Genomic DNA, 115343 nt, shown 5'->3' with positions numbered 1-115343 from the left:
CCCGGTAAAAGTGTCCGCCGTACCGTGGAAACGCGCCCTGGCCACCCTGGAAATCGGGGAGGCGGGCGTGGCCGGCATATACAAGACCGCTGAGCGCACAGAAAAATTCGACTTCAGCGAGGCCCTTTTTGTGGAAAAGGTGCAAGTGATCGTTCTTGCCAACAAATTGTTTCCGTTTTTGGGGATTCAATCCCTCAAAGGGAAACGTCTGGGCGTCTTGAGGGGATGGTCCTACGGTGATGAATTCGACAAGGCCAAGGCTGAAGGACTCTTTATCGTGGAGGAAGTGGAAAGCGATGCGCAGAACCTGGCCAAACTAAAAAATGACCGCCTGGACGCTGTCCTGGCAATCAAGGAGAGCGGGGAAGTCGGTATGTCCGGATTTGGATCAACCCGGGCGTTCATCGCATTGGAGCCTCCACTTACAGAAAAGCCGACCTATCTGGCTTTTTCCAAACAAGTGAACAAGTCCGAGCTTCTCGGGGCATTCAACGAAGCGTTGTCCTCCATGCGCCAGGACGGGACCTTGGACAAGATCGTCATGGCCATATCGTCTAGCCAGTAGCACTGAAGCGCACAACTCCCGCACGCACGTAAGCCTGTTATGAAACAACTCTCCATCATCCGCCGCGTCCTCTTCGCCTGCCAGGGAATCGTTCAAGCCTGGCGATATGAGGCGAGCTTCCGCACGCACTGCCTGGCAACCCTCTTCGTGGTCCTGGTCCTCATATGGAAACAGCCCGAGCCTCTCTGGTGGGCCATACTCCTTTTTACCTGCGCTGCCGTGCTTGCCGCCGAACTTCTCAACACGGCTCTTGAGCACACCCTTGACCACCTGAGCCCCCAAGAGCACCCAGCCGTTGGAATCGCCAAGGACTGCGCGGCAGGGGCTGTGCTTATCCTGAGCGTCGGGGCGCTGGCCGTGTTCATCGCCTTCCTGGCTGAAACGTGAAGAGGCGCGGAAAAAACCGCGCCTCCACACTGCTTATTATGATCCCGGCGTCCGCTAGGTCAGGCTGTTGGCGAATCCCTTGGCCGCGGTTCCGCCAGCTGAGGAGGACCCCCCAGAACCGCTCTGCAGCTTGGCCAGCTCATCGTTTAGCTGCATCAGCTCGTTCTGAAGGGCCTGGATCTGCTGTTGCTTTTCCTTCTCGGGCAGGTCTTCTTTCTGGAGTTTTTGAATCTGTTTCTCGATGTCCTTGATCTGCTGTTTGACCGATTCGATCTGGTTCTGGGTGCTGGTGGAATCGCTCGAAGAGGAAGCATCGGTCTTGGAAGAGGACGCGCTGGACTGGCTCGCCAGCTTTTTCGCTTCGTCCGATATGGTGATGGTGTCGCCCTGGCTCTTGGTGGAGCCGTCCTGCGACGTGTCCGCTCCGTAGGCATTGACGGTCTTCAGGGTGCCAATGCTGGTGGCCGACGCCGCGCCTATGGTCAAGGCCGCTGAGGAGATGCTCATGGTATCCCGCCTTGTTTGGAGAAAACTCTTTCTCCAATCGGGGTTTTCTTGAAAAAACTTTAGGCAAAATCTTTACCTGACTTTCAGCGTGTCATAAGATTTCCCAGACTCCCCTGAAAGGTTTGTGGCGCCCGTCTCTCACCCTGGACTCCGAATCTTACCGGGCTCACAGAAGGAGGCTCCATGGACACTAGCGACAGTCTCATCCTCTGGTTCGACCAGCTCACCATCGAAGACGTGCCTCTGGTTGGAGGGAAAAACGCCTCTCTTGGCGAAATGTACCGCGAGCTGGGGCAAAAGGGGGTGCGTGTCCCCAACGGATTCGCCGTGACCGCCGCGGCGTACCGACGCCTGCTCGGCCACAACAACGCGGCCCAAAAAATCAAGGACATCCTGGCGGACCTAAACACCAGCGACATGGAGAACCTTGCCCAGCGCGGCCGCAAGGTCCGGGCCCTCATACGCTCCCTGAGCTTCCCCGACGACCTGCGCCAAGCCATAGAGGCGGCCTACGCTGACCTGGAAAAACAGTACGGTGCCAATTGCGACGTGGCCGTGCGATCTTCGGCCACGGCGGAGGACCTGCCGGACGCGTCCTTCGCCGGGCAGCAGGAGACCTATCTCAACATCCACGGGGTGGAGGAGCTCATCGAAGCCTGCCAGCGGTGCTTCGCGTCGCTTTTCACCAACCGGGCCATCTCCTACCGGGTGGACAAGGGCTTCGACCATTTCGCCATCGCCCTGTCCATCGGCGTGCAGAAGATGGTCCGCTCCGACCTGGCCTGCTCGGGAGTGATGTTCTCCATAGACACCGAGTCCGGCTTCAAGGACGCCGTGTACATCACCGGCGCCTGGGGCCTGGGGGAGAACGTTGTGCAGGGCGCGGTGAGCCCGGACGAGTACTACGTGTTCAAGCCCACGCTGGCCCAGGGGTTCAAGCCCATCATCATGAAGAAAGCCGGCGAGAAGGCCATTAAGATGGTCTACACCGACGACGCCAAATCCCCCACCAAGAACGTGGACGTGCCCATTGCCGACAGACGCAGGCTGGTGGTTTCCGACCCGGAGATACTGGAACTGGCCCGCATGGCAGTGACCATCGAGGGCCACTATTCGGCCAAGGCCGGCGCCCACAAGCCCATGGACATAGAATGGGCCAAGGACGGCCTGACCGGGGAGCTCTTCATCGTGCAGGCCAGGCCTGAGACCGTGCATTCCCAGAAGGACGCCAACATCCTGCGAAAGTTCGTGCTGAAGCAAACCGGCGAAGTGGTGGCCAAGGGCAAGGCCGTGGGCGAGATGATCGGAAGCGGCTTGGCCCACGTGATAAAAGAGGCGGCCAACATCAAAGAGTTCCAGAAAGGCCAGGTTCTGGTCACGGACATGACCGACCCGGACTGGGAGCCCATCATGAAGATCGCCTCGGCCATCGTCACCAACCGGGGCGGCCGCACCTGCCACGCGGCCATCGTGTCCCGGGAGCTCGGCATCCCCTGCGTGGTGGGCACGGGAAGCGGTACGGAGAAGATCGCGGCCGGTGAACCTGTAACCGTGGATTGTTCCCTGGGCTCTGATGGCCTTGTCTACAAGGGACTTCTGGATTTCGCAGTGGAGGAGCTCAACCTGGCCGAGATCCCGCGCCCCAAGACCAAGATCACCATGAACCTGGCCGCGCCGGAACAGGCCTTCGAAAAGAGCTTTATACCAAACGACGGGGTGGGCCTGGCCCGCGAGGAGTTCATCATAAACTCCTACATCCGCATCCACCCCCTTGCGTTGCTCAAGTTTTCAGAATTGAGCGATGTGGAAGTCAAGAAGACCATCTACGAGATGACCTCCACCTACGACGACAAGGCCCAGTTCTTCGTGGACAAGCTGGCCGAGGGCGTGGGCATGATAGCGGCGGCTTTTTATCCCAAACCGGTCATCGTTCGCCTCTCGGACTTCAAGACCAACGAGTACGCCAACCTTATTGGCGGGTCGCAGTTCGAGCCCCATGAGGAAAACCCCATGATCGGCTGGCGCGGGGCCAGCCGCTACTACGCGGACGCCTATAAGGAGGCCTTCGCCCTTGAATGCCGGGCCATATTGAAGATCCGAAACGACATGGGACTTACCAACCTGGAGGTCATGATCCCCTTCCCGCGCACCGTGGAGGAGGCCCGCAAGGTGGTGGACACCATGGCCGGGTACGGGCTTCGGCAGGGCGAGAACGGCCTGAAGGTCATCGGCATGTGCGAGATTCCGTCCAACGTCATCCTGGCCGAGGAATTCCTGGAGGTGTTCGACGGCTTCTCCATAGGCACCAACGACCTGACCCAGCTCATCCTCGGCGTGGACCGGGACTCGGAGCTGGTGGCCCACGTCTACGACGAGCGCAACCCGGCTGTTAAGAAGATGGTCAAGCAGGTGATCGAGGTGTGCAACGCCAAGGGCAAGTACATCGGCATCTGCGGCCAGGCGCCGTCGGACTACCCGGAATTCGCTGAGTTCATCGTGGAATGCGGCATCCAGAGCATGTCGCTCAATCCGGATACGGTCATAAAGACCACGCTGGCCGTGTCCGACCTGGAAAAGAGGCTGGGGAGATAACCGCACACGAGGGCCGGAACATCCCGGCCCTCTTTTTTGGATTGAGCGGCCAGGGGATGTTCCACATCCCGGAGTCCTGATTTCCATCCGAGCGCGGCACGGTTCCTTCTTGACGTCCGGGCTGGCGTCTTCCATTGCTTGCCTGGTTGCGAACACGTCTTCATACGGGTGGAGGGAATGGATCGATGGTTGTAGCGGTTGCGGTTTCCGGGGGCATGGACAGCCTGTTGGCCCTGGCCCTGGTGCGCGAAGCGGGTCACGAAGTGCTCGCCCTGCACGCGCATTTTCTTAAGCCAGACACGCGCCAACTCCGGCTGGCTGATGCATTGCGTGGCGTGTGCGAATCAATGGGGGTACCCCTTCACGCGGTGGACCTCTCGGAAGCTTTCAAAAGCCTTGTGATCGATCCTTTCGCGGCGGCCTATGCCAGCGGCATAACCACCCCCAACCCCTGTGCCCGGTGCAACCGCGACATGAAGTTCGGCCTGCTTTACGAGGAGGCCGCCCGCCTGGGCGCGGACCGCATTGCCACAGGCCACTATGCTCGCCTGCTCCCTGGCAACGCTACTCGACCTTCCTCCATGCCAGTCTCAGCACTTCGGAAAACGCCCAAGACACATGGTGCAACGGAGCTTCCGCCGGGACAGGGGTTGTATCGCGGAGCGGACCCGGGCAAAGACCAGAGCTATTTTTTGACCCTCACCCCCAGCCACGCCCTGGGCCGAGCCCTTTTCCCGCTGGGCGAGTGGCACAAGGCCTCAGTCCCCGCAGCCCTGGCGGAGCGCAACCTTGCTCCTCCACTGCCTTCGGAGAGCCAGGAGGTCTGCTTCATTCCCGGCGACGACTACCGGGCCTTTCTCGAAGCCCAGGGGATTCACCTTTCCGGCAGCGGCCCGGTGCGGCTGCCGGACGGCCGGGAGATAGGCCGTCATAACGGACTGTGGCGCCATACCATCGGCCAGCGCAAGGGCCTGGGCATCCCCTGGAGCGAGCCCTTGTACGTGCTGGACAAGCACCAAGGCGACAACGCCCTGATCGTCGGCCCCAAATCAGGGCTCGAATCTCGCGGCTGCCATGCCACAGACGTTAATTATCTTGTTGATCCGAACACGTGGCCAAGCCAGGTGCTGGCCCAGACCTGCTACAGGCAACGGCCCAGGCCTGCTCGTGTGGAAGTATCAGAAGAGGCCATGGCCATATCTTTCGAAGAGTCCGTGCCCAAACCCACTCCGGGCCAGGTTGCCGCCGTGTTTGATGAACACTGCAGGGCTCTGGCCGGTGGGATCATTGCTTGAACTTGCCTTCAACCTTGGGTATCCCACGAACGCACTTAAACCCAAGGCCGCTCCATTGAAATTTTCTTCGCCCGACCGTTCCGACCGCCTGATCGTAGTGGCCATCACCCTTACGGCGGCCTGGCTGCGTTTTCTGAACATTGGCCAGCCTTCTCTGTGGTGGGATGAGTTCATTACGGTTGGAGCGTCGCTCAAGCCCTTGGCGGACATGCTGTCCGTACTTAAGAACATAGGTCCATCCGACATCGGCGTGGAACTGTTTCCTCCCCTGGTCCACATCATCACCCACGGGCTTACGCTTATCGGCAAAAACGATGTCCTCATGCGCCTTCCGGGCGTTCTGGCCGGAGTTGCCCTGGTGCCGATGGTCTATCTTTTGTGCCGCAGGCCGCTGGGCCGTTTGAGTGCTCTTTGCGCGGCCACGCTCATCACCCTCTCCGTCTACCACATCCACTACAGCAGGGAGGTGCGCCCCTACTCGCTCTTCATGCTGGAGAACGTTCTAGCACTGCACCTGCTCTACGAGGGGTTGACGCAAAACAGAAAACGGCTGCTGTGGGGATACGGGGCTGTTACTGCGGCCATGCTCTACACATCCTACATGGCCGCGACCCTGGTCTTTGCCCAGGCGGTTTTCGCGGTTATTCTCCTCGCCAGCCGTTTCAGAACTGGGGCCAGGAACGAAGCCCGTTCTCTGGGGATAATCCTTTGCCTCTCCCTGGCAGCCGCGGGTGTGGTCTACCTGCCCTGGGCCAGTGGACAGATCCATGTATTCAAGGCGTTGCACGACCCTGGTTTCAAGGCAAACTTCAGCTGGGATTTCGTCACCTCCTCGCTCAAGGAATTCGCGGCCTTTGCCTACAGGGGAGAATTCCCCACGGGCTGGACCTTCGCCGGGCTGGGCCTTGCAGGTTGCGCCGTTGCGATTGCGGGCAAGAGCAGGTGGTTCGTGCTGCTCATGGCCGTGTGGTCCCTGATGCCCGTGGTCGGGATTTTCCTGGCCAAGGCGCGTATGGAATTGTCCTCGCGCTATATTTTCACCTTCTTCCTGTTTTTCGGCATTTTCGCAGGGCACCTGTTGGCCACAGGGGCTGAACGCATTGCGGACAGGCTTTTCGGGAACAGACACCCGGTATTCATCGCCCGCCTGATAGCCGCGCTTTTTCTGTGCCTTGCTGTCTCCAGGCCCAACATGGAGTGCTTGAGCGAATACTATTCCCGGGAGACCTCGCACTACAAAGAGCTGGTGGGATATCTGGCGGAGAACAGAAACAACCAGGATTCCATACTCTTTTACAACCCCCGGAACTTGAAACTCATTCTCGGCTGGTACGGACCGGAACTGTTGCGACCGGCCAAGAATCTCCCACCCCAGGGTTACCACCGGGCGATGCTGCTTTCACCGGAATCCGTGAAAGGCCCCGAGAAATTCCCCTTGTCCATTTGGAGAACCCGCCTCGAAGACGTCGACGTGCTGGGCATGGGTATAGCCCGCACTCCGGTGCAACCCATGGCTCCCGACTGCGAAGGCCGCTTCGTGTATGCTGAGAACTATGCGGACTTCAAGATGATCGCGGACGCTTATTCGGCCCACAATCTTGTTCCCAGCCCCCTTTCAAGGACTCTCACCGCCCATGACGCCGGATCCTCGGGCTGGTGCGTCTACCGCTATCAGGCTCTCAAAGGGCAATCGATCAGCCAGGCGAAACTCACTGTTGAATTATCCACCCAGCTTCTCTCCTCCATTTCCAACGATTCTCAAGTCGTTATCTCCATTGCTCCCTCTGGTAAGGCCCAGGCCCCCATTGCCACGATCAACCTGGACAGTTTCAAACAAGCAGACGGCTCTTTCGTCCCAGCCAATCACGAGATGAAGCGCTTCATCACCGTAAGCGCGGACCTTACCCAAAATCTTGCCGGCGCCGAGTCCTTCGATTTGCGGTTCGACTACGCTGACTGCACACGTTCCATGCCCATCGAAATAGGCTCGTTCCGCCTGGAAGCCTCACTGGCGGGCCAACCGGTTTCTCCAAGCACACGGCCAGAGATGCTCCTCGACCAGCTTCCTGTGGCGCCATGGGTTCCCGATCAGGATGTGGTGCTTTCAGACTCGGTCCACGCCTTCAGCCTGGACGGAAGGACCACCGGGCCGGGCATTGGATCTCCAGCCGATCTGAAGGCCTACCTGAGCAACCATCCCGGCGACAAACCCGTACGGGTGCTGACCCACCAGGACGACACCCCGGCAATCGCCCTCTACGACCCGGCTCTGGCAAATCCTTTCCTGCCTGTGGCCCAAGACGATGACCGATTTCTCTCAGCCTACCCGGCCGGAACAAGGCAGGTGCGTTCCTTCAAGCTCAGGGGAGAGCTGGACCGTCCGGTATTGCGGATTGGGTCTCTTGGCCTGCCTTTGCCCGTCACCTGTCCTGGCCCGGCGGAGTTGACTGTGAACCCCGGGGCACAGGCCGAGCTCGTTGTGTCCCCACTTTTCACAAAGCAAGACCTCCGGTTGGACTCCCTGGTTTCACAGGACAACATACGCCGCAACGACGACGAGGACTGCTTGAGCTGCGCCGAGGACAAACCGTGTTTCCTGACCTATGCCGTCAGTTCCTCCCTGCCGATAACCAAGATGCGGATTACGGCCTTTCCGCGCGTCTTGAGCGATTCGGCGGGACGCTTTGCCGTGGGCACCCAGGTTTCCACTGATGGAAAAAACTGGCGGGATGTAAACAGCTACAGCGGCTCAGGGTCGGGCCGCTGGGAAGGCTTGAAGATCCCCCAGTACACCTTGGTGTCCCTGGACAAACCGGCCAGGGAAATGCTTATCCGCTTCGTTCTCACCGGCCAGAAGGCCCAGCTCTGGTCCGCCCCGGATGCCCGCATGCGTTTTGAAATCCGCATGGACGCATCCAGGGTTCCGGTGCCGGTCATCGATTCCTGGCCGGTACGACTCTCCTTGAGCCACGCCACTCCCCTGGATGTGCTGCTGCTCGAGTCTCCCCAGCCCTTCCCCGACCGGCTCCGGAGAACACGCTGATGGCTCTTAGAAACGCCCTCATCGACCGCGACGGAACCATCATCGTGGAGAAGCACTACCTGCATGATCCGGAGCAGGTGGAGCTGGTGCCTGGAGCCATTGACGCTCTGGTCCGGCTCAAGCGTGCCGGGGTCCGCCTCTTCGTGGTCACCAACCAGTCCGGGATCGGACGTGGGATCTACGCCGAGAAGGATTTCCTGGCCGTGCAGGAACGCCTGGCCGCGTTGCTCGCTCCCCATGGGGTCACTTTCGACGGCGTTTGCTTCTGCCCGCACACTCCCGATGAGTGCTGCGCCTGCCGCAAGCCCCAGGCCGGCATGTGGGTGGAGCTTTGCGCCAAGCATGGTCTCAATCCCCTGGAAACCGTGATGATCGGCGACAACGCATCGGATGTGGCCTTCGGCATTACCTGCGGTCTGGCCGAGTCCATCCTGGTGCTCACCGGGCACGGGGCGCGCTTTGCCGGACAGCTCGGTATGCCGGAGTTAAAAGACGGATGGATGCGCATCGAAGCTCCGGCTCCTGGCCAACCCACCGTGCTGGCGCGCGACCTCGCGGCAGCTGCGGCGTTCGTACTGGGCGAGGCCTCCGGATGAGCGCGGCGCGGCGCTTCATGTCCGCCCTGGCTGGCCAGTGGGCGGCCACCCTCTACTGCGCCGTCCTCTCCACGCTTCTGTCCTTCGCTCTGGGGCGGTTTCTCGGCCCCGATGCCTTCGGCGTATACTCCTACATTCTGACCATGGTCTCGCTCTTCGCCATTTTTCAGGATGGCGGTTTTTCCACTCTCATCTTCCGCGAAGCCGCCCATCCGTCCGGTGATCTCGCCCTGGAAGCGCCCATTGCCCGGCTTGCCCTGGGGCACACGACGCTAGTCACCGCGGCCGGGCTCGTTCTGGTCTGGCTTCTCCCGCTAGACAACAAATCGGCGCTCTGTCTGGCCATTGCGTATTACGCCCTGTTCAGCGCCGGCAATTTTTTGTCCGCGGACCTCAAGGGCCACGGACTCTTCGAGCGTGAAGCGAAGTGGCGCATCCTCGTGCGCACCTTGACGGTCGCAGCTGTGGCCCTGGCCCTGGCGGCCCCGTTCACCGGTCCCGCGCTTCTTTTTTCCGGCTGGGTCGCAGGCATGGGCATCGCCCTGGCCCTGCCCATGGCTGCGAGCATCCGCTTAAAACCCAGCTTCAAGCTCAAACGAGACATCTACCGGAGCTGCGGGGCTTTTTTGCTCATCAGCGCCGCGACCACCATCTACTTCAAGTCCGACATCATCCTGCTCACCCAACTCACCGGGGATTCCGGCGAGGTAGGCCAATACGCCGCAGCCTACAGGCTCATCGAGGCCGCGGTTCTTTTCTGCACCCCGCTCACCCAGCTCTTTTTCCGCAAGTTGCGGATGAACATGCACCAGCCGGACGTGTTCAGGCGGGCCTTCCGCACCCAGCTCGCAATCATGTGCGCCCTGGCCGCGTTCGGAACCGCCCTGGCAATGTGGCTTGGCCCCATGGTCATCCGGCTGGCCTTCGGGGACAAGTTCGCCCCGGCCGAGAGCCTGTGCCTGTGGCTTCTGCCTTCCCTCCTGTTCATCCTGCCCAACGGCATCCTCACCCAGGCCCTCATCGCCATCGGCAAGGAAGGCTTTTACGCCCGGGTCACCATCGTTACGGCCATCGCAAACATCCTCTTCAATCTGGCGCTCATTCCCTGGCTTGGAGCCAAAGGGTCCGCCCTAGCAACAGTGGTTACCGAGGCATTGCTTGCCGCTGGCCTTGGGCTGGGCTATCTGAGAAAATCATGAACAGCGCGCCATTCACCTGCGAAGACCAGTTCCTGGCAGCCATATCGGCCCGATTTTCCAACCAGCACCCGCACATGCAGCTGGGCCGCGGCGACGACTGCGCTGTTCTGGCCTGCCCGGAATCCGTGGCCCTGACCACGGACCTCTTCGTGGAGGACGTGCATTTTCGCAAAAGCTACTTCTCCCCTCAGGACGTCGGATACAAAGCCCTGGCCGTGAACATAAGCGACATCGCGGGCATGGGCGCAGCTCCCCTGGGTTTCAGCCTTGGTCTGGCCGGACCGCCGGACACTCCCGCCGCCTACTGGGAAGCCGTTCTGGACAGCATGGCCGACCTGGCCAACTCTTTAGACATTGCGCTGGTGGGCGGCGACCTGAACGCCTGCGACAAGATCATTTTGTCAGTGACCATTTGGGGCAAGCCCGGCCCCTCCGGTCGCTTTCTGCAGCGCGGACAGGCCATGGCGGGCGATGTGCTCTTTGTGGTGGGCGATCTGGGCTTGGCGTCAGTGGGCCTTAACGTGCTGGAGGAATCAGGTCCTCAAGCCTCCCAAGCATGGCCCGAGGCCGTGGCCGCGCATCTACGGCCCGGGGTGAAGGTGCCGGAAGGCCTGGTCCTGGCCGGCAGGGCCAGGGTCCGGGGGCTCATGGACGTCTCCGACGGCCTGGCCAGGGACCTACCCCGCTTCTTGGGAAACGGTTTAGGGGCCAATCTGGAGATCGACCCCGACACCCTGCACCCGGAGGTTCTTACGCGCGCGAAGCAAACGGGCAGGGACCCGGCCGCACTGGCAGTCGCCGGAGGGGAAGACTACGCCCTGCTCGGAGCCTGCGCCCAGGCGGCCTTCCTGGAGATCTTCACCTGCGTGGCCGGGGTGTGGGCCGTGGGCACCGTGGTGGATAACGCCGGGGTGATCACTCTAAACGGCAAAGCCCTTGACGCCACTGGGTTCGACCACTTCGCGTAACCATGCTTCACCCTCCCGGACGTTCTAGGTGAACATATTGATGGCGCACGTTCCGGCCAGCTTCAGATACTGCTCCGCATTCATGATCTCCACGCCGTCGATCAGGTCCTTCTGGCCAAGCTTCATCATGTCCAGGGTCATGCGGCAGGCGATGAGCTTGACCCCCTCCAGCTGCGCGGTCTCCTGAAGCTCCGGAAGGTCCGGGATTCCCGCCTCGTCGATCTGCTTCTTCATCATCATGGTCGCCACCTGGGGCATGCCCGGGATGGCCCCCAGAAATCCCGGCGGATAGAACTTGAAGGACTCCAGCTTGCCTTTGCGCACGGCGTTTATGCCCATGAAGGTATGGAACACGAAGGCTTCATGCCCCAGCCTGCGGGCGTTGATGGCCAGAATGAGCGCGGGGTAGGCTCCGTCCAGGGTTCCCCGGGAACAGATGAAGGCGTACCTCTGACTACCGGTTTCGGGTGCATCATTCTTCATACAACCTCCTTGGGTGCGGGCCGGATGGAAACGCCACCCGGCCCGCAGGACACTATTTGCCGTCGAGTTCCTTATACCACTCACTGTGGTGTTCCCGGGCCCAGGCACGGCTCACCTTGCCGTCCACCAGCACCCTCCACGTCCCCGGATTGGCGATGGTGCCCAGGTAGGCGTGGGCCAAAGCACAGGCCACCAGCAATACCGCTCCCAGGCCATGTATCGTCGAGAGGACCAGCGCCGTATTGGCCGAAAGGGCCTCCTTCCAGATGAGCGGGATGCCCGTTGCGGCCAGGATGAGCGTCAGAATAAGCGACAGCCAGAAGAACACCTTCTGCCCGGCGTTGAGCCTTCCGGCCGGGGCGTGCTCAGAGCTTTCCGTCCGGCCCAGGTAGCCGCCCCGCATGGCGAACCACTTGGTATCGTATGGTTTGAAGACCGCGTCCTTTACCCACAGGCTGAAGCTGTATAGCCCCATAGCCGTAAACACGAGCCCGGCACACCAATGCCAGATGGACGCTATCTTGTACGACCCGAACAGGGCCTTGGCCAGGGTGGCGTTGCTTGTAAAGAACACATAGCCGGTTACGGCCAGGACCACGAAGGCCACAAAGCGGATCAGGTGCGACCAGCGCTCGGCCAGGCCGAAGCGGACGATCTCCCCTGGCTCGTGGCGCATATCAAGCCCCTTGGGCCCCTGGCCGGTGTAGTGCAGGGTCAGCATAAACCCCAAAATAAGGATGACCCAGCTGCCGTAGGGGACAACCAGTGCCTGGTAGGCGTTGTTGACTCCAAGGGCGGTAGCGCTGATGCCAAGAAGCGCTGCATTGGTAGTGCGGACAGGCTTGCCGTCCTTGCCGAACATGTCCGTGACCATGCGCCCGGCCAAAACGTTGCCCGTATCCGAATGGCAGTCCCGGCAGCCGTTGGCGCCCAGGGCCAGCTTGGCCGGAGCGACGTTGTGGTTGATGTTGAAGCCTTCCACATGCCCCACCCAGGTGTCGTCCTTGCGGGTGACGACCGTGCCGTCCGGACCGAGGGTGTGGATCTCTCCGCCCTTGTGGTAGGCGGGCGCGATCTGGGTGAAGCGCTTGTTGCCCTCCAGGGTCTTGGTAAGCGCGAGGATCATGGTTTTGATATCCTCAGGCTTGTGCAGCTCGGGCTTGCCGGGAGCCTTCTGATCCTTGATCTGAGGAGAAGCGACTTCCCAGCCCTTCTTGAGTTCGCGCATGAACAGCGGATAATACTTGCCGTCCGCGTCCTTGTTGGTCCAGGTGACCACCAGCAGAGGATTGACCGGCGTTATCTGACCGCGTTTCACCAGCTGCATGCGCGGTTCCCACTTGAACTCCGCTCCCATGGCCTTGGCCCCGACCTTGGGATAGTTGACCATGGCCCCGGTGGTGACATCGAAGCCTTCGCCGCCGGCCCGGTTCAGGGCCGGGATGTGGCAGGCCTCGCAGGCCATCTTCTCCAGGTGGCTGGGGCGCACCCCGGCGTGCTCGGGACGGGGCGCGCCCATGTACCCGGTGGTGTGGCAGTCGGCGCACTTCTTCATGGTGTTGTCCAGGTCGTCGCGCACCGTGGACACGTTTTCCTGGCCCTTGGCGAAGTTGTGGTTGATATCGCCCGGGTGGCAGCTCACGCAGGACATGCCGCGCATGTTGTGCACATCGTGGTTGACCGGGTCGTTCCAGGAAAAGCCCCGTTTTTTCATGTCCGACATGCCGTGGCAGAACACGCAGTTCTCGCTGGGCGGATTGTCGGTCAGGTCCAAGGCCACTTTGCCGTCCTGGTTGAACAGGCGCAGATTGTAGGTGACGGACGGGGTTTGGCCCTCGTCAACGAATCCGGCCACCTGTCCGATGCCCGAAGCAGCGGTGGCGGACCAACGGAAGTTGAGCTTCTTCAGCTGCTTGTTGCGTTCCTTGAAGTTGTAACCGGGCAAATGGCAGATGAAGCAGTCGGCCTCCAGCACGCCGGTCTTGTCCCACTGGCTCTTGTGGTAGTCGCCGTCCAGGGAGGACGAGAGCGTGGGGTCGGCCTTGAGCCGGGCGTCGTAGCGCTGCCCGTCGCGGTCGAACTCCAGCCCGCCGCCGCCGGGATGGCACCCGCCGCAGCCTGGCACGCCAAGCATCTTGGGGTCCTTGGGGCCGTCGGCCGCGAAGGTGAAGGGGGTCATGTCGATCTGGTCGGCATTGTCGTTCTGCTTTTTCGCCAACTGGCGAAAGGAGGGGGGTCAGAACTTGCCCATCATTCCCGGCGAGAGCACCCAGGGCTTGTCCTTGCTGAAGCCGTCCTTCACGTTGTCCCAGCCCTGCTGGAAATGGTAGCCCTTGGTGATGGCCGCATAGTCATGGCACCCCTGGGCGCCGCAGGTCTGGCGGGTGGAGATGGGCAAGTCCTTGTTCTCGCCGGTTACGGGGTTTATCACCGCACCGTTCTCGGCGCGCAGAAAAAAGGGAGGGCAGGCTTTGGATTTTGCCTGCGCCGCCGTGACCGAAAAAACCACGATGAAAAGTGCCGCCAAGGCGCGAACAGCGACCATACGCCTACCTCCTGCTTGTGTGCGGATGACGTTTAAAAACCATGGCCAGTGCCGTTAGTCCGAGCGCCATGGCAGCGCCCAGGTGTGTCCAATCGATCAGCATGGTGGCTGTGGGGGAAAAGCTGACATCCGGAAGGTTCTTGAGCATACGGGGCACGCCAGTGGCGATAAGCGCCAGCAGAAGCGCCAGCCGCCCCTCGCCAATGGAAGAAGCTCCGGAAAGAACAATGCGGCGGGCAAGCCAGAAGAGCAGCGCCGCCGCTGCCAGATAGTGCAGACGATGGGTGAAGATGAAATCGGCTGTCCATCCAAGCCCCGGGATGTCCGCGATGTAATAACGTTTGAATATGGGCATCTGGGCGACCCCGGATACGGCCAGTACCGCCACCACCAGACGGTAGAGGGTGAGGCTAGGCATTGCGCTCCTCCTTCCTGGCAGCGGCATCGGAAACGGCCGGTTGGGGTGAGGAGGTGTTCATCAGTTTGCGTGTCCCTTTGAGAAAGGCCGAGGCGACTCCGGCCAGCGGGGCCAGCAGCACGGCCCAGGCCAGGGTGTTGGACCCGGCCATGACGTCTGCAACCCTGGCCAGATGCGGGCGCCCCGGGCCCTGCTGCTCAACCCTTTCCGAGGTATTAGCTCCGGTCTTGCCACTTTGCTTGCCTTCCATCAAGGCGGCGTTCAATTTTTCGAAGGAAACTGGTGAAAGGTAGATGGTATTTGTCCCCCCGTTCTCCTCCAGGCCGTAGAGAAAGCCGCCTGTGGCCTTGGCCAGGTCGCGCGCCTTGGCCACAATGACATCGCGCGGCCCCATCTCCTGCACCCCGTTCGGGCAGGCCCCGATACAGGCCGGGAGCTTTCCGTTTGCAACCCGGTCCGAGCAGCGGTCGCACTTGAACATCACGCCGTTTCCCCCCAGGGAGGGCGCCAGATCCAGATAGAGGCCGACCCCGGTCTGGCGCTGGGGTATTTCCCAGGGGCAGACGTCGCGGCATTTGGCCCCGCCCAGACAAATATCGGTGTTGATGGCCACTGTTCCGCTGCCCTGCCTGGCCGCCGCCCCCCAAGGGCAGAGGTTGGCGCAGGGCGGATTCTGGCAATGCATGCACCGCCTGGGGATGAATACTTCGCGACCCTCAGCCGTGGCGCTTTGAATGAAGAGCCAGTTGTAGGGGGTGAGCCGGTTGTCCACATGGCGATTGTCCGAGAAGTCCTCGGCCTTCACCCGGGACGGATACATCACCGGGAAGGGCTTCTTGGGCTCGGGATAGCGCGAGGCGTTCACATCGCGGCAGGCGTCCACGCAGGCGCCACAGCCTATACACTTGTTAAGGTCGAGGAGCGTGGCCATTTCCTGGCCGGTGTCCGGGAGAACGGCTGCGCGAGAGCGGGCTGGCATCAATGCCGCCGCTCCTCCCAGGCCGAGTGTTTTGAACAGGGTCCTGCGCGAGAACCTGGATTTCGTGTCTACAGAAGTGAGCATGCGGCAAGGAAAGCAGATTGCATGCCAAGGGATATCATGCTTAATTGATTACGTTTTCATAAAAGCTTGCGCCAGCGGCATTTACACATATATATACACATGGACAAAACGGACGAACATTCAAGGAAACAGCGCACGCCTCAAGGCGGAGACAGGCCATGGACATAAGCAAACATTGGCAGGAAATCTGCCATGCCATTCAGGAAGGCGTGTTCATCGTCAATCCCGACGGGCGAATCGTCATGGTCAACGAAGCCATGGCCCGGCTGACCGGATACACCCGGGAGGAACTGCTCGACCACTCCTGCGCGGTTCTGGGGTGCGACATTTGCGCCCGCCAGCGCCGGAACGTGAAAGGTGCCTGGTGCAAGCTTTTCGCCGAGAGAAAAAGCGAGGCCAAGCGCTGCCGCATCCGCCGGAAGGACGGCTCCTACCTCCCTGCTTTCAAGAACCAATCCCTTTTGCATGACAAGGACGGCAGCCTTCTCGGGGCCGTGGAAAGCGTGCTCGACTTGAGCGAGCTGGACCGGCTGGACCGCAAGGTGGAGGAGCTCTCAAAGCTCCTTGTCGAACCTGGAGCTTTCCACGGCATGATAGGGGCCTCTCCCCCCATGACGAAGCTGTACGACATCCTCGAAAAGGCCGCCAAGTCCGGCGCGCCGGTGCTCTTTCTGGGCGAATCCGGCACGGGCAAGGAACTTGCCGCCAAGGCGATACACGAATTGGGGGGACGCAAGAAAGGGCCGTTCGTTCAGCTCAACTGCGCGGCACTAAACGAGTCTCTTCTGGAAAGCGAACTCTTCGGGCACGCCAAAGGCGCGTTCACCGGCGCCTACCGGGAACGCCGGGGGCGCTTTGAAGAAGCCCACGGGGGGGACATCTTCCTGGATGAAATCGGCGATGCGCCGCTCTCCATCCAGGTGAAGCTTCTGCGGGTTCTCGAGACCAAGAGCATGGAACGGGTGGGGGAAAACAAATCCATTCCGGTTGACGTCCGGCTGATTACCGCGACGCACCAGGATCTTCGCACCCTCATTGCCCAGGGACGGTTCCGGGAGGATTTCTTCTTCAGGATAAACGTGATCCCCATTGAAATTCCGCCTCTCAGAGAGCGCATGGAGGATCTCCCTCTCCTGGCCGAGCACTTCCTCCACAAGATTTCGGCCACATCCGGGAGGGAGCCTGCCGTATTGACTCCCGAGACCATGCGCGCGCTCATGGTGTACCGCTGGCCAGGCAACGTCCGGGAGCTCAAAAGCGCCCTGGAATACGCCATGGTGCTCGCCGAGGGGAAACGAATCGAACCCGCCCATCTGCCTCCCGGGATCGGCGGGGAGCGGCCGAGCCTTCCAGCTTCGCAGCCGGCGAGCACGTTACCCGACCAGGAACGGGCCGCGCTAGTCGACGCCCTGCGCCAAAGTGGGGGCAATAAAAGCGAAGCGGCCAGGCTTCTTGGCGTCAGCAGGCTGACCGTGCTCAACAGGATGCGCAAACACGCTGTCAGCTGCGACCGCATCATCACATCGTGACCGAAGTTCTTCTCGAGCCTTGCCAAACCAATACAGGAATCGTATCTTGGCAATGAAACCGTATAAATCCGCATTATTCCAGAGGAAGCCGCCATGCCTGACCGTGAGAAATTCAAGGCCCAGATGGAAGAGCAACTCAGCCACTTCAAGACCAAAATCGATAAAACCAAGGCCAAGGCGGAAACCAGAGGCCAGGATTTCATCAACAAATACGAGGATGAGCTCACCAAGCTCGAATCGAAGTACGACCTGGCCCGCTACAAGCTTTCGTTGCTGCATAAGGGCAGCCAGTCCGCCTGGCATGAATTGAAGGAAGGGATCGAGAAGGCCATGCACGAACTCAAGGATGCCGTGGGGAAAGCCAAGGACAAATTCTAGGCAGGTGTGCCTGGACTCATCCGCCGTTCCCCAAAATACGCCAGCGGCCCGACACACCTGAGAGGAATGCCGGGCCGCAGAGAAAGAGACGTCAGGGCGACCACCCCGCAGTATTACTTCTTGCTCCCCCCCATCTCGATCATCAAGCCGTCCGCGCCCAGATTCAAGGCAAGGCCCTTGCTCTTGGCCTTGAGCTTCAGGACCACGCCGTGGGTATTCTCCAGCCAGAGCTTCCCCTTGCCGTCCACTGCCGCATAGCCGGCACGGGCCTGGAAATAACCGCCGGGAAAATCCTCAATCCTTTTCAGGTTGTAGACTTCGCCCACAGCCGTGATCTTGGAGACGCCAAACCCGCCGACACCGAGGCTCCCCAATTTGAAGGAATACTTGCGGCCGTTGAAGATGAGCGTTCCGCTGCCTCCGCTGGCACTCAGGATGAAACCGCCCTGGCCGAATTCCATGGTGACGTTCCCCGAGAGTTTCTCCTCCACGGGAAGGGCCTTGCCCGTGGGGTGATCCTGGGCGAAAGCGGCGTTCGGAAGCGCGAGAACAGCGCAGACTGCGGCAACAAGCAGAAGATTGAGGAAAAAACGTGCGGACATGGATCGGCTCCTGTTTTGTTTCGCGCCCGGTACGGGCTGACGTGTACGCCACATGTGCCACCAGGAAGGACTTTTCGCAAACAGGACGGACCATGCCCGAAAGGCGGGCATCCAAATGCAGGCCACGGGCGGATCGGCCCGGGGGGCTACTTTTTCAGGTTCCCCATCTGAACCAGAAGTCCCTCGCCCCCAACCGCCAGGGAAACCCCTTTGGTCTTGGAGCGCAGCTTCATGACCACACCTTTGGTGTTCTTAAGCCACAAAACCCCCTGGCCGTCTCCAGCGGCATAGTCCGCACCGCCCTGGACATATGCTCCGGCAAAGTCCTCAATCTTTTTCAGGTTGAAAACATCGCCCTCCGCGTCCACGGTGGTGAAGCCCACAAGACCTATGCCCATTCCGCCCAGCTTGAACTTGTGGGACTGGCCCTCAAAAGTCAGTTCGCCGTCCCCGCCGGTGGCGCTGATGAGAAGGGCCCCGCGCCCAACGCGCATGGTCACGTGCCCGGAAACGTCGCCCCGTGCCCCTTCCTGGGCCTGAACCGGGAAAACGGACGCGCACAGCCCGGCCAGGACAGTAAAGGCGCATACCGCGTACAAGAGTGTTCTTTTCTTCATGAAACCGACTCCTTGCGTGTTGTTCCTGCAATTCTCATCAGCTCGCCTCTGGAAACAGGAACCGCCCGATGATGAGGTTGGAGACCAGCATCCCCTGGCGGGTCAGGCGTAGGCTCCCGCTTTTGATTCTTATAAGGTCCTTCTGGCGAAGCGCCCCCAGGAGCTTGCCTTCCGTGGCCACAAGGTCGCGCCCGGTGAGGCGCTTGTATTCCGCGAGCCGCATTCCCTTGGACGTGCGCAGGGCGAGCATCAAAAGTTCCCTGGCCCGGATCTCCGGAGTAAGCTCCTGGGCGTTCTCGCCCCAGGCCTTGCGCTTGGCGAGCGCGGCGTACCCGGACACCGTTTTGGGGTTCTCCCAGCGTCTTCCCGCAACGGTGGACACGGCCGAAGGCCCAAGCCCCAGGTAGTCCAGGCCCTGCCAATACCCCTGGTTGTGAACCGAAGCGAAACCCATGCGGGCGAAGTTGCTGATCTCGTAGTGCAGATAGCCAGCTTCCTCCAGATATTCCCCGCCGTTCACGTACATCTTCGCGGCTTCGTCCTCGGGCGGAAGCGTTATGGCCCCGTCCGCCGCGATGGCGGCCAGGGGGGTGCCCTCTTCAAGGGTCAGGCCGTAGGCGGAGATGTGTTCCGGCCCCAGGCGGACAGCCGCCTTGAGGGTGTCCATCCAGGTTTTCAGGCGCTGCCCGGGCAGGCCCCAGATGAGGTCCACGGACAGATTGGCTATCCCCGCGGCCCGAAGCCGCTGCACCGCGGTCAGCACGTCCGCAACTCCGTGCGGGCGCCCAAGCATCACGAGATCCGTCTCGCTCATGGACTGCACGCCAAGCGACACCCGGTTCACGCCCCACTGGCGCCAGACGCGCATGAGGTCCATGTCCACGGCCGAGTCCGGGTTGGCCTCCAGAGTGAATTCAATGTCTTTGGGGATGGTGAAATTTCGCCTGAGGCTTTTGACCAGGCGCTCGAAGGCCCAGGAGGGCAACAGGCTCGGGGTGCCGCCCCCCAGATAGACCGTCTTGACGCAAGGCTTGCCCAGGAGCTTTCCGTAGTGGGCCGCCTCTGCGGCAAGCCCCTTCTCCCACACTTCCAGGGCATCCATGGACATGACCTCGGAAGAAAAGGCGCAGTAGCGACACTTGCTCACGCAAAAGGGGACATGGACGTACAGAAGCATTGAGCACTACCCGTTACCATGCCCGAAGGCATGGATACGGCCTGGGAAGCAAGAAAGCCCGCGCCATCGGACAGGCGGCGCTTAGCGCCCCAGGCGTTTGCGATACCGGTCGAACTCGGAAAAAATGCACCCGCAATAGGGCTGACGATAGAGTTCCCACTCTTTGGCGAGGCGTATCCCCTCTTCCCAGCCCGGGCGGAAGTCTTCGTACACGAATTCCACACCATGAACCCGGGCGGCCTCTTCGCCGGTCTCGCGGATGGCCTGATGGTCCTGGTATTTGCTGTAGAGAAGAGTGCTGGTGAAGCCGGAGCATCCAAGAGACCTGGCCTCACGCGCGGCCCGGTCCAGGCGCAGGCCGTAGCACGTGCGGCAGCGGTCCTTCTCCCTGAAGGCCGCCAGGCGCAAAAACAGGGACGGGTCATACTCCGAATCGGCGAAGGTTACCGGCACGCCCAGACGCTCTCCCACCTGGGCCAGGGCGTCCCTGCGGCGCAGGTACTCGGTCAGGGGGTGAATATTGGGATTGTAGTAGAACCCCAGAAAGTCCTCGCCCCTGGCTGCGAGAGCCTGGAACACGGTGATGGCGCAAGGCCCGCAGCAGGCGTGCACCAGAACGCGCCCAGCGCTCACGGGAACAACCCACGCGCCCCAGGGACAACGGCCAGGCGTTGGAGGCGCACCGGGTACTACTCCGGTACGATCTGAATGGTCTTCTGGTGCTGTTCTTCCATGGCCAGCAGGCGCTGGCGCTTCTGGTTGAGCAGGTAGAAGGCCAGTTCAGGGGAGACTCTGTGGGTCACGGTGTCGGCGCCTCCCGAACGGCGAAGCACCCGGTAGAGCTCGCGCAAGGAGTGCAGGGCCTGCCACTCCAGGTTTCTCCGGGTGCCGGAGCCCTGGCAGCACGGGCAGGTTTCCGTGCTCACGGACATGGCCGAGGAGCCCATGCGCTGGCGAACGATCTCCATGAGCCCGAACCGGGAGATCTTGCCTACGTCGTGGCGGGCCCGGTCGATCTTCATGGCCCCGTTCATGGCCTTTTCCACTTCGGCCACGTGCTTGCGGTCCTTCAGTTCAATGAAGTCGATGACCACCTGGCCGCCGATGTCGCGCAGGCGCAGCTGGTTGGCCACCTCCACGGCAGCCTCCAGGTTGGTCTTCAAGGCCATTTCCTTGAAATTCGTCTCTCCGCCGATCTTGCCGGAGTTCACGTCCACGGCGGTCAGGGCTTCGGTGTGGTCGATGACCAGGCGCCCGCCGGAGGGCAGGGTGACCTCGCGCCCGTGCAGCTGATCGATCTGCTTGCGCAGGCTGAAGCGGTCCCAGACGGAGTGGTCGATATCGGCGTGCAATTTCACCAGGCCTTGGCGGCGCGGGAAGACCAGGGAGGCCATCTCGGAAACGCGGTCAGCGGTTTCCTTGTCGTCCACCCACACCTCGGACACGTCGTCGGTGAGGTAGTCGCGTACGGCCCGGGCGGCCAGGTCCGGCTCCTGGTAGATCATGCTCGGGGTGGGCACGCTGGTGCCGCGCCCCCGCACTTCCTTCCACAGCCGCTTCAGGTAGCTGATGTCGCGCTCCAGGGCGGCCTTGGACTGGCCGATGGACGCCGTGCGAACGATCACTCCGATGCCTTCGTCCAGCTTGACCCCGGAAGCGATCTCCCTCAGGCGTTTGCGTTCCTCGTCGTCCTCCACCTTGCGGGAAATGCCCTTCTGCTCCCTGCCCGGAGTGAGCACGAAATAGCGGCCGGGAAGCGACAGGTAGCTGGTGACGAACGCACCCTTGCTTCCCGTGGGTTCCTTCACCACCTGGATGAGAATCTCCTGGCCCTTCTTGAGCACCTTCTGGATGGGCGGATACTTGCCCTTGCGCTCAGGGTTGGACTCACCCATGTAGTATTCCGGGTGCACCTCGTCTATCTGGAGAAAGCCGTTGCGCTCGGCCCCGTAGTTTATGAAGGCCGCCTGCAGGGAGGGGTCGACGTTGTGGATCTTGCCTTTGTAGATGTTGCCGCGCGTCTTTGCCTGGTGCGTCATCTCCACATAGTATTCCTGGAGCATGCCGTCTTCGGCCACCGCCACTTCGACTTCCTCTCCCGGAAGCACGGAAATGAACATCTTGCGCTTGCGCTTCTTTACCGCCATGAAAAATCTCCTTTCAAAACACCCGTGTGCGCCGATCAGATAGGGCGCTGTGAATCGTTTTTTCCCTCGCAAGCGAGGGCCGGGTGCTTAAGCTGGCGCGCCTGTCTGCCCGAGTCTTTTGCTCCGGCGTCTGGCACGCGTTAAAAATTCGAACATTCGACGAAAGCCCGCACGCTTGCCGCGCGCTACTTTGCTCCACGAAGATAGAACGTCTCCCCGCTAAGGCGAGTGGGCGTAACAAGGCCCCTCGCGGCGAAATCGTCCAGTAAATTCTGCACGGGGTGAACGTGTTCGCCCAAGGCCAAGGCAAGACCTTGCGCGGTCTGCGGACGCCTGGTGAGCGAATCGAGCACCCTGATGCTCAAGGCCTGTAGCCTCTCCTCACTCGGATTGTCCAGCGTGTGGCCGAAATGTCTGGATTTTTCCGCCTCGTCAGCTCCATTTTTTTCGCCCCGGCACAGAGCGCTGCGGAACCGTTCCAGGGTGGCGGGGGGAGCCGGCAGGGCCTGCGGATACGCCCCAGGCCGGGTCATGGTCACCACATCGACGCGGTCAGGGCTGAGCTCGTCCATGAAATTACGGAGGCGTTCCAGATTTTCGTCCGAGTCGTTCACGCCCGCCAGCACCAGGATCTCCAAAAAAATCTTTCCGGGATACAGCGTGCGAAATTCCAATAGCCCGCGCCGGATGTCCACCAGGGTCGATCCGGCAAAGGGCTTGTTCAAGGCCGCGAACTCCGATGGGACCAGGGTGTCCATGGAAGGCAGCACCACGTCAGCCAGGGCAAGCTCGGTGCGCACCTTTGGGTCGTTCACCAGGCTCGAATTGGTGAGCACGGCCACGGGCACGTCCGGGGCCAGCTCCCGCACGCCCTGGATGATGCGCCCCATGTCGCTGTTCAAGGTGGGCTCGCCCATCCCTCCCAAGGTGATCACTTCAAACGGCGGGTGCGGGTTGAACAGCCAGGAGGCCAGTTCCCCCAGCAGCTTGTCGGCGGGGACGTATGGTTTTCTGGTCTTGGTGAGGGCTCTGGTGGGGCCCACCTCGCAGTAGAGGCAGTCGAACGAGCAGATCTTGGCGCCCAGAAGGTCGAGCCCGAGCGATGCGCCCAGGCGCCCCGAGCGGACCGGCCCGAAGATCAGGCCATGGTCTTCAGCGGACATGGAAAGGCCTTTGCTTGACAGGTGGGGCCGGCAAGGCCAAGGTATCGCGCTTTACATCACGCATAAAAAAGGAATTGTTCCGGCATGATCCAAACCGGAGATTTGGTACTTCTCATAAGCCCCGAGGGCAAGCGCTATCTTCGCACCCTGAACCCGGACCACACCTTCCATACCCAGGAAGGCCTGCTCAAAATGGCGGACGTGGCCGAGGCCGAATACGGGGGAGTGGTACGCACCCACAAGGGCCTGGCATTTCGGGTAATGCGCCCCACCCTGTACGACTGCATCAAGGGTGTGCGCCGCTCAACCACCATCATGTATCCCAAGGAGATCGGCTACGTTCTCCTAAAGCTCGGAGCCGGGCCAGGCAGGCGCATCGTGGAGGCCGGCAGCGGCTCCGGCGGGCTGACCACGGCCCTGGCCTGGATGGCCGGCGACACCGGACGTGTCTACACCTGTGAAAAGCGTGCCGAATTCTCCGAGCTTGCCAAGGAGAACATCGCCCGCAACGGGCTTTCCAACCGGGTAAGCTTCTTTAACATTGATATCGCCGACGGCTTCCCGGAAGAGGCCCGGGGCGCGGACGCCCTGTTCCTGGACGTGCGCACCCCGTGGGAATACCTCTCCCAGGCCGCGGACATCGTCTGCCCGGGCGCGCCCATCGGCTTTCTGCTGCCCACGGCGAACCAGATCATCGAATTGCTTCACGCTTTGGAGACTTCCGATTTCGAGGATGTCGACGTGCTGGAGATCATGATCAGGCGCTACAAGACCGTGCCCGAGCGCCTTCGCCCCGAGGACCGCATGGTGGCCCACACCGGCTTTCTGGTCTTCGCCAGGCACAAGGGAATCAAGTACGACGAGGAGATTCCAGAGGACGTTCAGGAACCGGACGAACTCCAGGCCACGGACGAAATTCTGTCTGAATCAGACGGCGGATAAATACCCGCTCAGCAGATATTGCCCGGCATTCCTTCAACAAAGGCCCTGATCTCGTCGCGTACCCTGCGGTAGTGGTTCAGGGCCTCTTCTTCGGTCTTGGCGTCCCTGGCCAGGGCCGGGGGATCGTCGAATCCCACATGCATGCGTTTTGCCGTGCCCTTGAAAAAGGGGCAGGTTTCCGCCGCATGGCCGCACAGGGTTATCACGCAGTCGAACTCCACCTGGGGCAGGTCGTCCACTGTCTTCGAATACTGGGCCGAGATGTCCACTCCGGCCTCGGCCATCACCTTCACCGCATGCTCGTTCATGCCGTGCCGGACGACCCCGGCCGAAAAGACGTTGTACAGTTCTTCCTTGAGCTTTTTGGCCCACCCTTCCGCCATCTGGGAACGGCAGGAGTTTCCCGTACAGAGAAAAAGTATGTTTTTTTTCATCGCTGCATGCCCCTTAAAATGTAGTTTTGCCTTCGTGGAACGTTTTTCAATTGATACTCCGGAATCCGTGCAACGTGCGCGCCCAAGTCGCTCAAGCAAGCAATCACTTGACCCTGGGCCCAATGAAGCCCAAGAAAACCCGGGTGGATGAACACTTTGTAATACATCTTTGTTACAGATTGATTATAAAACAATATCGTATGGTTGTGGATAGATACAGAGCGCCATCCCCTTTCCGCGCTGGCAAGCTGGGCCATTGGGCCTTTGCAGGCCACGCCTAATCTGTTACCGCCGCGCAGGGCGATGCAATGGCTGCTTCATGCACGGCCCAGGTACGGAGTATCCCTGTTCATGGTGGACGCGGTAGAACAGATAGCGCGGATATGGCCCTCTTCCGGCAAGGTCGTCGTACTCACCGGTGCGGGCATTTCCGTGGCCAGCGGCATTCCGGACTTCCGCAGCCCCGGCGGGTTGTGGTCCAAATACGACCCCATGCGTGTGGCCACCGCGGACGCTTTGGACAACAACCCGGCCGCCGTGTGGGAATTTCTCCTGGACGCCGTGTGGGTCATGTCCCGGGCGGATCCCAATCCGGCCCACGTGGCGCTGGCAGAACTGGAGGGAGCCGGGTTGGCCCAGGCTATCGTCACGCAGAATATCGACGGGCTCCATCAGCGGGCTGGCTCCGTAAACGTTGTGGAGTTTCACGGGTCCATGGCCCGCTATCGCTGCAACGACTGCTCCACACCCCATGATGCAAAGAAGGCCGAGGAAGTGACCACCGCCACCGCCCCATGGCGATGCCAATGCGGCGGCGTGGTGCGCCCGGACATCGTTTTTTTCGGCGAACCCATTCCACTTGACGCCTTGAACAAAAGCGGTCAATTGGCCAGCGGCGCCGAGCTAACGCTCATCGTCGGCACCTCGTGCGAGGTGGCCCCGGCCAACTCGCTGCCCATGCTCACCAAGCAATACGGCGGCAAGGTGGCGGAAATCAATGTGATGCCAAGCCGCATGGCGCACCTGTGCGACGCCAAGGTTTCGGCCAAGGCCGAAGAGGCCCTGCCGGTGCTCGCGCGGCTTTTGTTGGAAAACGGCAATCTTATCCGAAGGTGACGACATGCTGGATACCCTGACGCCTCACGGCGGCATCCTGGAGATGCTTTTCAAGGCCACGCCCACCGTGAAGTTCGTGCTGGCCGTTCTGGTGGTCATGTCCATGGTCAGTTGGAGCATCATCTTCTTAAAGCTCTTCACGCTGAGCACTGCCCGCAAGAACGCCGCCCACGACTCGAAGCTCTTTCAGGAATCCGAGAACCTGAAGATGGCCATGCGGGCGGTGAGCCAGAACAAGAACTCCCCCTGCTACGCCGTGGGTCTGCAAGCCTTCGAGGAACTCATGCGCATGGAGGAGGCCGACCTGGACCCGGCAGAGAAGTCCCGGGTGGCCATGGACAACATCCGCCGCACCCTGCGCCAGGCGGTAGCCTCGGAACTGGGCATGCTCACCAAGTCGCTCTCGTTTCTGGCCACCTGCGCCAACGCCACCCCGTTCATCGGCCTGTTCGGCACGGTGTGGGGCATCATGAATTCCTTCCATTCCATCGGCCTGCAACAGTCAGCCGCCCTGGCAGCCGTTGCCCCGGGCATTTCCGAGGCCCTGGTGGCCACCGCCATCGGCCTTGGCGTGGCCATCCCCGCCACCCTGGGCTACAACTTCTTCCTGGGCTACATCCGCCACATAGAACGCGAACTCATCGGTTTTTCCGGAGCCTTCCTGAACCGCATCCAGCGCGAGGTGAGCTGGTCCCACAAGCAGCCCGCCCGCCCGGAACCGGGCAAGCCGGCTTCCCGCGTCCGGGAGGATTACTAGCATGGGCATGTCCACCGGCGGCGGAGACGGCTTTCTCTCCGAGATAAACGTCACGCCCTTCGTGGACGTCATGCTGGTGCTGCTCATCATCTTCATGGTCACGGCGCCCATGATGACCCAGGGCCTCGAGGTGGACCTGCCCCAGACCAAGACCGTCACCAGCCTGCCGCAGGATTCCGAGAACATGGTGCTGACCATTAAAAAAGACGGCTCCCTGCACCTGGACAAGTACCAGGTCGGCATCGACGAGCTCCCCTCCTACGTGAAGACCCACGTGGTGGACCAGAAGAAGATGCTCTTTTTGCGCGCCGACCGCGAGGTGGCCTACGGCATCGTGGTGCAGGTGATGGGAGTCCTCAAGGGCGCCGGCGTGGACAAGCTGGGCGTGGTGGCCGAGCCCGAGCCGGTAAAAGACGACAAGTCCCAGGGACGCGCCAAGAAATGACCGGCGACAGTTTGACCGGAGTCGTCCGCTAAACGCCATGCGCTATTTAAGCTGGCTCTTTTCCCTCTTTTTGCACCTGACCCTGGTGCTGGGCGGCATTCTGCTGTCCAACCTCGAGTCGCGCCGGATCCGCCTCGACGTGCCCGTGTACGAGGTCGAGCTGGTTGACCTGCGCATGCCCGGCCCGAACACCAAACCAGACGCGGCGCCCGGCTGGGAAGGACCAGGCCAGCCTGGTCAACAGAACATTCCGGAGCCTCCAGGCCCCAAGCCCGACCAGATCCCTGGCCCACAGGAAGCAAAGAAGGTTCCCGAACCGCCCAAGCCGGACCCGGCGGCCGAAGCAGCCAAAAAAGCGGCCGAGGAAGCGGCCAAGAAAGCCGCTGCCGACGAAGCCCAGAAGAAGGCCGTGGCCGAGGAAGCCGCCAAGAAGGCCGCCGCGGACAAGGCGGCTGCTGAAAAAGCCGCTGCCGACGCCGCCCGCATTGCGGCGGAAAAGGCGGCGCGGGAGAAGGCTGAAGCGGAAAAGGCGGCGAAGGACAAAGCCGCCAAGGACGCCGCGGACAAGGCAGCCAAGGAAAAAGCGGACAAGGAAGCTGCTGAAAAAGCGGCCAAGGACAAGGCCGCGAAAGAGGCTGCGGACAAGGCAGCCAAGGAAAAAGCAGCCAAGGATGCCGCCGACCGAGCCGCCAAGGAGCGCCAGGACGTGCTCAGCCAGGCTTTGAAGGACGCCAAGAAGTCGAGCCAGGGCAGCTCCAGCAGCTCCAACGCCGTTTCCCAGGAACTGGCCAAGCTGCGCCAGCAGGCCGGCCAGGGCGGCGGTGGCGGCGGAGGTGGCGGCGGCGGAGCCGGGGCCTCTGAGGCCGTGTACGGCGCCATCGTGGAAAAGCTCATCAAGCAGAACTGGCGCTTCCCGCAGTTCGCCAACTTGAAGCTCGTGTGCGTGGTTGAATTGCAAATCACGCGCGAAGGGCGTATCCAATCAACCCGTCTCGTACAGTCGTCGGGCCGGTCCGACTTCGACAACTCAGCGCTTCGGGCGGTGCAGGAGACGGAAAATCTGCCGCAGCCGCCGTCGCCTAGTCTTAGCCGGCTGGAATTGACCTTCAACTCACAGGAAAAACGCTAGTATGACGGTACTCCGCAGCGTCCTCTTCTGCGCGCTCGCCGCGCTCTGCTCCATGGCTCTGTCCGAAAACGCCACGGCCCAGGACACCCTGGCCCTGGAAATCCAGGGGCCTGGCCAGGCCAGGATGAACATCGTCCAATCCAAGCCTTTCGCTGACGGCAACATGCCCGCCGACGCGCAATATCTGAACGAGCTCATCCGCAAAAACCTGGCCTTCATGCCCTTCTTGAAGGTCATGAGCGACACCGACATCCTTGGCGGGGCCACACTGCCTGGCCCCAAGGCCGAGCAGATAGATTTCAAGCCCTTTTCCCTGGCCAAGGTCGACCTCTTGGTCACTTCCGTCTGGAAGCCGGGCAAGGGGCTTGGCGACGTGGAACTCCGGGCCTTCGAGGTCTATTCCCAGAAGCTTCTCTTGGGCAAAGTCTATTCGGGCGTTACCCGCGACCAGCTTCCCGAAGTGGCTGACCGCTTCTGCATGGAACTCATGGCCCTGCTCACAGGCCAGGGCACGATCTTCAAGGCCAAGCTGGCCTTCGTGAAGCCCTCCGGCAAGGGCAAGGACATCTGGACGGTGGGGGCCATGGGCCGCGACATGGCCCAGGTGACGCGCTACGGGGACCTGGGCATGGCCATATCGCCCGCCTGGTCCTGGGACGGCGGCCGCATCTGCTTCACCCTCATCGGGTCCACCTCGCACTACCTGGGCATCTCCAGCGGTGGCAAGGCCAGCGTCTACACCCTGCCCTCCTCAACGGTGATCAGCCCGCACTTCATGCCTAGCGGAACGGTCGCGGTGGCTTTAAGCATCCGCCAGAACACGGACATCTACACCCTGGACAGTTCGTTCAAGAACATCGCCTCCCCGCTGGTGACGGATTCGTCCATCGACGTGTCCCCCACCTTCGACCAGTCCGGCAATCTGATGGCCTTTGTCTCGGACCGCCTGGGCAACCCCAACGTGTTCATCAAGGACTTGTCGTCGGGCAGCGTGCGCCGCGCGTCCAAATCCGGCTACAACACCAATCCCTCCATGAGCCCGGACGGCAAGTACGTCGCCTATTCCAAGCAGGCCGGCGGAGGCCACCGCATCTTCGTGTATGAACTGGCCACGGACACGGAAAAGCAGGTCAGCTTCGGAGGCGGTTCGGACGAAAACCCGAGCTTCGCTCCGGACAGCTACTTCATCGCTTTTTCGTCCAGCCGCGCTGGAGGCAGAAAGTTGTACCTGACCACGCGCAATGGAGACGGCGCTGTTCAGATTCCCACTGGAGATGGAGAGGCTCTGATGCCGGCCTTCAGCCCCGTGGCAGCCAAGGACTGATGCAGTCCGTATTACGGTTGTGAAATGTCTCATTCAAACGCAAAACCCGCATTGCATGAGACTTGCCTTTTTTATTCAAGCGAGTATGAATTTCGGCCGTCAGCGGAATGTATTTTAACCGCATGATGTAACGCGGTAATGGGTGGCCGCGTCATGTACCGCAAGAGGAGGAAAATTATGAAGAGCAGACTTTTGTTGGCCGTTATGGCGCTTCTGTGCCTCTCCCTGATGAGCTTCGGCTGCGCCAGCAAGAAAGTGGCTGGCCCTGACAAGGACAACTGGGAAGAGCAGGAGCGCGAACGCCTGGCCCGTGAGCGCGAGCTGCGCGAAAAGCTCGGACGCGTCGCCGGTGAGCTGGGCACCATGATCTTCTTCGATCTGGACCGCTACGACCTTAAGCCCGAAGCCCGTCAGGTCCTGACCCGCAAGGCTGAGATCATGAAGCAGTACCCCGAGATCAAGCTGGTCGTCGAAGGCAACTGCGACGAACGCGGCACTGCCGAATACAACCTGGCCCTTGGCGAGCGCCGCGCCCGCGCCGCCGCCGACTACCTGGTGAACCTGGGCGTGCCCTCCGCCAAGCTCTCCATCGTGAGCTACGGAAAGGAACGCCCCCTCGATCCCGGTCACAACGAGGCCGCCTGGTCCAAGAACCGTCGCGACGAGTTCAAGCCCAGCTACTAAGACCGGATCTGCCTGATCTTGATAGGCCGCGGGTTATCCCGCGGCCTTTTTCATTTGCAGCAACACTCCCGCATCTGCGTGCAATTTGACAAGCGTGTCCGGTTCTGACAGCCCCTTGCCCATGACAACTCTTTCCACTTCCCTCGATGATCTCGGAATCGAAGCCGACACCCTGCAATGGCTCAAGGCCAGGGCGGCCGCCGACCTTCCGCCCATTTACGAAGTCCCGCTGAAACAGGCCCGAACCGGCCTGGAAATGGCGCAGGCCCAGGTGCAGGAGAAACCGCGCGCGCTGTCCGACGACATCGAAATCCCCATGGAGCCGGACAAGAAAGTGAGCGTCCGCCTGCTCAGGCCGTCAGGCGTGCCTGGCAAACGCCCCATCGTTGTCTACATGCACGGCGGCGGTTGGGTGCTCGGCAGCCCGGACACCCACGACAGGCTTGCCAGGGAAATAACCGCCGCGTCCGGCGCTGCGGTGGTCATGGTTCGCTACTCGCGTTCACCCGAGGCCCGCTATCCCACAGCTCTCGAGGAAGCCTACGCCGTAACCGCCTGGCTGGCTGAAAACGGCGAGGTGCTGGGTCTTAACAGCTCGCGTCTGGCCGTAGCCGGAGACAGCTCCGGCGCCGCCCTGGCCGCCGGAGTGGCCATCCTGGCCAAGCGCAGAAACGGCCCGGCCATCAGGCATCAGACGCTCATCTATCCGGTTACGGACGGGTCCTGCTCATTGCCGTCCTACTCCCAGTTCGAAAACGGCCCGAACCTCACGCGCAAGGCCATGCAGTGGTACTGGGACCAGTACGCCCCTTCTCCCGAAGAAAAGGCCAACGACACCGCTTCTGTGTTGAACGCCTCGGTGGAGGATCTCACGGGCCTGCCGCCCGCCCTGGTGATCACGGCGGAATTCGACGTGCTGCGTGACGAGGGCGAGGCCTTTGCCAGGAAGCTCATCCAGGCAGGGGTGGAGGTGACGGCGACCAGGTATCTGGGAACCATCCACGGGTTCGCGGTCAACAACGCCCTGGCCAAGACGCCCGCGGCGCGCGCGGTTGTGGTCCAGGTGGGCGCGGCCTTGAAAGCGGCGCTGGCTTAGATTGGTTCTTATTTTAAGGGTAAGAAGCCTCCGGCGGCCAGAGGGTTGACTCGGGCCATCCTGGCCCTCACCCTACGGGCGCTGCAAGCAGCGTCCAATTCCGCTATCCTGCGGAATTATCAGCCCTCTGGACTCCCAAATAGCATCGCGCCCTCCGCAGGCAAGCCGGCGGAGAGCGTGATGCATAATTGCGGGGTCTGGGGGGATCATCCCCCCAGCGGGTCCAGGGCGGAGCCCTGGCCGGGGTTCGGGGGCTGGCCCCCGATTATCCGTCTATCTTCTTCATGAGCCAGGCCATGTTCCGTCCCAGGTCGGCCATGGTCTTAAGGCCTTCCTGGTCGCCCTCCACCTGCCCGATGTCGCGTCCGAAACCCATGTTCCAGTAGCTTGATCCTGGCACTATCATCTGGCCGATGAAAAAAAACGAGTTGAGCGAATTGAAGGTCTGCATGCCTCCGCCCCGGCGCATGGTGACCACGCCGGCTCCCACCTTGCGCGCGAACATGTCCTCGCAGGCCCTGGCCACCATGCCGGCGCGCTCGATCACGGCGCGCAGCCCGGCGGTGACGTCCGCGAAATAGGTGGGGGAGGCAAGGATGATTCCATCGGCGTCGAGCATCATCTCGATGTAGTCATTCATGCGGTCATTTTTCACGGCGCAGCGCTTGTCCTTGCGCTTGAAGCATTCGTAGCAGGCTATGCAGCCGGAAAGCTTCACGCCGTGCAGCTGCTCCATGTGGGTGGAGATGCCTTCCTTTTCAAGCTCCGCGAACACGGCGCGCACCATGATGGCCGTGTTGCCGTCCTTGCGGGCGCTGCCGTTTATTGCCAGGACTTTCATACGCTCGGCTCCTTGGAGAAGACTTCATCCCCAGGCCGGCGTGCGAGTGGGCCTAGGGATGATGCTGCCTAGCCCGTTGGCTAGAATCCCAGGTCCTCGTTTATGAGAACCACTGTGGTGCGCTCCTTGGGAGCGGACTTCAAGGTGATCGTCCAGGTGTTGCAGATGCGGTCCGGAGAAGGGCAATCCTCGCAGCGGTGGGTGGCTGTGCAGGGGGTCTTCTTGCTCAGGCGCGCCGCATTCACCGGCGCGGCCACGTCGCGAACGCGTTCCATGGCCGAGTAGTCGTCCGCGCACAGTTTGTTGCGCCCGGCCAGGACGATGACTTTCTTGGGGCCGAACGTCAGGGCGGCCACCCGGTTTCCGGTGCCGTCCAGGTTCACCAGGGTGCCCTGCTCGGTGACGGCGTTGGTGCTGGTGAGGAAAAGATCGCACAGGAGCGCCTGGCGGCGGAGTTCGATCATTTCCGCCGGAGGCAGGGAATAGTTGTAGGTGTCAAAAAGTTTAAGACCGGGATTGTTCTTCACGGCCTCATAGATCCCGGTGTCAACCAGGGTCATGGAGCCGCCGAAAGCCACGGATTCGGGTTTCAGCGCGGGGATGAGGTTTTCCAGGACGAGTTTCTTGGCGTCCTGGGCCGTATCCACCACGTGGGCCAGGAAGTTGTTTTTGCGAAGGGCCTTGGCGGTTTCTTCGAGCCGGGCCTTGTAGAATTCCGTCAGTTTGGGATGCATGCTGAGTCCTTGTTGACAGAAGGTTAAGCGGGTTTTACGACACGTCATTCTTTAACGCCGGGGCTCATTCAAGTCCAGACCAAGGGTTTTGCCGCTTCCCCTTGACGGAGTCCCGTCTTCTGGCTATGAAGCCGAGTTCCATTTTTCACTTCGACATGGAGACCATGCATGAGCAAGAGAACATACCAGCCCTCGAACACAAGGCGCAAACGCACCCACGGTTTTCTGGTGCGCTCCCGTACCAAGAACGGCAGGGCGATCATTCGCCGCCGCCGCGCCAAGGGCCGCAAACGCCTGGGCGTCTAGGTTTTCCCCGTGCCTTTCGCCTGGTCAAGCGCCCGCAATTTCTTGCATGTTACGAGCGGGGACGGCGACACCACACCAAGGGCTTCATCCTTTTCGTGCTAGACCAGCCCGCCCCGGCTTCACATTGGAGGTTGGGGCTGGCTGTAAGCCGGAAGACCGGAAACGCTGTTGTTCGCAACCGGGTGAAAAGGCTCTTGAGGGAATTCTTCCGGCTCCACGGCCCCGTGATCCCAGGCGGGATCGATATTGTGGCGGTTCCGAAAAAACACCTTGATGCTGCAGGCCTGACGCTCGACACGCTCACAAGAGACCTCGAGCCCATCCTCGCGAAACTGAAGGCCAGCCAGGAACCAACTTCCGCCTGAGCGATCCTTTGTAAAAGGGGTTTGCCGGTCGGGTCCGCATGGACCCACAATCCAGGCCGCGAGGTCTGGTTCGGGATACTATGCAAAGGCTTTTACTCGCCATTATCGCCTTCTACCGGTATTGCCTGTCTCCGCTTTTCCCGGGGCACTGCCGGTTCACCCCATCCTGCTCGGAGTACGCGCGCGAAGCCGTTCTCCGCTTCGGCCCACTGCGCGGCGCATTCCTCGCCGTCTGGCGGCTTCTGCGTTGCCAGCCCCTTTGCAAGCCCGGCTACGACCCCGTTCCCCTAACCCTGAGCTGGCCCGCGATCATTCCGCGACGCCGCGCGCGGCTCGCCGCGAAATAGGACGTTTCCAATGGATAACAACAAGCGCGTTTTGCTCGCCATCGTCTTGTGCCTGGGCATCCTCATCGGATGGCAATATTTCTTCCCCCAAAACGCCTTGATTCAGAAGGCTCCGCCCCAGCAACAACAGCAGCAGGGCCAACAGCAGGGCCAGCAGCCTGACGCCATCAGCGCGGCCAAGCCGTCCGCCAAGCCCGACGCTACCATGGCCGCAGCCGAGCCCCTGGCCGGAGCGCCCATCACCATTACCACGCCCCTGTACAAGGCCACGCTCCTCAATTCCGGCGGCGTGCTGCAGCACTTCACCCTGAGCAAGTACAAGCTTTCCCTGGCTCCCGACTCCCCCAACATGGACCTGGTTTCCAGCAAGGCCGCCATCAAGGCGCCCATGGGGCTCATCGTGGACGGCAAGGCCTCCTGGCGCGACGCCCAGTGGACCACCACCGCCAAGGACACCACCATCGAGCCGGGCAAATCCGCCACCTTGACCTTCACAGGCACCCAGGGCGGGCTCACCATCAAGCGCGAACTCACCTTCCACGCCGACAAATACGAGATCGACGAGGCCGTCACTCTGGTAGCCCAGGCCCCTCAGGTTTCCCGGGTGGCCTTCACCTTGGCAGCGGGCAGCCTCACCGGCGGAGAGGACAACTACAACCCCACCCGCGCAGCGTACTTCGACAAGGGGCTGGAAGAGATCACCAGCCTGGACAAGTTGAAAGACGGAAAGGTGATCGACGCCGGGGGCAAGTGGGCCGCCGTGGAGAGCAACTATTTCATCTCCGCCATCATCCCGGCCGGGGCTGCGGCGTTAAAGCTCCAGCACGCCGACGACATCACCCGCCTGGCCGCCGAAAAGGACAACATTTCCCTGGCTGCCGGACAGCCTGTGAAAATCGAGAACAGCTACTACCTGGGCCCCAAGGAGCGCGTCACCCTGGCTGACGCGCCCGGCAACCTGAAGGCCGCCCTGGACTACGGCTGGTTCCACATACTGGCCGAAGCCTGCCTGTGGCTTTTGCACTTCCTCTACGGCTACGTGCACAACTACGGCGTGGCCATCATCCTCCTTACCGTGTTCATCAAGCTTCTGTTCTGGCCGCTTTCCCACAAAAGCTACCAATCCATGGAGAAGATGCGCAAGCTTCAGCCCATGATGGCCGCCATACGCGAGAAGCACGGTGAGGACCGCACCAAGATGAACGAAGAGCTCATGCAGCTCTACAAGACCTACAAGGTCAATCCGGCTGGCGGGTGTTTACCCATCCTGGTGCAGATTCCCGTATTCTTTGGCCTGTACCAGGCCCTGCTCAACTCCATCGAGCTCCGCCACGCTGCGTTCATCGCCACGGTGCCCTTCACCAACCTTCCCTGGCTGGCCGACCTGGCCTCCAAGGACCCCTACTACGTGACGCCGCTCATCATGGGCGCCACCATGTTCATCCAGCAGAAGATGTCTCCCCCCCCGGGCGATCCCACCCAGGCCAAAATCATGTTGTTCATGCCGGTGATCTTCACCTTCATGTTCCTGAATTTCCCCTCGGGGCTGGTGATCTACTGGCTGGTGAACAACGTGCTCTCCATCGCCCAGCAGGGGATGCTCATGAAGGGAAGCGCGGCCCCGGCGCCAAAGAAAGCCTAAGGAGCATCCATGAGCGAGTTCAACACATTCACCGGCAAGACCGTTGATGACGCCATCACCGAGGCCTGCCGGTTCTTCGCCACTGAACGCGACAAACTGGAAGTGGAAATAATTACCGGCGGCTCCACCGGCATCTTCGGTTTGATGGGCAAGAAAAAAGCCCAGATCAGGGCCCGGCGGCGTTTGGACCCTGCGGTGGTCGCCCTGATCGAGGAAGACGAGCGTAAAGAAAAGGCAGCTGCCGCGGCCTGCGCCGCTCCCGCCGCTGGAAGCACGCCCCAGGAGGAACCACGGGAAGCAGCCGCGCCAAACGGCCAACAGCCCCAGGAACGCGGCCAGAGAAGCCGCCCTCCCCGCAGGGACAAGCCCCAGAACCACCGAGAGCCCAGGGAACCCAGGCCCGAGCGCCCGAGGCGCGAGCACCCCGCCCAGGCCAAGGCCGAGCAAAGGCCCCAGAACGGCTCCGACCACCGGATGGACGCCCTGGACGACGACCTGCCCGAGGGCCAGGACCAGTCCCCGGCTTCGGCCGAGCTGATCGCGCTGACCACCGAGATCATGAACCGCCTGCTCGTGCCCATCCTCGAGCAGGAGCCCAAGATGGAGATCGACGGAACGGCCAGCCGGGTGAACGTGCTCATCCAGGACGAAGAGCATTCGGGACTTCTGATCGGACGCGAAGGCCAGACCCTGGCGGCGCTTCAGTACCTGGCCAACCGCATCGTGGCCAGGCGCTGGAAAACTCCGGTCCGCGTCCAGATAAACACCGGCGAATACCGCGAAAAACAAGACGACAACCTGCGCAAGATGGCCCTCTACCTGGCTGACAAGGCCAAGAATCTGGGCCGTCCCCAGAGCACCAAACCGCTCAGCTCCTACCACCGCAGGGTGATCCACATGGCGCTGCAGAACGACGAGACCATCCAGACCCGCAGCAAGGGCGACGGGCCGATGAAGAGGGTCATCATCGTTCCCAAGCGTGCCAAGGTCGAAGCGGCGGCACAGGCTCAGTAGGAGCCACGCCCGTGCCTGGATGACGTAAAGCCTTTGATGATTTTTTTACAGCATAGGCCGGAGTCTTTCCGGCCTTTTGCTTTGGTGAATTCGCAGCCCGTCGTTTTTCAATCTGATTGGCCCGCCTCGGCGACCGGGACGACCCGGCTTACCCGCTTCCGGCTTTCACAGGGGACGACCCCAAATAACCAAGGAGCGCACTCATGGAATGGGCCGTGCTTATTCTTGCCGCACTCTTCGAGATTGTTTGGGCAGTCGGGCTCAAGTCAACCGGGGGCTTCACCAGGCTTTGGCCCACCATTATCGTGGTGGTCAGCATGATTGCCAGCATGGGACTGTTGGGGATCGCCGCGAAACACCTTCCCATCGGCACGGCCTATGCGGTGTGGACCGGAATCGGCACCCTCGGGACAGTTTTGGTGGGCATGATCGCATACGGCGAATCGGCCGCCCTGCCCCGGCTGGCCTGCATCGCCCTCATCGTAGCGGGAGTGGCCGGGCTGCGGTTGTTCCCGGATTAACCCTCTTAAGCCTTGCCCAGCCGTAAAGCATCCATTTCACTCCTCTGTGCCTGAGTCGCCCCGGAACAGTCCTTGCTTTCTCACCCGAGCGGGAATTTTTTTCCGGGACACGCTTTCCAGGAGTGCACCATGGATTCTTCAATCGCGGCGTTGAGCGGCTACCAGGCCGTGCAGGCGGTGACCAAGACTGACCAGGCGGGCACCACTGCCTCGGCCAGCCAGGCCAGTTCCTCCACAGCAGCCTCAAGCGACACGGTCACATTGTCGGCGGCCGCCAAGGAACTCTCCAAGATACTGGGCAAGAACACCGGAACGGCCAGCGAGTCGGAATCCGAAGACAGCGACCCCGTGACCAAGCTCAAGAAGCAGATCGAGGAACTGGAGAAAAAGATTGCCGAGGTGGAGCAGAGCAGCCTTCCGGACAATACCAAGCAGGCCGTGGTGAAGGGTTTGCAGACCCAGCTGGCCGCCTTGACCCAGCAACTCGCGCAGCTGACGGCCCAGTCGTCCTCGGCAAGCGGGTCGGCAGGCGGCTCCTCGCTTGCCGGGACTGGTAAATCCTCAGCCGGCAAGGTTTAGACAAGTTACCACAAGGGCATGGCCAAGCCGCCATGCCCTGAAACAATTGCGCCGCACCGAAGCGCTCGTAAAGCGCTATTGGGGTTTCTTGCTCTTGGGCACGCGGACCACCACGCCCTTGTCCGTCTTCTCCACCACCGGTTCGGAAAACCCGGAGGACTCCTTGTCGCGGTAATCCACGACCAGCCGCAGCTTGTCCGGGTGCGATCCGATCCGTATTCGCTCCATGATCGGGCCGCCCACCGCGATCACTCCTGGAACGCCCGGCTGCCAGACGCCCCAGATGTCCACGGCAAGACGGGCGGGGTCCTTGGCGTAAAAGGAAGTCACCCGTTCAACGGGACCATCCGTGGTTATGGTCAGCACGAACTCGCCCGGGTTGTCCTGAGCGGTGACGTCCACTACCTTGCCGCCCTTGGCGGGCACGGCCTTGTCCGTCTGCTTGTCCGTAGCTTCCGAAACAGTTTTTTCCTGAGCTCCGGTTTTTTTCTTCTCAGGCTTGGCCTGCTTGGTTTCTTTGGCCTCGGTTCCCGCCGTACCAGGTTGGCCAGCCCCGGCCCCGGTTTTCCCCGCTTTATCCATTCCCCCGGTCTTGTCCGTTCCTGGGTCAGACACTCCAGCCAACGCTGGGTGGTCCTTTTGCTTCGCTTCCGCAGCGGCTGAAGCCGGCTTCGCTTCATCCTTCTCCGAGGCGCGCTCCTTTGGCAAATCGCCATCCGAGGACGCCGGCGCAGCTGCGGGCGCGGCGGCAACCACCTGGGAATCGGCCGGAGCCGGCATCGGCTCCTGGGGCGCGGCAATCTTCTCCTCTGGCCTGGAAACGGATTCCGGTTTCTCTCCGGACACGGGAGCTGGAGCCTGCTCCTCCTGTTTGCCGGCAGACTGTTCTGATTGAGCGTCCTGCTTGCCGCCTTGCTGGGAAGTTACCTGCTGAGGTCCTGGACTGATAAACGGCGAGCGAACAGAAAGCATGTTGAGCGAAAACCCCAAAGCCACAGCCACAACGACCAGGACCACCTTCAAAATAAAAACCTTGTTCTTATCAGTCATGTCGCGCGTGCCCCCGGTCTGGGATGTAAAACAATAAATGGCAGTTCCAGAGGAAGTCAGCCTAATCCACGTTCCCCTCAACCCGCAAGCTGTCTCAGAACTTCAAGATTCTCCATGTCCTCCTTGAGGTCCTTCTCCTTGTGGGTTTCAAGGACCATGGGCAATTTGGCCAATACCGGATGATTCAGAATATTGCTGAATCCCTCCAGCCCGATGGCTCCCTTGCCGATGTGCTCGTGCCGGTCCAGCCGGGAGCCCAAGTCGCCCTTGGAGTCGTTGACGTGCACAAGCTTCAGCCGTCCGGTATCGAGTTGAGAAAGCGCCGCGTCGAGCCCGGCCCGGGTTCTCACATCGTACCCGGCGGCAAAGGCGTGGCATGTGTCCAGGCACAGGCCGAGGCGATGGCTGTTCTTGGAAAGGGCCAGTATCGCGGCCAAGTCTCCGAAGTCGGAGCCAAGGCCGGAGCCCTGTCCGGCCGTGTTCTCCAAAAGAACCAAGGGACCGTCTCCTCCGCTCGATCCGAACGCTTCATCCAGGGTGCGTGCCGCCCTCTCCAGGGCCTCTTCGGTTGAAGATTCCAGACGAGCTCCGGGATGAAGCACCACCCAGGGGATGTTCAGTTCCCGGCAGCGCTCGAGCTCCCCGGCCAGGGCGGCGGCGGAGCGTTGCCTGAGATCTTCGCTGGGAGAAGCGGGATTGAGGAGATAGGAGGCGTGGCTGGCAACGGGATACTCCCCCCACCGCTTCCAGGCCTCGGCAAAAGCCAGGGATTCGTTGGAGCCGACCGGCGCCGCATTCCATTGGCGTTGATTGCGCGTAAAAATCTGCAGGGCCGTGCCGCCGACCTTCGCAATGCGCTCAAAGGCCGTGTGCAGACCGCCCGCAACGGATTCGTGAGCGCCAAAAAGGCGATTTGCGTCGCTCATTATGGGATTCCTGGTTCAAAAGTGTGTTGAGGTGAATCGTTTGGAATGCTACCTGTACCCTCCCCGGACGAAACTTCGTTCGGACACCTTCCCTACTATCCACTATGACAAAAGCTGCATACGTAACCCTCTGGTATCCTAAGCCTTCAGAAACATTCGTCGTTGGGGAAGTCGCGGCCCTGCGCGCCCTCGGCATGCCCGTCAAGGTATACACCCTATACGGCAAGCTTTCCAAGCACATCGGCGCGGACATGGAGGCCAAATGTTCCCCGGTTGAGCGTTTGGGAACCCGAAGCATTGCCCAATGTCTTTGCGCCGTCCGTTGGTGGTGGAAAAACCATCCCGAGCTTTTCATAAAGACCTCGAAAACGGTTCTCGGACGTTTCTGGCGCGATCTGGAGCAGACCGGCGAAAATTCCTGGGCGTTTCTGGCCGGGTGCCTGCTCGCTCGAAAATTCCTGGAAGAAGGCATCACCCATATCCACGCGGGATGGGCGAACGGACCGGCCACGGCCGCATGGACCGCTTCGCTCCTTACCAATATCCCCTTCAGCTTCACCGGCCGGGCAGGAGACATCTACCCCCCGGACGGCGCTCTTGAGGAAAAGATCGCCGCGGCGGACTTCGTGCGCACCGACGCCGCCTTCAATCTCGAATACGTGCGCCAGTTCACCTGGGAGAAAAAAGACCGGGTCATTCTCGTGCGCAACATGCTCTCCTGGGACATACCTGAACCGGCCGAAGTGCCCATGAGGCCACCATACCGCCTGCTGGCCATCGCCCGCTTCGTGAAGACCAAGGGACTGGACGTGCTTCTGGACGCCTGCGCGATTCTCAAAAAGCGCGGCGTGGATTTCCGTGTCACCCTGGCCGGATCGGGAAGAATTGAGAGCGCCCTGCGCGCCCAGGCCAAGCGGCTTGGCATTGAGGACAAGGTGGACTTCCCCGGGTTCATTCTCCACAAGGACGTGCCGGAACTCATCCGCAGGCACGACATCTTCGTGATGCCAAGCCGCATAGGCTCCACAGGCGACCGGGACGGCCTGCCCACCGTGATCATGGAAGCCCTGGTCAGCCGCGTGCCCGTCATCGCGACCGACGTGGGGGGCATCAAGGAAGTCGTCACCGACGGCGAGACCGGCTACCTCATCCAGCAGAAGAATTGCGAAGCCCTGGCCGACGCCATCGTCAAGCTGGCCGAAGACCGTGAGAATGCCGTACGCATGGCCGAAAACGGCAAGCTCCGAGTGCTTGATTTCTACAATACCGACCGCAATTCACGGACGTTCTACAAGCTCATTTCCGGAACCGACCCAACTTAAGACCGGGGCTCCACCCCGAACCCCGCCAGGGGGATGATCCCCCTGGACCCTCTATATGCTTTGCGCCCGCCACCGGTATGCCGGTGGCGGGCGCAAAGCTATTTGGGATTCCAAAGGGCCACTGGCCCTTTGGCCGCCGGAGGCCTTCCTCCCCGCTGAAAAATCAATCTCCAAGAACCAGACGCTCGATGATCCCCGCGTGTCTCTCAGCCACGCTTTCCAGGGAATGTTCCGCAAGGGCGACCTGCCTGCCCTGTTCCCCGAAGCGCTGGCGCAAGGCTTCGTTTCCGAGAAGCTCGTCCAGGGCTTGGGCCAAGGCCTGAGGGGCTCTCTTCTGCACCACGAATCCGGTGCGGCCGTGCCGGATGACCTCGGGCACGCCGCCCACCGCTGTTCCCACGCAGGCCAGCCCCATGGCCATGGCCTCCAGGAGCACGTTTGGCATTCCCTCGTTGGCGGAACTCAACACCACGGCGCTGGCCCTGGCATATTGGCTCGCGGGATCGGTTGTTCCGGGCAGAAGCTCCATGGCCTGCCGGGCCGGGCTTGACGCCATGCGCCTGGCCAGCTGATCGCGCAGTTCGCCGTCGCCCACCAGCCTGAGGCGGGCCTTGGGGTGCTTGGGATGAACCATTTCAAAGGCCTTGATGAGGGTCTCGTGGTCCTTGATGGGCGAGAGCCGGGCCATGCAGAGAAGAACGCATTCTTCATCGCGATCTTCCGGCCTGGGGGCGAAGTGCGCCGTGTCCACGCCGGTGGGAATGACGTCGATGCGGTCCTGGCTGAGCTTGTAGCGGTTTACGAGAGCGGTTTTGAGGGCCTTGGCGTTGCAGATGTGGTGATGGGCCAAGTTTTTGAGCACGGCTTCGTGCTGGCGCCACAAGTCGTCTCCCCCCCGGCAGTTGGCCACCACGGCAGGCACCCGGGCCAGGCGGCCGAGCACTCTCCCCCAGATGTTCGGCACCACGGTGAGGGCCAGCAGGGCATCCGGCCGGAAGCTTCGCAGTTCTTGCCACAGGCCCCACAGACCGGCGGGTCCCACCGAAGGCGCCCGGGAGAGCTGGCGGACCCGCAGGCCGTACTCCACGGCCTTGGGCAGAAAGGCTTCTCCGCCCATGAGCGTCCATACTTCGGTTTCGAAGCGCGATGGATCAAGACGCTTGGCCAGTTCGAGGGCGTGCCTCTGGGTTCCCCCGAGGTGGAGATCCTGGAGTAAAAGGACTGTCTTGATAGGACGCATGATTGTATGAAATGACTCCCTTCTCCGGCAGGGCCCGTTTACGGCAAATCACCCCGGCCCGCCATGAAAAAGCATTCATGAAAACCCAGCGCTCCATACTCAGCAAATTCCTGCACCTGGCCACGGCCCAGTGGGTGCGGGACGGGCTGCACACGGTCCTCATCATCGTGCTGGCCCGGGCGAGCGCCGCCACCTACGGCGAGTTCGTGCTGGCCTTTTCCCTGGCCCAGTTCATTCTTTTTCTGGGCGAGTTCGGGCTCAACCAGCCCATGGTGGTGGCCCTAAGCCGCACCTGGGGCGACAAGGGGCAGGTGCTGGCCCAATACGGACTCATCAAGGCCGCCCTTCTCGCGGCCGGGATGGTGGGCGTGCTGTTTTTTTGCCTGATCCAGGGCTATTCCGGCGGCCTTTTGTGGATGTCGCTGGGCATCTGCCTCGGATGCGGCCTGGAGCCTCTGGCCGGGTCCTTTTTCGTGGCTCTGCGGGTACAGCATCGGCAGGACCTGGAGGCCTACGTGCGCTCCGCATCGGCCGCCCTGGGCTACGGGTACGCCCTGACCGCGCTGACTCTCGGCTGGCCCGCCTGGAGCTTCGGGCTCTTCAAGGTGGTGGAAAACCTGTGCAACCTCTGCGGAAGCGCCTGGTTCACCCTGCGGGGCAGCGAAACGGTCAGCATCTCCCTGGGCCGAAGAGGAATGGCGCGCGCCTGGCGCACCGCCGTGGGCGGACTGGTTTTCGTGGGCATGGCCCTGGCCGCCATCGGCTACAACAAGGCCAACGTCTTTTTCCTGCAACGCTTTGGCGGCGCCGAGGCCGTGGGCGCGTACGGAGTGGCCTGGGAGCTGGTGGACGGGGCCTCGAACCTGGTGGCTTCGCTCCTTCTTTCAGGCGTCATCTATCCGCTCCTGGTGAAACTCTGGCGCACGGACAAACAGGGATTTCAGGCCCTGGCCCAAAATTCCGCCAGAACGCTCACTGCGGTCAGCCTTCCCGTCATGGCTGTGCTGGCCATGGAAACAGACCGCATCCTGCCGCTCATCTTCGGCGCCGCCTATGCTCCCCATGCCTGGGTGGCGGCCTGGCTGACGCCTTCCATACTGATAGCCTTTCTGCACAATCTGGCCGCATACATGATGCTGGCCCTGGGACGCGAACGCCTCCTCCTGGCCATCTACACGGGAGGGCTCGCGGCAGGGGTTGTTCTCTGCTGGGTCCTTATCCCGGGCGCGCCCCTGTGGGGTTCAGCCCTGGCCATCGTTCTCACCAAGGGTCTGGTGGCGGTCTGCACCGTGGGCTACTGCCAGCTGAAAATCGGCTTCATGAACGCCCGAAACCTGCTGCTCGCCGCAGGATGCGTGAGCCTGGCCGGCGCCATCTGGTGGGGCGTTGGCCTTTCGGCCCCCCGTGAAGCGGCCGAGGTTCTGGCTCTTGCTCCTCTCCTCTGGCTCGTGTGGCGCTGGCGGCCCAGGAAAGCCTGAGGGGCCCGCCTTGCGCTTGCCCTTGTTCCTCCATTGGAAATCTTCACAAATTCGCTCGCGTTCCTAGCGTTTTGATGCTAGCGTCATTGTAATCAGAACTGAATCGCCTTTGCATCACGATGCCCTTTTCGTCGTTTCCGGCAGGGCGGAGCTTTCCGTTGCTCCCGGAACCGGCGCCTAACTTCAAGTGGAGGGTGTATCGATGAATGTACTCGTGGCGCATGATGGCTCGCCCCAGGCATCCAAGGCTTTGGACGTCGCCAGCCAGATGGCCGCAAAGTTCGGGGGGAAACTCGAGATAGTCACAGTAATTCCCGACCTGTGCCTGTCGACCGAGGAGCTCTCCGAAGAGGAATGCGGCCTGGTTGCCAACAGCCTGGCCACAGAGGCCAGGGGGCAGATGAAAAAAGTCTCGGAGGCGATGGCGGCCAAGGGAATCAAGGCGGAAATCATCATCAAGAATGGTCGCCCGGCGGAAAAAATCGTGGAGGCGGCCAAGGAAACGAAGGCCGACATGATCGTTCTTGGCAGCTTCGGCAAGCATGGGGCCATGAAGATGTTCCTGGGCTCCGTGTCCTCCAAGGTCGCTGAATACGCCGAGGCGAACGTCCTCATCGTAAAATAGCTGTAACCGCCGTGCTCCTCCAGCCATTTGTATACGTAGGAACCGGCGGAAGTGGGTTTGCGGCGCCCGATTTGGGCATCCGGATTCTAACTGGCTGTTTCAAGTCCTAAGATTGGGGGGATCATGGAAGACAGAGGCATCGTGGGCAAGCTTGCGGCCATCGTGCCGGGGCTGGCCCTCATGGTGGGCACGTTCCTGTTCGCCAACTGGGCCGAGGAAGCGTTGAAGCCCCTTGAGGTGTTCGGCTTCAAGCAATTCTTCGGCCGCGTTCTCAACTTGAACTACATCATCATCTCCATCATCATGGGAGTGCTCTACAGGAACGTGCTTTTCAGAGGCACGATACCGGAGTTTCTCGCGGAAGGTTTCAGAACCACGCGCCTGTTCATCAAAACCGGCGTTATCATGCTGGGCTCAATCTACACCCTGTCCGGCCTGGCCAAGCTCGGAGGCATGGCGGCCTTTCTCATTTCCGCCTTCGTGTTCGGCACCGTGATCTTCGTCATGTGGCTGGGCAAGGTGCTCAAGATGGACCGTTCACTGATCGGGGTGATGTGCGCGGCCTGCGGCGTGTGCGGCGTGTCAGCGGCCGTGGCCACCAGCCCGGGCGTACGGGCCAAGCCCGCCGAGGTGGCCCTGGCCATCGCCACCATTCTCGGCTTCGGCGTCATGACCATGTTCATAAGCCCCTACCTGGGCAACATGCTGCACCTTTCCGACTACCAGTACGGCGTCTGGGTAGGCACCGGCATCCTGAACTCAGGCCAGGTGCTGGCCTCCTGCCTGGCCTTCAATCCGGTGGTGGCTCCGGGCACCGCGGTGGCCTACGGCGAGTTATGGAACGTGATGCGCGTGATCATCATACCCTTCGTGGTTTTCGTGATCACCATCTGGTATTGGAGCGGAAACAAGGACGATGCCGAGGTCCAGAACGTGAGCCTCTGGCAGATTTTGAAGTCCAAGTTCCCCATCTTCGTCCTGGGCTTCGTGGGCATGACCGCTCTGTCCTCGTTCGGGCTTTTAGGCCAGGAAGGTTCAGAAACCACCCATCTGCTGCGCACCCTGATGCAGTGGATCTTCGGCATCGGCATGGTGGGTCTCGGGGCCTACATCGACTTCGGCGAAATAAAAGCCGCCGGGGGCAAGCCCCTCATCGTCGGCCTCACCGCCGGTACGGTCAAGTACATCCTGGCCCTGATCATGGCCCTGACCATCATACCAGCTGTCGCTCCGTAACCGGGAGGAAAGAGCAATGTCCGCAGAAGACAAGAGCAAAAAGCTCACAGTATTCCGCAGCGACCGCCACGAGGACGTGGGGGCCTGCGTGTTCGCCGCCCTGGCCACCGCGTGCGTGCTGATCTACATGGCCTACTTTATCGACAAGGTGGTCATAAAGGCTCCCGTGGACGGCAAGCTCACGGAAATGAAGGTGGCCGTGGGCGACATCGTCAAACAGGGCCAAGCCATCTACACCTACGAGACCGTGAAGAAAAAATTCGTGGAAGGAAAGATTCAGGAATCCAAGGCCACGGAGACCTTCAAATCCAAAGTGCCGGGCAAGGTAGTGGAACTTCAGAAGAAGCCGGGCGATTCATTCAAACGCGGCAACGCGCTGTTGACCGTGGAACACGAGAAGGGCACGCTGCCGTAATGCGCGTTCTTCTTGCTTTGGACGAATCGACGCAGGCCATGGACGAGGCGGTGAGGATCGCCCGGGACACCGGGGGGAGCCTCACCGCGCTTTTCGTGCTCGACGCCACCTGGAGCGACTACATCGGCCATGACTGGCTCTCGGGGTCAAACTCCCGTGGAGGCTACATCGAGTACGCCGGGGAGGAGGACCTCAAGGAGGCCGAGGCCATTCCCAAACTGCTGCTCGCCAGGGCTGACGGCTTAGACGTCAACGTCAAGACCGTGGCCGGGCGGGTGCGCGACGAAATCATCAAGGAGGCCCAGGCCGGGGAGTATTCCGTCCTGGTCATGGCCCATCCCTTCAAGCGCGGCCTGGCCGTGGTGCGCGACACGGCCAAGGACATCCTGGGCAAGCTTCCCTGTTCGCTCTATCTGGTCAAACCCTCCACCCAATAACCCAGCCCCGGCGGCATACGCCGCCGGGGCTTTTCAGCTTTTGCCCTTCCTGCTACTAAGCCCCTGCCCTTTACGGTCGAACCATAAAGCGGTTACGTACTTGGTGTGGCAAGGCCCGCCAGGAGGTGCTCCTTGGAAAACCGTTCGTATTTCACCCGGTTGCTGGTTCTTTCTCTGGCGCTGCTCTTTTGCGCCGCGGTTTTCATATTCTACCAGACCAGCTACAAGGCCGGCTCGGAGCTGCTCCAGGAATTCGAGGCCCGCGAGGCGAAAACCCTGAGCGTTGTCCAATGGCTCGTGGCCGACAAAGCCCCCTATTCCGGAACAGGCCAACTGCGCGACCTGCTCGGCGAAATCTCCAAGAAGCTGGACACTCGCGTCACGTACATCTCGGGCGGCAAGGTTCTCGCCGAATCGGACCTCCCTGCGGCCGAGGCGGAAAAAATGGAGGACCACTCCGACCGGCCCGAGGTCATCGACGCGGTAAAATCCGGGTTCGGCAAAGCCACCCGTTACAGCAGCACCCTGCAGACGGAAATGCTCTACATGGCCGCCCGGATGCAGGGCACGGCCGGGCTTCCGGACGGAGTCCTGCGCATCGCCGTGCCCTATTCAACCGTTCAGAGCATATTGAGCGAATCCCGGACGCGTTTCCTGGCGGTGATCGCCCTCATGGCCGCATGCGCGACTGCCCTGGGAGTGTTTCTCATCCGGCGCACCCAGGGAATGCTGCGTTCCTTCAGCCAGGTGGTGGACGAACTTGGCCGGGAAGAATCGCCTGACAAGATCCGCGTCTGTCCGGGTTCGGAATTCAAGCCCCTGATGGATTCCATCAACGTCTTGGCCAAGCAGGCCCGCAAGAGCCATCGCCACCTGGTCGACACCCGCAGCCAGTTCGAGGCCGTGCTCGCAAAGATGACGGACGCCGTGGCCGTGCTCGACCAGGACGGCGTCATCCTGGCCCACAACGCCGCCCTGGAACAGCTTCTGGACACACCGGCCGCTTCCTGCATCGGCCGCAATGTTTTGGAATCCGGCCTTGGGCTTGGAGTCTATGAAGCGGCCCGGGACGCCCTGGCAACACGCGCCACAGCGCCGCGCCGCTTCCAGGCCAGGCTGGCCGGCGGCAAGGATGCCGACGTGGACCTCGTTCCCTATGCCACCGCAAAGGGGAAAAACCGCCTTATCCTGGTTATTCACGACGTTACCGCCATCAAGACCGCGGAGCACATCCTGCGTGAATTCGTCATCAACGCCTCGCACCAGTTGCGCACGCCCCTGACCAGCATCCAGGGCTACGCGGCCACCCTGCTCGATTCTCCGCCCAAGGACGAGGCGCAGGCCCGCTCCATGCTCTCCACCATCCTGAAGAAGAGCCAGGACATGAGCGGAGTGGTCACCGGACTTTTAGACACCGCCACACCCCAATCCGGCGCCGCGCCGGGGAAACACTAAGCGAACCATACGCCCTAGGAGCATCCATGGGATTCAATCTCTTCCCGAAGGACGTCAAGTTCTTCGACCTTTTCAAGGACCAGAACCGCAAGCTCATCAAGGCGGTGACCATCCTCTACGAGCTGTTCCATTCCGTGGAGGACGCCAACGACCGCTGCCTCACCCAAGACGATATTGATGAGCGCTGCATCCGCATCAACATCATCGAGGCGGAGGCCAACACCATTTCGCGAAACATCGCCACGGAGCTCTCCTCGACCTTCATCACCCCCATTGACCGCGAAGACATCCACCAGATCAACATCACCCAGGAAGCCCTGATCAACATCATAAAGGTCACGGCCACCCGTATCGGCTTCATGGAGTGCGGAGCGATTCTCTACCCCGCGCGCAGGCTGGTGCGCTCGCTCAAAATCATGATCGAGGAGGCCGGGCAGGTGCTGGACAAGCTCTCCAAGAACAAGCCGGCCAACGAACACATCGAGACCATCAAGGCCCACAAGTACGAATGCGAAATGCTTCTTCTGGTCGGCCTGGGCGAACTCTACGAAGCCAAGGCCCAAAAGGAGGAGAGCGTCGACACCGTGCTGCACATCATCAAGTGGAACCACATCTACGGCCGCATCGAGCTGGCCGTAGACCGGGCCGAGCGCCTAAGCGACGTTCTCGAAGGGGTCATGCTCAAACATGCTTGAACTCCCCCTGCTGCTCATTTTCATCGTGATCATCGCCCTTGTGTTCGACTTCACCAACGGCGCGCACGACTCGGCCAACGCCATCGCCACCATCGTGTCCACCAAGGTGCTTTCGCCCAAGGTGGCGGTGCTCATGGCCGCCGCGCTCAACCTCTTCGGGGCTTTTCTGGGCACGGAAGTGGCCCAGACCGTGGGCAGCGGCATCGTCGGTCCGGACATGGTTTCGGGCTGCAAGATACTGGTGCTGGCCGCCCTTTTTGGGGCCATCTTCTGGAACATTCTCACCTGGTACCTGGGCATCCCGTCGTCCTCGTCCCACGCCCTGGTTGGGGGACTGATCGGCGCGGCCATCGCCTTCAAAGGGTGGGACGCGCCGAGCTATGCGTCCATCGCCAAAAAGGTCCTGCTTCCTCTCGTGCTCTCCCCGGTGGCCGGTTTTCTAGGCGGGTACTTCCTCATGGTGCTGCTCACCTGGATGTTCGTGAAAGCGCATCCCAAAACCGTGAACACGGCCTTCAAGAAACTCCAGATACTGTCCTCGGCCTTCATGGCCACCAGCCACGGGCTCAACGACGCCCAAAAGACCATGGGCATCATCACCCTGGCCCTGGTGATCTTTCAGGTGCAGCCGGACGTCAGCATCCCCACATGGGTGAAAGTCACGTGCGCGCTGGCCATGGGCATGGGCACGGCCATGGGCGGATGGAAGATAGTGAAGACCATGGGCCACAAGATATTCAAGCTCGAGCCCGTGCACGGATTCGCGGCCGAGACCGCGGCGTCGGCGGTCATCATGGCTGCTTCATCCATGGGCGCGCCGATAAGCACCACCCACACCATCTCCACCACGGTCATCGGGGTGGGCGCCTCGAAGCGGTTCTCGGCGGTGCGCTGGGGTGTGGCTGGGAATCTGGTGGTCGCCTGGGTGCTCACCATCCCGGCTTCCGGACTGGTGGCGGCGCTGTTTTTCTGGGGGCTCGAGCTTCTCGGGCTGAACAGATAGGGAGGGACTACTCACCCGCCTGGTCGGAGGGTGACCCCATATCAGGGGTTACCCTGGAAAGCCGGTCCCGGACATGCAAGAGCACCCTGTGGGTCAGCTGGATGTGCTCTTCAGGAACGTCCTCAAGTATTTCTTTCTCAAGGCCGATGGCCGTACGGATCAGTTCTTCCAGATAAGGCTCGGCCTTCTCCGTCAGGAGGACATGTTTCATCCTCCGGTCACCAGGAACGGCCTCCCGCTTCACCCACCCCGTGGCCTCCAGGCGGTCCAGCAGCCGGACCAGACTGGGCCCCTCGACGAATATGGCCTCAGCCAGTTCCCGTTGGCTCATCGGTTTCTGGTTGCACGCCAAAGCCCCGATCACGCTCAAGGTCGATTTTGAAAGCCCAAGAGGGCGAAAGCGTTCGTCTATGCGGGCGCGAAAAGCCTTGGCCACCTCGTGCACGGTGAGGGCAAAGCCTTCTGTGCCCTCCCTTCGGATCACGTGTGGAGGTTTTCTGTTCATGCCTGCGAAGCCTTGGTCTTGCGTTTCAGCATTTGTCCCGCGCCCATGATGAGCTTGAAGAAAACAGGAATGAAGAGCGGGGCCAGAAACGTGGCGCCGAGCATGCCGCCGATGACTCCGGTACCGATGGCGTGCCTGCTGTTGGCGCCCGCGCCCGAACTGAGCGCCAGGGGCACGCAGCCAAGAACGAAGGCCAGCGAGGTCATGATGATGGGCCTGAAGCGAAGCCGCGCCGCCTCTTCCGCCGCCTGGGCCAGGGAACGGCCCTCCTTGTGGCGCAGCACGGCGAACTCGACGATGAGGATGGCGTTCTTGGCCGCCAGGCCGATAAGCGTCACCAGGGCCACCTGGAAGTAGATGTCGTTGGTGAGCCCCCTGGCCCAGGTGGCCAGGATGGCGCCGAAGATGGCGAAGGGAACGGCCAGCACCACCGCGATGGGCAAGGACCACTTCTCGTACTGGGCCGCCAGGATCATGAAGACCATGATGATGCCCAGCAAGAACACGAGGGTGGACGAGCCCCCCGCCGCTTTTTCCTGAAACGAGGAGCCGGACCAGGCCAGGCTGTACTCGGCGGGCAGCACTTCTTTGGCCACGGCCTCCATGGCGTCCATGGCCTGGCCGGAGCTGAAGCCCGGGGCCGGAGACCCCATGATCTTGGCCGCGGGGAACACGTTGAAGCGCTCCATCACCTCGGGGCCGCTGGACTGAACCACCTTCACCAGGGCCGGCAACGGCACCATATCGCCTTTGGCCGTGCGCACGTACACGTCGCGCAATGCCTCGGGCCTGTCGCGATAGTCGGCCTCCGACTGCAAGGTGACCCGGAAGGTGCGTCCGAATTTATTGAAATCGTTAACGTAGTAGGCGCCGAAGGTGGACTGCATCACCTCGAACACGCTGCCCACGCTCACGCCCTGGGCCAGGGCCTTGTCGCGGTCCAGCTCCACGTGCAGCTGGGGCACGTTGGCCCCGAACGTCGTGGACACCCGGGCCAGTTCCGGGCGCTTGCCCGCCGCGGCTATCACCTTGGCGGTCATGGCGGCCAGCGCCTTGCTGTCGCCCTCGCCCCTGCTCTGGATGTAGCCCTCGAAGCCGCCCGTGGTGCTCATGCCGCTGATTGGCGGCGGGTTGAAGGCCAGGACCATGCCGCTGGGAATTGCCATGCCCAGGCCAAAAGCCCGTTTCACGAAATCAAACGAGCTTAGTCCCGGCGCCTTGCGCTCCTCCCAGGGCTTGAGGGTAATAAAAGAGGTACCGTAGTTGGACCTGTTCGCCCCGGTGAGCGCGTCGTAGCCCGCGAAGGTGGCTGTTTCAGCCACGGAGGGGTCCTTGCTGGTCATGTCGTCCAGGATGGCGCAGATATCCCGGCTGCGGGACAGGGAGGCGCCGTCCGGAAGGATGGTGGCCGCGATGACGAAGCCCTGGTCCTCGTCAGGTAGCATGGCGCTCGGGACAAGCTTGAACAGGCCGAACGTGGCGGCGCACAACAGGGCGAACAGCCCCACGGCAACTACGGGCTTTACCAGCAGGAAACGCACTCCGCCCACATAGCTGTTGGTGAAGGAATCGAACCAGCCGTTGAAGACCCTGAAGAACCCGCGCGGGTCGTGGTGGGTATCCGGCAGCAGCAGGGAACACAGGGCCGGGGTCAAGGTCAGGGCCACGATGCCGGAGATGACCACGGACACCGCGATGGTGATGGCGAACTGCTTGTAGAGCTCTCCGGTAAGGCCGCCCATGAAGGCCACCGGAACGAACACTGCGCACAGGACCAGCACGATGGCGATGATGGGCCCGGTAACCTCCTCCATGGCCTTGGCCGTGGCCAAGGGCGGCGGCAGGTGTTCTGTTCGCATGATGCGCTCCACGTTCTCAAGCACCACGATGGCGTCGTCCACCACGATGCCGATGGCCAGCACCATGCCGAACAGCGTCAGGGTGTTGATGGAGAACCCGAGGGCGTACATCCCGGCGAAGCTGCCGATGATGGATACCGGCACGGCCAGGAAAGGAATGAGCGTGGCCCGGAAGTTCTGCAGGAAGAGATACACCACCAGAAACACCAGAAGCATGGCCTCGCACAGCGTCTTCACCACCTCGACGATGGAGACCCGGACGAACTTCGTGGTGTCGTACACCGTGGAATAGGTGATGCCAGCCGGAAAACGCTTGGACAGCTCGTCCATCTTGGCCTTCACCGCATCCGCCGTATCAAGGGCGTTGGCTCCGGGAGCCAGGAAGACACCCATGGGCACGGTGGGCTTGCCGTTGTGCTTGCCGGAGAAGTTGTAGTCCTTGGCGCCGAGTTCCACCCGGGCCACGTCCTTCAAACGCAAGGACGATCCATCCGGCTCGGAGAGCAGGATGATGTTCTCGAACTCCTCAGGGGTGTTCAGCCGGCCCTTGGTGGTGACCATGTAGTTCACGTCCACCCGCTGGGCGGTGGGTTCCTGGCCTATGCGCCCGGCCGCGTACTGGGCGTTCTGCTGGGTGATCGCCTTGGCCACGTCCCCGGGAGTGAGCTTCAGCTGGGCCAGCTTGTCCGGGCGCAGCCAGATGCGCATGGAGTAATCCTGGTTACCGAAGATCACGGCTTCGCCCACGCCCGGGAGGCGCTTGAGCTCGTCCAGGACGTTCACCAGGGCGTAGTTGTTCATGTAGATCGTGTCATACCGGCCGTCCGGGGAGTCTATGGTCAAAACCTGCAGGAAGTTCGAGGATCTCTTGCTGACGTTCACCCCCTGCCTGCGGACCTCTTCCGGAAGCGAGGTGAGTCCGGACTGCACCCGGTTGTTCACGTTGATGGTGGCCTGGTCCGGATCCGTGCCCACGGCGAAGACCACGGAGATGGTTATGGAGCCGTCGCCCGCGCTGGTCGAGCGCATGTAGAGCATCTTGTCCACGCCGTTTATCTGCTGCTCGAGAGGAGCGGCCACGGTCTGGGCTATCACCTCGGGACTGGCTCCGGGGTAGGAGGCCCTGACTTGGACCTCGGGTGGAATGATGTTCGGGTACTGGGCGATGGGAAGCGCATTCATGGCCACCAGACCGGCCATGACGATAACCAGCGAGATGACCGTGGAGAGGATGGGACGACTGAGGAAAAAACGTGACAGCATGCCTGTTTCCTTACCCTTATCAGCCTGTTGTAAAAGTCGATCTTCTTAAGCCTGTTCAAAAAACCGGCTGGCAAGGCGCAGAAAAAAGTCAAGGCTGAAGCGTATTTGACATACGCGAAGGTTTGACTTTTTTGCGGCAACGCCGCCAGCGGGAATTTTTCAACAGGCTGTTATCCGGCCTGCCCGGCCGGTGCGGCCGGTGCGGCCGTGGCCGGCTGCGCGCCCGCTTCCCTGGGGTTCACGGTGGCGCCGGGCTGTACCTTGATGACGCCTTCGACCACCACTCGTTCCCCGGGGTTAACGCCGCCCTCGACAAGGTAGGAGTTCCCCAGGGTGGGCCCCAGGGTGACGATGCGCGGCTCCACTACGTTCTTGTCGTTCACCACCCAGATCATGGTGCCCTGCTGTGTCTGCAGCACCGCCCCCTGAGGGATGGACATGGCCTCCTTGAGCACCGAACCGGCCAGCTTGGCCCGAACAAACTGGCCGGGCATGAGCTCGCCTTTGGGATTGGGAACTTCGGCCCGCACCTTGACCACCCCGGTCTGGGTGTCCACCTGGGTGTCCATGAAATTGATGTGTCCGGAATGGGGAAACACGGTTCCGTCGGAAAGCAGCAGGCGCACCTCGAAATCCCGGCCGTTTTCGAAGGCCATGCGCCCGGAAGCCCTGTCCTTGCGGTACTTGCTGGCATCGGCGTTGGAAATGGAGAAATTCACGTACACAGGGTCGATGCGATTCACCACGGTCAGCAGGCTGGAATCGGTCCCGGTTCCCACCAGGCTCCCCTCGGAGCGTGTTTCCTTGCTGGTGACGCCGGTGATGGGGGCCTCCACCCGGGTGTAACCCAGGTTGATGCGGGCCTCGCGCACCTTGGCCTGGGAGGTCCGCACCTCGGCCGAGGCGGCTTCGAACTCGGTCTGGGCGTCGTCATTGTCCTTCTGGCTGATGACGTCCTCCTGGCGGAGCTTGCGCATGCGGGCCAGGTCGCGCGTGGCCCGCTGCAGGCGCGCTTCGGACTGGCCGAGAGCACCCTGGGCCTGCTCGAGAGCGGCCTTGAACGGTTCGGGGTCGATCTCGAACATGAGATCTCCCTGGCGGACCTGCGAGCCTTCCACATAGCTGCGCCGAAGCAATATGCCGCCCACGCGGGCCCGGACCTCCACCTCGCGAGAACCAGTGACTTGGCCCATGTATTCAATATCAAGGGGGATATCCGCCTTGGTCATGGTCTTCACAACCACCGGCATGGGCGGCATGCCTCCCGCGGGAGGTTGCCCGGCACTTTCCTTGCCGCAACCGGACAAGGCGGACAGGGCGAAAAGGCCTGTGAGACAGACCGACAAAATCATCCCGCGCCGCTGGCGCAGCTGATAGTATGCAGACATGTGGAATTCCTCCGGAATAATACGAACACCGCAGCTTGTCAGGCGAGTTTCAACGTCCGTAGCCGTTAGTTAGATAGCTAACTAATGTTCGAAAAGGCCGGTGTCAAGAGTCTTGAACGCGGCTGAAAGAACGGGGGAAAGGCGGTCTACCTGGCAATCATGGCACGGAGAACGTCGGCGGCGCCTTCGGCGTTGTGGCTCATTTCGTGGACATGCTCGATGAATTTGACGAACTGATAGATGTTCTTGAAGTCCCCCTCCTCCGCCAAGCACTCGCGCAAGAGTTTCCGGGAGGATCGCGAGACCTTGCTGTGCTGCACGCGGACCGTATGGTAGTTGTCCTTGACAGCGGTCCTGTCCTTGGTTTGCCCGTAAACCAGGTCCATCGTCCCCTGGATGGCCGGTTTCAAAAGCTCAACCGAACGGCAGGCTTCCCGGGTCAAGGCCCGGGCCGATGTCAGAAGTTCCTTGGGCAACACCATCTGGCGCATGCCGAGCCAGTTCAAGGCGTCCTGCGCCGAATCCAGGATGTTGTCCTGGCTGCGGGTGAAGTTGAGAAACAGGGTCTTGTCCACCTCCATGAAGAAATCCCTTGGGAGGCGGCGGATGCGGCGCTTGATCTTGTCGGCCTGGCCCTCCAGCGTGTCGATCTCCACCGCAAGGGCCTGAAAAGCCACGCCAAGCCCGTTATTGGCATATTCCTTCAAGGCGGCTTCCACCACCATGACACCCTTGGCCACCGGTTCATAATGCTCAAGCAGTCCCGGAAGGCGCTTTCGGCCTGTCACGTTGGCCATGAATCGAGTAAAAAACATGCGGAAGCTCCTGGGCTTTGTTTGCGGGGAGTGCTGGTAGAAACTGTCGTATGGAATAAAGTTCCGCTTTGCAAGGCATCCACAGCAGGAGTGCCATTCGATTGTGTTTTTTAACGACGACTTGCAAAGAAAACTCGTAGAAGATACGAGCCACATACCCGCCCGGAAAGGTCTTGTCCGGGTCGGATCGCAGCCATACAGACCAGGAACGGGCCCGGCCATGTACGTCAAATTTCCAGGCCTCCAAACGCACGCACTCGCGGCCTCATACTCGGGACTGCCTTCGGCCGTGGTTTTGGCCGGGCCGGACCAGAACGTGGCCTACGCCAACGACGAGTTCTTCGCCTTGACGGAATGCACCGCGAGCGACCTGGAGCTCATGACGTTTTCAGACGTCCTGAGTGTTTTTTGCGTGGGCATCCACGACAGCATCGAGGATTTTCTGGCCAACGAGGGTATCTGGTTCGACATGGAAAAACCCATAGCCAAGGCCGACGGCAGCCTGGCCTGGGTTCGCGTGCGCGTTGACCATATGGAGTTCGAGGGGCATGGAAGGTGGGCAAGGCTCATAATTGACGACGTGACCCGCTACAAGGTGGCCATAGAAGGCCTGGTGAACCGCAAGAACCTCTACCAGTCCATCGTTGAAACCCGCCCCGACCTCATCTGCTGCTTCCTGCCCAACTGGAGCCTGACATACGCCAACACGGCCATTGCCCGATCCTTTGGCAGAACGCGGACGGAAATGGTCGGCGAGGATTTTCTTCTTCTTCTGGAACCGGCCCTTCGCGAGCGCTTCAGCCAGGCCGTGTCCTCCATCACCCCGGAGAACCCCATGGCGGAGTTGGAGCACCAGGAAGTGAGCGCGAACCCTGATTCTCCTCCCGTTTGGATGCGCTGGATCATACAGGGTTTTTTCTACAAAACCGGGCACATCAAGGACTACCAGGTGGCGGGCATCGACGTGACCGGCCAGAAGGTAACGGAATCGCAGTTCATTCACGCCGACAGGCTGGTCTCGCTTGGCACCCTGGTTTCCGAGGTGGCGCATGAGATCAGCAACCCCAACAACTTCATCATGTTGAACGCCCCCCTGGTGCTCGACCTCTGGAGAACAGTGGCCCCAAGCCTGGAGACCATCGCCAGGGACACGGACGACGGCATGCTGGGCGGGATTCCCGTTTCGGACATCTCCCGGCACGTGCCCCAGCTCCTCACGGGCATCATCGAGGGGTCCGAGCGCATTCGGGATTTCGTGCGAGAACTCAAGAACTTTTCCCGCCAGGACGCGGAGAGCGGTTTCGAGATGCTTCCGGTCAACGATGTGGTGCAGTCCGCGGTGCTTCTCATGAGCAAAACCATCGGGCTGCACACCACCCGGTTCGCCGTGCGCTACGGCAACGGCCTTCCTTTGGTGCGGGGGCGCAGGCAGCGCCTGGAACAGATCGTGGTCAATCTGGTGCAGAACTCCTGCCACGCTTTGGTCGGCCCGCACCAGGGAATCGAAATTGAAACTCTCTTCCACGAACCTTCGGCCAGCGTTCGCATAGTGGTCCGGGACCAGGGGGAGGGCATCCGCCCGGAGGACCTGCCCAAGATCACCGAACCGTTCTACTCCACCAAACGCGAACAAGGCGGAACCGGACTTGGTCTCTCGATCTCGCTCTCCATCGCCCGGGAGCACGGCGGCCAGCTCCTGATCGAATCCGTCCGGGGCGCCGGGACCACCGCCACCGTGGTTCTTCCCGCCATAATGCAGGAGATTGCCTGACATGGGCACGGCACTCATACCCAAGCACCCGATCCTTCTCGTGGACGACGAAGAGCAGGCCCTGCAAAGCTACGACCTGAACCTGCGTTATTCCGGCCTGACAAACACAATCCGCTGCCAGAATCCTCTCGAGGTGAAGAACATCCTGAGCCGCCAGCAGGTGTCCCTGGTCATGCTCGACCTGTGCATGCCCCAGATGCGCGGGGAAGAGGTGCTCAGCTACATTAAGAACGAGCACCCGGGCCTTCCGGTCATCATCGTCACCGGTTTCAACGAAGTTGAGACGGCCGTGCGCTGCATGCGGGCGGGATCGGTGGATTACCTGGTCAAACCCGTGGACCGGGCCCACCTCTTGTCCGCGGTGCGCCATGCCCTGGAGGCAAGCCCCGCCGCGCGCCCGGAGAATCCGCCCAGCCAATTACAGCAAGAGCCCAGCGAGAACGCCTTGGCTCGCATCGTCACGGGCAACGCCCGCATGAAATCCCTCCTGGCCTATGTACAGGCTGTGGCCGGATCGGATGAACCGGTTTTGGTCACTGGCGAAACCGGGGTGGGCAAGGAGCTCGTGGCCAGGGCCATCCACGACCAAAGCGGCCGCTCGGGAAAATTCGTGGGCGTGAACGTGGCGGGTTTGGATGACGCCATGTTCTCGGACACGCTCTTCGGGCACAAGAAAGGAGCCTTCACCGGGGCGAACATCGGCCGGCGCGGACTCATCGAGGAGGCCACCGGGGGCACGCTCTTTCTGGACGAGATAGGCGACCTGGCCAAGGCCTCCCAGCTCAAGCTCCTGCGCCTGATCCAGGAGCGCGAATACTACCCCCTGGGTTCAGACACCTTAAAACCCGTGGAAGCGCGCATCATCGTTGCCACCAACCAGGCCCTGGAAGAGATGATCGAACAGGGCACGTTCCGGCGCGACCTCTTCTTCCGGCTGCGCACGCACTATGTGGCCATCCCGGCCCTTCGCGAACGCATGGACGACCTGGAGCTTCTAACGGAACACTTCCTGGAGAAGGCGGCGGACCGACTGGGAAAACCCACGCCCCAGGCCCCTGCGCAACTGGCGCCGCTTCTTGCCGGGCATAGGTTCCCGGGCAACGTGCGCGAACTCGAAGCCATGATTTTCAACGCCGTGGCCCTAAGCGAAGGGGCGGTCCTGTCCATGGAGCCCTTCAAGGATTGGGTGGGGTCGGTGCGCGGGAGCGTCCGGCCGGAGCTTTTCCCTGCGGTGCTTGGCGAGATGGAGCACGGGGTGATGACCCTCAAGCAGGCCGAGGAGCGGGTGATTAACGAAGCCCTGGAACGGGCGGGCGGCAACCAGAGCGTGGCCGCCAAAATGCTTGGAATTACGCGTCAGGCGCTGAACAGGCGTTTGCTGACAAAGAAACGCAAGAAAACAGGCTAGTTACTCTCCGCCCCCAGGTCTTTCCCCCGGGATGGGCAGGCGCACGTAGAAGCTCGCGCCGCCGTCCTCGTTGTTCACCACGTTTATGGTCCCCCCGCACTCCTTGACGATGCCGTAGCTGATGGAGAGCCCGAGCCCAGTTCCCTTGCCCACCTGCTTGGTGGTAAAAAACGGCTCGAAAATACGCATCATGGCGGCTTCGGGCACGCCCGTGCCGGTGTCCGATATGCGTACGGTGACGAACTCGTTGTTGTGCATGGTCTTTATGGTGATGCGTTTCGGCACCTGCCTGCCGTCCGGTTTCGCGGCGCGCTCCTCGATGGCGTCCCGGGCGTTGATGAAGAAGTTTATGAACACCTGCTCCATGCGGTTTGACTCGCAGCGGACCAAAGGAAGCTTCTCATCGAGTTCCCAGACCACCTCGATGCTTCTCAGCGCCAGCTGCTGGCTGAAAAAGTCGAAGGATCGCTTGAGCACGTCGTTTAAGGCCACCTCATCCAGCTGGATGTCGGATTTGCGGCCGAATTCGCGCATGTGGCTGATGATCTTGGTGGCTCGCTCCACTTGTTGAACAACCAACTCGGTGACGCGCCTGAGCAAAGCCTCGGCCGGAAGCTCCCCGCGGCTGAGGCTGCGCTTTATGAGGTCCACGCTGGTCTGGATGACGGCCAGGGGCTGGTTGATCTCATGGGCCACGCCCGTGGCCATCTCGCCCAGGGTAGCCATCTTGCTGGCCTGAATGAGCTGCTGCTCCGTTTCCAGGCGGTTGGAGATGTCGCCCACGGTCACCAGGAAAACCTTGCGCTTATTGTACTCGGTCGGCGAGGAATTGATGGAGACAAAGAACTCCCGGCCGTCCTTGGTGATGTGCTTGACCTGGTCGATATCCTTGTTCTTCTTGAGCGTCTTTACGAAGGCCGCCTTCTCGACATCCGCGAACAGGTCCAGAAAGCTCATCCTGGACAGTTCGGACTTGGTCCAGCCGTAGAGGTGAACGGCGCTCATGTTGCAGTCGCGGATGGTGAAGTCTTCCTGGTCGAGCACGAACACGGCGTTAGGTATGTTGTTGAAGATGGCCATGTACTTCTTTTCCGAACGCTTGAGCTCCCGCTCCAGATCCTTGCGTTCGGTGATGTCCAGGCACATCTCCATGGCCGCCACCAGATTCCCCTCGGAATCATAGATGGGGGCCGTGTTCACTATCCAGTGCGCCATGGAGCCGTCCCGATAGCAGCCGGACTCCTCGGTGGTCTGGAACCTGCCGGTATTGAAGGTTTTTTCCACCGGGCAGTCCGGACACTTGGAGTCGCGGCCCTTGTAGGCCTTGAAGCAGAATTCCCCGAGACGCGCGTTGAAGCGTTCCTCGAAGGTCTTGTTGAAGCGCAGGAGCCTGAAATCGCGGTCCTGCACCGTGATAACGCACGGCACTCCCTCGAACAGGTCCTGGTAGAGATTCTTCTGCAGCGAGAGCTGGTTGTTCTTGGCCATGAGGTCCGAGCCCATCTGGTAGATGGCCTCGGCCAGCTGGCCGATCTCGTCGTCGCTTTTCACGCTCTGGCGTTTGAGGGCCTTGCCCTGGGCGATGAGCCTGGCGTCGTGTATTATGGAGTTGATCGGCCGCTTCACCAGAGCCAGGAACAGCACGGCCAGGGTGGCGAAGGTGACGATGAACTGGATGAATGCCAGGTAGAGCGTGTGCTGCCTGCTCTCGCTTATGAGTTCATCCGCGCCGGACAGGGAAAACGCCAGGTCCAAAACTCCCAGTATTTTTTCCCCGGCCTTGTGGAAGTGGCAGCCCGAGGGGTCCGAGCATCCCTGTTCGTTCAAGATCGGGGTCACAAGCCTGAGAACCCGTTCTCCGTTCTCCTCGGAGTCCTTGTAGATGGCGTCGGTCAGGCTCGGCTGAAGCCTGGCTTCGAGGCCCTGGTGGCAGGCCTGGCACAAGGGGTCCCTGCGGGTGATGACCACGCGGGTCTGATCCGGCGAGGTGGCGAACATCACCTCCCCGGCCTTGTTGATGATGCGGACGTTGCGGATTTCCTGAAGCTTGCTGTAGTTGTTGACGATGGCCTGGATGTCTTCGCGGGAGTTGAGCATCATGGCGTAGTGCAGGCCCAGCTTCACCGTGCTGGCCACGCGGTCCGCGCCCATGATGAGGTTCTCGACCGTGGCCTCCTTCTGGTACTGCACGTGATAGAAGGACCACAGAAAGATGCTCGCGAACAAAATGAAGGCGATGGGAAAGGTGATCTTTAAGACCAGCCTGCTGCGAAACGATTCGAGAAGCCCTTTCATCCGCCTTCTCCCTGCCTCATGAAGCCCGGGTACGGGGCATGGTGACGATTATGGACGTCCCCGTGCCCAGTTCCGACTGAACGTCTATGGTGCCCCCGTGGCGCTCGATGACCTGGTTGGAGATGAAAAGCCCCAGCCCAGTGCCGCGCGACCCCTTGGAAGAAAAGAACAGGGTGAACATCTTCTCCCTGGTTTCCTGGTCCATTCCCATGCCGTCGTCGGCAACCTCGAAGCGCACCGTGTCGGCATCGGCCGTCACCTTGAACACCACGTGGTGTTCCGGCTTGGTGTCGTCCTCGGCGCAGGCGTCCACGGCGTTTTCCAGAAGGTTCACCAGAGCGGCGGACATGGCGGTTTCGTCCAGGCCGGTCTCGCCGAGATCTTCGCCCGCCTCCAGCCTGAACCCCACCTTCCTCTGCTGCGCCTTGGGTTCGATGATGGCGGCCAGGTCCTTGGCGAACGCGCCAAGGTCCACTTGCGCGAGCTCGGTTTCACGAGATTTGGCGTAATAGAGAATGTCCAGAACCATCCGGCGGATGCGGCTGATCTTGTCTTTCACAATGGCCCAGCCGTCGCGCAGGCGTTCGGCGTCGTCACGCTTGAATCCGGCCTCCACCTTGTACACTCCGCCGTCCAAGGAGGTGAGCAGGCCCTTCACGCCGTGGGACATGGAGCCGAGCATGAGCCCAAGCGAGGCCAGGTGGTCCTGGAGCTGGCGGATCTGGGTGATGTCCGTGGATATCTCCATCACCTGCTCTATCTGGCCTTTGTCGTCATGCACCGGAGCGGTCTGGATGAGCACGATACGCTGCGAGCCGTCCTTGGTGGTGACCACGGTCTCCCACTGGTGGGACTCCCCGTCCTCGAAGGTGAGCGAGATGGGGCACTCCTGGCAGGGATCCTCACGGTGGGTGAACGTAGTGAAACACTTGCTGCCCCGGCACTCGCCGAAATCCTGCCGGAAGCGGCGGTTGGCCTCCACTATGTTGTGCTCGCGGTCCACCACCTCGATGTAGCACGGCACGGAATCGAAAAGCCGGTGGAACTTTTCGCGGGTGGCCCGCAGTTCCTCCTGGAGCCTGTTCACTTCCGTAACGTCCACGGACAGTTCGATGACCATCTCGACTTGTCCGTCGTTGCTCATGATCGGCGCTGTATGGACAATGACAGGGACTTCGCTCCCGTCCTTGCCCATGAGAATTTCCGGGCTGCGCTGGGCCTTACCGGATTCGATGGTCTTGGCCACGGGGCAGGCGTTGCCGCTGCCCTGTCGCTGGGAATAGACCTCCCAGGAATTTTTTCCAGTCATGTTGCCCAGGCGATCCTCATAGAGCTGGTTCACGGCCACCACTTCCAGATAGCGGTTGTGGATGGATATAAAGCAGGGCAGCTGGTTGAAATAGCCCATGCCCTCGTCGAAGGTTTCCACCAGGCAGCGCATGGCCGTGGAAAGACCCTCCACCACCTGGCCCACGGCCAGCTGGCGCTCCAGTTCCACAAGCTTTGCGGACTTCTCCTTGACGATGCGCTCCAGGTTCTGGGTGTGCTCGCGCAGTTGGCGGCGCATGCCGATCTTTTCGGCGGCGCGCTTGAGCGCGTTTATCAGAAGCTCGTCGCGGATGGGCTTGGTGATGAAATCCAGGGCTTCGTACTGAAGGCTCTTCACGGCCAGGTCCATGTCTCCATGACCGGAGATCATGATCACTTCGATGTCGGGACTTATTTCCTTGATGCGCTTTAGGAGCTCGATGCCGTCCATGCCCGGCATCTTGATGTCTGTCAGCACGATGGATGGAACGAAAACTTCGAGCGCCTCCAGGGCTTCCTCGCCGTTGGCCGCTGTCTGGACATCATAGCCCAGGTCGGCGATGGAGAGCCCGAGGATTTCCCGGATGGCGTCCTCGTCGTCGACCAGCATCACTTTCTCGCCCATGAAGCCACTCCTTAAAGCGCGTGAAGACCGCAATCGCGTTCAGATTTTTCTTCTCTGTATCCTTCTAAACAGCATGCGGCAACACGTCCTCACCAGCCATCCCCGAGAAGGACAAAGGCGCGGGCCCCGTAAGGGAAAGCCCGCGCCTTTGCGATATCGTCTCACCGGACAACAAGCCGGTGTCAGTTCCGGACGACTAGCCGGCGATCATTTCCTTGACCATCTTCAGGGTCTTCTCAACGTCCACGGGCTTGGTGATCACCGGGACGTTCTTGGTCAGAACCGGCGGGCGGGGGCCCACGCCGCTGATCACGATAACCGGGATCTCGGCCAGCTGCGGTTCCTGGCGAAGCTTCACATAGAACAGGGTGCCGCCGCGGGCGGGCATGTCCATGTCCAGGGTGATGAGATCGGGTTTGTGGACCTGGGCCATTTCCAGGCCCTCGACGCCGTTCTTGGCGCCCACGGTTTCATAGCCGGCCTCTTCAAAGACGTCCTTGAGATACGAAATGATCTCGGGGTCGTCGTCGATTATGAGGATCTTCTTGGCCATAGTTACCTCGCGGTTTGCGGCTAGGCCGCTTTATTGGTTATTTCAGCTTGCCCAGGGCCTTGACCATTTCCATGGCCACGCCGATGCCGTCCTTCACCTCGGGGTTGGACAGGGCGCCCACCACACCGAACATTCCCACAGGCTTGGCGTTGGCCAATTCCATGTTGGCGGGCATGTCCGTGAGCTTTTCCAAGAGCTCGAGCATCTTGGGGTCGCTCATCTTCTTGAGCAGGCCAATGAGAACCACGAAGCTGTCGCCCATGGCCTCGATGTCTTCGGGGCCGTAGTGCTGGGCGATTTTGCCGCGAACTTCGAGCATTGCCTCGTAGGTCCTGAACACGCCCTTCTGCTCCAGGGTTCCCAGGTAGCGCACGGTGTTGTGCAGGGCGGACTTCATCATCGGCTCCATGGTGTGCCACATGTCGATGATGGTCTCGAGGGCTTCGAGAGCCCAGGTGATGTTTTTGACGTTCACAAGGATCTTCTTGACGAGAGGCAGGAGGTCTTCCAGCTGGAAGCTGTCCTCCACGTCCTTGAATTCCTTGATGAGGGCGTAGAGAGCCTGCTTCATGATCGGGTTCAGATCCCGGATCAGGTCGTCCATGGGCTCTCTGGCTTCCCTCGCGACAGCCAGCTCGGCTTCTATCTTGCCGAGTTTTTCTAAAATGAGGTCCTCTTTGCTCATGGTCACTTCTCCTAGAAGCCGCCGGGGCGTTTTTTGCCGGCCATGAACATCTGAGGTTCGAGGGGCAGGTCCTTACCTTTGAGCATGAGATTGAAGTAGACCCACTTGAACATCATCTTGCCCCAGTAGTTCATGTAGGACTCTTCCAGCAGGCCGAAGGGTCCGATGCCCGGGAACGGATACTTGCCCGGCAGAGGCTCGACTTTGTAGTTGAAGTCGATGAGAGCGGCTTTCTCGTAGCCGGTGACGATGAAGCAGTTGGAGTGGCCGTCGAACTCGGGGCGCGGGGCCAGACCCTCGATGTCGCGGTGCAGATTCTCGGTGAGAACATCCGCCTCGAAGTGGGTCACGGAACCGGCCTTGGAGGTGGGCACGTTGGTGGCGTCGCCCAGGATGTACATGTTCTCGTAGTCGGGAGACTTCAAGGTGTAGTGGTCGGTCTTCATGTAGCCCATGGGATCGCCGATGTCGGAATCGATGATCACCTGGGAGCCGAAGTTGGGCGGAATGGCCACCAGGAGGTCGAACTCCACTTCGTCGCCCTTCATGGATTCCATCACGCCGCGCTCGGCGTCAACGGCCGCGATTTCGAAGTTGGGAACGATCTTGATGTTCTTCTCTTCGCAGATCTTGCCCAGGGCGGCGGCGGCCACGGGCTTGGTAAAGGCGCCGGTGAGCGGGGTCACCAGCTCGATCTCGATGTTGTGGCGGGTGCCCTCGGTCATGAAGAACCAGTCGGCCAGGAACAGGAATTCCAGGGGGGCGACCGGGCACTTGATGGGCATTTCGGCAATGTTCAGGCAGATCTTGCCTTTCTCGAACCGGGCCAGCTTGTGGCAGAGGTCCACCGCCCCATTGGGGGTGTAGAAGTCGTGGATGTTCTTCTTCCAGCCGTCCATCATGCCTTCGATCTCGTCGGGCATGATGCTGCAACCGGTGGCAACCACGATCCAGTCGTAGTCGACCTTGGAGTTGGTGGTGGTGACCACCTTGCCGACAGGGTCGATGTTGGTGATCTCTTCGTTGATGAATTCAACGCCAGCGGGAATGAAGCTCGACAGGGGACGGATGCAGTCCTTGATGTCGTAGATGCCGAAGGGCACGAAGAGCCAACCGGGCTGGTAGTGGTTAACAGTGTTGCGATCGATGATGGTGATCTTCCACTCTTTCTCGTCCAGCTTCTGGCGCATTTTGTTGGCGATTATGCAACCGCCGGCGCCGGCACCAAGAATAAGAAGCTTTTTCATGTCCTAACGGCTCCTCTCGTGTTTTGAAACCTAGGTTTTCAGTGTCCCCCAAGCGTCCTTGGGGAGTCCCCATTCCACGTTTCCCCTCTAAAGCAGGGGCCGTGCCAGCCGTTAAAAGCTAAATAAAACGTTTAATTTCAGCATATTGGCAAAATAGACCACTAAAACGACCCACTCTTTCCCGAGCAACATTTGTTGACACAAAACGTGGTGCCGCCGGGAATGCTGGCCGCACCGGAGATAAATGCGGAAAGCAACGTTTGTTGCGGCGTAAACAATTGTTGCGGGTAACGATTGACCAGCCCCGAAGTGAGGAAGAGTTCCGGTGAAATTTTCGCGAAAAAAAGTGGCAGATGAATTCATTCCCTCGCCCTGCAAACCAACATGCGTGCATCCTCAACTGGCACCTGCGAGCCCGCGGGCGAGGGCGGCCAAATTCGCGTGAGCACGGTTCAACCCGTTCTTTTTCTTTACTCTCTGCTTCAGAATACGCTAAGGTGGGGAAGATACCTTCTCTTGCGGACGCTTTGGCGCCCGCGCCTTTTAAGCGAACCAAGGGTACAGCGCATGACACCGGTCGACCCGTCACTGAACTTCGCATTGTCCCCGTGGGAACCCGGAGGACTGAGCCTCTTGGTTTTCGCGGTCCTGGTGGGAGGGCTTTTGGCGGCCCTGCTGGTTCTGACCCGGATTGTGAATCCCACAAGGAGAAGCCCGGAAAAGGACAGGCCTTACGAGTGCGGCGTCATCCCCACCCCGGAGCCCATGTTCCGCTATCCCGCGCCATTTTCCCTGGTGGCCATGGTCTTTTTGATCTTCGACGTGGAAACCGCCTTCATCTACACCTGGGCCGTTTCCTTCGACACCTTGAGCGCCGTGAGCTTCATCGGCATCTGCGTGTTCATCGGCGTGCTACTGCTCAGCCTCTGGTATCTTTGGCTCAAGGGAGGGCTCCAATGGGGCACGGCCACCAGACAATAGACCTGCCCGGCCTCACGGCGCCTTCCAGCGTCGACCTTGCCGTGGACTGGTGCCGCGCCAACAGCCTGTGGCCGTTCTTTTTCGGCCTTTCCTGCTGTTTTGTTGAGGAAGCCACCGCCTTCACCGCCCGCTACGACATCGCCCGCTTCGGGTCGGAAGTGTTTCGCGGCTCGCCGCGCCAGTCAGACGTGCTCATCGTTTCCGGCACCATCTTCAAGAAGGTGGCCCCGGTGGTCTTAAGGCTCTATGAGCAGATGGCCGAGCCCAGGTGGGTGATCTCAATGGGCTCGTGCTCCAACACCGGCGGCATGTACGACGTCTACTCCGTGGTGCAGGGGGTGGACCAGATTCTGCCGGTGGACATCTACGTGCCCGGCTGTCCGCCCAAACCAGAGGCCCTCCTGCACGGGCTCATGGCCCTGCAGCAGCGCGTGAAGCTGGAACGCCCCACCCGGCCCATATTCGGGCTTTCCGGCGGCAGCCAGGGCGGGCGCACCGAGGAACTCGTGGAAGGCGCCACCAAGAGCATGGACACGCGCGGCCCCGGTTTCGCGGGCACCGCCGTACGGGGCACCTCGGCCACGCCCCCGGATTTTGCGGGCAACCGCTCCCGCCTGATGTGGACCCCGCCGGCCGCGCGCATCGAGATTTCCGAACCGGACAGAAGCCTGGCCGCCGAGCTTCAGGAGCGTTTCGGCCAGGACGAGGGGAGCCCAGGCATCGAGATGGTCGAGCCGGTTTCGGACATGCCCACCCTGCGCGTTCCCGCCGGGAAGGCCCGGGACGTCCTGGAGTACTTGAAGACCAGGCCAAACTCTCCGTACGCGCGCCTGGAGGACCTGACAGCGATTGACGAATCCGCCCGCCAGGCCTCCCAGGGCTATCCGGACTTCCACCTGGTCTACACCCTGCTCAATTTCCGAAAGGCCTCCCGATTGCGCGTCAAGGTGCCTCTCCAGGGCGCGGCTCCCGAAATCGACAGCGTCACCGGCATATGGGCCAGCGCCGACTGGTACGAACGCGAAGTGCACGACATGTTCGGCATCGACTTTTCCGGTCACCAGCGCCTGCGCCCCCTGATCCTGCACGCCAACTGGCCAGGCCACCCGCTGTTGAAGGCCCACCCGCGCCGGGCCACCACCATGCCCCCCTTCACCCGGGCCGACCTGCCCGCCCTGGAGCCGGTGGACGCGGCCGAGCTTTTGGGCACCTCCGGGGACGAGGAGGAGATGCTCCTCAACTTCGGGCCCCACCACTACGGAACCCACGGGGTGCTCCGCTACGTCCTGGCCCTGCACGGCGAGATGATCCGGGATATGGACATCGAGATCGGCTACCACCACCGGGGGGTGGAGAAGATCGCCGAGCACCAGTCCTGGCACCAGTTCATCCCCTACACTGACCGGGTGGACTACCTGGCCGGGCTCGCCAACAACCTCTCCTACGTCACGGCCGTGGAGAAGCTGGCGGGCATCCATGTCCCGGACAGGGCGGAATACATACGGATCATGCTCTGTGAGTTCTTCCGCCTTTCAAACCACCTGCTCTGGTTCGGCACCTTCGTGCAGGACCTGGGCATGATGAGCGCCATCTTCTACACCTTCCGCGAACGCGAGATGATTCTGGACCTCATCGAGAGCGTCACCGGCGGCAGGCTGCACCCGTCCTGGCTGCGCATCGGGGGAGTGGCCCAGGACCTGCCCGAGGGATGGCGCGAGAAAGTGGACGCCTTCGTCAAGGTGTTCCCCTCGCGCATCAAGGAATACGAGGCTCTTTTCGACCGAAACCCCATCTTTCTGGCCCGCACCAAGGGGGTCACCCCGCTTGCTTTGAAGGACGCCATGGAATGGGGCGTCACCGGACCCAACCTGCGGGCCTGCGGCCTGGAGTGGGACCTGCGCAAGAAGATGCCCTACGGCGCCTACGAGGCCTTCGACTTCGACGTTCCCATCGAGCACGGCGGCGACTGCTTCTCGCGCTACCGGGTGCGCATGGAGGAGATGCGCCAGAGCCTTCGCATCATCGAACAGGCAGCGCGCGACATGCCCCCGGGACGGCACATCACCGAGGACTACCGCTACAGCGTGCCGGAAAAGAAGGATACGCTCAAAGACATCGAGAGCCTGATCCATCATTTCGTCAACGTGTCCAGGGGGCCCAACGTGCCCCGGGGCGAAGCATACCATGTCACGGAGTCGCCGCGAGGCGAACAGGGCTACTACGTGGTGAGCGACGGACTTTCCTCGCCCTACCGGCTGCACATCCGCTCGCCAGGCTACGCCAACGTGCAGGTGCTCAAACATTTCGTGCCGGGGCATACCATCCCGGACCTGGTGGCCACCCTGGCCTCCATCGACTACATTCTGCCCGATATCGACAGGTGAAGGAGACGCGTCCCGCATGCTGCCCGAGGAACTGGACCAAAGTCTGCGCGAGATGATCGCCCACGCGGACCACGCCCGCGAGATGGCCGTGGACGTTCTCTACGCGCTGCAGAACCACTACGGGTACCTCTGCGACGAGGCCATCGAGGAGGCGGCCAGCCGCCTGGGCATGACCCCGCTGGAGGTGGACGAGCTGGTCACCTTCTATGACTTCTTCTACCGGGAGCCTGTGGGGCGCTACGTCATCCACGTGTGCGACGGCGTGGTGTGCTGGATGCACCGGGTGGACGGCGTGTTCCGCCATCTCCAGAACGTGCTGGGAATCGAGGTGGGGCAGACCACGCCGGACGGCATGTTCTCCATCCTGCCCACGGCCTGCATCGGCGACTGCCAGAACGCCCCGGGCATGCTGGTCAACGGCAAATACTACGGCAGGCTCACCAACGAAAAAATCGACTCGATCCTCGCCAGGCTGCGCGAACACGGCGAAGAAATCGTGGTGTGCAGGTAGGCCATGGACGAACTGGTTCTTTTTAAAAACCGCGGCAAGCGCCACCACGTCCATCTGGACGAATACCGCGCCATCGGCGGCTACGAGGGTCTTTCCAAGGCCCTCACCTCCATGACTCCGGGAGAGGTGGTCAAGGAAGTGCTGGATTCCGGCCTTCGCGGGCGCGGCGGCGCGGGTTTCCCGGCCGGACGCAAGTGGGGCGGCGTGCCTGCGGACAGCCCCCACCCCAGGTACATCCTGTGCAACGCCGACGAGATGGAGCCCGGCACCTTCAAGGACCGGATCATCATAAACGCCGACCCCCATCTCATCATCGAAGGCATGACCCTGGCCGCCTACGCCGTGGGCGGCGACAAGGGCGTTATTTTCATCCGCCCTTCCTACGAGATCGAGGCGGAACTGCTGACCATCGAGATCGAGGAGGCTCGCGCCGCCAATCTATTGGGCAAGAACATCCTGGGAACGGATTTCAGCTTCGACATCATCGTGCACCGAAGCGGCGGCCGCTACATCTGCGGCGAATCGGGAGCCCAGCAGCGCGCCGTCATGGGCGTGCGCCCAAACCCCATCGAGACCGGGTACCGCTCCTCGGTGCGGGGCCTGTGGGACAAGCCCACCATCGTCAACAACGTGGAGACTCTGGCCAGCGTGCCGGGCATCATCCGCAACGGCTCCCAGTGGTTCAAGGACCTCGCGGCCACCCCCGGCGGGGACGGGGCCAAGCTCTATGCGGTGAGCGGCATGGTGGCCAAGCCCGACTGCTTCGAGCTGCCTTCGGGCACCACGCTGCGCCAGGTGGTCTTCGACCACGCCGGGGGCATGCCGCCCGGCAAGAAGTTCAAGGCCGCCCTGCCCGGAGGCACCTCCACCACGTTCATGTCCGAGAAGTACCTGGACCTCCCCCTGGACTTCCAGACGCTTCGCGACAACGGCTTCCGCCTGGGCACGGGCGCGGTGATCGTCTTCGACCAGGACACCTGCCTGGTGGCGGCCACGCTCAACATGATGCACTACTTCGCCCGCGAGTCCTGCGGCTGGTGCACGCCCTGCCGGGACGGCCTGCCCCTGATACTGGACGTGCTGGAGCGCATCGAGGCCGGCACGGCCACCCAGGAGGACGTGGCCACCCTGCGCCGTACCGCCGAACACGCCGAACACGCCAACTGCGCCTTCGCTCCTGGCGCGGCCGCGCCGGTGCTGGGGCTGCTGGACTACTTCATGGACGAGATCATGGCCCACCTGGATGGCAAGGGATGCCCCTTCAGCTCCCAGCCGGCCCTGCCCTGGCAGGGCGACCGCCACGCCATCATCACCACCTGGCCCGGAGCGCCCGAGGGCAGCTGCCCCGGCGCGCGCCCCAGACCCAAACCCAGGCGGATCGTGTCATGCCCGATCTGATCATAGACGGACTTCGACTCTCGGTTCCGGAAGGGACCACGGTCATCGAGGCCGCGCAGCAGGTGGGCATCATGATCCCGCGCTTCTGTTTCCACCCGGCCCTGGGCCCGGCCGGATCGTGTCGCATGTGCGCGGTGATGTTCACGGACGGCCCGGTGAAGGGTTTGCAGATGAGCTGCATGGTGAAGGCCAAGGACAAAATGGTGGTGGACACGGGCCACCCCGAGGCCCTGGAGTTTCGCAGGCACATTGCCGAGCTCCTCATGCTGCACCACCCGCACGACTGCCCGGTGTGCGACGAAGGCGGACACTGCCTGCTCCAGGACACCACCATCTCCTGCGGCCACGGCCTGCGCGCGTTCAAGGGCAAAAAGCGCACCTACCGCAACCAGGAGCTCGGCCCACTGGTGGTGCAGGAGATGAACCGCTGCATCCACTGCTACCGCTGCGCCCGCTACTACCAGGACTTCGCTGGATACCGCGACTTCGGCCCCATGCGCATCGCCGGTGACGTGACCTACGGCCGGTATGCCGAGGGCCCGCTCCAGAGCCCGTTCGCGGGCAACCTGGTGGAGGTCTGCCCCACCGGGGTGTTCACGGACAAGCCCTCGCGCCACAAGGCCCGCCACTGGGACCTGGAGCGAAGCCCCTCAGTGTGCCTGAGCTGCAGCCTGGGCTGCAACAACGAGATTTCCGCCCGCTACCGCGCGGTGATAAAGATCGAGGCCAGGCCGCATCCTGATGTGAACGGATATTTCCTGTGCGACCGGGGACGCCACGGCTACGAGTACGCCAACCTGCCGGACCGCCCCCGCCAAGCCCAGATCGACGGAGCGAACGCTCCGCTGGAGAAAGCTCTCGCGGAAGCCGCCGCGCGCATCCAGAAGCTGGTTGCCCAGCACGGCCCCGGCACCGTGGCCTGCCTCGGTTCCTCCAGGCAGTCCCTGGAGAGCCAGGGCGCGCTGAAGCTTTTGGCCGCCAAGGCCGGCTGGACCGCGCCCGAGTTCACCACCGGAAGCCACCGCAAACAGAACATGCTCTCGGCCGTGGCCGGTCTGGGCAAGGACCTGCACGTCTCCATGGGAGGCATTGCCGGGTCGGACTGCATCCTGGTGGTGGGCGCAGCCCCGCTCTCGGAAGCGCCCATGCTGGCCCTGGCCATCCGCCAGGCGGCGCGAAACGGCGCGGCCGTGGCCGTGATAGACCCCAGGCCGGTGGAGATGCCGCTTGAGTTTCTGCACATCCCGGCCCGCAAGCACCACATGGAAGCCGCTTTCGGGGCCATCCTGCGCCGGGCCTTCCCCGAACCCGCAGCCGGGGACGCCGGTTTCCTTGATTCGCTTAGCCAGCATATGCCCGACCCGGCAGCTGTTCCCGGGTGGGAAGAGTTTGCCGTACGTCTTGCTGAAAGCGCCTTCCCGGTAATCGTATGCGGATCAGACATCGTGAGGCTCTCCACTCCGGCCCTGGCCGCGGGTGCGGCGAAATTTTTGGACGGGCGCAGGGGACGGGCCGGGTTCTTCCCGGTGCTGGCCGGAGCCAACGCCTACGGCGCAGCCCTTATGAATGGGGACCCCACGGCGAGCTTCGACGACGTGCTGGCCGGAATCGACTCCGGGCGGATCAAGGCCCTTCTGTGCGTGGAGTCCGACCCTGTTGCCCGCTTCGCGGATCACGCCCGCATCCAGGCGGCCATCCACAAGCTCGATCTCCTGGTCTGCGTGGACTACCTGGCCTCGGCCACACGCTGGCAATCCCACATTTTCCTGCCCAGCCAGACCGTTTTCGAGGCGGGGGGCAGCTTCTTAAACCAGGAGGGACGCCTCCAACACGCCAGTCCCGCTTTTTCTGGCGGCACGCCCATGGGCCAGACCCTCCAGAGCGGCCATCCCCCGAGGACGTACTCCCCCGGGATTCCCGGTTCCCAGCCCGAACCATGCTGGGCGATCCTGGCCGGGTTGGCCGGCGCGCTCGGCTGCGGTTTTGGGGAGGGGTATCGCCCCTGGAACGGGGTGGTTGCCGCATGTCCGGCCCTCACTGGCCTTTCTCCCGACCGTTGGCCGCACGACAACGTCCTGGTCATCCCGGACGCGGCTCCCGGCGCTACGCTAGGTGCCCGCCCCTCGCCCGTTCCGCCGGACCTCGGGGCGGATCTCATCATCACCGAGCAGGCTTTCGGAACCGAAGAGCTCTCGAGCTACGGCACTATCCTCAAAAGCCTGGCACCATCTCCACAAATGGTTCTCCACACCAAGGACGCCAGCACCATCGCGCTTCGCGACGAGGATGCGGTCCTTTTGTCCTGCGGCTCCGGGCCAGCCAGCTGCTACCTGCGCATGGTGGACAACATGGCCCGGGAAACCGTGGTCCTGCCCAGGCGCCCGGACAGCGGCTGGAGGCACGCCGTGGCCAACGGGTACACCATCGAGTTGGCGCTTTTGAGCAAACAGGCGGACAAATCCGGGGAGACGCCCTCATGACCCTGTGGCTCGCCGGATTCGCCGTTCTTCTGGTCAAGCTTGTGCTGGTGCTGGCCGTGGTCATGGCCGGAGCCGCCTATCTGGTGCTTGTGGAACGAAAGCTCCTGGGGCGCTTCCAGCTGCGCTACGGGCCAAACCGGGTGGGGCCCTTCGGGCTTCTGCAGCCCCTGGCAGACGGCGCCAAGATGCTCCTCAAGGAGGATCTGGTCCCTGCCGGTGCGGACAAATTCCTCTTCTTCATCATCCCGGCCGTGCTGCCCATGACCACGCTCCTGGCCTTTGCCGTGGTCCCCTTCGGCACCGAGCTTACCATCATGGGCCAGAAGGTGCCCATGGTCATCTCCGACCTGGACGTGGGCGTGCTGTTCGTTCTGGCCCTGTCTTCTGTCGGGGTTTATTCCCTGGCGCTCGGCGGCTGGGCCTCCAACAGCAAGTACAGCCTCTTGGGCGCGGTGCGCGGCGTTGGCCAGATGATCAGCTACGAGCTTCCCCTGGGGCTTACCCTGGTGCCCGTGGTGATGATGGCCAAATCCATGAGCCTTGTGGACATAGTGAACGCCCAGGCGAGCATGCCTTTCATCGTGTATCAGCCTGTGGCCTTCATTCTGTTTTTTGTAAGCGCCCTGGCCGAGATAAAAAGGACCCCGTTCGACCTGGCCGAGGCCGAGAACGAGCTCCAGGCCGGCTACCACATGGAATACAGCGGCATGCGCTTCGCCCTGTTCTTCTTGGGCGAGTACGTGAACATGATCTTTCTGGGCGCTTTGGCCGCCGTGTTCTTCATGGGCGGCTGGAGCGGGCCCGTGCTGCCGCCCATAGTGTGGATGCTCATTAAGACCTCCATCATGCCCATCCTGCTCATCTGGATTCGGGCCACCCTTCCCAGGCTGCGGCCTGACCAGCTCATGCGCCTGTGCTGGGTGTGGCTGGCCCCCCTGGCCCTTGTGAACATTCTGGCCACCGGAGCGGTGATGCTCCTTGCGGGATAGAGCCATGGACGAACGAAACGGCTTTTTAAAAAACATGGTCCAGGGCACCACCGGCCTGATGGAACCCTTCTGGGTGACGCTCAAGCACCTGTTCCGAAAGCCCATTACGGAGCAGTACCCGGAGTACAAGCGCGAGCTTCCCCCCAGGGCCAGGGGGCGCATCGTGCTTACCCGCAGCCCCGACAAGGAGGAGCGCTGCGTGGCCTGCCAGCTCTGCTCCGCCGCCTGCCCGGTGAGCTGCATTTCCATGCAGTCCGCCGTTCGCCAGGACGGACGCCGTTACGCCGAGTGGTTCAGGATCAATTTCGGGCGCTGCATTTTCTGCGGCCTGTGCGAGGAAGCCTGCCCCACCCTGGCCATCCAGCTTACTCCCGACTTCGAGATGAGCGAAGACGACCCGCTGAAGCTTATCTACGAGAAACACCAGCTTCTGGTGGACCATGGAGGCAAGGACCCGGACTACGACTTCTACAAGCATGCCGGCGTGGCCGTGGGCCGCGAGCCAGGAACCCATGACAACGAACATCCTGCGGCGAACCCCAAGACCAACTTCCCCTAAGGAAACCTCATGGGACAGAACATGATACGCTGCATGAATGGCCGTAAAGCACACGCGAGGGGAGAAGCCGCATGAACGTTCCCCAGACAATATTCTACGCCCTGGCCGGGGTGATCGCCCTGGCCACGGGCCTGGCCGTTACCAGGAAGCAGCCCGTGCATGCCGTCATCTATCTGGTGGTGTCCTTTTTCGCCACGGCGGTGCTCTTTGGCCTCTTCGGCGCGCCGCTGCCCGCTGTGTTGCAGATCATGATTCCGGCCGGAGCAGTCATGGTGCTGTTTCTTTTCATCATCATGCTTCTTGGGCGCGAGGAGCCCAAGCCCAGGGACTGGGGCGTCATGAGCTGGATCGGGCCTGGTGTGCTCGGTGCCGTGGCCGCTGCCGCCGGGCTGGTTCTCATCTGGTCGCCGCCGCACGAGACCGCTCCCATGGCCATGGCCAAGGCCACCGCTCGCGAACTGGGCCATTACGTGTACCAGAACTACTGGCCGGCGGTGGAGGCCATCTCGGTGCTCTTTTTCGTGGCCCTGGCCGGGGCCATGTTTTTGGTGCGCGACTTCAAGTCCAAACAGCCTGGCGAGGAGACCAAACCGTGATCGCGCCGCTTGACCACGTTCTGGCCCTGGCGCTCATCCTCTTTGCCATGGGTGCCTTCTGCGCCCTGGCCAGGCGCAACCTGATCATGATCCTCCTTGGCGTCGAGGTGATGCTCAACGCCTGCTCCGTGGCCCTGGTGGGTGCGTCGCTCCACTGGCAGGCCATGGAGGGCCAGGCCTTCACCCTCTTTCTCATGGCGCTCACCGCGGCCGAGGCCTCGGTGGGCCTGGCGCTTTTCGTCCATGCCCGCAAACGAATCGGCACGCTGGATTCTGGCAGCTACTCCAGCATGAAAGGTTGATAACGTGAAGACGCTCGCCTTTCTCACCCTCGCCCCCCCGCTCATTGGCGGCCTGATCCTCATCATCACTGGCAGAAACCTCCCCAGGCGGACCTGCGAGGTCCTGGCCTGCTCCGCCATTCTGGCCTCCTGCATCGCGGCCGTCACCGCATGGTTCACCTTCCCCGGCGGGCGCGAGGTGCTCACCCTGGCCCCGTGGTTCTCGGCCGGGCCGGTTACGGCATCCATCGACGTGCTCATCGACCCGCTGTCTCTTATCATGGCCGTGATGGTCACCTTCGTGTCGTTCATCATCCACGTGCATTCCGTCTGGTACATGCGCGGCGAGGAGGGCTATGTCCGCTACTTCTGCTATCTGAACCTGTTCGTGTTCAGCATGCTGGTGATCGTGCTGGCGGACAACCTGCTCTTTTTGTTCCTGGGCTGGGAGGGAGTGGGCTTTTGCTCCTACGCCCTCATCGGCCACTGGTACCAGGAGAGTTTCCGGGGGGTAGCCGGGCAGAAGGCCTTCATACTGACGCGCATAGGGGACGTGGCCTTCGTGGCCGCCATGGCCGTGCTGGTCACGAACATGGGAACGCTTTCCATAAGCGTGATCGACGAGCGGGTCATCACCCTGTCTACGCGCGCGGCCCTGGCCCTGGGGCTTTTGTTCCTGTTCGCGGCCACGGGCAAGTCCGCCCAGCTGCCGCTTCTGGTCTGGCTGCCGGACGCCATGGCCGGTCCCACACCGGTCTCGGCGCTCATCCACGCGGCCACCATGGTCACGGCCGGGGTGTACCTGCTCATGCGCCTGTTCCCGCTTCTGGCCATTTCCCCGGACGTCATGCTGACCGTGGCCTGCGTGGGAGGGCTCACCGCCTTCTGGGGTTGCCTGGCCGCCATGAGCCAGCGGGACATCAAGCGCATTCTGGCCTGGTCCACCATAAGCCAGGTGGGGTACATGCTCCTGGCCCTGGGCGCCGGCGACATCACCGGCTCCATGTTTCACCTGCTCTGCCACGCTTTTTTCAAGTCCCTGCTCTTCCTGGCCGCCGGATGCGTGATCCAGGTGCTGCACGAGGAGCAGGACGTACTCAATATGGGTGGCTTTCTGCGCAAGGCCCGCCCGGAAATCTTCTGGCTGTTTCTTATCGGCGCTTTGGACCTGGCATCGCTTCCGCCCACGGCCGGGTTCTTCAGCAAGGGCCGGGTGCTGGAATCCGTGCTCGGACAGCCAAGCCCAATCTATCAGGCCCTGTTCGTTTTGGCGGCTGCCGGAGCGGTGATCACCTCCTTCTACACCTTCCGTCTGGTATTTTTGGCCTTCACGGGCGAACCGGCCAAACCCTTCACCCACAAGCCCGCCGTGCTGCCCACGGGCATGGCTCGGGTTCTCTGGCCCCTGGCCGTGTTGGCCCTGGTGGCCGGGGTGATCAATCTTCCCGGCAACTGGGCCGGGGGGGGCTGGCTGGAGCACGTCCTCGCGTCCGTGCCCGGGGCAGCGCCCCAGGTGCACGAGGCGCACAGTTCCCACGGTTCCACCGCGGAACTCATCGATCTTGGCGCCGGGCTCCTGGGACTTGGCCTGGCCTGGCTGCTCTACTCGCCCGCCCGCAGGCCTGGGGCCCAGGCCCTGATCGCCCGCGAGGACGGCCCGCTCGGTGTGTTCAGGGGAGGTCTCGGCCTGGACGCCCTGTACCGTGCCGTGTTCGTCAAGCCCTACCAAGCGCTCAGCACCGTCATCTGGAAGGGGGTGGACCAAGGCGTGGTGGACGGCGCTGTCATGGGATCTGGCAGGCTTTTCGCCTGGGCCTCGGACGCGGTCAGGCCCTGGGCCACTGGTAAGGTGACCCTGTACCTGACCATGCTGGTAACCGGCCTGGCCCTGCTGCTGGCCGTGTTGGCCGGAGGGATCAGATGAGCGCCCGTCTGTCCGCGACAAGGAGAGTGAACGCATGAACGTCTGCCTCCTGCTCACGGCCATAACCTTTCTGCCCCTGGCCTTCGCCGTGGGTGCCTTGCTCCTTGGCAAGCGTCCCGAAGCCTGCCGAAAATTCAGCCTGGCCGCCGCGCTTGTTCATCTTGTCCTCACGGCCTGGGCCATGAGCCTGCCCCTGCCTCTGCGCGAAGACTTCACCTGGATCGCGGGACTTGGGGCCCGTTACACCCTGGAGATGGACGGCTTAAGCGGCATTCTGGCCCTGATGACCTCCTTCCTGACCGTCATCGCCGTGCTGGTTTCCTGGAAGGAGATCAATGAGAAGGTCGGCGCCTACCACGCCCTGGTGTTCGGCGTGTCCACCACTGCCCTGGGCGTGTTCCTGGCCCGGGACCTGCTTCTGTTTCTTATTTTCTGGGAGGCCCAGCTGGTCCCAATGTTCTTCATCATAGGCATCTGGGGCCATGAGGACAAACGCCGCGCGGCCTTCAAGTTCTTCCTCTTCTCCATAGCGGGCGGACTTTTCATGCTGCTGGCGGCCATCTGGCTCTATCTGGCCCACGGCGCCTTGACCGGCACCTACACCTTCGCCCTTGACGCGCTCCTGGCATCGCCCGTGGCACCGGGGGCACAGGCCTGGCTGCTGGCGGCTTTCCTTCTGGCCTTTGCCATAAAAACCCCCATCGTCCCCTTCCACACCTGGCTTCCCGACGCCCACACCCAGGCCCCCACGGCGGGCAGCCTGCTCCTGGCCGGAGTGCTCCTGAAAACCGGCTCCTACGCCCTGGCCCGCTGGGCCATCCCGCTGTTCCCCCAGGCCTCGGCCGAATACTGGTGGATACTGGCGGCCCTGGGCGCTGGCGGGCTGGTCTACGCGTCCTGGGTGGCCTTCGCCCAGACCGATGCCAAGCGCCTGGTGGCCTATTCATCCGTGGGGCACATGGGCCTGGTGGTGCTTGGCCTGGCCGTGTGGAAAACAGCCACGCTTGAAGGCTCGGTGCTTCTCATGGTGAACCACGCCCTGACCACGGGCGCGCTGTTCGTTATGGTGGGCATGCTAGGGGAGAGGGCCGGAACCCGCGAAATGGCAAAATTCGGGGGGCTTTGGAAAACCATGCCCACCTTCAGCGGTTTTTTCCTGCTTTTCGCCATGGCCTCGGCCGGACTGCCCGGACTTGGCAACTTCGCAAGCGAGATGCTCATATTACTGGGTTCGTACAAAACTGCCCCCCTGGCGGCATCCCTGGCCTTCGGAGGGTTGGTGTTGACCCTGGCCTACGTGTTGCGGCTTCTCCAGAGCGTTCTGTTTGGCCAAAGCGCCACCGGCAGCGTCTACCAGGACATCACCACGCGTGAAGCACTTATCCTGGCGCCTCTGGCGGCATGCGTGGTGTTTCTGGGCGTGGCGCCGTGGGCGGTGCTCGAACTGATCAAGCTGCCACTTAGGGCCCTGCTGGTGTAAGGAAACGATAATGAACGCACTGCTTACCAGCTATCTCCCCATGCTCATCCTCTGTGCCGGGGCCCTTCTGGTCTTCGTGTGCGGCGCGCTCGCACCCCAAAAAAGCGTGCTGTTCAGATCGGTTTCCCTGGCCTCCTCTGGCCTGGCCTGCCTGTCCGCCCTGCTCATGGTCCCTGATGCAACACAGACCCTGGTTGATGCCGGCCCTTACGCCCGCTTCTTCACCATGCTTTTGTGCGGGTTGACGTTTCTCTGCCAGCTTTTCGCGGGCGAATACTCAAGGCGCCGGGGGTTCGAGCGAGACGAGTTCCACGCCCTGGTGCTTTTAGCCGCGCTGGGCATGGTGATGCTGGCCGTATCCACTGACTGGGTGATGTTCGCCATAGCCCTGGAGATCCTCTCTCTCTCGCTCTACGTGCTCATTGCCGCGCGCAGGGACAAGGACCAGCCTCTGGAAGCGGCCATCAAGTATTTCGTGCTGGGCGCGGTGGCTTCCGCCATGGTCTTTTTCGGCATCGCCCTTGTCTATGCCGCGTCGGGAAAAATGGGGATATCCGCGAGTCTTACGGCAGCAGGCTCTCAGGGATCGGCCCTTCTGGGCATGGCGTTCATTCTTGTCGGGCTTGGCTTCAAGCTCTCCCTGGCCCCCCTGCATCTGTGGACCCCGGACGTGTACCAGGGCGCGCCCGCGCCGGTTGCCGCGTTCCTCTCCGGCGGGGCCAAGGTGGCCGTGTTCGCCGCGCTTCTTCGCCTAGCCATGACCGAGGCCCCGGCCTGGAAAGCTCTGGAACCGGCCCTGTGGGTTCTGGCGGCTCTTTCCATGCTTGGCGGAACATTGGGCGCGCTCACCCAGCCCAGGGCCAAGCGCATGCTGGCCTACTCGTCCGTCTCGCACGTGGGGTACCTTGTGCTGGCACTTCTGGCCGTGAGCATCGCGGGCCCTGGCCCGGCCATGTTCGCCGCTGCGGCGCTTGGCATCATGGACGTGGCCGTGTTCGGCTGCCTGGGGCTTCTCTCGCCGTTGGACGAAGACGCCGACCTGCTTGAAAGCCTGCACGGGGCGGGGCGCGCCAACCAGGGCGTGGCCGCTGTTCTGGCCTTGAGCCTTCTTACTCTGGGAGGGCTGCCGCCCACGGTGGGCTTCATGAGCAAGCTGGTGGTGTTCAAGGCCGCCCTGAGCGCGGGCTACCTCTGGCTGGCCGTGTTGGGCATCGCCACGGCCATTGTCTCAGTGTTCTATATCCTGCGGGTGTTGGCAGCGATGTACGCCAAGCCAGGCGAAACATCCGGGCCACTGCCTGGCCCGGGGGCAACGGGGTGGCTGGCTGTGGCCCTGTCGGCGCTCTTCATGCTTGGCCTTGGCCTGGCGCCCATGCCCGTGCTGGACGCCGCCGCCCTGGCCTTCAAGGCCTTGCCCTGACCGGCTTTTCAATACCTGCCTCGCTTTTCCCGCAGCTCGTTCTTGCATTGGCAAGACGGACTGACCTTCACCTTATGTAATTTGGCGGAGGATATATGAGCAAATCACTGCTGCTGTTCGCTGACGGCACCTGGAACGACCCTTCGAGCGAAACCAACATCTACCGCTTGTTTGAGGCCTTCGACGCAGGCCCGGCCAACAATGTCGAAGAGACGCACGAGGTGGGGCATCACCGGTACAGAACCGGGTTCAGCCAGATCGCCCTCTATCTCGAAGGCGTGGGGACCGACGAGAACATCAAGGACCCTGCCGAAGCAGCCTTCGGCATCGGCGTGCACAAAAAGGTTCTTGATGGCTTTCTGCTCCTCTCAGAGCTTTTCGAACAAGGCGACCTGATTCACCTCTTCGGCTTTTCGCGGGGGGCCTACACTGTCCGCAGCCTGGCGGGGATGATCTCCTCGGTTGGCCTCATGCGGCCGGAGGACACGCGCAAGTGGGGAGCCAGAAAAATTGCCGAGCAACTCTGGAAGCGCTACAAACTGGGGCAAGGGCCACTGGACCCGAACGCCCCTTCGCTTTCAAGCGACAAGCCTATCCGCTTTCTTGGCGTATGGGACACCGTGGGCGCGCTTGGCATCCCCTCCTCCTCGGTGGACAATGAACAGGACCACCAGAACCTCGACTTCGCCAGCCCAACGCTTGGTTCACGGGTGGAATTCGGCCGCCAGGCTCTGGCCATCGATGAAACCCGGGTGGATTATTCGCCCTGTCTCTGGCAAGCCCGGACCGGCATCAAGCAGCTCTGGTTTTGCGGGGTGCACAGCGACATTGGCGGCGGGTATGCCGACAAGACCCTGGCGGACCTGACCGTCGAATGGATGCTCCAGGAAATGGAGCAGCTGGATTTAGGGTTGGAGTTCATCCCGTCCCAACTGAATCTGAATCCTGATCCGCTGGGCGAGCAGCATGACGAGGTGGTGAACGGAAAATGGAACGGCCGCCCGGTTGGGCCCAGGGCTATCCCGGCTGAAGCCCAGTTCCACGGAAGTGTTTTTCAGCGATTTGACGCACCGGGCTTGGGCTATCGCCCCAAGGCGCTGGAAAACCATCCCAAATTCCACCGATATTACCAAACTTAGAAAAGATAAGCCGCACAAAACGAATCCTGCTCGTTTTGTGCGGCGTTTGTCTCAGTTTGGACCGAGGGAAATCCTCGGCCTGGCCATCCCAAAGAGTCCCCACGGCCCTATTTCACCTTGATGTCCCAGATCTTGCTGCAATACTCCCTGATGGCCCGGTCCGAGGAGAACATGCCAAGCCTGGCAACGTTTAAAATGGACAGGCGGGTCCAGCGGTCGCGGTCCTCGTAGGCGGCCACGGCCTGGTCCTGGCAGTCCATGTAGGACGCGAAGTCGGCCAGGACCAGATATTCGTCCCGGCCAAAGAGATCCTCCACCAGGGGCGCGAAGATGTCCCTGTCGCCCTGTGAAAACACCCCGGAAGCCACCTGGTCCAGGGCTTCGCGCAGCTCTGGGTTGGCATCCGCGTACTGCCTGGGATTGTAGCCAGAGCGTATCGTCTCCTGAACCTCTGGGGTGGTGAGCCCGAAGAGGAAAAAGTTCTCCTGGCCCACGCATTCGCGCATCTCCACGTTGGCGCCGTCCAGGGTGCCGATGGTCACCGCCCCGTTTATGCCGAACTTCATGTTGCCCGTGCCCGAGGCCTCCTTGCCGGCCAGGGATATCTGCTGGGAGAGGTCGGCCGCGGGGTAGATTACCTGGCCCGTGCGCACGTTGAAGTTGGGGACGAAGGCCACGGCCATGCGCCCGGCCACGTCCTTGTCCTGGTTGACCACGGCCGCAACGGAGTTGATGAGCTTTATTATGCGCTTGGCAGCGAAATAGCCGGGAGCGGCCTTGCCGCCGAAGATGAAGGCACGCTTGGAGAACTTCGCGCCTGGGTCGCGCTTTATCCGGTTGTACAGGGCGATCACCCGCAGGATGTTCAGGTGCTGGCGCTTGTACTCGTGGATGCGCTTGACCTGCACGTCGAACATGGCCTCCGGGTCGAGGATGAGGCCGTAGTGTTTCTTTATCAGCTTGGCCAGACGTTTTTTGTTGTCGGCTTTCACGGTTCGCCACTGCTTGCAGAAATCCTTGTCCTTCGCGAATTGTTCGATCCGGACTATCTGGTCCTCGAAACGGTTTATCCAATCCGTGCCGATGCGCGAGGAGATAAGCTCCGCAAGCTTGGGGTTGCACAGGGCCAGCCAGCGCCGTGGGGTAACTCCGTTGGTCACGTTGTGGAACTTGCCGGGGGTGATGGTTGCGAAGTCGCGCATGACGTCGCTCTTTAAGAGTTCGCTGTGCAGGGCGGCCACGCCGTTCACTGCCAAGGAACCAACAGCCGCCAGGTGGGCCATGCGCACGTAGCGGGGGCCTGTTTCGTCAATTATCGACAGCCGGGCCACGAGGCCTTCGTCCCCGGGATACGTTGCCCGGACATCGTCAAGGAAGCGGCGGTTGATCTCGAAGACGATTTCAAGGTGGCGGGGGAGCACTTCGGCGAACAAAGACAACGGCCATTTTTCCAGGGCCTCTGGAAGGAGCGTATGGTTGGTGTAGGAAAACGTCTTGGTGGTGATGTCCCAGGCCTGGTCCCAGTCCATGGCATGCTCGTCCACAAGAAGGCGCATCAGTTCGGCTACGGACACGGCCGGGTGGGTGTCGTTTAGCTGGATGGCGAAGGTCTTGTGGAACGTGTCCAGAGGCTTGCCCAACTGCTGCTGAATCCTGATCATGTCTTTTAGCGAACTGGACACGAAGAAATACTGCTGGCCGAGGCGGAGCTGCTTGCCCTGGTAGCGGTCGTCGTTGGGGTAGAGAACCTTGGAGATGGTTTCGGAGAACATCTTGTCCTGCACGGCCTTGAAGTACGCCCCGGAATTGAAGGCTTCGAAATCCAGGGCTTCCACGGCCTCGGCCCCCCAGAGCCTCAGTACGTTACAGTTCTTGGCCCCGTAACCTATGATCGGAATATCGTGGGCCACCGCCATCACGGACTTTTCGGGCATCCAGCGAACCCGTTGCCTGCCCTTGTCGTCGGTCCACTGTTCGGTTCGCCCGCCGAATCCGACCACATGGGTGTGCTCCGGGTGCACTATTTCCCAGGGGAACCCGAGCCGAAGCCATTTGTCGGCCAGTTCCTCCTGGTTTCCGTCCTTGACCCTCTGGGTGAACATGCCGAATTCATAGTGGATGCCGTAGCCGATGGCCGGCACTCCAAGCGTGGCCAGGGAATCCATATAGCAGGCCGCCAGCCTGCCCAGGCCGCCGTTTCCCAGCCCCGGCTCAACCTCGTGGTTCACGATGGCATCAAGGTCCTGGCCAAGCTCGGCCAGGGCCTGGCGCAGAGGCCCGGCTATGCCCAGGGCCAGGATGTTGGAGCCGAGCTGCGGCCCGATGAGAAACTCGGCGGAAAGATAGGCCACCGCGCGCATTTCCAGGTGTTTGGTCAGTTGCTGGATGCCCTCGTTCCAGGCCTTGAGCATGCGGTCGCGCACCGTGTAGGCCACGGCGTTATACCAGTCGTGGGGTTCGGCCACCTCGGGGATATGCCCGAGGATATAGTACAGATTGTCTTTGACGGCCTGGACGAGCCCTTCCTTGGTGCAGTCGGTCCGGACATCGGCCTGGTTCTTGCCTGAAGTGCGAGCCACCATGAGCGTCTCCTTTCCACGAAAAATGCGGACCTTTCACGGCCCTGCCGTTATGCGCCGACATTCCCTACGACAGGCGACATCCAAGTCGCATCACCGACCTGTGCGAGCCATGTCCCGAAATGGACACTGTCCATCTTTACCTTGAGGCTAAGCCCCGCACAACTTGTATTCGCGCAAATAGACCTTGGCAGAGCCGTTTTTCATCAGGCGCTTGACGCATCCGACATGCGCAGGGCATTGTTACAACCGTGCTAGACGGCCGACAGCTGTTTGTTTCGACCGGTAAAACGGCTACATAGGAGAGCCTCGGATGAAAAAACGCTTTCTCGCCCTGATCATTGCCACGCTCCTTATTCCTTCCCTGGCCGGTACCAGCCTGGCAGGGGAAAAACTCATCATCTACACTTCGATGAAGGAATCCCTCATCGGAGAACTCAAAAAAGCCTTCGTCAAAAAGCATCCAGGCATCGACATGGATTACCAGTCCGCCGGTGCCGGCAAGCTCATGGCCAAGATCGCCGCGGAGCGGGAGTCCGGCAAGCTCATGGTGGACATGCTCTGGACCAGCGAAGTGCCCGATTTCTACGAGCTCAAGAACCAGGGGCTCCTGGTCAGCTATGTGTCGCCTGAAACCAAGAACATCCTAAATCCCCTGGCCGATTTCGACGGCTCATTCACCCCGGCCAGGCTGGGGACTCTGGGCATAGCCTACAACACCCGCCTGGTGAAGCAGGCTCCGGCCTCCTGGCAGGACCTGACCGACCCGGCCACATTCAAGGGGACCTACGGCATAGCCAACCCGGCGCTTTCCGGCACCTCGTACATGAGTGTGGCCCTCCTGGTTTCCCACTTCGGCTGGGAATACATGCAGAAGCTTAAAAGCAACGGCGCCAAGATGGGCAAAGGCTCGGGCCAGGTGGTGGACGACACCGCCTCGGGCGACCTGTCCGCCAGCCTGGCGGTGGACTACATAACAAACGACAAGATCGAGAAAGGGGCCACCATCTCCCTGGTGTATCCGCCCGAGATGCTCGTGATCCCAAGCCCCGTGGCCATTTTCAAGAATTCCCCCAACATCGAGGCCGCCAAGAAGTTCCTCGACTTCCTGCTCTCCAAGGAGGGTCAGGCCATCATCGCCGAGGAAGGAACCCTGCCGGTGCGCTCCGACGTGAAGGTGCCGGAAAAGTTCAAGCTCCCTTCCGCCGAGGACGCAATCAAGCGCGCCATAAAAGTGGACTATCCGAAAATGATTTCGGAGAAGGAAGCCACGGTCAAGAAGTTCACGGACATCATGCAGGGCAAATAGCCCTTCTCAAGCCGCAACCGCTCTGGTCCGGACAACGGTCCGGACCAGGGCATTCAGGCGGGACCAATGGCCACCATTTCATTGACGGGCATCGGCAAGAGCTACGGGCAAAATTCCGTACTGAAGGACCTTTCGCTCACGGTGAACCATGGGGAATGCTTCACCCTGCTTGGCCCCTCCGGGTGCGGGAAAACCGTGCTTTTGCGGCTCATCGCCGGATTCGAAACACCAGACCACGGCCAGGTGGCCATTGACGGCCAGGTGGTGTCGGACGCCTCCGGCAGCGCCAACGTGCCGCCCAACGAACGAGGCCTTGGCGTGGTGTTCCAGGACTACGCCGTCTGGCCGCATATGAGCGTGTTCGACAACATCGCCTACCCTCTCAAACTGGCCAAGGTACCGAGCCAGGTGCTTAAGGACCGGGTCCGGGAGACCATCGCCCACGTGAACCTGACCGGCATGGAGGACCGCCTTCCCTCCCAGCTCTCGGGCGGGCAGCAGCAGCGGGTGGCCCTGGCCAGGGCGCTCACGGCCAAGCCTTCGCTCCTTTTGCTGGACGAACCCCTGTGCAACTTGGACGCCCACCTGCGCGAGGAGATGCGCTTCGAGATAAAGGAGCTCCAGCGCACCCTGGGCATCACCATCCTCTACGTCACCCACGACCAGGAGATCGCCCTGGCCATCTCGGACCGCCTGGCCATCATGGACGAGCACGGTGCCATACGCCAGGTGGGCAGCCCCCCCGAGGTCTACGAACACCCCGCGGACAGCTACGTGTTCCGCTTCCTGGGCATGGCCAACTTCCTGCCCGTTCGCCGAGACGGCCAGGCCTGCCAGGTGGCCGGAAGCGGCCAGCCCATGCCCGGAACACCGCCAGACATCACAGCAGCGGACCTTGTGGCCGGATTCAGGCCGTCGGATGTGCGCCTTTCACGCACGGGCGAGGGCCTCAAGGCGGTGGTGAAGCGGGTAAGCTTTCTGGGCGCGGTGACCGACTTTCTGATTGAAGTGGACGGGCACCCGGTGCGCACCAACCTGGAAACGCACCACGCCCTGTCCCAGGGACTGCTTTTCGCCGAGGGCGACCCGTGCGTTGTCGGCTTCCACGGGCTGCACTGGTTCGACCAGGCCCTTCACGCGGAGGGCAAATAGATGCGCCCGGCACATTCGCGTTCCATCGGCACGGCGGAAGTGATCCTGGGCCTGTCCGTGGCCATTTTGGTGGTCGTGGTGGCCGTTCCGGTGCTGCTCATCTTTTTCAACGCCCTCTGGGTGAACGGCTCCTTCAACCTGGCCGACGTGGTCAAAACGCTGGGCGAGCCGGACACCTACAAGGCCCTGCTCAACTCCGTGTACATCGCTTCCGGCGTGACCGTGATGAGCACCATCATCGGCACCTTCTTCGCCTGGCTGGTCACCAGGACCGACCTGCCATTCAAGGGCACCATGCGGGTGCTTTTCCTTGTTCCGTTCATGCTTCCCTCGTTCATCGGAGCCCTGGCCTGGAAGATGCTCCTGTCCCCGCGTTCGGGCTACATCAACCGGATGCTCATGGACGTCTTCGGCCTGGATGGGGCGGTCTTCGACATCTACAGCTTCGGCGGGATCATGGCCGTGGAAACCATGTACCTCTTCCCCTTCGTGTTCATACAGGTGTGCGGTTCGCTTGAGCGCATGGACCCGACCCTGGAAGAGGCGGCGCGAATCTCCGGGGCGGACCTCTTCACCATCACCCGCAAGATCACCATCCCGCTGGTGATGCCAAGCATCCTCTCCGGGGCGCTTCTCATCATGCTCTATTCCATGGCCCACTTCGGCACCGTGGCGGTGCTGGGCATCGAGGTGGGCATCTTTAACATTCCAACGCTCATCTACGAAAAAATCCACCAGAGCGCCGGGAGTTTCAAATCCATACGCACCGGCACCGTGCTGGCCTCTGTTCTCGTATTCTGCGCCGCCTTCATCATGTGGCTCCAGAACAAGGTCTTGAGCCGCGGGCGCTACCAGATCATCTCCGGCAAGAGCTTCAGGCCCATGGAGCTCAAGCTGCGCGGACTACGCATGCCGCTTCTCATCCTATGCTTTCTCTACATCGGGCTGACCATCGTGCTGCCCACGGCCACAATCTTCCTGGTGGGAGGGCTCAAGACCTACGGCCTGCCCCTCACCTGGGAAAACCTCACCCTGGCCAACTACAAGTACATCCTCTTCGACTGGAAGCTGACGCGAGACGCCATCTTCAACAGCGCCACCCTGGGCCTGACCGCCGCCCTGATCACCATGTTCGCCGGGGTGATGATCTCCTACGTGATCGTGAAGATGAAGGTCCGGGGTAAGGGCATACTGGAGTTTCTGGGCATGCTGCCCTTCTCAGTGCCCGGGTCGGTCATCGCTCTGGGCGTCATCCTGGCCTGGAGCGGCAAGTTCGGCATAAACATCTACAACACGGTGTGGATCATCCTGGTGGCCTACATCGCCCGGTACATGGCCTTCTCGCTCAAGGCCAACTCGGCGGCCCTGGAGCAGGTGCACGACTCCCTGGTGGAGGCGGCCCGCGCCTGCGGGGCCACCATGTGGCAGGCCCTGCGCGACATCGTTCTGCCCCTGGTGCGCCCGGGCATGCTGGCGGCGTTTTTCCTCATCTTCCTGCCGGCCCTGCGCGAGCTGACCGTCTCGGTCCTCTTGTACGGCCCCACCACCAGGACCATCGGCGTGGCCATCTACACCCTGAACGAGGACGGCGAGACCGTGTACTCCGCCGCCCTGGCGGGCATCGCGCTCATGCTCATCGTCACCGGCCAGACTCTCATCAAGCGCTTCGCGCGCGCCGCCTAGCGGGAGAAGCCATGTCCCAGGTAACACTCAAAGGCGTAACGAAGCGGTTCGGGTCCGTGGTGGCGGTGGACGCCCTAGACCTCGACATCGCCAGCGGCGAATGCTTCTCCATGCTGGGGCCTTCCGGCTGCGGCAAGACAACCACCCTGCGCATGATCGCCGGCTTCGAAGACCTGGACGAGGGAGAAATCCTCACCGGGGGGACGCTGGTTTCCTCCAAGGCCAAAAACTTCTACCTGCCGCCGGAAAAACGCGGGTTCGGCATGGTCTTCCAGGCCTTCGCGGTGTGGCCGCACCTTTCGGTATACGAGAACGTGGCCTTTCCCTTGAGGCTCAAGAAACTCGCCGCCGGGGAGATCGAACGCAGGACCCGCGAGGCGCTGGCCAACACCAACCTGCTGGAGGCGGCCAATGGCAGCCCGGATGATCTCTCGGGCGGAGGCAAACAGCGGGTGGCCCTGGCCCGGGCTCTGGCCATCAACCCCGGGGTGATGCTCTTGGACGAGCCCCTCTCAAGCCTTGACCCGCACCTTCGCGAGGAGATGCGCTTCGAGATAAAGGACCTCCAGCGCATCTACGGCTTCACCATCATCTATGTCACCCACGACCAGGCCGAGGCCATGGCCCTGTCGGACCGCATCCTGGTTATGAAGAACGGGGTTGTGCAGCAGGTGGGAAGCCCGCTTGAGATCTACACCCAGCCCGCGAACAAGTTCGTGTTCGGCTTCATCGGGCTCTCCAATTTCCTGGATGTCCGCTACGAGGCGGGCATGGCGCATGTGGACGGTGTCGGCCAGGGGTTCAGCGTTGAACGGTTGGCACCAACAGGCGAACTGGCTTCGATGGGACGGGCCGTGCTGGCCAGCAGGCCCTCGGAGATCGACTTCACGTCCGGGGAAGGACTTCGGGGCGTGGTGAAGCGCCGGACCTTCCTTGGCGAAATAGTGGACTACGCCATCACCGTGGGCGACCAGGAGGTCCGGGTGCAGAAGACCCGGCGCGCCCCGGGACCCGAGCAGGGCGAGCCCTGCGTCTTAAGCTTCGCGCGCCCCCATTGGTATCCGCACCAGGACCCGGCCTAGCGCGGCGGCGCCAGTGCCTGACAACGCGGCTATATCGCAGGGAACACGTATCGCTTTGTTGCAACCAGTTCAATATGCTGGCTTTTCCAGCCGAAAGCCTTTACCACTCCCGAAACGTGAACCCTTAGGAGGGTCTACCGCATGCTCAATACTCCTCGAGCCTATCGGGGCATGGTCGTCACACCGCACCACCAGGCTTCCCGGGCCGGGCTTGAGATTCTGCGCGAGGGCGGCAACGCCGTGGAGGCGGTCATCGCCGCGGTTTCGGTTCTGTGCGTCGCCTATCCGCACATGACCGGGCTTGGCGGCGACGGATTCTGGCTCATCCGCCAGCCCGGACGAGTTCCCGTGGCCATCGACGCCTGCGGGCGCTCGGCTGGCCTGGCCACGCCCGAGCTTTTCCGCAAGGCCGGACACCACTCCATCCCCTTTCGCGGCCCTCTGGCGGCCATCACCGTGCCCGGAGCGGTCTCCGGCTGGATCGAGGCCTTGAAGCTCGCCGCACAGACCAGCAAGCCGCTCCCTCTGGAAAGGCTCTTGGAAGAGGCCCGGTTTCTGGCGGAAAGCGGAATTCCCGTCACCGCCCACCAGGCAGAGCTTACAGCCATCAAGAAAGCCGAGCTTGAAAACCAGCCCGGTTTTTCCGGCCAATTTCTCACTGAATCAGTAGCCATGCGCCAGGGGGCGCGGCTTCAGCTCCCCGCCCTGGCCGGCACCTTCGCCAGACTTTGCAAGGCGGGCCTTGGCGATTTCTACACGGGCTGCCTGGCAAGAGAGATGGCCCACGAGCTGGAACTGGCCGGGTCGCCGCTTCGCGCCGAAGACCTGGCCGGGCAGCAGGCGATACGCCGTTCCCCCTTGCGCTTGAAACTGCCCGGGGTGGAACTCTTCAACCTGCCCGCCCCGACTCAGGGCATGGCTTCGCTTATCATCCTTGGCCTGTTCGCCAGATTGGGCGTGGAGCATGCCGAGGGATTCGACCATATTCACGCCCTGGTGGAGGCAGCCAAGAAATCCTTCGCCATCCGCGACCGCATCATGGGCGACCCGGACCAGATGACCGAGAACCCGCAATCCTTCCTTGAAGACAGCGTCCTGGATGATCTGGCTTCAGGCATATCCATGCAGCGCGCCCTGCCCTGGCCCGGCCGCAAACCCGACGCCGGGGACACCGTGTGGCTGGGGGCCGTGGATGCGCAGGGAATGAGCGTCAGCTACATCCAGAGCATCTTCTTCGAATACGGCTCCGGGGTGGTGCTGCCGGGTTCAGGAGTCACCATGCAAAACAGGGGCGTGGCCTTCGAGCTTGATGGCAACGGCCCGCGCCTGCTTGCCCCCGGCAGAAAACCCTACCACACCTTGAACCCGGCCATGGCCCTGTTCGAGGACGGCAGGACCCTGGCCTACGGCACCATGGGCGGCGAAGGCCAGCCCCAGACCCAAGGCGCCTTTTTCACCCGCTACGCCCTGTTCGGCCAGCAGATTCAGGAAGCGCTCACCGCGCCGCGCTGGGTGCAGGGGCGAACCTGGGGCGGCGAGGCCGTCACCTTGAAGATGGAAGACCGTTTCGACCCGGAGCTGCTGGACGCTCTTCGGGCGGCCGGACACGAAGTGGAAGTGGTGAAGCCCTTTGATTCGATGATGGGCCATGCCGGGGCCATCGCTCTTAAGCCCGACGGGACCCTGGAAGGCGGCGTGGACCCGCGCGGAGACGGCACAGTCGCCTGTTACTAGAGGCTTTGGCCAGGGATGGCCTGGAACCAACCGGCGTGAGGGAAGCCTTACGAAAGCATTCTGGGGAGGTATGATGTCCACCACCGTACTTGAACCCATGACCAGGGGGAAATTCCTGGGACTTTTAGCCGCCGTGCTGGCCATGTCGGCCATCATGTTCATGCCGCAGCCCGCTGGCCTGCCTGTTGCCGGTCAGAGGATGCTTGGCATCCTGGTTTTTGCGGTCATCATCTGGATGACCGAGGCCGTGAACTACTCCATAAGCTCGGCGCTTATCATGGTACTGGTGGCCTTTTTCCTGGGCCTTGGCCCGGACCTCGCCAACCCCAAGGTGGCCATGGGAACCTCCAAGGCCCTGGGCATGGCCTTGAGCGGTTTTTCCAACACGGCCTTCGCCCTGGTGGGCGGAGCCATGTTCATTTCCGCAGCCATGATGCTCACCGGGCTGGACAAACGCCTGGCCCTGGTGATCCTCTCCAAGGTGGGCGCCAAGACCAACCGCATTCTGGCCGGGGTCATCCTGGTGGGCTTCATACTTAGCTTCTTCGTGCCGTCCACCACGGCCCGCGTTTCCTGCATGGTGCCCATCGTCATGGGCATCATCGTTGCTTTCGGAGTGGAACTGAGGAGCCGCTTCGCGGCCGTGCTCATGATCGCCACGGCCCAGGCCGACTCCATCTGGAACGTTGGCATCAAGACCGCCGCCGCCCAGAACATGATCGCGGTGAACTTCATCGAAAAGCAGCTGGGCTATTCCATCACCTGGCTCGAATGGTTCATCGCCGCCGCTCCGTTCGCCGTGGTGATGTCCGTGGTGCTCTATTTTATCCTCATCAAGATGCTGCCCCCGGAGGTGAAGGAAATCCCCGGGGGCCATGAGACCATCGAACGCGAGCTGGCCAAGTTGGGCCCCATGAGCCCAAGCGAGATGAAGCTCATGGTCATCTCCCTTGCTCTCCTGTTCTTCTGGTCCACGGAAAAAGTCCTGCACAGCCTGGACACGTCCACCACCACCCTGGCCGCCATCGCGGTGATGCTCATGCCGGGTATCGGGGTCATGTGCTGGAAGCAGGCCCAGGCCAAGGTCGCCTGGGGAACCATCGTGCTCTTCGGAGTGGGCATTAGCCTTGGCCAGACGCTTCTCACCACCAAGGCGGCGGACTGGCTGGCCCAGTACATCGTCTCCGCCTTCGGGCTTCAGGCCATGCCCGCGGTGGGAGTCCTGGCTGTGCTGGCCGCGTTCCTCATCATCATTCATCTGGGGTTCGCCAGCGCCACCGGCCTGGCCGCGGCCATGATCCCCATCATCATCTCCGTGCTGCAGGCCCTCAAGGCCCCTGGTTTGAACATCGTTGGCATGACCATGATTCTCCAGTATGTGGTTAGTTTCGGCTTCATATTGCCGGTCAACGCGCCGCAGAACATGGTGGCCTACAGTACCGACACCTTTGACGCCAAGGACTTCATCCGCACCGGCATTCCCATAACGGTGTGCGCGTACGCGGGCATTGTGCTCATGAGCATGACCTACTGGAACTGGCTGGGCCTGGTGCGCTAAGCTTCATTGAGGGCCGTCCGGCGAACGGATTTCAGGTTTTCGGGATACAAGCCAAGGAAGGACCACGTGACAAAACCCGTGCTCAAGGAACTGGTGATAGACCGCGGCTGGTGCAAGGGGTGCCGCATCTGCGTGCATTTCTGCCCCCAGAAGGTTCTGGACCTGGACGCACAGGACAAGGCCGTGGCTTCCCGGCCCTGGGACTGCGTGGCCTGCGGCCTGTGCGAACTGCGCTGCCCGGACCTGGCCATCACTGTCGTTACACAAGAGCCCCAGGACGACGAAAAGCAGAACGGGTGACCACATGCGCCGAGTAGCGGTTCACACTTTCGCCCCCTGCCCACGCCTCACCCACTGGAGATGGTTATGAGTTCCACGGTCAAGTTCGTTCAAGGCAACGAAGCCTGCGTCGAAGGCGCCCTTTACGCGGGCCTGGAATTCTTCGCGGGCTATCCCATCACCCCGTCCACCGAGATCGCCGAGCACCTGGCCGCCCGTCTGCCCAGGCAGGGCGGCAAGTTCATACAGATGGAGGACGAAATAGCCTCCATGTGCGCCATCATCGGCGCCTCGCTCACCGGCTGCAAGGTGATGACCGCCACCAGCGGACCGGGCTTCTCGCTCAAGCAGGAAGCCCTGGGGTATGCGGTGATGGCCGAGATTCCCTGCGTGGTGGTCAGCGTGATGCGCGGGGGGCCATCCACGGGCCTGCCCACCCACGTGAGCCAGGGCGACGTGAACCAGGCCCGCTGGGGAACCCACGGGGACCACGCCATCATCTGCATGACCGCCTCCAACAACCAGGACGTGTTCGCCACCACCGTGGAGGCCTTCAACCTGGCCGAGACCTACCGCACCCCGGTGATCCTTCTGTTTGACGAGGTGGTCGGGCACATGCGCGAAAAGCTCGAAATGCCCGAACCCGGAGCGGTCCCCCTGGTGGGAAGGCTGCGCACCTCCGTGAAGGACGGGGTCAACTACCACCCCTACCTGCCCCGCGAAGACGGCCGCCTGCCCATGTCCGATTTCGGCGGCGTGCACCGCTACAACGTCACCGGCCTTTTCCACGACATGTGGGGCTTTCCCACGGACAACCCCACCGTGGTCCGGGAGCTTTTGAGGCACCTGGTGGACAAGATCGACAACAACGCCGCCCAGATCTGCAAGTACAAGGAGTTCCATCTGGAAGACGCCGAGTGCGTGCTCATCTCCTACGGCTCCTCGGCCAGATCCGCCCTGCACCTGGTTGAGGAGCGCCGGGCCCTGGGCGACAAGCTGGGGCTTCTGGAACTCCAGACCCTCTGGCCCTTCCCCGAGGCCGTGGTGCGCGAGAAGTGCTCCAGGGCCAAGCACGTGGTGGTGGTGGAGATGAACATGGGCCAGGTGATGGCCCAGGTGAAGCTGGCCGTGGACAAGCCTGGGCGGGTTTACCTGGTGAACCGCTACGACGGCGTCTTCATCACGCCAAACGACATCATGAACATCCTGAGGCTCATCCAGGGCAAGGGAGTGTAGGCATGTCCATCAAGAAATACATCCGCTCCAGGTTCTTCCCGCACATCTGGTGTCCGGGATGCGGGCACGGAACCGTGCTCAACGGACTGTTACGGGCCCTGGACGGGCTTGGCATCAACAAGAACAGCGTGGTCATGGTGTCCGGCATCGGCTGCTCCTCCAGGATATCCGGCTACGTGGACTTCCACACCCTGCACACCCTGCACGGCCGGGCTTTGGCCTTTGCCACGGGCGTGAAGCTTTCCCGGCCGGAACTCAAACTCATCGTGCCCATGGGCGACGGCGACGCCCTGGCCATCGGCGGCAACCACTTCATCCACGCGGCCAGGCGAAACATAGACATCACCGCCATCGTCATGAACAACAGGGTCTACGGTATGACCGGCGGCCAGTACTCGCCTCTCTCCGGAGAGGGCACCCTGTCCACCACCGCCCCCCTGGGCAACATCGACCAGATGTTCGACGTGGCCGCCCTGGCCCAGGCCGCCGGCGCTTCCTTCGTGGCCCGCACCACCAGCTACCACGTCAAGGAACTCTCCAAGGTGCTCATGAAGGCCATCTCCCACAAGGGGTTCTCCGTGGTGGAGGTCTTAAGCCAATGCCCCACCTATTTCGGCCGCAAGAACAAGCAGGGCGACGCGGTGTCCATGATGGAGGGCTACAAGTCAGGCACCACGCCCATAGGTTCCAAGGCCAAACAGGAAAACCCGGACCTCATCGAGCGGGGCATCTTCGTGGAGCGGCAGTCCCCGGAATATTGCGAGGAATACGCCAAAATCATGGACAAGGCTCAGAAAAAGAAGGCCAAGGCATGATGCGCGTTCTCGTCCGGGAGCCCGAAATGCTGTTTACGCATTTAGCGCGTCCCCATACGCGAGGAGTCTGACATGGACAAAGGCAGATTGGTTTTTTCCGGCTCGGGCGGCCAGGGCGTCATCACCGCCGCCATCATCCTGGCCGAGGCGGCCGTGCTGCACGAGGGGCTGGTGGCTGTACAGTCCCAGTCGTACGGGCCGGAAGCCAGGGGAGGCGCAACCCGCTCCGACGTCATCATATCCGACGAGCCCATCCACTATCCCAAAGTCCTCCAGCCCAATGTCCTGGTGTGTCTGACCCAGGAGGCCTACAACAAGTATTCGCCCATAATACGGCCCGGCGGCCTTCTCATTACGGACACCCGCTACGTCACCACCCAGCGTAGCGTGGACGCACGGCACGTGGAGCTGCCCCTGTACGAGTCCGTGCTGGAGAAGCTGGCCCAGCCCATAGTGCTCAATATCTGCATGCTGGGGGCGCTCCTGGGGCTCACCAGGATAGTCAGGCCCGAATCGATCCTCAAGGTTTTGGAAACGCGCATCCCGCCGGCTTTTCTGGATGTGAACCGGCAGGCGCTCGAACTGGGCATGGCGTTGGGAACGGGTGTTAAGCTCTGAGCACTGACCAGGTGGCGGCAAAGAGGAGAGAACTATGGACGGGGTGAAGGTTTCGGACACGCGCACGGACATGCCCGTGCGCATGCTGCCCCAGGACGCCAATCCCGCGGGAAACGTCCACGGGGGGGTAATACTTCGCCAAATCGACCTTGTGGGCGGCATCGTTGCCACCCGCTACGCCAGATCCCGGGTGGTCACAGCGTCCGTGGACCGGGTGGACTTCCTGGCCCCGGTAAAGGTGGGCGAGGTGATGGTGCTCAAGTCCTGCGTGAACTTCGTTGGTTCCACGTCCATGGAAGTGGGGATACGCGTCGAGGCCGAGGATATGCTCACCGGGGAAACCCGGCATGCGGCCACCGCCTACATGACCTTCGTGGCCATGGACGAGTCCGGAAAGCCAGGAAAACTGCCGCCGCTTATTCTTGAAACCCCTGAAGACCGGCGCAGGTTCGATGAAGCCGAGCAGAGGCGCGCGGTCCGCAAGGAGGAACGGCGCCGCGAGCGGACGGGCTGACCAGGCCGGGCACCCTGGCGGCCATGGCTGTTCTAGATACACCTGAAATATAATCGGAATCTTTCCTGAATTGACCATTACTCTAAGATGCTTTACCTGATCTTCTAGACATTCAAGGCACGTGTTTTTGGGGGGGCCAGAAACCCGGGCTTGCTTTCTTTTTGACTGCAAGTTTCAGCATCTTATTCTGATGTATGAACTGCGCTTATCGTGCGACCTTCAGGTGAGCCCGCGTAGCGGACCCATCAGGGCCTTCCTCAAAGCCCTCTTCCCCAGACCTCTTTCCCTCGGAAAGCACCGGGCGTTTCTTTGCATGCGCCTTCTGACCACCCCATTTACTTGCGTCTTGGCGCCGTAGACAGGAGACAGCATGTCCGGCCGACACCAGAAGGCAAGAACGAGCCTGCTTGAAATACTCTTGAAGGAAGAGAACAAAGAGCTTCTCTCCCAGCTCAACGAGCGCAGTTTCCGCAAGCGTCACCTGATCTTCATGCCCTACCACAAGGAAGACCTGATCTTTATCGTGAAGGAAGGGAAGCTCCGGGTTTACCTCGGGCTTGACGGAAAAGAGCTCTCCATGGCCATCCTGGGTCCCGGCGACGTCTACAGCACCCACACCAGGGCCTATGTGGAAGCCCTGGAGGATGCTTCCATCCTCACCTGCCCGTCCTTTAAATTTTTCAAGCTCGCCGCTGAACTGCAATCCTTGAATTTCGCGCTGGTTACATCGCTCGGAACAATGATGTCCGGGGCCATCACCATCATCGAGAACCTGTATTTCAACTGCACGGACAAACGCGTTGCCGCATTTTTCTACGAGCAAGCGGTACTCAATGGAGAAAGAACGGCAGCCGGAACCTATCTCGACGTCGGCCTGACAGTGGACAACATCGCCAAGATCGTCGGATCATCCAGACAAACAGTGTCCACGCTCATCTCGAATCTTGAAAAAGACGGAATTTTGAAAAAACTCGCGCGCGGTGAATATTTAATTAAAGATATGGAAGACTTACAAGTCATCGCCAATTCCTGCCCCGAGTAAATATTTCTAGAAACGTCGCCTGCCGGACAGAAACCGGCCTCCGGGTAACTTACGGGTTATCGAAAGGAGGCTTGCATGGAACTGTCCACCCAACTCGGACTCGTCGCCGGAGCGGCCCTTGTGCTGCTGGGCGAATTCCGGGCACTGAAGTCCCTGGGCGAGCTCAGACGCCTGATGGCCTACTCGGCTCTTGCCCAAGCAGGATATATTCTCGTTGGCATAAGCACCGGCGCTCTGGCTGGAACCACCGGCGCCCTCCTCAACCTGCTCTATCAAGGCGCGGCCCGGACCATCTGGTACCTCTGCCTGCGCAACCTGGCCACCCAGGCCGGCGGCTACAGCCTTGACGCGCTGCGTGGGGCGGGAAGCCGCAACCCCGTAACAGCCATATTGCTGGGATTCTCCCTTTTCACAGCCATCGGGCTCACCCCCTTCAAAGCCCCCCCCGGCAAGGCGCTCATCCTCTTCGCCACAGTGGAAGGCGGCCATTTCCTCGTGGCCCTGGCCCTGGCCGCGGCCAGCATCGCGGCCGCCGTGTACACCATACGCCTGGTGCACGCCGTGTGCATGGAGAAGTCCTCCGCACTCACCGTTATTAAACCCGGCCCGGCCTCTTCCGGATACGGACTGGCCATTCTCGCGGGCGTTCTGGCTCTGTTCTGCCTCTTCCCCGAGCCGATCCTGCACCTCTGCCAGTCCATGGCCTGGCAGAAGTCCGCTTCGGGCGCCAGCGCCTCCCTTCCCGATCTTGAGGGAAGCTGGTCCCTGGCAGCGCTCATCCCCTACATGGGCGCCTTCGTCCTGTACGTGGCCGGACGGTACGCCCCGGCCTGCCGCGACATCCTGACCATCCTCATAGCGGCGGCCACTGTTGCCGCTGCCTGGGCCGCTCCCGGACTCGCCCCGGTGCAGGACCTCTTCACCATGCTCTACGCCCTGGCGGGCGGCGTGATCGTCGTCTACTCCATCGGCTACATGGGGCGCAAAGCCGGTTCGGACCACTACTTCTTTTTCCTGTTCATCATGGTCGCCACCCTGATCGGCCTGGCTTCGGCCAAGGACCTCGGTGGCTTCTACTCCTCCTGGGAGATCATGACCTTTAGCTCCTACATGCTGGTGGTGCACAAGCGCTCCCAGGAAGCCCTCAAGGCCGGCGCCAAGTACTTCATCATGTGCGCTGGCGGCGCCTACGCCATGCAGCTGGGCCTCTTGACCCTGCAGGCAGCGGCCCCGCACGCCGGGATCGCCCAGCTTTCCACGGCGCTCCAGACCTTCGGCCCGGCCGCTGCCGCCGGAACTATGCTCCTGCTTCTGGCCGGCTTCACAGTCAAAGCCGGTTTCTTCCCCCTGCACTCGTGGCTGCCCGCAGCCCACCCTGTTGCTCCGTCCTCCATCTCCGCCCCCCTGTCCGGTCTTCTGACCAAATCGGGCGTCCTGGGCGTGGCCCTCGTGGTCCCCGTCCTCATGAGCCAGACATCCACCAACGGCTACGGCCAGTGGGTGCTCACGCTTCTGACCGTCATGGCCGCCGTCACGTTCGTGCTGGGCGAGCTGATGGCCCTGTCCCAGCAGGACATCAAGCGCATGCTGGCCTATTCCACCCTGGCCCAGATCGGCGAGATCGGCCTGGTTCTCTCCATCGGCACCTGGGCGGCCACGGTTGGTTCGCTCTCCCATGTGGTGAACCATGCGGTAATGAAGGACCTGTTGTTCCTGGCCGCCGGAGGGTTCATCCTTCGCGCCGGGACCCAGCGGATCACGGGCCTTAACGGCATCGGCAAGGCAATGCCCTTCACCGGCGCGTGCATGGCCATCGGCCTGGTTTCCATCATGGGCCTGCCCCCTATGGGCGGGTTCTTCAGCAAGTTCCTCATGCTCCAGGCGGCCGTGGATGCCGGCCAGACATGGGTGGCGGCGCTCATCCTGATCGGCAGCCTGGTGGGATGCGTCTACTACGGGCGTCTCATCAAGGTTCTGTTCTTCTCCAAATACGAGGGCGCTGAGGTTGCCGAACTGCCGCTGACCATGCGCCTGGGCATCGGCTTACTGGCCGCCGTGGCCGTGGTGAGCGGCCTGTTTCCGGCCCAGTGGACAGCCTTGGTCATCCCGGCCGCCACGGCCCTCATCCCGGCCGGTGCCGCAACCCTGCCGGACATCTCCATCAACTGGCCCTTGCCGGTGCTCCTGCCGCTTTTGGGCGCCGGGGCCGCCATCTGGTTCCGGGCCGACCTTAAGAAGGCCGGGACAGCGGCCACCGCGAGCCTCGTTCTGGCTTTGCTGGCCCTGCTCTTCTCCGCAGGAAGCTGGGGCAGCCTGCAGTGGACCTTCGCCCTGCTGGTGCTGGCCCTGGGCACGTGCAACGTGGCCTACTCCACGGGCTACATGTCCCACAGCCACACCGCATGGCGCTTCTTCGCGGTATTCTTGACCATGATCGCCGGCCTTGTGGGCATGGCGTCGGTCAGCTCGCTCATCCCCTTCTTCTGCTACTGGGAGATCATGAGCAGCTGGCCGCTGTTTTTTGCCATCATCCACGAGGAAAACCCGGCCGCGCTCAAGGAAGGAACAAAGTACTTCCTCTTCAACATCGCCGGTGCCTCGCTCCTGTTCCTGGGAGTGCTCAGCATGGGCCACGCCGCCGGCGGGTTCAGCTTCGACGCGGTGACCAGGGCCGTCACCACCCTGCCCGCCGCCAGCTGGATGCCCGGCATGTGCCTGATGGGCATCGGCATGCTCATGAAGGCGGCCATGCTTCCCATCCGCATCGACTGGCAGATGCACCCGGCCACGGCCCCCACGCCCGTGAGCGGCTACATCTCTGCCATGCTCTTAAAAAGCGCGCCGTTTGGCCTGGTGCTGGCCCGCTTCGTGTGGGCCCAGGGTGTGAGCGGCGAATCCGCCCAGGCTCTTGAGGCGGCCATGTACGTGGGCGCCTGGATCGGCGGCATCACCATCCTGTACGCCGGCATTCAGGCATTGGTGCAGACCGGCATCAAGGAGATGCTCATCTACTCCACGGTAAGCCAGCTGGGGTACATCGTGCTGGGCGTGTGCCTGGGCACTTCGCTTGGCGTCACCGGCGGCCTCCTGCACCTTTTCAACCACATGCTCTTCAAAAACCTTGCCTTCCTCTGCGCCGGGGCGCTGATGTTCGCCACCCATGCCCACAACCTGGAAGAGCTGGGCGGATTGGGCAAGAAGATGCCCGTGACCATGCTGTGCTTCTGCGCCGCCCTGTTCTCGGCTGCGGGCATGCCCCCGTTCAACGGGTTCAACTCCAAGCTCATCATCTACTACGCCCTTATCGAGCAGGGCGAGCTGATACTGGCCATAGTGGCCATTCTCTCAAGCGTGATCACCCTGGCATACTTCCTCAAGTTCATGCACGGGGCCTTCTTCGGACAACTCTCGCCCGCAGCTGAAAAAGCCGCCGAAGTGGGCCCCGTCATGCGCGTTCCCATCGTGGTTCTCTCCTGCCTGTGCCTCGTAACGGGCATCTTCCCGGGCTTGGCGCTTATTCCCTTGGCTGGAATAGAGCAGAGCCTCGGCATCGTGGCGCCCCAGGTGGGGCTCTCCGGGATTGTTTCCGGGTACGGAGCCCTCGACATGACGCTTCTGAGCTTCATGATCATTTTGACCGTGGGCGGCATCTGGATGGGGGTTTCGCGCCTCACCCGCACGGTGCGCCGCACGGCCATCCACACCTGCGGAGAGACCAGCGTGGATCCCCGCTTCACCCATGTGGGGGCGGGCGACCTCTACGCCGCGCCGCTCAAGCTTCTGGCCCGCATGTCCAAGGGCCACTTCTCGCTCAAGCGCCTTGGAGGACGTCATGTCTAATATTCTGGAAGCGACCTTCGCGGTTCTTATCTTCCCGGGCGGCGCCTTTGCCCTGGCCCTGGGGCTCTTCTTGAAGGGCGTGGACCGCAAGGTTCTGGCCCGTCTGCAGCGCCGCGTCGGCCCAACGCTCATTCAGCCCTTGCTCGACATCCTGAAGCTCTCCATCAAGGAGACGCTCATTCCCAAGACGGCCAACGAACTGGCTTTCCGCATGGCCCCCGTGCTCGGCCTGGCCGGAGTGCTTGTAACGGCCGCGATCATGCCCGTGGGCGGGGTCTGGTCCGGGGTCACGGGCCTTGGCGACATCCTGGTGCTTCTCTACCTGCTGCCCATACCGGCCATGGCCCTCATGCTGGCCGGTTGCTCGTCCAGCTCGCCGTACGGCGCCCTGGGCTTCTCGCGGGAAATGGCCCTCATGTTCGCCTACGAGATGCCGCTCATCGCCACCTTCCTGGCCGTGGCCGTGCGGGTGGGCGGCGCCGGAGGATCGCTCTTCTCGTTGGACGCCATCATGGCCTACCAGTTCCTGCATGGCCCCATGCTCTTGGACCCGGTGATGATCCCCGCCGCCCTGGCGCTCATCATCTTCATCCCCGGAACCATGGGCAGCGGCCTGTTCGACATCCCCGAGGCCGAGCCGGAAGTCATCGAAGGCCCCCTGCTCGAATACTCGGGACCGCTTCTGGCCACCTTCCACCTCATGAGCGCCGTGAAGCTGGTGGTGGTGCTGGAACTGGCCGTGGCCCTTCTGTGGCCCAATCCTCTGGGCGGCAGCGTCCTGGTGAACCTGGCCTGGCACGTGTTCAAATGCCTGGTCCTGCTCCTGGTCTCCGTCACCTGCTTCAGGGCCGCCACCGGACGCCTGCGCCTGGACCAGGGCTTCGCCTTCTTCTTCAAGTACACCACGCCCATGGCCCTCGTGAGCCTCGGGTTGGCCACCATCCTTCGCTAATGAGGACACAATGCTCAAACTGATTCAGAAGCTTGTTCCGCGATCCCCCTGGATTTACAGGCTCAACGCCGGGTCCTGCAACGGATGCGACGTTGAGATGGCCACCACGGCACTCATTCCGCGCTACGACGTGGAGCGCATCGGGTGCAAATACTGCGGCAGCCCCAGGCATGCCGACCTGGTGCTGATTTCCGGGCCGCTGAACCTGCGGGTGCGCGAGAAGGTGTTGCGCGTCTTCAACGAGATCCCCCATCCCAAGGTCACCATCGGCGTGGGGGCTTGCCCCGCCTCCGGAGGCTGTTTCCGCGAAGGGTACTCCCTGGAGGAGCCCGTGGACCAGTACATCCCGCTGGACGTCATCGTTCCCGGCTGTCCGCCCAGGCCCCAGGCCATCATCGAAGGCGTGGTCAAGGCCTTGGACGTGTGGCGGAAAAGATTGGAGGAAGACACATGCTGCCGTTTCTAAAAATCATGGTTCGCAACCTGCTGCAGGGGCCCTCCACCGACCCCTTCCCCTTCGCTCCGGCCAAGACCCCGGCGCGGTTCCGTGGTGCAGCTGTCCACGATTCCGAGAAGTGCATCCTGTGCGGCATCTGCCGGCACGTGTGCGCGGCCGGGGCCATTCAGCTGCGCGCCGCAGAGGACGGGTCCGGCATGCAGTTCATGCTGTGGCACAACTCCTGCGTGTATTGCGGCATGTGCGCCCACTATTGCCCCACCGGGGCTCTTACCATGAGCGACAACTGGCACCTCTCCCACCTGGGCGAGGACAAATATACCTTCAGCGAGGATAGCTTCGTGCCCTTCGGCGAGTGCGCCCAGTGCGGGGCCCGCATCCAGCCCAGGCCGAACGTCATCGTCGAGAAGCTTGGTGGGCGCGCGCCCGACCAGTTCCTGCTCTGCCCCAAGTGCAAGCGCGAAAGCCTGGTCAAGCACGCCAGCGACACCAACTTGTCTCAGTTTAGGGAGAAGCAATGAACGAACTTGCCAAACAGGCCCTGGACAATGCCGTGGGCAAGATCCTGGGGGCCGGATCGGTCTACTGGTCGTCCGATTCCAATAAAAACGCGTTCGGCTGGGTCAAGCTCTGCGAACCGCAGAGTCTGGCCCGCTTGGCCCCGCTCTTGGCATCGGCCGGAGCGCGGCTCATGACCGTCACCGCCTATCGCAACGACAAATTCGCCCGCATCGAGGGCCGCGAGATCGCCTACCACTTCGACCTGGACGGCGTGGTGCTCACCGTTACCACCTGTGTGGACAACGAACCGCCCATGGTTCCTTCCATCACTCCGTGGTTCAAGAACGCGGATTGGAACGAGCGCGAATTCACGGAACTCTACGGCATCCAGGTGGAAGGCCACCCCAACCCCAAACGCCTGTTCATCGACGCGACACTCGACGGCGACATCCTGGACAGGATGGTGCCGCTCTCCACCATGATGAACGGCGCCTCCACCAGCACCCTCTGGGAAAAGGTCTTCGCCGGCAAACAGATGCCCGAGTGGACCAAGGGAGCGAAAAACTGATGTCCGAGACATATACCCTGCCGATCGGCCCGCTGCATGTGGCCCTGGAAGAGCCCATGTACTTCGACATCAAGGTCGAGGGCGAAACGGTTCAAGGCGTGGAGCTCGCCGCGGGCCATGTCCACCGTGGCATGGAAGCCCTGGCCATGCACCGCAACTACTTCCAAAACATCACTCTCACCGAGCGTGTCTGCTCGCTGTGTTCCAACAGCCACCCGGCCACCTTCTGCATGGCCGTTGAGAACCTGGCCGGGATCGAAGTGCCCATGCGCGCCCAGTACCTGCGCGTGATTGCCGACGAGGTAAAACGCATCGCCTCCCATCTGTTCAACGTGGGCATCATGGCTCATCTAACGGGATTCGACTCCCTGTTCATGCATGCCATGGAAGTCCGCGAACTCATGCAGGACGCCAAGGAAGGCGTGTACGGAAACCGCATGAACCTGGGCCAGTGCACCATCGGCGGCACGCGCACGGACATAGACGCGGACATCGCCCGGTTCCTGCGCGGCCAGCTTGAAGCCTTGAAGCCCCAACTGGCCGAACTCTACGGAGTGTTCGAGCGCGACCCGCTGATCCGCACCCGCACCCGGGGCATTGGCCTGCTTTCCGAGCAGGAGGCTAAGCTCCACGCCGTTGTGGGTCCGGTGGCCCGGGCTTCAGGCGTGGCCTACGATCTGCGCCGCAAGGCTCCCTACGCCGCCTACGACGAACTGCGCTTCGAGGTGCAGTCGGACACGGCTGGAGACGTCCACTCCAGAGCGCTTCTCAGGCTCCGCGAAGCGGTTGAGTCAATAAGCATCGTCGAGCAGTGCCTGGACCAGATGCCCGAGGGTCCCGTGAAGTCCGAAGGCTTCGTGGCCGTACCTGCCGGAGAATCCGTTGCCCGCACCGAGGCGCCGCGCGGCGAACTGATCTATTATCTGCGTTCCGACGGTTCGGACACCCCCCAGCGCCTGAAGTGGCGGGTGCCCACCTACATGAACTGGGAGGCCCTGCAGGTGATGATGGCCGGATGCCAGGTGGCGGACATACCGCTTATCGTCAACAGCATCGACCCGTGCATCTCTTGTACTGAACGCTAAGCATCTTTTTTGAACTCAATCCCGCTGAAAGCCGCCCCAGGGGCGGCTTTCTTTTTTGTGATTTTTTTAACTTTTGTCGCCTTGCTGACAGTCAGAAGCCGCGAGGAATGGTTGAGTGCCTTCACGTTGTACGCAACGACGAAGGTACTCGAGGCAATCACCATGCACGAATCTTCCCTCGCCATGAGCATTATCGGCATCGTGCGGGACAAAGCCCGCGAAGCGCATACCGGAGCTGTTCGCAGGGTGGACTTGTGCATCGGGGAATACTGCGGGGTGGAACACTCCACCCTGGAGGCCTGCTTCGAAATGATCGCCCTGGGCACCGTGGCTGACGGAGCCAAGCTGGTGATCGAGAAAATCGCAGCAACAGGCAATTGCGACATGTGCGGCGAACCAGCCTTGAAGGACGGGCGGTTCCTGCGCTGCCCGAGCTGCCAGAAATCGTCTGTGACGCTCGCAACCGGTCGCGAGCTCTACGTTAAAAGCATTGAAGTCGAACAACCAACTCGGAGTTACGATCATGCCCAGTGCGTATGAAAATCCGATTGTTCTCGCCAATCCTGAGAAGTGCATCGGTTGCAAGAAGTGCGAAATCGCCTGCGTGAGCGCTCACATCAACCTCCCCTTCAAGGAGGCCAAGAAGCGCGGCCTGCCCACCATTTCCCGCATCAAAGTGGTGAAGGTGGATAACGTTCGCTACCCCATTCAATGCCGCCACTGCGAAGACGCCCCCTGCGCCCACGCCTGCCCATTCGGCGCCATCCAACAACTCGACGGGCTGGTGAGCGTGAGCGAAACCCTGTGCGTCGGCTGCAAGATGTGCGTGATGGCCTGTCCCTTCGGTGCCATCGAGGTCGGCGTTGAGGGCGAGACAGCCTTCACCGGCAGGACCAACAGCGGTTCGGCCAAGAAGTGCGACATGTGCCAGGCATGGCGGGCCGATACCGGCAAGGAAGTCTGCGCGTGCGTGGAAGCCTGTCCCAAGCAGGCCCTGCAGTACGTGGAGCTCGGCTCCTACCGCCAGGCCATGGCCAAGGCCAGCGTGGCCCAACTGGCCCAGGTGAGCGTGATAATAAACGAGACCCTGGTCATAAACGATACCGACGGCGACGTTCCGGCCGCAAGCTGAAAACGGCGCGGTACAACTCAGGCTGCCTTTGTCGCCTAACCCGGGAACCAGCCGCCCCTCGTTCAGAAAACGAGCTGGCACTCCCGAGTCCCTTTGTCGAGGAGGAACACCAATGGACCTTACATTAAAAATATCAGGACAACGTTGCGACCTGGCCCTGCACCCCGTGTCGCAAAAGACAGTGCAGCGCATTCAGGCGCTGGGGCGCAAGTTCTACGCCCAGAAGTACATCCACTGGTGGCGCAACGGCAACACCAGCACCTGCGGCATGAAGTTCGACGACGACTGCATGATCCAGGTGAGCCTGGACGACAATAGAATTCCGTTCGACACCTCGGTCATTCCAGAATCCGCCGTTTTTCTGCGCCGCCGCCATTTTCTCGAGAGCAAGGCCCGGTATCTGGCCCTTCTGGGTTACGACGACGAATTCTGCAACATGACCTGGAAGTGGACCAACATCGAGCGTTTCGAGCCGGAGAAGTTCGACTTCTTCGTCCACCGCTGGGACCGCATCCTTGGCACCCAGGACTTTCTCATCCTAGACGACGTCCGCTACGACGGCGCCTTTGCCGACGAACAGGACTGGGGCGGCAGTTGCGGGTTCAGCCTCATCGACCCCAGGGTCATCGACCTTGAAGAAGTGCGCCGGGAACTCGGTATCGAAATCGCTGCCACGGCCAAACCCAAAACGCGCCAAGAGCCCCAGAAGCCCGCGCCTGCGAAAGCTCCCGCAGTGGCCTCAGTCGTCGAATCGGCAGCCGCTCCGCCGTGCGTCACCAGCAGAGAGCCCTACATCAACAGGATCGAGGGAGCCAACGCCGTGGGCCTGCACAGCTGCTCGGTCTGCAAGAATTCCATTCGCGTCGAACTGCGCATCGTGGACGACGTGATCGCGGAAGCCGGCGGCATCGCCGAAGGCTGCGACTACAGCAAGGAATGCCTGGCCACACTCGCGGCCATGATCACCGGGAAATCCGTGTACGAGTGCTACCCCCTCACCAACGAGGATCTGCACAAGCACCTTCCCAGGGTGATCCCCAAGCTCGACTGCGACTATTTCACTGTTGGCGCATTGAAAATCGCGTTGCGCAACTGGGAAAAAGCGGCGGCGTAAACGCTTCCCGAGGGTATAAGGACAAGGACTAAGAGCCCATCACTGCTGTCCAAGCCTCCGGCGAGGACTGCCCCCCCCACCTATCCTCGCCGGGGGATCCTCACGTGTGCCCCGGGCGGTTAATCCGCCCGGGGCTTCCTCTATGCTTTTTCGAAGCATCCATTGGTTTGTCTTTGCACTGCGTTCAAACGGCTATGCTTTCCCCATTGCGCTTCACAGGACCGGCCGGATTGGCTATTCGAATAAGCGACATGACTGGAGGAAACAGATGATTCGAAACGTTTTCCCACCTCTATTGATCCTTGTGGCCCTCACCTTCTGTCCCCTTCTCTGGTCACATGCCGCCCATGCCCAGAAGGCCAACATCGCCGATCAGTTCGACACAGGCAAAGAGCGTATCGGGGAGTTACGGCTGGGCCTGCCTGAAAATGAACTTCAGAAACTCGTCTCCTGCGCTCCAAACAAGCTCAAAGAGCAATACGAGGGCGCCACCGGAGACTATGTCCAGACGTGGAAATATCCCGGGTGCGGAATCGTTCTCAAGATGAGTGCAAACAAGCGTGGGGGCGCGAAACAGGTTGCCGACATCACAATCACATCCCCGAGCACGCTTCAGACCAGCAAGGGGGTTCGCATAGGGAGCGCTGAGAAAGAGGTTCTTGACGCCTATGGGCGCTACAGGGACCGCGACGGCGCTACAAGCAAGGGGAAACGATTCGTGGCCGGATCAATTTTCGATGGACTGATTTTTGAGATAAAAGACGGCAAGGTGGCCGGGATATTCCTTGGAGCCGCTGCGGAATAATACGGCCAACGCGATTTCAACAGCACACCGCCCGGTTGATGGCCTGTTTCCGCTTCCATTGAAACGGAGCTGCCCTCTCCTATCATGGGGAGCAGCCGGGTGAGGGCAATACTGCCTCGGTATATCTTCGGCTGCCTCCCAGGAGACCACCGGTGTGGATTCTCCCGTGCCGGGGCTTAAGCTTTGACCCTTTACGTCCTCGCGCCCGCAAGAGCTTTCCTGGCGTTGGCGGACGTCGATCCAGAGCCCGCACCACCTTCGTCTTTCATCTGATCGATCAAATTCTTCAACACCTGCGCCTGGCTGGCCAATTCCCCGACTGCCTGGGCTGACTGGCGCATGGCATCGGAGGTTTCCGAAGAGATCCGGCTTACGTCCTCGATGCTGTGGTTGATCTCTTCACTCGCCGAGGACTGCTGTTCCGAAGCGGTGGCAATGGAGCGGACCTGGTCCGAAGTTGTTTCCACCAGAGAGACAATCTCTTTCAGGGCATCTCCGGACCTGTTGGCGAGGGACGTGGCCTCCTCAATTGTCCGGCCGGAGCGATCCACGTTCTCACTGTTTTTCCTCGTTCCCTCTTGAATGCCCCTGATGGCGTCCCCGACTTCCTTGGTAGCGGTCATTGTCTTCTCAGCAAGCTTGCGCACCTCGTCGGCAACAACCGCAAACCCCCGCCCGGCCTCGCCAGCACGGGCCGCCTCGATAGCCGCGTTTAAAGCCAGCAGGTTGGTTTGGTCGGCAATATCGGTGATGACATTCATGATCTGGCCAATGCCTTCGGCCTGTTTTCCCAGAGAATCCATGTCTGTCTTCATTCCCTGTGCCTGACGCTGCACGTCGCCGATTCCTTTCACAACCAGATCGACGATTTTCGAACCTTCTTCAGCCTTGGCTTTGGCCTGGTCCGCTGTTTGGGCGGCATGAGATGCGCTCTTGGCCACCTCGAGAACAGTGGCGTTCATCTCCTCCATGGCAGTGGCGGTTTCATCGACACGATGTGCCTGGGCCTCAGAGCCTCTGCTCGATTCGTCAATCTGCGCCGACAGTTCTTCAGAAGCGGACGTGACGATCTCAACGACACTTTCGAGCTGATGCGCGGCATGGAGCATTCCTTCTGCCTTGGCACGCTCAGCCTTTTCTTTTGCGTCTTGAGCTTCCAGAGTAGCTTGATGCGCTTTCTCAGATTCCTGCTGCGCAAGAGCGGTCTGCTCTTCTGCTTCGCTCATTTTAGCCACAAGAGTGGACACCATGGTCTTCAATGCTCCGTCCAGGATACCGATCTCATCTTTTTGATCAAGACCGGAGCTTGCGGACAGATCACCTTGGGAAACCGCTATCGCAGCCGCCATCAGTTTCTTTACAGGATTTGCTATAGACCGGGCTAAAAGATAAGATACTATAGCGCCAAAGAGTAAGAAGCATAATGACACCGTGATAAATTTCATTCGCATCTCAAGAACGTCGGAAAGAACATCGTTCTTTATTGCCCCGACTGCGATTGACCAACGTGTCCCTGGAACTGGCGCGAATCCGAAATATCTCTCGGACCCCATGAATGTATAGTCATCAAAGCCTTTCTCACCCTTCACCATTCGCTGCATCATTTCCGAAAGCAGCTTGAACTCAGGTTTTGTTTTCCCTTCTTCAAGGAAATTGCGCGCCTCGTAGACAAACTCACGTTTATCATGAGCGATCAGCGCCCCTTTTTCATTAATTATATATGAATATCCACTTTTTCCATATCTCACTTTATCCGTAATGCTTGAAAGCAATGCACCGTCCAGTCTCCCAATGACAACTCCTATGACCTTTGCTCCATCCTTTATGGGCGTGGCGAGGATCATCACGGGTTTGTTCGTCACGCGGCTAATGATCACATCCGACATCATTGTCTTTCCGGATGCCGCAGCTTTGAAATAATCGCGATCACCCAGGTCAGCGCTGGACCCATCAGTATACTTTGTTTTACCATCCGGCGTGGCAATCCCCATGTCGAGAAAGCCCTGCCGTTTTATCTCTTCCTTCAAAGCGGCTTCCTGCTTGTCCCACTCCATGCTTCTCACCATAGCACGCCCGGCTACTCCTTCAATCCCCAAAACATAGAGATCAAGAGTCGCCCTGATATACTTTGCCGCATCTTCAGCCATTGTCGGCAGAGCGTCTTGCACACGCTTCTCTATGGCAGAATATGCTGTCAGGTAGGACATCACTCCAATTCCTGAACAAACCAGAGTCAAAAGAATACAGACGCTTCCAACAATCTTTACAGCAATTTTTTGATTCTTCACTGCCTCAAGACCTCCATGTTGACGAAGCGACCACAGGGCATACGCTTTTTTCACGGCGCACCGTGGACTGATTCGGACTTCCAAACGGCAACCGCTCAGTTTCCCGCAACATCCAGCACTTTGTTAATGGAATGGAGATAAACAAGTGACTATGCCCTGCTGGTATTTCTCTTATATGCATATCTCTGGCTTTATACTTTTTCAGAATTTACTATGAATCTTTGATTTTGTAAAAAGCAACAAGGGAGGGAAACCCCACTTTTTGAACAATACCAACTAGCAGGCCCACTATACACTCTGCACATACAATGTGAGTTATTATATACAATACTTCACGCTGTAGACTGGGAAAAACGTTTATTTGCATAAAACATCATAATTTCACACTTTAGACACCATATAACACAGACAGATACATGCAAAAGCGAAATAAAATAGACCGCTCTATTTCCAATGGTTTTATTCCTTCTTCCGGATCACACGGGGGATTTCTGAAAGAGTATACTATTGCCAAGCTTGTCTCTCTGCACCCTGCATAGCGCACGGTGCAGAGAGACAAATGAACGAAAGAAACGACAAAGGGGTTACGGTTCAAACCGTAACCCCTTGAAATCGCTGGTGGGCCATGTAGGACTCGAACCTACAACCAATTGATTAAGAGTCAACTGCTCTACCAATTGAGCTAATGACCCACTCTTCGCTTCCGGGTTTCCCGTCAGCGCGGAAGCGGGATTTACGCCTTCGAATGGGGGTTGTCAACAAATGACGTCGATTTTTTCCATGCACTGCCACAATTCTGGTCATTTCATTCCCAACACCTTGAAACACCGTTGATTTATCTTTGGTCCCCGCTGTTTTCAGGGTTTAGAGATGCCTCTGCCTTGATAACTGCGCCAGATTCCCGGCTCCTCGCCTGGGAACACTCCCCAGGCATGCCTGGAGCCACATCCGGCTCGGCAAGCATCCCGCTTACGAAGCGGGTATTTGAAGTTCGCGCCCGCTTACGCTATTGTAACTTGTTCATCACATCTTCAACCGCCCCAATGCGGCGATCTGGATACGACCATGAGCACCACTCTGGGACTGAGGTTCCGGGATAACGGCCAAATCTACTACTACGACTCAGCATCGTTTGATGTGCAGGTCGGTGAGTACGTGCTGGTCAAGACCGAACAAGGCACGGCCATGGCCCGCGTGGCCAGCGTCCAGGATTCTTTACCCGCGGACAGCGAGCATGGCGAACTAAAGCCCATATTCCGCACCGCGGACGACGAAGACATGGTCCAGCATTCCGAAAACCGCGACCTGGCCCGCGAAGCCATCCGCCACTGCCGCCAGTGCATAGGCGAGCGCAACCTGGACATGAAGCTCGTGGATGTGGAGATTCTCCAGGACCGCTCCAAGATGATCTTCTTCTTCACGGCCCCGGGGCGCATCGACTTCAGGGAGCTGGTGAAGGACCTGGTCAAGGCGTACCGCACCCGCATCGAGCTGCGCCAGATAGGCGTGCGCCACGAAACCCAGATGATCGGCGCCATCGGCAACTGCGGGCAGATGTGCTGCTGCGCCAGGTTCATCCGCAAGTTCCAGCCTGTGACCATCAAGATGGCCAAGGAACAGAACCTCTTTTTGAACCCTTCGAAGATTTCCGGAATGTGCGGCAGGCTGCTCTGCTGCCTGGCCTATGAGCAGGGCACCTACGAGGAGTTCCAGCGGCGCTGCCCCAAGATCGGCAAGAAGTACCAGACCAGCCAGGGGCCCATGAAGATACTGCGTTCCAACCTCTTCCGGGAGGCCCTTTCCGTCTACACCGAACACGGTGAGGAAAAGGAAATGACCCTGGACGAGTGGCGCGCCATCGCCGGGGAAACCTGGACCCCCTACATCACGCCGCAACAGCCGCCCATGCAGCGCCCGCCCCAGCAGCACAGGCAAGCCCCCACACAGCAGCCCGCGCCTGCGCAGGAATCGCCCCAAGCCGCTTCACCCGAAGAGGCGCTGTCCACTGATGGCGATGATGGAGAGGTTGTGGCCGAAGGCCAGCCAGAAAACGCGCAGCAGGCCCGCACAAAGCGCAAACGCAAACGCAAGCCCAAGCCAAGGCGTCCCGAGGGCGGCCCGGCACCAACGAACGATTCCGGAGAATAGCCGTGGAACGCTTCTACATCACCACGCCGATCTATTACGTCAACGCGCGCCCGCACCTGGGGCATGCCCATACAACCATCCTTGCGGACTGCATGGCCCGGTTCAACCGGCTCATGGGACGCCAGGTCCACTTTCTCACCGGCACGGACGAGCACGGCGACAAGATCGTCAAGGCGGCCCAGGCGGCAGGCAAGTCCCCCCAGCTCTACTGCGACGAAATAAGCGGCATCTTCAAGGACCTCTGGCCGCACCTCGGGGTGGAATACTCGCAGTTTATCCGCACCACGAACCCGGAGCACAAACGCCTGGTGCAGAAAGCCCTGCAGCAGGTCTACGACTCCGGGGACATCTACTTCGGCGAATACGGCGGGCACTACTGCTTCGGGTGCGAGCGGTTCTACACTGAAAAGGAGCTGGTGGACGGCCTGTGCCCGGACCACAAAACAAAGCCCGAATACATCGCCGAGAAGAACTACTTCTTCAGGATGAACAAATACCAGGACTGGCTCCTGGACCACATCAAGGCCAATCCCGACTTCATCCGCCCCGAGCAGTACCGCAACGAGGTGGTTGCCCTGCTCGAATCGGGAGCGCTCGAGGACCTGTGCATCTCCCGGCCGAAGACCCGCCTGGACTGGGGCGTGGAGCTGCCCTTCGACACCGACTACGTGGCCTATGTCTGGTTCGACGCCCTACTCAACTACTTAAGCGCCCTGGACTGGCCAGCAGGCGACATGATGGCCAAATTCTGGCCCGCGGCCAACCACCTCATCGCCAAGGACATTTTAAAGCCCCACGCGGTGTTCTGGCCCACCATGCTCAAGGCCATGGGGTTGGAGCCTTTCCAGCACCTGAACGTCCACGGCTACTGGCTGGTGAAGGACACCAAGATGTCCAAGTCCCTGGGCAACGTGGTGGAGCCGCTCTCCCTGGTGGAGAAATACGGCCTGTCGGGCTTCCGCTACTTCCTGATGCGGGAGATGACCTTCGGCTACGACTCCTCCTTCTCCGAGGAGGCCCTGTGCGGCCGTTTCAACTCCGACCTGGCCAACGACCTGGGCAACCTCTTCAGCCGCACCCTGGCCATGACCCACAAGTATTTCGGCGGGAGCATCCCCCAGGCAGGCCTTGGCGGCCCCGACGAAGAGGAACTCATGCTCATGGCCAAGGACGCCTGCCTGAACTACCAGCGCCTCTTCGAACGCTTCCAGACCGCCAAGGCACTGGAAGCACTGTGGGAGCTGGTGCGCGGGCTCAATAAGTACATAGACACCCAGGCCCCCTGGAGCCTCCACAAGGAGAACAACGGGTCCCGGCTGGCCACAGTCATGTACAGCGTGCTCGAATGCATGCGCAAAGTGGCCGTGCATCTCTGGCCGGTGATGCCCGAGGCGGCCTCGGCCATGCTGGCCCAGCTCGGCGTGACCGACGCCCCGGCTTCGCTCAACCTCCCCATGGAAGCCGAATGCTGGGGACAGCTCTCCGCAGGCACCGAAGTGGCCAAGGCCTCCAACCTGTTCCCCCGCGCCGAGCCACCTGTACAGGCCGAAGCCGCACCCAAGGCCAAGCAGGACGCCAAAGCCAAGGCTACACCCGCCCAGGCCGCGCCCCAAGGCCCCAAGGACCCCATCGACTTCGAGGATTTCCAGAAGATCGAACTGCGGGTAGCAACGGTTATCTCCGCCGAGCCCGTGCCCAAGGCCGACAAGCTCCTCTTGGTGAAGCTCGACTCGGGCGACGCCGAGCCGCGCCAGGTGGTGGCGGGCATCGCCGAGTTCTGGAAGCCCGAGGATCTGGTGGGCAGGCAGGTGGTGGTCGTGGCCAACTTGAAGCCCCGCAAGCTGCGCGGCGTGGAGTCGCAAGGCATGATCCTGGCCGTGAAGCGCGAAGGCGGCCTGGAACTGCTGGCCCCGTCTGCGCAGGTGAAGCCCGGGAGCGCCGTCTCGTAGAGAAGACAAGAGAATATGCCTCCGGCGGCCAAAGGGACTTCGTCCCTTTGGAATCCCCAGCGGCTTCGCGTCGATCGATGCATGTACTGGAGTATTGTTAAATTACGGCACGAAGTGCCGTGGCGTGCGCCGCGAGGATCGCGGCTTTGCGCGATTCTCGCGGCATTCGTACTGCCGCCCAGCGCAGCAGCAACGCCCGGCCCTCGTAGACCCCACTGAGGGTCCAGGGGGATCATCCCCCTGGCGGGTGCAGGGCGGAGCCCTGCCGGGTCAAGGGCTGAGCCCTTGCTAACTCCACCCACGAACACGAAACAGCTCCTCACCTCCAGCAGGAGACACCTCATGGATGCCGCACGCCGATCCTTTGCCGCGCAGGCAGCCGTGGGGCTGGCATCCTTTCTGACCCCGTTTCTCTATGGCGCCCTTTCCGTGGCTATCCCCACCATCGGCCACGAGTTCAGCTTCACGGCCCAGGACATGGTGCTGGTGATGATGGCCCACCTGCTTTTTTCCACGGGCTGCAACCTGCCCTTCAGCCGCCTCTCGGACAAGGTCGGCCGCAAGAACGTGTTCATGGCCGGGAGCCTGCTGTTCGCTGCAAGCTCGCTTATGGCCGCGCTCGCCCAAGGCAAGTGGTTCCTGCTGGCCGCTCGGGCCTTACAGGGCGTGGGAGACGCCATGACCTTCGGTGTCAGCGCGGCCATCCTGGTCTCCATCGTGCCGCCTGAACGCACTGGCCGCGCCCTGGGCGTGAACGTCACCTTCATCTACGCGGGGCTTGCCCTTGGGCCGCTGGCGGGCGGGGCGCTCACCTCCTGGCTGTCCTGGCGGGTGATCTTCTTCGCTTCAGCGGTAGCCGGAATCGCGGCCATGATTCTTATTCACAAGGGGTTTTCGCAGCGGGAAACCCGCACATCCACCCCAGTGGATGTGCGCGGTATAGCGCTCTACCTCCCGGCGATCCTGGCTCTCATACTGGGCATTTCCCAGGTCCCTTCCTGGTCCGGAGCCGTTCTGATTCTTCTCTCCCTGGCCCTGTTCGCCTGGTTTCGCCGGGTGGAACTGCGCCAGGAGCACCCGCTGGTGGATCTGGCTTATCTTCGGGGCAACAGGGCATTCACCCTGGCCAACCTCACTTCGACACTGGGCTTCACTGCCGGTTTTTCCATGGGCTTTCTGGCGAGCCTTCTCTTGCAGAACGTGATGGGGTTGCCGGCAAAGGATGCGGGGGCGCTGCTGCTGGTGCAGCCCGCTGTTCTCACCCTGGTGTCCCCCCTGGCCGGTCGGCTGTCCGACAGGTTCATGCCGGAAAAGGTGAGCGCTGTCGGTCTGGTTCTTCTGGGGGGTGGCCTGATCGCCTTTTCGCTGCACGGGCTTGCGGTCGGCCCGGCCTGGGTGGCCGGTCTGCTGGCCGTAGTCGGGTTCGGGTTCGCTCTGTTCGTCTCCCCCAACATCAATGCCATCATGCGAAGCATCGACCCCCCGCACATGGGGCTGGCCTCGGGGCTTTTGGCCACCATGCGGGGGCTTGGCATGTGCCTATCGCTGTCGCTTACCGGGGTGGTGCTGGCGGTCTACGGAGTGGGGGCGCAAGCCGCCCAGGCCGG

At 61.5% G+C, this 115343-nt stretch carries 104 protein-coding genes and 1 tRNA gene (2 of these 105 cut by a window edge); 74 read left to right on the top strand and 31 right to left on the bottom strand.

All coding sequences use genetic code 11. The features are described from left to right. Both HY795_13915 and HY795_13910 read left to right on the top strand, forming a co-directional pair. Positions 1 to 565: the 3' portion of an amino acid ABC transporter substrate-binding protein gene (locus HY795_13915; protein ID MBI4806327.1), read on the top strand. The gene continues 185 nt to the left of window position 1, outside the view; 565 of the gene's 750 nt are visible here — the last part of the coding sequence; its start codon lies beyond the left edge, outside the window; it ends in the stop codon at positions 563 to 565. A 39-nt stretch (positions 566 to 604) separates the two neighbouring features. Beyond that, positions 605 to 952 carry a diacylglycerol kinase gene (locus HY795_13910; GenBank protein ID MBI4806326.1) on the top strand — a complete coding sequence of 116 codons (348 nt, stop codon included), beginning with the start codon at positions 605 to 607 and terminating at the stop codon, positions 950 to 952. Positions 953 to 1006: 54 nt separating this feature from the next. Here HY795_13910 and HY795_13905 read toward each other — a convergent pair whose 3' ends face one another. Then, positions 1007 to 1459, bottom strand: coding sequence for a FlxA-like family protein (locus HY795_13905; GenBank protein MBI4806325.1), 453 nt, complete (start codon positions 1457 to 1459; stop codon positions 1007 to 1009). A gap of 183 nt (positions 1460 to 1642) precedes the next feature. On the opposite strand from HY795_13905, the gene ppsA reads away from it, so the two are divergent. From ppsA to thiL, 6 genes are all read left to right on the top strand, one after another. After that, positions 1643 to 4051 carry a phosphoenolpyruvate synthase gene (ppsA, locus tag HY795_13900; protein MBI4806324.1) on the top strand — a complete coding sequence of 803 codons (2409 nt, stop codon included), beginning with the start codon at positions 1643 to 1645 and terminating at the stop codon, positions 4049 to 4051. 185 nt (positions 4052 to 4236) lie between these two features. Beyond that, positions 4237 to 5346 carry a tRNA-specific 2-thiouridylase gene (locus HY795_13895; GenBank protein ID MBI4806323.1) on the top strand — a complete coding sequence of 370 codons (1110 nt, stop codon included), beginning with the start codon at positions 4237 to 4239 and terminating at the stop codon, positions 5344 to 5346. Next, positions 5339 to 8389: a glycosyltransferase family 39 protein gene (locus HY795_13890; protein ID MBI4806322.1), complete on the top strand. Its 3051-nt coding sequence runs from the start codon at positions 5339 to 5341 to the stop codon at positions 8387 to 8389. The genes HY795_13895 and HY795_13890 overlap by 8 nt, the downstream gene beginning before the upstream one ends. Continuing rightward, entirely contained in the window at positions 8389 to 8985 is a 597-nt protein-coding gene (locus HY795_13885; protein MBI4806321.1) for an HAD family hydrolase, read from the top strand. Before HY795_13890 ends, HY795_13885 begins: the two co-directional genes overlap by 1 nt. A gap of 17 nt (positions 8986 to 9002) precedes the next feature. After that, positions 9003 to 10184 carry an oligosaccharide flippase family protein gene (locus HY795_13880; protein ID MBI4806320.1) on the top strand — a complete coding sequence of 394 codons (1182 nt, stop codon included), beginning with the start codon at positions 9003 to 9005 and terminating at the stop codon, positions 10182 to 10184. After that, on the top strand, positions 10181 to 11152 hold the full coding sequence (thiL, locus tag HY795_13875) for a thiamine-phosphate kinase (GenBank protein ID MBI4806319.1): 972 nt from the start codon (positions 10181 to 10183) through the stop codon (positions 11150 to 11152). Before HY795_13880 ends, thiL begins: the two co-directional genes overlap by 4 nt. Positions 11153 to 11176: 24 nt before the next feature. Here thiL and HY795_13870 read toward each other — a convergent pair whose 3' ends face one another. From HY795_13870 to HY795_13850, 5 genes are read right to left on the bottom strand one after another with little or no spacing between them, the layout of a single operon-like run. After that, positions 11177 to 11635, bottom strand: coding sequence for a DsrE/DsrF/DrsH-like family protein (locus HY795_13870; protein MBI4806318.1), 459 nt, complete (start codon positions 11633 to 11635; stop codon positions 11177 to 11179). A gap of 52 nt (positions 11636 to 11687) precedes the next feature. Then, entirely contained in the window at positions 11688 to 13814 is a 2127-nt protein-coding gene (locus tag HY795_13865) for a formate dehydrogenase subunit gamma (GenBank protein ID MBI4806317.1), read from the bottom strand. Between the two features lie 57 nt (positions 13815 to 13871). After that, positions 13872 to 14180 (bottom strand): hypothetical protein, encoded by a 309-nt coding sequence (locus HY795_13860; GenBank protein MBI4806316.1) that lies wholly within the window; start codon positions 14178 to 14180, stop codon positions 13872 to 13874. A 4-nt stretch (positions 14181 to 14184) separates the two neighbouring features. Beyond that, positions 14185 to 14598, bottom strand: coding sequence for a FeS-binding protein (locus tag HY795_13855; GenBank protein ID MBI4806315.1), 414 nt, complete (start codon positions 14596 to 14598; stop codon positions 14185 to 14187). Further along, entirely contained in the window at positions 14591 to 15661 is a 1071-nt protein-coding gene (locus HY795_13850) for a 4Fe-4S dicluster domain-containing protein (protein ID MBI4806314.1), read from the bottom strand. Before HY795_13850 ends, HY795_13855 begins: the two co-directional genes overlap by 8 nt. Before the next feature lie 158 nt (positions 15662 to 15819). Here HY795_13850 and HY795_13845 point away from each other — a divergent pair, with 158 nt between their 5' ends. Continuing rightward, on the top strand, positions 15820 to 17190 hold the full coding sequence (locus HY795_13845) for a sigma 54-interacting transcriptional regulator (protein MBI4806313.1): 1371 nt from the start codon (positions 15820 to 15822) through the stop codon (positions 17188 to 17190). Positions 17191 to 17283: 93 nt separating this feature from the next. Beyond that, complete coding sequence (locus HY795_13840) at positions 17284 to 17568, top strand: hypothetical protein (protein MBI4806312.1); 285 nt, start codon at positions 17284 to 17286, stop codon at positions 17566 to 17568. A 113-nt stretch (positions 17569 to 17681) separates the two neighbouring features. On the opposite strand, the gene HY795_13835 is transcribed toward HY795_13840, so the two are convergent. The 6 genes from HY795_13835 to HY795_13810 form a co-directional block, all read right to left on the bottom strand. Then, positions 17682 to 18170 (bottom strand): hypothetical protein, encoded by a 489-nt coding sequence (locus tag HY795_13835; protein ID MBI4806311.1) that lies wholly within the window; start codon positions 18168 to 18170, stop codon positions 17682 to 17684. A gap of 146 nt (positions 18171 to 18316) precedes the next feature. Beyond that, positions 18317 to 18787, bottom strand: coding sequence for a hypothetical protein (locus tag HY795_13830; protein ID MBI4806310.1), 471 nt, complete (start codon positions 18785 to 18787; stop codon positions 18317 to 18319). 37 nt (positions 18788 to 18824) lie between these two features. After that, complete coding sequence (hemW, locus tag HY795_13825; GenBank protein ID MBI4806309.1) at positions 18825 to 19964, bottom strand: radical SAM family heme chaperone HemW; 1140 nt, start codon at positions 19962 to 19964, stop codon at positions 18825 to 18827. Between the two features lie 81 nt (positions 19965 to 20045). Then, the gene (locus HY795_13820) at positions 20046 to 20597 is read right to left on the bottom strand and encodes an epoxyqueuosine reductase QueH (protein ID MBI4806308.1); all 552 of its coding nucleotides are present in this window, start codon (positions 20595 to 20597) and stop codon (positions 20046 to 20048) included. Between the two features lie 56 nt (positions 20598 to 20653). Then, positions 20654 to 22111, bottom strand: a complete 1458-nt coding sequence (locus HY795_13815; GenBank protein ID MBI4806307.1) for an Rne/Rng family ribonuclease — start codon at positions 22109 to 22111, stop codon at positions 20654 to 20656. 185 nt (positions 22112 to 22296) lie between these two features. Beyond that, on the bottom strand, positions 22297 to 23274 hold the full coding sequence (locus HY795_13810) for a radical SAM protein (protein ID MBI4806306.1): 978 nt from the start codon (positions 23272 to 23274) through the stop codon (positions 22297 to 22299). A gap of 87 nt (positions 23275 to 23361) precedes the next feature. On the opposite strand from HY795_13810, the gene HY795_13805 reads away from it, so the two are divergent. Continuing rightward, the gene (locus HY795_13805) at positions 23362 to 24216 is read left to right on the top strand and encodes a tRNA (adenine-N1)-methyltransferase (protein MBI4806305.1); all 855 of its coding nucleotides are present in this window, start codon (positions 23362 to 23364) and stop codon (positions 24214 to 24216) included. A gap of 8 nt (positions 24217 to 24224) precedes the next feature. Here the strand turns inward: HY795_13805 and HY795_13800 are convergent, their stop codons facing one another. Continuing rightward, positions 24225 to 24650: an arsenate reductase ArsC gene (locus HY795_13800; GenBank protein MBI4806304.1), complete on the bottom strand. Its 426-nt coding sequence runs from the start codon at positions 24648 to 24650 to the stop codon at positions 24225 to 24227. A 351-nt stretch (positions 24651 to 25001) separates the two neighbouring features. On the opposite strand from HY795_13800, the gene HY795_13795 reads away from it, so the two are divergent. From HY795_13795 to HY795_13765, 7 genes are all read left to right on the top strand, one after another. Then, positions 25002 to 25766 carry an NAD-dependent deacylase gene (locus HY795_13795; protein ID MBI4806303.1) on the top strand — a complete coding sequence of 255 codons (765 nt, stop codon included), beginning with the start codon at positions 25002 to 25004 and terminating at the stop codon, positions 25764 to 25766. 7 nt (positions 25767 to 25773) lie between these two features. Then, on the top strand, positions 25774 to 26523 hold the full coding sequence (locus HY795_13790) for a MotA/TolQ/ExbB proton channel family protein (GenBank protein MBI4806302.1): 750 nt from the start codon (positions 25774 to 25776) through the stop codon (positions 26521 to 26523). A 1-nt stretch (position 26524) separates the two neighbouring features. Next, entirely contained in the window at positions 26525 to 26968 is a 444-nt protein-coding gene (locus HY795_13785; GenBank protein MBI4806301.1) for an ExbD/TolR family protein, read from the top strand. A gap of 37 nt (positions 26969 to 27005) precedes the next feature. After that, a complete protein-coding gene (tolA, locus tag HY795_13780) occupies positions 27006 to 28097 on the top strand; it encodes a cell envelope integrity protein TolA (GenBank protein ID MBI4806300.1) in 1092 nt (363 codons plus the stop codon). Between the two features lies 1 nt (position 28098). Next, complete coding sequence (locus HY795_13775) at positions 28099 to 29421, top strand: PD40 domain-containing protein (GenBank protein MBI4806299.1); 1323 nt, start codon at positions 28099 to 28101, stop codon at positions 29419 to 29421. 174 nt (positions 29422 to 29595) lie between these two features. Further along, on the top strand, positions 29596 to 30105 hold the full coding sequence (pal, locus tag HY795_13770; protein MBI4806298.1) for a peptidoglycan-associated lipoprotein Pal: 510 nt from the start codon (positions 29596 to 29598) through the stop codon (positions 30103 to 30105). A 121-nt stretch (positions 30106 to 30226) separates the two neighbouring features. Beyond that, entirely contained in the window at positions 30227 to 31201 is a 975-nt protein-coding gene (locus HY795_13765) for an alpha/beta hydrolase (protein MBI4806297.1), read from the top strand. Between the two features lie 265 nt (positions 31202 to 31466). On the opposite strand, the gene HY795_13760 is transcribed toward HY795_13765, so the two are convergent. Beyond that, positions 31467 to 32042 (bottom strand): flavodoxin family protein, encoded by a 576-nt coding sequence (locus HY795_13760; protein MBI4806296.1) that lies wholly within the window; start codon positions 32040 to 32042, stop codon positions 31467 to 31469. 80 nt (positions 32043 to 32122) lie between these two features. Then, positions 32123 to 32776, bottom strand: coding sequence for a lactate utilization protein (locus tag HY795_13755; GenBank protein ID MBI4806295.1), 654 nt, complete (start codon positions 32774 to 32776; stop codon positions 32123 to 32125). A 168-nt stretch (positions 32777 to 32944) separates the two neighbouring features. Between HY795_13755 and rpmH the strand changes: the two genes are divergently transcribed. From rpmH to HY795_13720, 7 genes are all read left to right on the top strand, one after another. After that, complete coding sequence (gene rpmH / locus HY795_13750; GenBank protein MBI4806294.1) at positions 32945 to 33082, top strand: 50S ribosomal protein L34; 138 nt, start codon at positions 32945 to 32947, stop codon at positions 33080 to 33082. A 20-nt stretch (positions 33083 to 33102) separates the two neighbouring features. Further along, positions 33103 to 33447, top strand: coding sequence for a ribonuclease P protein component (gene rnpA, locus HY795_13745; GenBank protein ID MBI4806293.1), 345 nt, complete (start codon positions 33103 to 33105; stop codon positions 33445 to 33447). 80 nt (positions 33448 to 33527) lie between these two features. Next, positions 33528 to 33794 carry a membrane protein insertion efficiency factor YidD gene (gene yidD / locus HY795_13740; GenBank protein ID MBI4806292.1) on the top strand — a complete coding sequence of 89 codons (267 nt, stop codon included), beginning with the start codon at positions 33528 to 33530 and terminating at the stop codon, positions 33792 to 33794. Between the two features lie 10 nt (positions 33795 to 33804). Beyond that, positions 33805 to 35436, top strand: coding sequence for a membrane protein insertase YidC (gene yidC / locus HY795_13735; GenBank protein MBI4806291.1), 1632 nt, complete (start codon positions 33805 to 33807; stop codon positions 35434 to 35436). A gap of 9 nt (positions 35437 to 35445) precedes the next feature. Further along, the gene (locus HY795_13730) at positions 35446 to 36450 is read left to right on the top strand and encodes a Jag N-terminal domain-containing protein (protein MBI4806290.1); all 1005 of its coding nucleotides are present in this window, start codon (positions 35446 to 35448) and stop codon (positions 36448 to 36450) included. A gap of 203 nt (positions 36451 to 36653) precedes the next feature. After that, positions 36654 to 36971, top strand: coding sequence for a multidrug efflux SMR transporter (locus tag HY795_13725; protein ID MBI4806289.1), 318 nt, complete (start codon positions 36654 to 36656; stop codon positions 36969 to 36971). 129 nt (positions 36972 to 37100) lie between these two features. Beyond that, positions 37101 to 37550 (top strand): FlxA-like family protein, encoded by a 450-nt coding sequence (locus tag HY795_13720; protein MBI4806288.1) that lies wholly within the window; start codon positions 37101 to 37103, stop codon positions 37548 to 37550. A 75-nt stretch (positions 37551 to 37625) separates the two neighbouring features. On the opposite strand, the gene HY795_13715 is transcribed toward HY795_13720, so the two are convergent. Together HY795_13715 and HY795_13710 are read right to left on the bottom strand one after the other, a co-directional pair. Next, positions 37626 to 38600 carry an AMIN domain-containing protein gene (locus tag HY795_13715; protein ID MBI4806287.1) on the bottom strand — a complete coding sequence of 325 codons (975 nt, stop codon included), beginning with the start codon at positions 38598 to 38600 and terminating at the stop codon, positions 37626 to 37628. Between the two features lie 77 nt (positions 38601 to 38677). Then, positions 38678 to 39526: a deoxyribonuclease IV gene (locus HY795_13710; GenBank protein ID MBI4806286.1), complete on the bottom strand. Its 849-nt coding sequence runs from the start codon at positions 39524 to 39526 to the stop codon at positions 38678 to 38680. 194 nt (positions 39527 to 39720) lie between these two features. Between HY795_13710 and HY795_13705 the strand changes: the two genes are divergently transcribed. After that, positions 39721 to 40848, top strand: a complete 1128-nt coding sequence (locus HY795_13705) for a glycosyltransferase family 4 protein (GenBank protein MBI4806285.1) — start codon at positions 39721 to 39723, stop codon at positions 40846 to 40848. Positions 40849 to 41011: 163 nt separating this feature from the next. Here the strand turns inward: HY795_13705 and HY795_13700 are convergent, their stop codons facing one another. Next, on the bottom strand, positions 41012 to 42088 hold the full coding sequence (locus HY795_13700) for a glycosyltransferase (protein MBI4806284.1): 1077 nt from the start codon (positions 42086 to 42088) through the stop codon (positions 41012 to 41014). A gap of 77 nt (positions 42089 to 42165) precedes the next feature. Between HY795_13700 and HY795_13695 the strand changes: the two genes are divergently transcribed. The 8 genes from HY795_13695 (at position 42166) to HY795_13660 (ending at position 49432) form a co-directional block, all read left to right on the top strand. After that, on the top strand, positions 42166 to 43566 hold the full coding sequence (locus tag HY795_13695) for an oligosaccharide flippase family protein (GenBank protein ID MBI4806283.1): 1401 nt from the start codon (positions 42166 to 42168) through the stop codon (positions 43564 to 43566). 202 nt (positions 43567 to 43768) lie between these two features. Then, positions 43769 to 44191 carry a universal stress protein gene (locus HY795_13690; GenBank protein ID MBI4806282.1) on the top strand — a complete coding sequence of 141 codons (423 nt, stop codon included), beginning with the start codon at positions 43769 to 43771 and terminating at the stop codon, positions 44189 to 44191. A gap of 123 nt (positions 44192 to 44314) precedes the next feature. Continuing rightward, positions 44315 to 45427, top strand: coding sequence for a putative sulfate exporter family transporter (locus tag HY795_13685; protein ID MBI4806281.1), 1113 nt, complete (start codon positions 44315 to 44317; stop codon positions 45425 to 45427). Positions 45428 to 45443: 16 nt separating this feature from the next. After that, positions 45444 to 45842: a biotin/lipoyl-binding protein gene (locus HY795_13680; protein MBI4806280.1), complete on the top strand. Its 399-nt coding sequence runs from the start codon at positions 45444 to 45446 to the stop codon at positions 45840 to 45842. After that, entirely contained in the window at positions 45842 to 46279 is a 438-nt protein-coding gene (locus HY795_13675) for a universal stress protein (protein ID MBI4806279.1), read from the top strand. The genes HY795_13680 and HY795_13675 overlap by 1 nt, the downstream gene beginning before the upstream one ends. A 132-nt stretch (positions 46280 to 46411) precedes the next feature. Then, positions 46412 to 47734, top strand: a complete 1323-nt coding sequence (locus HY795_13670; protein ID MBI4806278.1) for a PAS domain-containing protein — start codon at positions 46412 to 46414, stop codon at positions 47732 to 47734. Between the two features lie 26 nt (positions 47735 to 47760). Further along, a complete protein-coding gene (locus tag HY795_13665; protein ID MBI4806277.1) occupies positions 47761 to 48429 on the top strand; it encodes a DUF47 family protein in 669 nt (222 codons plus the stop codon). After that, positions 48422 to 49432: an inorganic phosphate transporter gene (locus HY795_13660; protein ID MBI4806276.1), complete on the top strand. Its 1011-nt coding sequence runs from the start codon at positions 48422 to 48424 to the stop codon at positions 49430 to 49432. Before HY795_13665 ends, HY795_13660 begins: the two co-directional genes overlap by 8 nt. A 7-nt stretch (positions 49433 to 49439) precedes the next feature. On the opposite strand, the gene HY795_13655 is transcribed toward HY795_13660, so the two are convergent. The 4 genes from HY795_13655 to HY795_13640 form a co-directional block, all read right to left on the bottom strand. Then, a complete protein-coding gene (locus HY795_13655; GenBank protein ID MBI4806275.1) occupies positions 49440 to 49937 on the bottom strand; it encodes a MarR family transcriptional regulator in 498 nt (165 codons plus the stop codon). Continuing rightward, entirely contained in the window at positions 49934 to 53059 is a 3126-nt protein-coding gene (locus tag HY795_13650) for a multidrug efflux RND transporter permease subunit (protein MBI4806274.1), read from the bottom strand. The genes HY795_13655 and HY795_13650 overlap by 4 nt, the downstream gene beginning before the upstream one ends. A 170-nt stretch (positions 53060 to 53229) precedes the next feature. Continuing rightward, positions 53230 to 54447, bottom strand: a complete 1218-nt coding sequence (locus tag HY795_13645; protein MBI4806273.1) for an efflux RND transporter periplasmic adaptor subunit — start codon at positions 54445 to 54447, stop codon at positions 53230 to 53232. A gap of 146 nt (positions 54448 to 54593) precedes the next feature. Then, complete coding sequence (locus HY795_13640) at positions 54594 to 55262, bottom strand: DUF47 family protein (GenBank protein ID MBI4806272.1); 669 nt, start codon at positions 55260 to 55262, stop codon at positions 54594 to 54596. Between the two features lie 220 nt (positions 55263 to 55482). Between HY795_13640 and HY795_13635 the strand changes: the two genes are divergently transcribed. Together HY795_13635 and HY795_13630 are read left to right on the top strand one after the other, a co-directional pair. Continuing rightward, on the top strand, positions 55483 to 57033 hold the full coding sequence (locus HY795_13635; GenBank protein ID MBI4806271.1) for a PAS domain-containing sensor histidine kinase: 1551 nt from the start codon (positions 55483 to 55485) through the stop codon (positions 57031 to 57033). A gap of 1 nt (position 57034) precedes the next feature. Beyond that, positions 57035 to 58441 (top strand): sigma-54-dependent Fis family transcriptional regulator, encoded by a 1407-nt coding sequence (locus tag HY795_13630; protein ID MBI4806270.1) that lies wholly within the window; start codon positions 57035 to 57037, stop codon positions 58439 to 58441. Here the strand turns inward: HY795_13630 and HY795_13625 are convergent, their stop codons facing one another. The 5 genes from HY795_13625 to HY795_13605 all read right to left on the bottom strand — a co-directional run bounded on the left by HY795_13625 (position 58442) and on the right by HY795_13605 (position 65154). Continuing rightward, positions 58442 to 60736, bottom strand: coding sequence for a PAS domain S-box protein (locus HY795_13625; GenBank protein ID MBI4806269.1), 2295 nt, complete (start codon positions 60734 to 60736; stop codon positions 58442 to 58444). Positions 60737 to 60752: 16 nt separating this feature from the next. Further along, a complete protein-coding gene (locus tag HY795_13620) occupies positions 60753 to 62669 on the bottom strand; it encodes a response regulator (protein MBI4806268.1) in 1917 nt (638 codons plus the stop codon). A gap of 196 nt (positions 62670 to 62865) precedes the next feature. Further along, a complete protein-coding gene (locus HY795_13615; GenBank protein MBI4806267.1) occupies positions 62866 to 63222 on the bottom strand; it encodes a response regulator in 357 nt (118 codons plus the stop codon). A gap of 37 nt (positions 63223 to 63259) precedes the next feature. Then, positions 63260 to 63907: a DUF1641 domain-containing protein gene (locus HY795_13610; GenBank protein ID MBI4806266.1), complete on the bottom strand. Its 648-nt coding sequence runs from the start codon at positions 63905 to 63907 to the stop codon at positions 63260 to 63262. 11 nt (positions 63908 to 63918) lie between these two features. Then, entirely contained in the window at positions 63919 to 65154 is a 1236-nt protein-coding gene (locus HY795_13605) for an NAD(P)/FAD-dependent oxidoreductase (GenBank protein ID MBI4806265.1), read from the bottom strand. Between the two features lie 567 nt (positions 65155 to 65721). Here HY795_13605 and HY795_13600 point away from each other — a divergent pair. The 13 genes from HY795_13600 to HY795_13540 all read left to right on the top strand — a co-directional run bounded on the left by HY795_13600 (position 65722) and on the right by HY795_13540 (position 81296). Further along, a complete protein-coding gene (locus HY795_13600) occupies positions 65722 to 66135 on the top strand; it encodes an NADH-quinone oxidoreductase subunit A (protein MBI4806264.1) in 414 nt (137 codons plus the stop codon). Then, positions 66111 to 68519 carry an NADH-quinone oxidoreductase subunit B/C/D gene (locus HY795_13595; GenBank protein MBI4806263.1) on the top strand — a complete coding sequence of 803 codons (2409 nt, stop codon included), beginning with the start codon at positions 66111 to 66113 and terminating at the stop codon, positions 68517 to 68519. Before HY795_13600 ends, HY795_13595 begins: the two co-directional genes overlap by 25 nt. 16 nt (positions 68520 to 68535) lie before the next feature. Then, positions 68536 to 69030, top strand: a complete 495-nt coding sequence (nuoE, locus tag HY795_13590) for an NADH-quinone oxidoreductase subunit NuoE (GenBank protein MBI4806262.1) — start codon at positions 68536 to 68538, stop codon at positions 69028 to 69030. A 3-nt stretch (positions 69031 to 69033) separates the two neighbouring features. Then, positions 69034 to 70428: an SLBB domain-containing protein gene (locus tag HY795_13585; protein ID MBI4806261.1), complete on the top strand. Its 1395-nt coding sequence runs from the start codon at positions 69034 to 69036 to the stop codon at positions 70426 to 70428. Further along, complete coding sequence (nuoG, locus tag HY795_13580) at positions 70416 to 72908, top strand: NADH-quinone oxidoreductase subunit NuoG (protein ID MBI4806260.1); 2493 nt, start codon at positions 70416 to 70418, stop codon at positions 72906 to 72908. Before HY795_13585 ends, nuoG begins: the two co-directional genes overlap by 13 nt. Beyond that, the gene (gene nuoH, locus HY795_13575) at positions 72905 to 73897 is read left to right on the top strand and encodes an NADH-quinone oxidoreductase subunit NuoH (protein MBI4806259.1); all 993 of its coding nucleotides are present in this window, start codon (positions 72905 to 72907) and stop codon (positions 73895 to 73897) included. Before nuoG ends, nuoH begins: the two co-directional genes overlap by 4 nt. 4 nt (positions 73898 to 73901) lie before the next feature. Beyond that, positions 73902 to 74456 (top strand): NADH-quinone oxidoreductase subunit NuoI, encoded by a 555-nt coding sequence (gene nuoI, locus HY795_13570; protein ID MBI4806258.1) that lies wholly within the window; start codon positions 73902 to 73904, stop codon positions 74454 to 74456. A 71-nt stretch (positions 74457 to 74527) separates the two neighbouring features. After that, positions 74528 to 75052, top strand: a complete 525-nt coding sequence (locus tag HY795_13565) for an NADH-quinone oxidoreductase subunit J (GenBank protein MBI4806257.1) — start codon at positions 74528 to 74530, stop codon at positions 75050 to 75052. Further along, positions 75049 to 75354, top strand: a complete 306-nt coding sequence (gene nuoK, locus HY795_13560) for an NADH-quinone oxidoreductase subunit NuoK (GenBank protein ID MBI4806256.1) — start codon at positions 75049 to 75051, stop codon at positions 75352 to 75354. Before HY795_13565 ends, nuoK begins: the two co-directional genes overlap by 4 nt. Before the next feature lie 4 nt (positions 75355 to 75358). Beyond that, on the top strand, positions 75359 to 77257 hold the full coding sequence (gene nuoL, locus HY795_13555; protein MBI4806255.1) for an NADH-quinone oxidoreductase subunit L: 1899 nt from the start codon (positions 75359 to 75361) through the stop codon (positions 77255 to 77257). A gap of 34 nt (positions 77258 to 77291) precedes the next feature. Next, positions 77292 to 78737, top strand: a complete 1446-nt coding sequence (locus HY795_13550) for an NADH-quinone oxidoreductase subunit M (protein ID MBI4806254.1) — start codon at positions 77292 to 77294, stop codon at positions 78735 to 78737. A gap of 10 nt (positions 78738 to 78747) precedes the next feature. Next, positions 78748 to 80157 (top strand): NADH-quinone oxidoreductase subunit N, encoded by a 1410-nt coding sequence (locus HY795_13545; protein MBI4806253.1) that lies wholly within the window; start codon positions 78748 to 78750, stop codon positions 80155 to 80157. 95 nt (positions 80158 to 80252) lie between these two features. Then, complete coding sequence (locus tag HY795_13540; GenBank protein MBI4806252.1) at positions 80253 to 81296, top strand: DUF2235 domain-containing protein; 1044 nt, start codon at positions 80253 to 80255, stop codon at positions 81294 to 81296. A gap of 107 nt (positions 81297 to 81403) precedes the next feature. On the opposite strand, the gene HY795_13535 is transcribed toward HY795_13540, so the two are convergent. Beyond that, entirely contained in the window at positions 81404 to 83878 is a 2475-nt protein-coding gene (locus tag HY795_13535; GenBank protein MBI4806251.1) for a glycogen/starch/alpha-glucan phosphorylase, read from the bottom strand. A gap of 310 nt (positions 83879 to 84188) precedes the next feature. Between HY795_13535 and HY795_13530 the strand changes: the two genes are divergently transcribed. The 18 genes from HY795_13530 (at position 84189) to HY795_13445 (ending at position 104300) form a co-directional block, all read left to right on the top strand. Then, positions 84189 to 85184 (top strand): ABC transporter substrate-binding protein, encoded by a 996-nt coding sequence (locus HY795_13530; GenBank protein ID MBI4806250.1) that lies wholly within the window; start codon positions 84189 to 84191, stop codon positions 85182 to 85184. 66 nt (positions 85185 to 85250) lie between these two features. Next, positions 85251 to 86336: an ABC transporter ATP-binding protein gene (locus HY795_13525; protein ID MBI4806249.1), complete on the top strand. Its 1086-nt coding sequence runs from the start codon at positions 85251 to 85253 to the stop codon at positions 86334 to 86336. Continuing rightward, positions 86337 to 88019 carry an iron ABC transporter permease gene (locus tag HY795_13520; GenBank protein MBI4806248.1) on the top strand — a complete coding sequence of 561 codons (1683 nt, stop codon included), beginning with the start codon at positions 86337 to 86339 and terminating at the stop codon, positions 88017 to 88019. 11 nt (positions 88020 to 88030) lie between these two features. Then, complete coding sequence (locus tag HY795_13515) at positions 88031 to 89101, top strand: ABC transporter ATP-binding protein (GenBank protein ID MBI4806247.1); 1071 nt, start codon at positions 88031 to 88033, stop codon at positions 89099 to 89101. Positions 89102 to 89242: 141 nt separating this feature from the next. After that, on the top strand, positions 89243 to 90835 hold the full coding sequence (locus HY795_13510; protein MBI4806246.1) for a gamma-glutamyltransferase family protein: 1593 nt from the start codon (positions 89243 to 89245) through the stop codon (positions 90833 to 90835). Between the two features lie 97 nt (positions 90836 to 90932). Then, a complete protein-coding gene (locus tag HY795_13505) occupies positions 90933 to 92393 on the top strand; it encodes a DASS family sodium-coupled anion symporter (protein ID MBI4806245.1) in 1461 nt (486 codons plus the stop codon). 66 nt (positions 92394 to 92459) lie between these two features. Further along, positions 92460 to 92693 (top strand): 4Fe-4S binding protein, encoded by a 234-nt coding sequence (locus tag HY795_13500; GenBank protein MBI4806244.1) that lies wholly within the window; start codon positions 92460 to 92462, stop codon positions 92691 to 92693. 66 nt (positions 92694 to 92759) lie between these two features. Continuing rightward, positions 92760 to 93908, top strand: coding sequence for a 2-oxoacid:acceptor oxidoreductase subunit alpha (locus tag HY795_13495; GenBank protein ID MBI4806243.1), 1149 nt, complete (start codon positions 92760 to 92762; stop codon positions 93906 to 93908). Positions 93909 to 93910: 2 nt separating this feature from the next. Continuing rightward, on the top strand, positions 93911 to 94723 hold the full coding sequence (locus HY795_13490; protein MBI4806242.1) for a 2-oxoacid:ferredoxin oxidoreductase subunit beta: 813 nt from the start codon (positions 93911 to 93913) through the stop codon (positions 94721 to 94723). A 72-nt stretch (positions 94724 to 94795) separates the two neighbouring features. Beyond that, positions 94796 to 95341, top strand: coding sequence for a 2-oxoacid:acceptor oxidoreductase family protein (locus HY795_13485; protein MBI4806241.1), 546 nt, complete (start codon positions 94796 to 94798; stop codon positions 95339 to 95341). A 34-nt stretch (positions 95342 to 95375) separates the two neighbouring features. After that, entirely contained in the window at positions 95376 to 95855 is a 480-nt protein-coding gene (locus HY795_13480; protein MBI4806240.1) for an acyl-CoA thioesterase, read from the top strand. Between the two features lie 370 nt (positions 95856 to 96225). Next, positions 96226 to 96897: a Crp/Fnr family transcriptional regulator gene (locus HY795_13475; protein ID MBI4806239.1), complete on the top strand. Its 672-nt coding sequence runs from the start codon at positions 96226 to 96228 to the stop codon at positions 96895 to 96897. Positions 96898 to 96972: 75 nt separating this feature from the next. Continuing rightward, positions 96973 to 100737, top strand: a complete 3765-nt coding sequence (locus HY795_13470) for an oxidoreductase (protein MBI4806238.1) — start codon at positions 96973 to 96975, stop codon at positions 100735 to 100737. Next, entirely contained in the window at positions 100730 to 101689 is a 960-nt protein-coding gene (locus HY795_13465; GenBank protein MBI4806237.1) for an NADH-quinone oxidoreductase subunit H, read from the top strand. The genes HY795_13470 and HY795_13465 overlap by 8 nt, the downstream gene beginning before the upstream one ends. A gap of 10 nt (positions 101690 to 101699) precedes the next feature. Beyond that, positions 101700 to 102155, top strand: coding sequence for an NADH-quinone oxidoreductase subunit NuoB (gene nuoB / locus HY795_13460; GenBank protein MBI4806236.1), 456 nt, complete (start codon positions 101700 to 101702; stop codon positions 102153 to 102155). Further along, positions 102140 to 102667, top strand: a complete 528-nt coding sequence (locus HY795_13455) for a 4Fe-4S binding protein (protein ID MBI4806235.1) — start codon at positions 102140 to 102142, stop codon at positions 102665 to 102667. The genes nuoB and HY795_13455 overlap by 16 nt, the downstream gene beginning before the upstream one ends. Then, positions 102664 to 103215 (top strand): NADH-quinone oxidoreductase subunit C, encoded by a 552-nt coding sequence (locus HY795_13450; protein ID MBI4806234.1) that lies wholly within the window; start codon positions 102664 to 102666, stop codon positions 103213 to 103215. Before HY795_13455 ends, HY795_13450 begins: the two co-directional genes overlap by 4 nt. Further along, positions 103215 to 104300 carry a nickel-dependent hydrogenase large subunit gene (locus HY795_13445; protein ID MBI4806233.1) on the top strand — a complete coding sequence of 362 codons (1086 nt, stop codon included), beginning with the start codon at positions 103215 to 103217 and terminating at the stop codon, positions 104298 to 104300. Before HY795_13450 ends, HY795_13445 begins: the two co-directional genes overlap by 1 nt. Here HY795_13445 and HY795_13440 read toward each other — a convergent pair. After that, positions 104297 to 104464, bottom strand: coding sequence for a hypothetical protein (locus tag HY795_13440; protein ID MBI4806232.1), 168 nt, complete (start codon positions 104462 to 104464; stop codon positions 104297 to 104299). The genes HY795_13445 and HY795_13440 overlap by 4 nt on opposite strands. Between HY795_13440 and hypA the strand changes: the two genes are divergently transcribed. From hypA to HY795_13420, 4 genes are all read left to right on the top strand, one after another. Next, positions 104463 to 104840: a hydrogenase maturation nickel metallochaperone HypA gene (gene hypA, locus HY795_13435; protein MBI4806231.1), complete on the top strand. Its 378-nt coding sequence runs from the start codon at positions 104463 to 104465 to the stop codon at positions 104838 to 104840. The genes HY795_13440 and hypA overlap by 2 nt on opposite strands. After that, positions 104824 to 105432: a 4Fe-4S dicluster domain-containing protein gene (locus HY795_13430; protein MBI4806230.1), complete on the top strand. Its 609-nt coding sequence runs from the start codon at positions 104824 to 104826 to the stop codon at positions 105430 to 105432. Before hypA ends, HY795_13430 begins: the two co-directional genes overlap by 17 nt. Before the next feature lie 112 nt (positions 105433 to 105544). Further along, complete coding sequence (locus HY795_13425; GenBank protein ID MBI4806229.1) at positions 105545 to 106546, top strand: iron-sulfur cluster assembly scaffold protein; 1002 nt, start codon at positions 105545 to 105547, stop codon at positions 106544 to 106546. Between the two features lie 268 nt (positions 106547 to 106814). Then, positions 106815 to 107351 carry a hypothetical protein gene (locus HY795_13420; GenBank protein ID MBI4806228.1) on the top strand — a complete coding sequence of 179 codons (537 nt, stop codon included), beginning with the start codon at positions 106815 to 106817 and terminating at the stop codon, positions 107349 to 107351. Between the two features lie 191 nt (positions 107352 to 107542). On the opposite strand, the gene HY795_13415 is transcribed toward HY795_13420, so the two are convergent. Together HY795_13415 and HY795_13410 are read right to left on the bottom strand one after the other, a co-directional pair. Beyond that, positions 107543 to 109639, bottom strand: a complete 2097-nt coding sequence (locus tag HY795_13415) for a methyl-accepting chemotaxis protein (GenBank protein MBI4806227.1) — start codon at positions 109637 to 109639, stop codon at positions 107543 to 107545. Positions 109640 to 110255: 616 nt separating this feature from the next. Continuing rightward, positions 110256 to 110331 (bottom strand) — tRNA-Lys (locus HY795_13410). A 373-nt stretch (positions 110332 to 110704) separates the two neighbouring features. Between HY795_13410 and HY795_13405 the strand changes: the two genes are divergently transcribed. The 3 genes from HY795_13405 to HY795_13395 form a co-directional block, all read left to right on the top strand. Beyond that, positions 110705 to 111787 (top strand): hypothetical protein, encoded by a 1083-nt coding sequence (locus HY795_13405; GenBank protein ID MBI4806226.1) that lies wholly within the window; start codon positions 110705 to 110707, stop codon positions 111785 to 111787. A 2-nt stretch (positions 111788 to 111789) separates the two neighbouring features. Beyond that, the gene (gene metG / locus HY795_13400; protein ID MBI4806225.1) at positions 111790 to 113736 is read left to right on the top strand and encodes a methionine--tRNA ligase; all 1947 of its coding nucleotides are present in this window, start codon (positions 111790 to 111792) and stop codon (positions 113734 to 113736) included. Positions 113737 to 114078: 342 nt separating this feature from the next. After that, positions 114079 to 115343 carry the 5' portion of an MFS transporter gene (locus tag HY795_13395; GenBank protein MBI4806224.1) on the top strand. 97 nt of this gene lie beyond the right edge of the window, so the window shows 1265 of its 1362 coding nt (coding positions 1-1265); it begins with the start codon at positions 114079 to 114081; its stop codon lies beyond the right edge, outside the window.

The organism is Desulfovibrio sp., from assembly GCA_016208105.1.
GTDB lineage: Bacteria > Desulfobacterota > Desulfovibrionia > Desulfovibrionales > Desulfovibrionaceae > Fundidesulfovibrio.
The sequence above is the reverse complement of the archived record's forward strand: the minus strand, read 5'-3'. Positions and strand labels throughout refer to the sequence as shown.

Coding starts and splice junctions, on each gene's coding strand:
- HY795_13910 (MBI4806326.1), top strand. CDS start 605: ATGAAACAACTCTCCATCATCCGCCGCGTCCTCTTCGCCTGCCAGGGA.
- HY795_13905 (MBI4806325.1), bottom strand. CDS start 1,459: ATGAGCATCTCCTCAGCGGCCTTGACCATAGGCGCGGCGTCGGCCACC.
- ppsA (MBI4806324.1), top strand. CDS start 1,643: ATGGACACTAGCGACAGTCTCATCCTCTGGTTCGACCAGCTCACCATC.
- HY795_13895 (MBI4806323.1), top strand. CDS start 4,237: ATGGTTGTAGCGGTTGCGGTTTCCGGGGGCATGGACAGCCTGTTGGCC.
- HY795_13885 (MBI4806321.1), top strand. CDS start 8,389: ATGGCTCTTAGAAACGCCCTCATCGACCGCGACGGAACCATCATCGTG.
- HY795_13880 (MBI4806320.1), top strand. CDS start 9,003: ATGTCCGCCCTGGCTGGCCAGTGGGCGGCCACCCTCTACTGCGCCGTC.
- thiL (MBI4806319.1), top strand. CDS start 10,181: ATGAACAGCGCGCCATTCACCTGCGAAGACCAGTTCCTGGCAGCCATA.
- HY795_13870 (MBI4806318.1), bottom strand. CDS start 11,635: ATGAAGAATGATGCACCCGAAACCGGTAGTCAGAGGTACGCCTTCATC.
- HY795_13865 (MBI4806317.1), bottom strand. CDS start 13,814: ATGACCCCCTTCACCTTCGCGGCCGACGGCCCCAAGGACCCCAAGATG.
- HY795_13860 (MBI4806316.1), bottom strand. CDS start 14,180: ATGGTCGCTGTTCGCGCCTTGGCGGCACTTTTCATCGTGGTTTTTTCG.
- HY795_13855 (MBI4806315.1), bottom strand. CDS start 14,598: ATGCCTAGCCTCACCCTCTACCGTCTGGTGGTGGCGGTACTGGCCGTA.
- HY795_13850 (MBI4806314.1), bottom strand. CDS start 15,661: ATGCTCACTTCTGTAGACACGAAATCCAGGTTCTCGCGCAGGACCCTG.
- HY795_13845 (MBI4806313.1), top strand. CDS start 15,820: ATGGACATAAGCAAACATTGGCAGGAAATCTGCCATGCCATTCAGGAA.
- HY795_13840 (MBI4806312.1), top strand. CDS start 17,284: ATGCCTGACCGTGAGAAATTCAAGGCCCAGATGGAAGAGCAACTCAGC.
- HY795_13835 (MBI4806311.1), bottom strand. CDS start 18,170: ATGTCCGCACGTTTTTTCCTCAATCTTCTGCTTGTTGCCGCAGTCTGC.
- HY795_13830 (MBI4806310.1), bottom strand. CDS start 18,787: ATGAAGAAAAGAACACTCTTGTACGCGGTATGCGCCTTTACTGTCCTG.
- hemW (MBI4806309.1), bottom strand. CDS start 19,964: ATGCTTCTGTACGTCCATGTCCCCTTTTGCGTGAGCAAGTGTCGCTAC.
- HY795_13815 (MBI4806307.1), bottom strand. CDS start 22,111: ATGGCGGTAAAGAAGCGCAAGCGCAAGATGTTCATTTCCGTGCTTCCG.
- HY795_13810 (MBI4806306.1), bottom strand. CDS start 23,274: ATGTCCGCTGAAGACCATGGCCTGATCTTCGGGCCGGTCCGCTCGGGG.
- HY795_13800 (MBI4806304.1), bottom strand. CDS start 24,650: ATGAAAAAAAACATACTTTTTCTCTGTACGGGAAACTCCTGCCGTTCC.
- HY795_13795 (MBI4806303.1), top strand. CDS start 25,002: ATGGTGGACGCGGTAGAACAGATAGCGCGGATATGGCCCTCTTCCGGC.
- HY795_13785 (MBI4806301.1), top strand. CDS start 26,525: ATGGGCATGTCCACCGGCGGCGGAGACGGCTTTCTCTCCGAGATAAAC.
- tolA (MBI4806300.1), top strand. CDS start 27,006: ATGCGCTATTTAAGCTGGCTCTTTTCCCTCTTTTTGCACCTGACCCTG.
- HY795_13775 (MBI4806299.1), top strand. CDS start 28,099: ATGACGGTACTCCGCAGCGTCCTCTTCTGCGCGCTCGCCGCGCTCTGC.
- HY795_13765 (MBI4806297.1), top strand. CDS start 30,227: ATGACAACTCTTTCCACTTCCCTCGATGATCTCGGAATCGAAGCCGAC.
- HY795_13760 (MBI4806296.1), bottom strand. CDS start 32,042: ATGAAAGTCCTGGCAATAAACGGCAGCGCCCGCAAGGACGGCAACACG.
- HY795_13755 (MBI4806295.1), bottom strand. CDS start 32,776: ATGCATCCCAAACTGACGGAATTCTACAAGGCCCGGCTCGAAGAAACC.
- rpmH (MBI4806294.1), top strand. CDS start 32,945: ATGAGCAAGAGAACATACCAGCCCTCGAACACAAGGCGCAAACGCACC.
- yidD (MBI4806292.1), top strand. CDS start 33,528: ATGCAAAGGCTTTTACTCGCCATTATCGCCTTCTACCGGTATTGCCTG.
- yidC (MBI4806291.1), top strand. CDS start 33,805: ATGGATAACAACAAGCGCGTTTTGCTCGCCATCGTCTTGTGCCTGGGC.
- HY795_13730 (MBI4806290.1), top strand. CDS start 35,446: ATGAGCGAGTTCAACACATTCACCGGCAAGACCGTTGATGACGCCATC.
- HY795_13725 (MBI4806289.1), top strand. CDS start 36,654: ATGGAATGGGCCGTGCTTATTCTTGCCGCACTCTTCGAGATTGTTTGG.
- HY795_13720 (MBI4806288.1), top strand. CDS start 37,101: ATGGATTCTTCAATCGCGGCGTTGAGCGGCTACCAGGCCGTGCAGGCG.
- HY795_13715 (MBI4806287.1), bottom strand. CDS start 38,600: ATGACTGATAAGAACAAGGTTTTTATTTTGAAGGTGGTCCTGGTCGTT.
- HY795_13710 (MBI4806286.1), bottom strand. CDS start 39,526: ATGAGCGACGCAAATCGCCTTTTTGGCGCTCACGAATCCGTTGCGGGC.
- HY795_13705 (MBI4806285.1), top strand. CDS start 39,721: ATGCCCGTCAAGGTATACACCCTATACGGCAAGCTTTCCAAGCACATC.
- HY795_13700 (MBI4806284.1), bottom strand. CDS start 42,088: ATGCGTCCTATCAAGACAGTCCTTTTACTCCAGGATCTCCACCTCGGG.
- HY795_13695 (MBI4806283.1), top strand. CDS start 42,166: ATGAAAACCCAGCGCTCCATACTCAGCAAATTCCTGCACCTGGCCACG.
- HY795_13690 (MBI4806282.1), top strand. CDS start 43,769: ATGAATGTACTCGTGGCGCATGATGGCTCGCCCCAGGCATCCAAGGCT.
- HY795_13685 (MBI4806281.1), top strand. CDS start 44,315: ATGGAAGACAGAGGCATCGTGGGCAAGCTTGCGGCCATCGTGCCGGGG.
- HY795_13680 (MBI4806280.1), top strand. CDS start 45,444: ATGTCCGCAGAAGACAAGAGCAAAAAGCTCACAGTATTCCGCAGCGAC.
- HY795_13675 (MBI4806279.1), top strand. CDS start 45,842: ATGCGCGTTCTTCTTGCTTTGGACGAATCGACGCAGGCCATGGACGAG.
- HY795_13665 (MBI4806277.1), top strand. CDS start 47,761: ATGGGATTCAATCTCTTCCCGAAGGACGTCAAGTTCTTCGACCTTTTC.
- HY795_13660 (MBI4806276.1), top strand. CDS start 48,422: ATGCTTGAACTCCCCCTGCTGCTCATTTTCATCGTGATCATCGCCCTT.
- HY795_13655 (MBI4806275.1), bottom strand. CDS start 49,937: ATGAACAGAAAACCTCCACACGTGATCCGAAGGGAGGGCACAGAAGGC.
- HY795_13650 (MBI4806274.1), bottom strand. CDS start 53,059: ATGCTGTCACGTTTTTTCCTCAGTCGTCCCATCCTCTCCACGGTCATC.
- HY795_13645 (MBI4806273.1), bottom strand. CDS start 54,447: ATGTCTGCATACTATCAGCTGCGCCAGCGGCGCGGGATGATTTTGTCG.
- HY795_13640 (MBI4806272.1), bottom strand. CDS start 55,262: ATGTTTTTTACTCGATTCATGGCCAACGTGACAGGCCGAAAGCGCCTT.
- HY795_13635 (MBI4806271.1), top strand. CDS start 55,483: ATGTACGTCAAATTTCCAGGCCTCCAAACGCACGCACTCGCGGCCTCA.
- HY795_13630 (MBI4806270.1), top strand. CDS start 57,035: ATGGGCACGGCACTCATACCCAAGCACCCGATCCTTCTCGTGGACGAC.
- HY795_13625 (MBI4806269.1), bottom strand. CDS start 60,736: ATGAAAGGGCTTCTCGAATCGTTTCGCAGCAGGCTGGTCTTAAAGATC.
- HY795_13620 (MBI4806268.1), bottom strand. CDS start 62,669: ATGGGCGAGAAAGTGATGCTGGTCGACGACGAGGACGCCATCCGGGAA.
- HY795_13615 (MBI4806267.1), bottom strand. CDS start 63,222: ATGGCCAAGAAGATCCTCATAATCGACGACGACCCCGAGATCATTTCG.
- HY795_13610 (MBI4806266.1), bottom strand. CDS start 63,907: ATGAGCAAAGAGGACCTCATTTTAGAAAAACTCGGCAAGATAGAAGCC.
- HY795_13605 (MBI4806265.1), bottom strand. CDS start 65,154: ATGAAAAAGCTTCTTATTCTTGGTGCCGGCGCCGGCGGTTGCATAATC.
- HY795_13600 (MBI4806264.1), top strand. CDS start 65,722: ATGACACCGGTCGACCCGTCACTGAACTTCGCATTGTCCCCGTGGGAA.
- HY795_13595 (MBI4806263.1), top strand. CDS start 66,111: ATGGGGCACGGCCACCAGACAATAGACCTGCCCGGCCTCACGGCGCCT.
- nuoE (MBI4806262.1), top strand. CDS start 68,536: ATGCTGCCCGAGGAACTGGACCAAAGTCTGCGCGAGATGATCGCCCAC.
- HY795_13585 (MBI4806261.1), top strand. CDS start 69,034: ATGGACGAACTGGTTCTTTTTAAAAACCGCGGCAAGCGCCACCACGTC.
- nuoG (MBI4806260.1), top strand. CDS start 70,416: ATGCCCGATCTGATCATAGACGGACTTCGACTCTCGGTTCCGGAAGGG.
- nuoH (MBI4806259.1), top strand. CDS start 72,905: ATGACCCTGTGGCTCGCCGGATTCGCCGTTCTTCTGGTCAAGCTTGTG.
- nuoI (MBI4806258.1), top strand. CDS start 73,902: ATGGACGAACGAAACGGCTTTTTAAAAAACATGGTCCAGGGCACCACC.
- HY795_13565 (MBI4806257.1), top strand. CDS start 74,528: ATGAACGTTCCCCAGACAATATTCTACGCCCTGGCCGGGGTGATCGCC.
- HY795_13550 (MBI4806254.1), top strand. CDS start 77,292: ATGAACGTCTGCCTCCTGCTCACGGCCATAACCTTTCTGCCCCTGGCC.
- HY795_13545 (MBI4806253.1), top strand. CDS start 78,748: ATGAACGCACTGCTTACCAGCTATCTCCCCATGCTCATCCTCTGTGCC.
- HY795_13540 (MBI4806252.1), top strand. CDS start 80,253: ATGAGCAAATCACTGCTGCTGTTCGCTGACGGCACCTGGAACGACCCT.
- HY795_13535 (MBI4806251.1), bottom strand. CDS start 83,878: ATGGTGGCTCGCACTTCAGGCAAGAACCAGGCCGATGTCCGGACCGAC.
- HY795_13530 (MBI4806250.1), top strand. CDS start 84,189: ATGAAAAAACGCTTTCTCGCCCTGATCATTGCCACGCTCCTTATTCCT.
- HY795_13525 (MBI4806249.1), top strand. CDS start 85,251: ATGGCCACCATTTCATTGACGGGCATCGGCAAGAGCTACGGGCAAAAT.
- HY795_13520 (MBI4806248.1), top strand. CDS start 86,337: ATGCGCCCGGCACATTCGCGTTCCATCGGCACGGCGGAAGTGATCCTG.
- HY795_13515 (MBI4806247.1), top strand. CDS start 88,031: ATGTCCCAGGTAACACTCAAAGGCGTAACGAAGCGGTTCGGGTCCGTG.
- HY795_13510 (MBI4806246.1), top strand. CDS start 89,243: ATGCTCAATACTCCTCGAGCCTATCGGGGCATGGTCGTCACACCGCAC.
- HY795_13505 (MBI4806245.1), top strand. CDS start 90,933: ATGACCAGGGGGAAATTCCTGGGACTTTTAGCCGCCGTGCTGGCCATG.
- HY795_13495 (MBI4806243.1), top strand. CDS start 92,760: ATGAGTTCCACGGTCAAGTTCGTTCAAGGCAACGAAGCCTGCGTCGAA.
- HY795_13490 (MBI4806242.1), top strand. CDS start 93,911: ATGTCCATCAAGAAATACATCCGCTCCAGGTTCTTCCCGCACATCTGG.
- HY795_13485 (MBI4806241.1), top strand. CDS start 94,796: ATGGACAAAGGCAGATTGGTTTTTTCCGGCTCGGGCGGCCAGGGCGTC.
- HY795_13480 (MBI4806240.1), top strand. CDS start 95,376: ATGGACGGGGTGAAGGTTTCGGACACGCGCACGGACATGCCCGTGCGC.
- HY795_13475 (MBI4806239.1), top strand. CDS start 96,226: ATGTCCGGCCGACACCAGAAGGCAAGAACGAGCCTGCTTGAAATACTC.
- HY795_13470 (MBI4806238.1), top strand. CDS start 96,973: ATGGAACTGTCCACCCAACTCGGACTCGTCGCCGGAGCGGCCCTTGTG.
- HY795_13465 (MBI4806237.1), top strand. CDS start 100,730: ATGTCTAATATTCTGGAAGCGACCTTCGCGGTTCTTATCTTCCCGGGC.
- nuoB (MBI4806236.1), top strand. CDS start 101,700: ATGCTCAAACTGATTCAGAAGCTTGTTCCGCGATCCCCCTGGATTTAC.
- HY795_13455 (MBI4806235.1), top strand. CDS start 102,140: ATGCTGCCGTTTCTAAAAATCATGGTTCGCAACCTGCTGCAGGGGCCC.
- HY795_13450 (MBI4806234.1), top strand. CDS start 102,664: ATGAACGAACTTGCCAAACAGGCCCTGGACAATGCCGTGGGCAAGATC.
- HY795_13445 (MBI4806233.1), top strand. CDS start 103,215: ATGTCCGAGACATATACCCTGCCGATCGGCCCGCTGCATGTGGCCCTG.
- hypA (MBI4806231.1), top strand. CDS start 104,463: ATGCACGAATCTTCCCTCGCCATGAGCATTATCGGCATCGTGCGGGAC.
- HY795_13440 (MBI4806232.1), bottom strand. CDS start 104,464: ATGGTGATTGCCTCGAGTACCTTCGTCGTTGCGTACAACGTGAAGGCA.
- HY795_13430 (MBI4806230.1), top strand. CDS start 104,824: ATGCCCAGTGCGTATGAAAATCCGATTGTTCTCGCCAATCCTGAGAAG.
- HY795_13425 (MBI4806229.1), top strand. CDS start 105,545: ATGGACCTTACATTAAAAATATCAGGACAACGTTGCGACCTGGCCCTG.
- HY795_13420 (MBI4806228.1), top strand. CDS start 106,815: ATGATTCGAAACGTTTTCCCACCTCTATTGATCCTTGTGGCCCTCACC.
- HY795_13405 (MBI4806226.1), top strand. CDS start 110,705: ATGAGCACCACTCTGGGACTGAGGTTCCGGGATAACGGCCAAATCTAC.